This window comes from Aeromonas allosaccharophila (genome assembly GCF_016026615.1).
GTDB classification, from domain to species: domain Bacteria; phylum Pseudomonadota; class Gammaproteobacteria; order Enterobacterales; family Aeromonadaceae; genus Aeromonas; species Aeromonas allosaccharophila.
In genome coordinates, this window is the sequence record NZ_CP065745.1 from 4,080,730 (window position 1) to 4,193,751 (window position 113,022).

The window sequence follows — 113,022 nt, forward strand, 5'->3', positions numbered from 1 at the left end:
GGTGCTGGAGCTGCGCCTGCCGGTAGCGACCCAGCTGGTGCAACTGTGGGTACTGATCTTTACCGGTACGCCGCTGCTCATTCAGATCTTCCTGATTTATTACGGGCCGGGGCAGTTCGAGTGGCTGAAAGCCAGCCCGCTCTGGCCGCTGCTCAAGCAGCCCTGGTTCTGCGCCGTGCTGGCGCTGGGTCTCAACACGGCGGCCTACTCTACCCGGTTGTTCAAGGGGGCGCTCGATGCCATCCCGGCCGGTGAGGTGGAGGCGTGCCGGGCGCTCGGCTTCTCCTCCGGTCAGACTCTCTGGATGAAGGTGCGCCACGCCGCCCGCCATCTGGTGCCAGCCTACTCCAACGAGGTGATCCTGGTGCTCAAGGGGAGTTCTCTCGCCAGTACCATCACCATCATGGACATCATGGGGTTGGCGCAGGGGTTGAATGCCCAGACCTACGATACCCTGGCGGTGTTCGGAGTAGCTGGCGGGCTGTATCTGGCGATGAACGGATTGTTAACAATTGGTTTTCGCTGGTGTGAAAAACGGGCGTTGGCATTTCAATCCTGAAACCTTCATAACTACCTCTTTATGGTAAGGAGAAGTGCAGAAAAACTGTGCTTCTCCTCCAACTTTTTGTATTTCCCTCCAATTTTTGCTCCCGCGTGTTTCGTGGCTCACAGAACCCGTGACTGCAACTGTTATCAGATTGTTTTTTATGGGGGGATCCATTAAGGTTGGGCGCACAACAAGAAACAACCTTAAACCTACGCTTAAACATGGAGTTGATCATGAAAGTTGCCGTTCTGGGTGCCGCTGGTGGCATCGGTCAAGCCCTCGCTCTGCTGTTGAAAAACCGTCTGCCGGCTGGCTCCGAGCTGAGCCTGTATGACATCGCCCCGGTCACCCCGGGTGTGGCCGTTGACCTCAGTCATATTCCTACCGACGTCGCCATCAAGGGCTTCTGCGGTGAAGATCCGACTCCTGCGCTGGTTGGGGCCGATGTGGTGCTGATCTCCGCCGGTGTGGCACGCAAGCCGGGGATGGATCGCTCAGACCTGTTCAACATCAATGCCGGTATCGTCAAGAATCTGGTCGAGAAGTGCGCGGCCACTTGCCCGAAAGCACTGATCGGCATCATCACCAACCCGGTCAACACTACTGTGGCCATCGCCGCCGAAGTGCTGAAGAAAGCCGGTGTCTATGACAAGCGTCGTCTGTTCGGTGTCACCACCCTGGACGTGATCCGCGCCGAGACCTTCGTGGCCGCCGCCAAAGGGCTGAATATCGACAAGGTTCGCGTCAACGTGATCGGTGGTCACAGTGGCGTTACCATTCTGCCGCTGCTCTCCCAGATTGAAGGTGCCTCCTTCACCGCTGAAGAAGTGGCTGCCATGACCAAGCGCATCCAGAATGCCGGTACCGAAGTGGTGGAAGCCAAAGCCGGTGGCGGTTCTGCGACCCTCTCCATGGGTCAGGCGGCTTGCCGTTTCGGTCTCTCCCTCATCAAGGGTCTGCAGGGCGAAGCCAACGTTGTTGAGTGCGCCTACGTGGAAGGCAACGGCGAGCACGCCACCTTCTTCGCGCAGCCGGTACTGCTGGGCAAGAACGGCGTCGAAACCGTACTGGATTACGGCAAGCTGAGCGCCTTCGAGCAGGAAGCGATGGAAGGCATGCTGGCTACCCTGAAAGCCGATATCCAGCTGGGTGTCGATTTCGTCAAGTAAGCGGGTCAACCGTGCCAACAAGGGAGCTTCGGCTCCCTTTTGTATTGATGAGATCCGCCCGGCAGGCTAAGGGGATGGGGGTTGGTGCCGATAACAGAGTGCAGCAGGAGATCCTTATGATGAAACCCCTTACCCTTCTCGTTCTTGTCGGTGCATTCACCTCTCCCCTCTATGGTGCCGAGGCGGTATCGGCTGCCGTATCAAGCGATGCGCCAGCGGTCAGTGCCTCGATGCCGACCGCAAGCAGTGCTGCGGTGGCAACGGCGCCTGTCTCTGCGGCTACGCCTACGCCCTCTGAGGCTGCCCCCGTCTTGCTCCCGGCCGAGCCGGTTACGCCGGTCGCCAGCAGTGGCGAGGGTGCCGCACCGCTGCCACAACCGGTGGAACCCGCTGCTGCGGTTGCACCTCCCGCGCCACTGGCCGCTGGCGAGTTGCAGGCGGTGCCACTCTATCGTCAGGACGAACTGCTCAACTGGATTGAGCAGGGGCGCCATCTCACTCAGGTGAAGCAGGATCGCTGTCAGCTGACTCAGGATATCGAAGCGCGCGCCTCGGTGATGAAGATCCCGGCCTATCAGTACCTCTGGGGGGATATGCTGGCGTGGGGCGTCTGTACCAAGCCCAATGCCGAACTCGGAGTGCAATATATGTGGGAGGCGGCCAATCAGGGGTTGGCGCCCGCGCTGGAGCAACTGGGCCGCTACTACTGGAAGGGAACCCTGGTGCAGAAGGATCTGGTGCGAGCCGAGACCCTGATGCGCGAGGCGGCCAGCCTCGGTTTTCTGCGGGCCCGCATCGAGTGGGTCGAAATGCTGCTGCAGGGGATGGGCAGTCCGCTCGATTATGAGGACGCCTATCGCTGGCTCCATGGCGCTGTCATCGGTGACAAGGCGCTGCACCAGAAGGCGGCGAGTCTGCTCAACCGTCTTGGCAACCGGATGCCGGCCAACGTGGTGGCCCGCGCCAAGGCGATGCACTGATCCAACAAAATGACCCACAGATCTGCATCTGTGGGTCCGGTTCCAGCCGCCGTGCCATGACAGGCCGGAGCCTCCCTCCGTTATATGGCTGCCCGCGCCCTAGAGATCTTGATGGGGGCCAAAAACTTCGTAATGGAGCTGATCGGCCGGCACCCCCGCCGCCAGCAGTTGCCGTTTGATCGCCTGCATAAATCCGACTGGGCCGCAGAAGTAGTAGTGGGCCTCTGGCGTGATGCGCTCCTTCACTGCGGTCAGATCCATGGTGCCGGAAAGGTCGTAATCTTCGCCCGGCACATCACTGGCCTCCGGCTCCCGATACCAGACCCGGCTCAGCAAGTTGGGATGCTGGCGGGATTTTTGCTGAATATCCTCCCGGAAGGCGTGCACAGCGCCCTGCTCGCAGGCGTGCAGCCAGGTGATATCGGCCTGGTGGTCGCTTGTCAGCAGCTGGTTGAGCATGCTCATCATCGGTGTCACGCCAACACCGGCGGAGAGCAGTACCACCGGAGTCTGGCTGTCGGCTTTCAGATAGAAATCGCCAGTGGGGGGCATCACCTCGATCTTGTCACCCGCCTGCAGGTGATCGTGCAGCAGGTTGGAGACCTGACCCTGCGGCTCGCGCTTGACGCTGATGCGGTAATCCTGCCCGTTGGGGGCATCGGAGAGGGAGTACTGGCGGATCTCCTGATATTCGAGCTCGGGGTGAACCAGCTTGACGCTGAGGTATTGGCCCGGTTTGAAGGCCAGTACCGGCTTGCCATCTTCCGGCGCCAGCAGGAAGGAGGTGATGAGGGCGCTCTCGGCCCGCTTCTCTTTGATGATGAAGCTGCGGGTACCTTGCCAGCCGCCATCCTGATTGGCCTTCTCCTGATAGATCTCCCGCTCGCGGCCGATGAAGATGTCGGCCAGCACCCCATACGCCTTGCCCCATGCCTCCAGCACCTCGTCGGTGACCGCACTTCCGCCCAATTCTTTGAGCGTGGCCAAGAGATGACTACCTACAATGTGATATTGTTCCGGCTGGATCAGGAATCCGGTATGTTTGTGCGCAATCCGCTCGACCGCACCGGCGAGCGCCCCCAGATTGTCGATATTCCTGGCGTAAGCCGCGACCGCATTGAACAGGGCCAGCGGCTGGCCGCCACTGCGTTGATGGGCCAGGTTGAAGATATCTTTCAGCTCCGGGTTATGGCTGAACATCCGTTGATAGAAGTGCTGGGTAAGGGCCGGACCTGCTGATTCGAGCAGCGGGATGGTGCTTTTGATGACGGCAACGGTGGTTTGATCTAGCATAGGGGCCTCGTTCTAATTGAACATATAAAATGTCATTTAATAAGTGGCATCCTAGATGTTTATTTGATTTGAATCAATACTCCACTTTTCGCATTGCGCTAATCAGGTTTTATGAGACTAACCAGTTATACAGATTTCGGATTGAGAGCCCTGCTCTATCTTGCCACCCTGCCGGAAGGGGAGTTGTCGAGCGTCGCCAAGGTATCGGCCCTGTATGGCGTTTCCCGCAACCACATGGTGAAGGTGGTCAATCAGCTGGTGAAGCTGGGCTATCTGCAATCCCAGCGGGGCAAGAATGGCGGTATTCGCATGGCTTGCGATCCGGCCACCATCAATATCGGGCAGGTTATCCGGGCGCTGGAAGGCAATCTGGACGGGATCGACTGCGGCTCGCCCGTTTGCCATATTGTCTCGGTCTGCCTGCTCAAGAGTGCGCTGCGAGAGGCGATGGATGCATTTTTGGCGGTGATGGACAGCTATACGCTGCAAGACCTGCTGGCCAACCGTGACGAGTTGCAACGGGTCTTCGGCGAGTTGATCCCGACCCTGGTGCTGGAGCCGGATGACGAAGACGAGCAATGAAGATGAGCAATAGAAAAGGGCTGCCACCGGCAGCCCTTTTTCAATGTTGTGAATCCGACTCCGCCCGGTAAGATGCCGGCATGATCCGTGCCATCTTCACCATGTTGTTCTCCACATCGAGGATCTCGATAGGATAACCGGCCAGCCGGATCCCGATGTTGGGTTGGGGGATCTCCTCCAGATATTCGAGGATCAGACCGTTGAGAGTGCGCGGGCCGTCGATGGGCAGGTGCCAGTTCATCTCCTTGTTCAGCTCGCGCACACTGGCCGAGCCTTCCACCAGAAACGTGCCGTCCGGCTGGGGGTGGATCTCGTCGCTCGGCGCTGGCGTCATGGAGGTGGTGAAGTCGCCTACGATCTCTTCCAGAATGTCGTCCAGGGTGATCAGCCCCTGAATATCGCCATACTCATCGACAATCAGGCCGATCCGCTCCTTGTTGCGCTGGAACTTGGCCAGCTGCACGTTGAGCGGGGTCCCTTCCGGAATGAAGTAGATTTCGTCCACTTCCCGCAACAGACTCGATTTGTTGAACAGATCCCTAGCAACCAGCCTCAGGGCATCGCGAGCGTGTAAAAAGCCGACAACGTCGTCGATATTGTCGCGATAGAGCAGGATTTTGGTGTGGGCGCAGTGAGCCAGCTGACGCTGGATGCTCTTCCAGTCATCGTTGATGTCGATGGCGTAGATATCGCTGCGCGGCACCATGATGTCCTCGACCAGCATCTTGTCGAGATCCAGGATGCTGAGCAGCATCTCCTGATGACGCTTGGGGATCAGGTTGCCTGCCTCGTTGACGATGGTGCGCAGCTCCTCGGTGTTGAGGGAGTCATCCTTGTTGGGATTGATCTTCAGCATCTTGAGCAGGCCGCTGGTGATGCCGTTGATCAGCCAGACCAGCGGTGAGAGCGGCACCATTAACCCCTTGAGGATCCAGGAGGCGGGATAGGCGATCTTCTCCGGGAACATGGCGGCCAGGGTCTTGGGGGTCACTTCACCAAACACCAGCACCACCAGGGTCAGGCCGAAGGTGGCGATGGCGACACCGAGATCGCCAAACAGCCGGATACAGACGATGGTGGCGATAGCGGAGGCGAGGATGTTGACCAGATTATTGCCGATCAGGATCAGCCCCAGCAGGCGATCGGGGCGGGCGAGCAGTTGCTCGACGCGGCGTGCGGCTTTGTGTTTGGTCTGTGCCAGATGCCGCAGCTTGTAGCGGTTGATGGACATCAGGCCGGTTTCGGAACTGGAGAAAAAAGCGGATAGAAGGATCAAGATAACGAGGACAATCAGTAATGTGCTCGTTGAGATGCTGTCCAAAAAGGGCTCCTGTTGGATGGTGTGACGAAAAAAGTAGGGGTCAGCTCAACAACACTTCTTTGACGAAGCGGCTGCCAAAGTAGGCAAGGGTCAGGATGACGCTGCCAATCAGACTAAGCGTGATGACTTTGCGGCCGCGCCAACCATAGGTGTGATGACCCCACAGCAGCAGCACGTAGACACACCAGGCAAGAATGGAGAGCACCGCCTTGTGGGATTTGCCCTGGGCGAACATGTCTTCGAGGAAGAAGAGGCCGGAGGCGATGGAGAGGGTCAGCAGCAGCACCCCCGCAGAGATCAGCTGGAACAGCCGTTTCTCCACCGTCATCAGGGGGGGCATGGCTGGCAGATTACTGATTTTTCTCGATTTCAGCTGCTTGTCCAGACAGGCGAGCTGCAGCGCAAACAGACAGGCGATCATCAATACCGAGTAGGCCATCAGCGCGAGGCCGATGTGCAGCAACAGCTGGGGATGGGCCTCCAGATGGGTGATGTAGCGACCCGGGATCAGGGCACTGGCCGCCAGCAGCAGGGCCGAGAAGCTGTAGACCACCGGCAGCAGGATCCAGCCGTTGAAGCGGCGGGTGACGCAGGTCATGAAGCAACTGATGATGAGACTCACCAGCGAGGCAACGTTGAGCATGCTCAGGTTCTGGCCGGAACTCTGCAATACCTCTGAACCGAGGGCGCTGGCATGGGCGATCAGGGCCAATCCGATACAGGCAAACAGGGAGCGCTGTCCCACCGGCTTGGCGCTCAGTAACAGATGCAGGGAGGCGATGATGGCCAGCAGATAAAACGCCAGGGCCAGAACAGAGATTACGATCATAACCAGGTCGTTGTTGCACAAGCTTTTGAGGGTAAGAGGGGCAGTATACCTTGCACGAGAAGTGCTCGCCAGTTGTGCAACGGTCGATCTGCCCATATATAGGGAGAAGGTCCCTGCTGCTGCGGTGCGGTGAATAATCGTCCTCGCGCCCGCTCTGGGTTATAATGCCCCCAATTTATTACGCCAAGAACCGGAATCCGTCATGTTTGAGAATTTGACTGAACGACTCTCGCGCACCTTGCGCAATGTCAGTGGCCGTGGTCGCCTGACCGAAGAGAACATCAAGGAAACCCTGCGCGAAGTCCGCATGGCGCTGCTCGAGGCGGATGTCGCCCTGCCGGTAGTGCGTGATTTCGTGGCGCGCGTCAAAGAGCGCGCAGTCGGGCAGGAAGTGGCCAAATCCCTGAGCCCGGGCCAGGCATTCATCAAGATTGTGCACGGTGAACTGGTCACCGTGATGGGGGAGGCCAACGAACAGCTCAACCTGGCTGCCCAGCCGCCTGCGATCATCCTGATGGCCGGTCTGCAGGGTGCCGGTAAGACCACCACGGTCGGCAAACTGGCCAAACTGCTCAAAGAGCGCAGCAAGAAGAAAGTGCTGGTGGTCAGTGCCGACGTTTACCGCCCTGCGGCGATCAAGCAGCTGGAGACCCTGGCCAGCGACATCGGGGTCGACTTCTTCCCGAGCGACGCCAGCCAGAAGCCGGTCGACATCGCCACTGCCGCCATCGATCAGGCGCGCAAGAAGTTCTATGACGTGGTGATCGTCGATACCGCCGGTCGTCTGCACGTCGACAGCGAGATGATGGCCGAGATCCAGGATCTGCACGCCACCATCAAGCCGGTCGAAACCCTGTTCGTGGTCGATGCCATGACCGGTCAGGATGCCGCCAACACCGCCAAGGCGTTTAACGAAGCGTTGCCACTCACCGGTGTGATCCTCACCAAGGCGGATGGTGACGCCCGTGGTGGTGCCGCCCTGTCGGTGCGCCACATCACCGGCAAACCGGTCAAGTTTATCGGTATGGGCGAGAAGACCGATGCGCTGGAGCCGTTCCACCCGGATCGTCTCGCCTCCCGCATCCTCGGCATGGGCGATGTGCTCTCTCTTATCGAAGAGGTCGAGCGCAACGTCGACAAAGAGAAAGCGGCCAAGCTTGCCAGCAAGGTCAAGAGCGGCAAGGGCTTCGATCTGGAGGACTTCCGCGAGCAACTGGCCCAGATGCGCAACATGGGCGGCATGATGGGGATGCTCGACAAGCTGCCAGGCATGTCCGGTCTGCCGGATAACGTGAAAGATCAGATGGATGACAAGCTCACCGTACGGATGGAGGCGATCATCAGCTCCATGACGCCCAAGGAGCGTGCCCATCCCGATCTCATCAAGGGTTCCCGCAAACGCCGTATCGCCGCAGGCTCCGGCATGCAGGTGCAGGACGTGAACAAGCTGCTCAAGCAGTTCACCGAGATGCAGCGCATGATGAAGAAAATGTCCGGCAAGGGCGGTATGCGCAAGATGATGAGCCAGATGAAGAACATGATGCCCCCCGGTTTCGGTGGCGGTCGCGGTCCGTTCTGATCCGGCCTGCGTGTTGATGGGGGTCTGCAGCGGCAGGCCCCTTTTCATTGCGGTTCTGCGCAAAAAATGGCTGGCTTGGTTGCAATTATTACGAATCCAAGTAGAATTACGCGGCTTATTTTAAGCTAGGGTCCGCGTGTTTGCGGGCCTTGTTCATTAGATGTTAATGAGGACGATATGGTAACCATTCGTTTACAACGTGGTGGCGCGAAAAAGCGTCCGTTTTACCAGGTAGTAGTTTCTGACAGCCGTTGCGCCCGTGACGGTCGCTTCATCGAGCGCGTTGGTTTCTTCAACCCGGTTGCTGCTGGTTCTGCTGAAAAGCTGAACCTGGACCTGGCTCGTATCGAGCATTGGGTTGCTACTGGTGCCGCTGTTTCTGACCGCGTTGCCAAGCTGATCAAAGACGCTAAAAAAGCTGCTTAATCAGCTAAACGGTAAGGAGTTAAGGTGGAAAAACCTATAGTTCTGGGCACCCTGGGTACCGTTTATGGCATCAAGGGCTGGCTTAAAGTGAACTCCTTCACCGATGTTGCCGAAGCGATTTTCGATTACAACCCCTGGCTGATTAATCAGAACGGGGCGTGGCGTGAAATTCGGGTTTCATCCTGGAAACGTCACAACAAGGGTCTGATCTGCAAACTCGATGGTATCGATGTGCGCGAGGATGCCCTGGCATTGACCAATGTCGAGATTGGCGTACCCGCCGATCTGTTGCCTGCGTTGCCTGAAGGTGAGTTCTACTGGCGTGACCTGATTGGTTGCTCCGTGGTGACCACCAAGGGATACGACCTGGGCAAGGTGACCGAATTGATGGAAACCGGCTCCAACGATGTGTTGGTGGTTGAGGCCAATGTAAAAGATGCCTTTGGTGCAAAGGAGCGGTTAATTCCGTTCCTGGAAGAGCAGGTGATCAAGAATATTGATCTGACTGCTCGAACAATCGAAGTTGATTGGGATCCTGGTTTCTAGTTTCCCGCGCTAACACGGGTGCCGGAGGTTTCTTATGTGGATTGGGGTCATTAGCCTCTTCCCTGAAATGTTCCGAGCCATTACCGAGCACGGGGTAACGGGTCGGGCCGTCAAGAGTGGCCTGCTGCAGATTGAGTGCTGGAACCCCCGGGAGTTTACCCACGATAAACACCGTACGGTCGATGATCGTCCTTATGGTGGTGGGCCCGGCATGTTAATGATGGTTCAGCCGTTGCGTGACGCGATTCATGCAGCCAAGCAAGCGGCGGGAGACGGGGCGAAAGTCATCTATCTCTCTCCTCAGGGACGCAAGCTGACTCAAGCGGGCGTAACCGAGTTGGCGACGAATCAGAAACTGATTCTGGTAGCCGGTCGATACGAAGGTATCGATGAACGCGTGATACAAACCGAAGTCGACGAAGAGTGGTCTATCGGGGATTACGTGTTAAGTGGTGGCGAGTTGCCTGCCATGACCCTGATCGATGCGGTTTCGCGTCTGGTCCCGGGGGTTTTGGGTGATCAGGCCAGTGCCGAGCAAGACTCCTTCACGGATGGCTTGCTGGATCATCCCCACTACACTCGGCCGGAGGTGTTGGATGGATTGGCGGTGCCCGAGGCGCTGACAAGCGGCAATCACGAAGTGATTCGACGCTGGCGTCTCAAACAGTCGCTCGGACGAACCTGGCAAAGAAGGCCGGAACTTATTAACAACCTAGCTCTGACTGACGAGCAAGAATCACTTCTTGCCGAGTATGTCCGCGAAGTGCGTGACAGCGTTAAGTAGAGTTTTCAGTTTATCCTAGGTAAGGAAAGACAATGAGCAAGATTATTCAGCAGCTTGAACAAGAGCAACTGCGTACCGACATCCCGGCTTTTGCCCAGGGCGACACTGTACGTGTTCAAGTTCGTGTTAAAGAAGGTGGTAAAGAGCGTCTGCAGGCTTTCGAAGGCATCGTTATTGCCAAGCGTAACCGCGGTCTGCACTCTGCTTTCACCGTTCGCAAGATCTCCAACGGCGAAGGTGTTGAGCGTGTATTCCAGACTCACTCTCCGCTGATCCACAGTGTAGAACTGAAGCGTCGTGGTGATGTTCGCCGCGCCAAACTGTACTACCTGCGCAACCTGTCCGGCAAAGCTGCTCGTATCAAAGAGAAGCTCAACTAATTCGATTCGAATTGGTGTCGGTATGTCGGCAAATAGCTCGACAGGTAGTGAAAAGGCTCGCCAATGGCGAGCCTTTTTTGTATCCGTCTATTGGCTCTCTGGGTGCCGTTACTGGATGACCCGTACTACCGAGTTGTCGCGCCCGAAGGGGCCTGGCACATAGTCATCCGCAGCCCAGTCATTCTCGTAGAGGGTCTCCCCTTCCGGGGTGATGAGCTGGTAGCAATATTCGAAGTAACCCGGGCCGTCGGTCGGCAGATTGAGGGTGGCTTTGAACTCGCCGCTCTTCATGCGCTTCAGCTCGACAGGTTGCCACTGGGTGAACTCGCCGATCAGCATCACCTGCTCCGCGCCTGCGGCGGCTTCCTTCTCTACGGCGAAGGTCACCTTGACCTCGGGCTTGGACTTTAAAAACTGTTTGATCAGTGGCATGACGCCTCCTTGTCTGTGAGTTAAAAATGGCTCCTGTCTATTTTTATACCATCATATGACAAAGATGTTGATAAGGCAGATCAAGTCGGCAAGGCAAAATAGCGTTGCAGCAGGCTGTGGGTGAAGTCGATCTTGAGATAGAAGCCGCGCGGCAGGGTCATGATGGGTTGACCATCACGACCGATGGCTCTTGTCAGTGCCTTGTTGTTGGCGGCCTTGGGCCGCAGTTGCATCACCTGGCCGTGGCGCGCGCTGATCTGCTCCACTTCCCCCAGCACTATCATGTCCATCAGCTCCTCCCAGTCCTGACGTAGTAGCCGATCTTCCTCTTCATTCGGACTCCACATCAGCGGCATACCGACCCGCCGCTCGCCAACCGGGATCTCCCGACTGCCTTCCACCGGGATCCAGAGAACCCGGGAGAGCTTGTTGCGCACGTTTGACTCCTCCCAGCGCTGGCCGCTGACGCCGATCAGCGGGGCGACGCAGACGAAGGTGGTCTCCAGCGGTTTGCCCTGAGGATCCACTGGGATCGTCTTGAGTTCGATCCCCAGCTCCGGGAAGTCCTGTTCCGGCTTGCTCCCCGCGCTGGCCCCCAGTTGCAGCTCAATCAGCTGGCCGACCCACCCCTTGTCACGGCGCAGATCGTTGGGCACCGCGACGCCAGCCTCGGCGGCCAGCTGCGCCAGCGTGAAGCCAGCCATGGCATAGGCGCGGCTCAATAACTCCTGCTCGGATTGGGGATTGCTTGTCATAGTTGGCTCCATCTTGCTCGCCATATTCTAACAGGGGAGGATCCCGAGAAGGATCGCTGTTTTTATAACCGATCCTGAGTGGATAAGATCAAATGCAGAGAATTTGGGGGCTATCAGCTCATCGTGATGATTTTAAAGGGTTTTGTTTGTTTTATCGAGCAGTGATCCTGGCCTGGTTTGACCTCGAAATAGTTGTCCAAGGGTTTGTGCATGATGTTACACACAGTTATCCACAGAAATCTTGGATAAGTGGATGAAAGTGGGTGGAGTCGCTGATATGTTACAAAAAATTGTGAATGCCACCCCATTTTTACCGGGTAAACGGGGTAGATATTGTGCCACTCCTGTGGATAATTTCGCCGCGGTGGATCTTTGAGCAGTTGAACTTGTTCACAATCCGGATCATGGATCTGGCTCTTTGATTGACATGGATCTAGATCCAGTTGTTTTTATTCAACTATATGTATAGTAATGTTTTTTTGTCTTTTCGCCTGCGGGGCTGTGCGGGCGGACGCTTTTTGCGTACAGTTAAAAAGTACTGTATATACCCGTTTGCTAACAGCTTTATGCACAGCCTGGGTGGGCAACTTGGGGGCGCGGATCCTTGGATTTGTTTATAAGTATGTTTGAAATTGAAAGTTATTCATGAAACAGGGGATTCACTCCTTGTTTGCTGCCACGGAGTGAATGTGGAACAATCTCCTTATAGATTCAGCCTTTATAAGGTGATCACGTGATTGATGGCGACGGATTTCGTCCCAATGTCGGTATCGTGATCTGTAACCGTGAAGGACAAGTGTTGTGGGCTAAACGCTATGGGCAGCACTCCTGGCAGTTTCCGCAGGGGGGGGTTGATGATGGTGAAACGCCAGAGCAGGCCATGTATCGAGAGCTGTATGAGGAGATTGGCCTCAAGCCCGAAGATGTGACCATCATGGCCACCAGTCGTAACTGGCTAAAGTACCGTTTACCCAAACGTCTTGTCCGCTGGGACAGTTCACCGGTCTGTATTGGCCAAAAGCAAAAATGGTTCCTGTTACAACTTGGTCCGGGCAGGGAATCGCGGATCCAGTTCGGCTGTCATGGCCATCCCGAATTTGACGACTGGCGTTGGGTCAGCTTCTGGTACCCGGTGCGTCAGGTCGTCTCGTTCAAGCGGGAGGTTTACCGCCGGGTCATGAAAGAGTTTGCCCCGCTGGCGATGCCGGTGCCGGCAGTGCAGGTCAACAAGAAGGATGGGCGGCGCAACCGCGCCCGTTAAGGAGCACAGATTAGTTGTTAACGGAACTGAGACGTATCGTCGAGAGCATGGCCGAGGCCAATACCCTCGAGCAGGCCTTGCAAGCATTGGTGAGCCAGACCCGGCACGCCATGGCAGTGGACTGCTGCTCCGTCTATGTCTCGGAACCCGAGGTGCGCCGCTATCGCCTGGCGGCCACCGACGGCTTGGCCCCGTCCGCGGTTGGCAAGGTGACCCTGCCCTACGAGCAGGGTATCGTCGGTCTGGTGGGTCAGCGGGAAGAGCTGATCAACCTGGCTGATGCCCCCGCGCACCCCAGTTTCAAATTCCTGCCCGATGTCGCCGAAGAGGCGTTCCGCTCCTTCCTCGGCGCCCCCATCATGCACCAGCGTCAGGTGGTCGGCATTCTGGTGGTGCAGCAGAAGGAGAGCCGCCGCTTCGATGAAGGGGAGGAGTCCTTCATGGTCACTCTGGCGGCACAGCTGGCGGCGCGTATCGCCCAGGCGCAGGCCAAGGGGTGGTTGCAGAAGACCGACTGGAGCAAGCCGCTGCGCGGTATTGCCGGGGCCAGCGGTATCGCCATGGCCAAGGCCTGGGTGTGGCGGCCCCGCAAGGCGCTCTCGTCCATCACCCCGCGCAAGGATGAAGACCATGTCAGCCAGCTGGAGCGGCTGGAGCTGGCCGTGGAGGAGGTGCGCCACGATCTGGAGAGTCTGGCGCTGCGCTTTCGCGAGAGCTACAGCCAGGACTCGGTGGCGATCTTCGACATCTACCTGCATCTGCTGAACGATCCCGGCTACATCAAGCCCATTCGCAACAAGGTGAGCAAGGAGCACTGGACTGCGGTCTCGGCGGTCAAGCTGATCAGTGATCGTTTGATCGAGCAGTTCAAGGGGATGAAGGATCCCTACTTGCAGGAGCGCTCCACCGACGTGAAGGATATTGCCCAGCGGCTGATCAGCCGACTGGTGCAGAACGAACCGGAACATATCTCCATCGGCGAGCCGGTGGTGCTGGTTGCCGACGAGGTGACCGCCACCATTCTGGCCGAGGTGCCCCGTGAGTATCTGACCGGCGTGGTATCGCTCAAGGGGGGCACCAACTCCCACGCGGCCATTCTGGCCCGTGCCATGGGGGTTGCCGCCATCATGGGGGTCGATCTGCCCCTAGGCGACATCGGCGGTCGCATGCTGGTTGTCGATGGCTACAGCGGCGATCTCTTCATCGAACCCAATCAGGTGATCCTGACCGAGTATCGTCAGTTGCTCAATGAAGAGCGGGCACTCGATACCCTGGTGCGCAGTGTCGACAACCTGCCATCCGAGACGGCCGATGGTACCAAGGTCTCCCTGTTGCTCAACGCCGGTCTCAGTGCCGACACCGAGATCTCCCTCAATCAGCTGGCGGACGGGGTCGGGCTCTATCGCACCGAGATCCCCTTCATGCTGCAGGAGAGCTTCCCCTCCGAGTGGGAGCAGACTGCCCGCTATCGCGGCATTCTGGAGACCTACCGCAACCGGCCGGTCTGCATGCGGACGCTGGATGTGGGCGGCGACAAGCCGTTACCCTATTTCCCCATCGTCGAGGAAAACCCCTTCCTTGGCTGGCGGGGGATCCGGATCACCCTGGATCACCCCGAACTGTTTCTGGTGCAGCTTAAGGCGATGCTGTGGGCCAGCGAAGGGCTGGACAATCTGGCCATCATGCTGCCGATGATCAGCAGCGTCAGCGAAATCAAAGCTTCCCGTCGTCTGCTGGATCAAGCGTGGCGGGAAGTATCGGAAGAGGCGGCGAGCCGCGATGCGGTGATCCGCTACCCCAGCCTCGGGGTGATGATCGAGGTGCCCTCAGCCCTCTTTATCTTGCCGGAGATGGCGCCGCTCATCGACTTCTGGTCGGTGGGCAGCAATGACCTGACCCAGTACCTGCTGGCGGTGGATCGCAACAACTCCCGGGTTGCCAATATCTACGATGCCTTCCATCCTGCGGTGATCCGCGCCTTGCAACAGCTGGTTGATGCCTCCCATCGCTACCAGAAGCCGGTGTCGGTCTGTGGCGAGCTGGCTGGTGATCCGGTCGGTGTATTGCTGCTGCTTGCCATGGGCTATCGCCGCTTCAGTATGAACACCCACAACATCGTCCGGATCAAGTACGTGCTGCGTCAATCCACCCTGAGCGAGTTGACCGAACTGATGGCCGATGGCCTCAAGCATGACAATCCCCACGTGCTGCGCGGCCTGTTTGCCCGCTATCTGGAGGAGCATGGTTTGGGCGGTTTGCTGCGAGCCGGTCATAAATCGAAACAGAGTGATTGATAATCATGCCTTGTCCCTGCTGACGAATGATCGGAAAATGCGGCTTTTATTTTGACTGGGGCCGCTTATGCAGCACGATGGATATTGGGTTTTCTCGCAGATTGATCCCGTAGCATTCAGTTTGGGACCACTATCGGTACGCTGGTATGGTCTCATGTACCTGTTTGGTTTCGCTTTTGCCATGTGGCTAGCCGGCCGTCGCGCCGATGCACCGAACAGCGGCTGGACCCGCAACGAGGTGTCGGATCTGCTGTTCTACGGTTTCCTCGGGGTGATCCTCGGTGGCCGTGTCGGTTACGTGCTGTTCTACAACTTCGATCTCTTCCTCGCGGATCCCACCTACCTGTTCAAGATCTGGACCGGCGGCATGTCGTTCCACGGTGGCCTGATCGGGGTTATCACCGCGATGATCTGGTTTGCTCACAAGACCAAGCGCCACTTCTTCACCGTGGCCGACTTTGTGGCGCCGCTCATTCCGTTTGGCCTCGGCGTTGGCCGGATCGGCAACTTCCTCAACGGCGAGTTGTGGGGGCGGATCACCGATGTGCCCTGGGCCATCATCTTCCCGGAAGCGGGCCCCGAGCCGCGTCATCCCTCCCAGCTCTACCAGTTCGCACTGGAAGGGGTGGTACTGTTCATCATTCTCAACCTGTTCTGGCGCAAGAACCCGCCACGCGGCGCCATCTCCGGCATGTTCCTGCTGTTCTACGGCCTGTTCCGCTTCCTGGTGGAGTTTGTGCGCCAGCCGGACAGCCAGCTTGGTCTCTACTTCCAGGAGATTAGCATGGGCCAGATCCTCTCCACCCCGATGATTATCGCCGGTGCCCTGATGATCTGGGTTGCCTACAAGCGTCCGCAGTTGTTCGGTAATGCCATGAAGGAGGCGAAATAATGCGAGCTTATCTCGACCTGATGCAGAAAATCCTCGATGAGGGCACCGTCAAGTCTGACCGTACCGGCACCGGTACCGTCTCCCTGTTCGGCCATCAGATGCGCTTCAATCTGGCGGAAGGTTTCCCGCTGGTGACCACCAAGAAGTGCCACCTGCGCTCCATCATTCACGAGCTGCTCTGGTTCCTCAATGGCGATACCAATACCGCCTATCTGAAGGAAAATGGCGTCAGCATCTGGGATGAGTGGGCAGACGAGAATGGCGATCTGGGGCCAGTATACGGTGCTCAGTGGCGTTCCTGGCCTGCGGCCGACGGGTCTGTCATCGACCAGATCCAGAAAGCGGTGGATGACATCAAGCACAACCCGGATTCGCGCCGCATCATTGTCTCCGCCTGGAACGTGGGCGAGCTGGACAAGATGGCGCTGGCCCCCTGCCACGCCTTCTTCCAGTTCTATGTGGCGGACGGCAAGCTCTCCTGCCAGCTCTACCAGCGCAGCTGTGACGTGTTCCTCGGCCTGCCGTTCAACATTGCCAGCTATGCCCTGCTGACCCACATGATGGCCCAGCAGTGCGATCTGGAAGTGGGTGACTTCGTCTGGACCGGCGGTGATGTGCACCTCTACTCCAACCACATGGAGCAGACTGCGCTGCAGCTTTCCCGTGAGCCACGTTCTTTGCCGACTCTGCTGATCAAGCGCAAGCCGGACTCCATCTTCGACTACCAGTTCGAGGATTTCGAGATCGAGGGTTATGATCCCCACCCCGGGATCAAGGCGCCCGTCGCCATCTGATAGCAAGGCGCCTCATGGCGCCTTTTTTATGCAGCTAAATAATTGAAAATTCATTTTATTGATTAATAAGACGGTAGCCTGAGACGAGGCAAAACCTGCGTATAGCAGGTATGTTCTATTTTGCCTTCGGTTTTTTCGTTGTGTTGAGCAGCAAGAAACGATTTTCCATTGGTTGTTGCAGGATATAGACTCAAATCAAAGCAATACGGTGGAAAATTTAACCATGAGTGACGTAATCAAAAAGTTCCTGAAGCTGGAGGCCGCCTCCGGAATTATTCTGATCATGGCTGCCATGCTGGCAATGATTTTAGCCAATACCGCGCTGGCTGGCGGGTATCAGGCATTTCTCGACACGCCGGTGCAGGTGCGCATCGCGGCCCTCGACATCAACAAGCCGCTGCTGCTCTGGATCAACGATGGCTTCATGGCGATCTTCTTCCTGCTGGTTGGTCTGGAAGTGAAGCGTGAAATGCTGGAAGGGGCGCTCTCGACCAGGGTTCAGGCGACCTTCCCGGCCATTGCGGCGGTGGGTGGCATGCTGGCGCCGGCCTTGATCTACGCCTTTTTCAACTATTCGGACGACGTGGCGCGCGCTGGCTGGGCGATTCCGGCTGCGACCGACATTGCCTTTGCCCTCGGGGTGATGGCGCTACTCGGCAAGCGGGTGCCGGTGAGCCTCAAGGTATTCCTGCTGGCGCTGGCCATCATGGATGACCTCGGCGTCATCATCATCATCGCGCTCTTCTATACCCAGCAGTTGTCGCTGGAGGCGCTTGCCATCGGTATTCTGGCAACCCTCACCCTGCTGTGGATGAATCGCCGCGGTGAGGACAGGATCAGCCTCTACATGCTGGTCGGTCTGGTGCTTTGGGTTGCGGTGCTCAAGTCTGGCGTCCATGCGACCCTAGCAGGTGTGGTAGTCGGTTTTATGGTCCCGCTTAACGGCAAGCGTTACGCCTCGCCGCTCAAGTATCTGGAGCACAAGTTGCACCCCTGGAGTGCCTATCTGATCCTGCCGCTGTTTGCGTTTGCCAACGCCGGGGTCTCGCTGGAGGGGATTGGTCTCTCCTCCCTGCTGAGTCCGGTACCGATGGGGATCATGCTGGGGTTGTTTATCGGCAAGCCGCTCGGGGTGTTCACTATCAGCTGGCTGTCGGTCAAGCTGGGCATCGCCCAGTTGCCGCCCGGGGTCAACTTCAAGCAGATCTTTGCGGTCAGCATCCTCTGTGGCATCGGGTTTACCATGTCGATGTTTATCGCGTCGCTCGCCTTCGAGCACGGTGGGCTGGATTACGGCAGCTACTCTCGCCTCGGGATCCTGGTGGGTTCCACCATGGCGGCGGTGGTCGGTTATCTGGCCTTGCGCATGGCCCTTCCCAAGGGTGAAGGGGAACAGAGTACGGAGGGACTATGAAGCTACATACTGGGTTGTTGATGCTGTTGCTGAGCCCCGCGGCATGGGCCGGCGGGCTGGAGGATTGCAAGCAGGACGCCGCCTCGGCGAACTGCTCTGCCTATCTGAACGGAGTGGTCGATAGCGCCCTGCTGCTGGGGGATAAGCAGGCCAAGGCGCGCTTTGGCGAGACCTTCTCCGAGCGGGCGCTGAGCAGCCGGGCTGGCGAGCGGGTCAAACACTCCAACAAGCGTTATTGCGCTGACCGGATGCCGGACAAGGCACGCCTCAAGGCCAGCCTGATGGAGCAGTTTGGCGCGAACAAGGTTGACTCGGTCAGCGACATGTATGACATTCTGGCGGTTGAACTCAGCTGCTACCGGAGTCCGCGCACCGCGGGAACCCCATCGGATGTCACACCTTAACTACAACCACCTTTACTATTTTTGGATGACTCAGAAGAAGGGCTCCGTTACCCAGGCAGCGGAAGCCCTTTTTTTGACCCCGCAAACGGTCACTGGCCAGATCAAGCTGCTGGAGCAGCGCCTCGGCGGCAAGCTGCTCAAGCGCAAGGGGCGCTCGCTCGAGGCAACCGAGCTGGGCCAGCTGGTATTTCGTTATGCCGACAAGATGTTCAGCCTCTCCTACGAGATGCTCGATATCGTCAACTATCGCAAGGAGAGCCAGATCCTGTTCGACGTCGGCATCGCCGATGCCCTCTCCAAGCGCCTTGCCAGCCGCGTGCTGCTTTCTGTTATTCCGAATGATGGCTCCATCCACCTGCGCTGCTTCGAGTCGACCCACGAACTGCTGCTGGAGCAGCTGAGCGAGCACAAGCTCGACATGATCCTCTCCGACTGTCCGGTAGACTCCAGCCAGCATGCGGGGCTGCTTTCCAAACGGTTGGGCGGCTGTGGCGTCAGCTTCTTCTGCAAGGCGCCGTTGCCCGAAAAGCCCTTTCCCGCCTGTCTGGAGGAGCGCAAGCTGCTGATCCCCGGTCGTCGTACCGCCATGGGGCGTCAGCTGACCCAGTGGTTCGAGCAGCAGGGTGTCTCCCCCAGCATTCTTGGCGAGTTTGATGATGCCGCCTTGATGAAGGCGTTTGGCTTCTTCAATCAGGGCATCTTCATGGCTCCTACCATCTATCGGGAGGAGATCCTCGAAGGGGAGGGGGTGATGCTGATCGGAGAGACCCAGGATCTGATGGAGGAGTATTACGTCATCTTCGCCGAGCGGATGATCCAGCATCCGGCGGTGAAGCGGGTCTGCGAGAGCGATTTTACCTTTCTCTTTTCCGGCCAGGAGAACTTCTCCGCCATCCAGCCGGCCACCCTGTCGTTTTAAAACGGCCCGTCACCACGTATCATCGGCGATGAGTGGTAGAGGAGAGATGTGATGCAACTTGAAGAGATGGAAGCCAATGCGAGTAAAGCGGTGGCCTTGCTCAAGGCGCTGGCCAACGAACGGCGGCTGTTTATTCTGTGCCAGTTGCTGGAGCGGGAGCTGTCGGTGGGGGAGCTTAACGAGCGATTGGGATTGAGTCAGTCGGCCTTGTCACAGCATCTGGCGCTGTTGCGGCGGGATGAGCTGGTGACAACGCGCAAAGAGGCCCAGACGGTCTACTATTCGCTGCGTAGCCATGAGGTGCGTGAAATGATCAGTTTGCTGCATCGACTTTATTGCAGCGCAGATAAATAAAAAACCGGCACTAAGGCCGGTTTTTTTAGCTTTGATCAGCAGAAGCTGATTAAGCCATAGCTTTGATCTGGGCAGACAGGCGGCTCTTGTGACGAGCAGCTTTGTTCTTGTGGATCAGGCCTTTGGTCGCCATACGATCCATGATCGGCTGAGCAACAGCGAAAGCGGCAGTCGCGGCAGCTTTGTCGCCAGAGGCGATAGCAGCGATGACTTTCTTCAGGTAGGTACGGGTCATAGAACGACGGCTGGCGTTGTGCTGACGGCGTTTTTCTGACTGAAGAGCGCGCTTCTTAGCAGATTTGATGTTAGCCAAGGTAAAACTCCTAAAACTGTCTTAGCGAGTGTATTGAAAAGGCCCGGAAATATGCCCTTCCAACCACATAATGTCAAATGATTTGTGCAAATAAACACCGCCTCCCGGTGGTGTGTCAGTAGGGAGACGGTTAAACTGTCGGCCGATTCTAGCAGCATTCTTTTCATTCTGACAGTTCCAGAGGCCTCGTCTTGAGTAAGAAATTGATCAAATCCGGCATGATAGTGTCCGGAATGACGCTGGCATCCCGCGTAATGGGCTTGGTTCGCGATGTGGTCATCGCCAATCTGCTCGGTGCCGGGGTGGCCGCAGACGTCTTCTTCTTTGCCAATCGCATTCCCAACTTTCTGCGTCGTCTGTTCGCCGAAGGTGCCTTCAACCAGGCCTTTGTCCCCGTAATGACGGAGTACAAGAAAAATGGCAACGAGGGGGAAGTGCGTGAATTGCTGGCCGCGGTGGCGGGTACGCTGGGAGGCATAGTGACGGTGGTCACCCTGCTCGGGGTGCTGGGGTCGGGAGTGCTGACCGCGCTGTTTGGTTGGGGCTGGTTCTGGGATTGGCTGCACGGCGGCCCCGCGGCCGAGAAGTTCGAGCTCGCCAGTCTGATGCTCAAAATCACCTTCCCCTACCTCTGGTTTATCACCTTTACCGCCATGGCGGGGGCCATCCTCAACACCTTTGGCCGCTTTGCGGTCTCGTCGTTTACGCCGGTGTTTCTCAACATCACCATGATCGCGGCTGCCTGGTGGATTGCGCCGCTGATGGACAAACCGGAGATCTCGCTGGCGATTGGTGTCTTTTTGGGCGGTTTGGTGCAGTTTTTGTTCCAGTATCCCTTTTTGCGCCAAATCAACATGCTGGTGTGGCCCAAGTGGGGATGGCATCACCCGGGAGTGGTGAAGATCCGCACCCTGATGATCCCCGCCCTGTTCGGGGTCTCGGTCAGCCAGATAAACCTGCTGGTCAACACCATGCTCGCCTCCTTCCTGGCGACCGGTGCCATTAGTTACCTCTACTACTCGGATCGCCTGCTGGAGTTCCCCCTTGGCCTGTTTGCGGTGGCCATCAGTACCGTGATCCTGCCTGCGCTGGCGAAAAAGCATGTGGATGCCGATCCGGCCGACTTCTCCCGCACCATGGATTGGGGGGTGCGGATGGTGATGCTGCTCGGCCTGCCGGCCATGATAGGCATTGCGGTGATGCGCGAGCCGATTCTGCGGGTGTTGTTTATGCGCGGCGAGTTCGGCCTGCATGAAGTTGCCATGTCGAGCGCCAGCTTGCTGGCATCTACCACCGGTCTGCTCTCTCTGATGCTGATCAAGGTGCTGGCACCCGGCTATTACGCCCGTCAGGATACCAAGACGCCGGTGCGGATCGGGATGATGTCGATGGCGGCCAATATGGTCTGCAACCTCCTCTTCATCTATCCGCTCGGTTACGTGGGTCTGGCGCTCTCAACAGCCTGCTCGGGCACCCTGAATGCGGCCTTGCTGTTCAAGGGGTTGTACCAGCAGAGCGTCTATCGCCCCTCCCGCCATACCGGGGTGTTCTGCCTCAAACTGCTGGTCGCCAGTGTGCTGATGGGGGGCGTGCTCGCCTACCTGTCGCCGGATCTGGCCCGGTGGGGCGCATGGAGCATGGGCAAGGCCAGTTTGCAGCTGACCATGCTGTTGTCGCTGGGGGCCGCGGTCTACGCGGTGGTGTTGCTGCTGCTGGGCATTCGCCCACGTCATCTTAAATCGGGGCAGTAGTAGCTGTGATCCTGCGGCGCCATGGGGAGAGTGCCTCATGGCGCCATGGGGGGCGGGATTGGGCCCGGATAGTTGAAATCAGGCTATGAGGGCTGACCCTGCCTGCTGCCTGATATATAATCCGCCGATTTCCATGGCAGCAACGCACAAGGCACTGATGGAGCTTATTCGCGGCATTCACAATCTCAAGCCCCGTCACCGGGGATGTGTATTAACCATTGGCAACTTTGATGGGGTTCATCAGGGTCACCATGCGGTATTGGCACGTCTCAAGGAGAAAGCGGCCCAGCTGGGATTGCCTGCCTGCGTCATGCTGTTCGAGCCGCAGCCGCTGGAGCTGTTTGCCGGTACGGCGGCGCCTGCCCGGCTGAGCCGGTTGCGGGAAAAGTATGAGGCACTGCGGGGGCTGCAGATCGACCGCATGCTCTGCGTGCGCTTCAGTCACCGCTTTGCCGAGCAGGCGGCTTCGACCTTCATCGAGCAGTTGCTGGTGGAGAAGCTCGGGGTGCGCTATCTGGTGGTTGGCGACGATTTTCGCTTCGGCAAGGGGCGGGAGGGGGATTTCCACCTGCTGGAAGAGGCGGGCCATCGCTTCGGGTTCGAGGTGATCAGTACCCAGAGCTTCCAGCTCGAACGGCAGCGGGTCAGCAGCACCCTGGTGCGCGAGGCCCTCAAGGCGGGCCGGATGGCGGAAGTGGAGCTGATGCTTGGCCGCCCCTATACCATCAGCGGCCGGGTGGCCCACGGCGACAAGCTGGGGCGCACCATAGGTTTTCCCACCGCCAATCTGGCCCTCAAGCGCCAGGTGATCCCGGTCGGTGGCGTGTTTGCGGTGGAAGTGATATGTTCCGGCAAGACCTTCCCCGGTGTAGCCAATGTGGGCGTACGGCCGACCTTGAGCGGTACACAAGCCAGATTGGAAGTACATCTATTTGATTTTTCTGGTGATCTATATGGTCAGCAGGTCAAGGTGCTGCTTCGCCACAAGCTGCGCGAAGAGCAGAAGTTTGCCTCTTTCATTGCCTTGAAAGAGCAGATCGAACGAGATGCCCTGGCGGCCCGAGCCTGGTTCGGGCTGCCACAATTCAATTTACCCAGCACTCTTTTAGAAAAGAAGGGAACCCAGGACTGATGAGCGACTATAAACACACCCTGAATCTTCCGGAAACCGAGTTTCCGATGCGTGGCGATCTGGCCAAGCGCGAACCCAACATGCTGAAACGTTGGTACGATCAGGATCTCTACGGCGCTATTCGCCGCGCCAAAGCGGGCAAGCCTTCTTTCATTCTGCATGATGGCCCCCCCTATGCGAACGGCAACATTCACATCGGTCACTCGGTCAACAAGATCCTCAAAGACATCATCATCAAGTCCAAGGGCCTCTCCGGTTTCGATTCCCCCTATGTGCCGGGTTGGGATTGCCACGGTCTGCCTATCGAGCTGAAAGTGGAAGGCATGGTCGGCAAGCCGGGCGAGAAGGTCTCCGCTGCCGAATTCCGCGCCGAGTGCCGCAAATACGCCAAGACCCAGATCGAAGCGCAGAAGACCGACTTTATCCGTCTGGGTGTGCTGGGCGACTGGGAACATCCCTACCTGACCATGGATTTTGGCACTGAAGCCAACATCATCCGCTCCATGGCCAAGATCGTTGAAAACGGCCACCTGCACAAAGGCTCCAAGCCGGTGCACTGGTGTACCGATTGTGGCTCCGCGCTGGCTGAAGCCGAAGTGGAGTACTACGACAAGAACTCTCCCTCCATCGATGTGCGTTTCAAGGCCGTTGATGAGGTGACCGTTGCCGCCAAATTTGATTGCGCCGAAGGCCACACCGGCAAGGGCCCGCTCTCTGCGGTGATCTGGACCACCACTCCGTGGACTCTGCCAGCCAACCGCGCCATCGCCATGCACGCCGACCTCGACTACGCGCTGGTGCAGGTCGAAGGGGAGCACCCCGAGCGTCTGATCCTGGCCGCTGAGCTGGTCAAGGATGTGATGGATCGTGCCGGTATCGAGAAGTTCCACAATCTGGGCTACGCCAAGGGTGCCGCGCTCGAGCTGCTGCGCTTCAACCACCCCTTCTACAGCTTCGACGTGCCGGTGGTACTGGGTGACCACGTTACCCTGGATGCCGGTACCGGCGCAGTCCACACCGCCCCTGGCCACGGTCAGGAAGACTTTGTGGTCGGTCAGAAGTACGGTCTGGAAGTGGCCAACCCGGTTGGTAGCAATGGCGTTTATCTGCCGGATACCGAACTGTTTGCCGGCCAGCACGTGTTCAAAGCCAACGCCTCCGTGGTCGAGGTGCTGACCGAGCGCGGCGCCCTGCTGCATCACAAGGTGTTCAACCACTCCTACCCGCACTGCTGGCGTCACAAGACCCCGATCATCTTCCGTGCCACCCCGCAGTGGTTCATTAGCATGGAGCAGAAGGGTCTGCGTAAGCGCGCGCTGGAAGAGATCGAGCGCATCGAGAAGGACGGCATTGCCCAGCAAGGCCAGAGCGGCTGGGTACCGGCCTGGGGTAAAAACCGCATTCAGGCGATGGTCGAGAACCGTCCTGACTGGTGTATCTCCCGTCAGCGTACCTGGGGTGTGCCCATCTCCCTGTTCGTTCACAAAGAGACTCAGGCGCTGCACCCGGAATCCGTGCGCCTGATGCACGAAGTCGCGAAGCGGGTCGAGCAGTCCGGCATCCAGGCATGGTGGGATCTGGACAAGGCCGAGCTGCTGGGTGCCGATGCCGACATGTACGACAAGGTGCCTGACACCCTGGACGTCTGGTTCGACTCCGGTTCAACCCACTCCTCCGTGGTCGATGCCCGTCCCGAGTTCAACGGCAACCCGGCCGACATGTATCTGGAAGGCTCTGACCAGCACCGTGGCTGGTTCATGTCCTCACTGATGATCGGCGTGGCCATGAAAGACAAGGCCCCGTACAACCAGGTGCTGACTCACGGCTTCACCGTGGATGGTCAGGGCCGCAAGATGTCCAAGTCCATCGGTAACGTGGTCAGCCCGCAGGACGTGATGAACAAGCTGGGCGCCGACATCCTGCGTCTGTGGGTAGCGAGCACGGATTACACCGGCGAGATGACCGTCTCCGACGAGATCCTCAAGCGCTCTGCCGATGCTTATCGCCGTATTCGCAACACCGCCCGCTTCCTGCTGGCCAACCTGAATGGCTTCAATCCGGCGACCGACATGGTTGCACCTGCCGACATGGTGGTGGTGGATCGTTGGGCTGTCGGTCGTGCCAAAGCGGTACAGGCCGAGATCATGGCAGCGTTCGATGAGTACAACTTCCACGGCGTGACCCAGAAGCTGATGCAGTTCTGCTCCATCGAGATGGGCTCCTTCTATCTGGATGTCATCAAGGATCGTCAGTACACCGCCAAGGCCGACAGCCTGGCCCGTCGCTCCTGCCAGACCGCGCTCTATCACATCGCCGAGGCCATGGTGCGCTGGATGGCGCCGATCATGAGCTTCACCGCCGATGAAATCTGGGCACTGCTGCCGGGCGAGCGCGGCGAGTTCGTGTTCACCGAAGAGTGGTACGACGGCCTGTTCGGTTTGGAAGCCGGTGAAACCCTCAACGACGATTTCTGGGCCGAGATCCTTACCGTGCGCGGTGAAGTGAACAAGGCGCTGGAAGTGGCCCGTGGCGAGAAGCGTATCGGTGGTTCCCTGCAGGCAGAACTGACCCTGTTCGCCAAGCCGGAGCTGGCTGCGCGCCTGAACGCCCTGGCCGATGAGTTGCGCTTCGTGCTGCTCACCTCCAAGGCCAAGGTGGTGGTGGCTGACACTGCGCCGGAAGGCTCTGTGGCGACCGAGCGTGATGACCTGTGGCTGAGCGTGGCCCAGTCTGCCGCCGCCAAGTGCGACCGCTGCTGGCACCATGTGGAAGATGTGGGCACCATCGCGGGTCACGAAGAGATCTGTGGTCGCTGTGTGACCAACGTTGAGGGTGACGGCGAAACGCGTCAATTTGCCTGATGAACATGACTCAACATAAAAGCGGCCTGCGTTGGCTGTGGCTGGCAGTGCTGGCCTTTGTACTGGACCAGGCGAGCAAGCTCGCCGTGGTCAAGTTGCTGCCATTTGGTTACCCGGGGGTGGAGATCACCCCCTTCTTCAATCTGGTTCACGTCTACAACAAGGGCGCCGCATTCAGCTTTCTGGCTGATCAGGGGGGCTGGCAGCGCTGGTTCTTCGCCGTGCTGGCGTTTGCCATCTGTGGATTGCTGATCCACTGGCTGCGCAAGCAGTCGGTGACCCAGCGTTGGAGCGGTATCGCCTATTCACTCATCATCGGCGGTGCCCTTGGCAACGTCTTTGATCGACTGGTGCTGGGTCATGTGGTCGATTTCCTCGACTTCTACTGGCAGCGTGCGCACTGGCCGGCATTCAACCTGGCCGACAGCTTTATCTTTATCGGTGCCGCCATGATTGTGCTGGACGGGTTCCGTGGTGAGAAAAAGGAGCAGGCATGAGCCAGCAGATCACCGCTAACAGCAGTGTGTTGTTCCACTTTTCCATCAAGCTGGAAGATGGTTCGGTTGCCGACAGCACGACGCTGCACGGCAAGCCGGCACGTCTGCGGATGGGCGATGGCAGCCTGACCCCCACCTTCGAGCAGTGCCTGCTGGGGTTGCGTACAGGGGAGAGCAAGAGCTTCACGCTGGCGCCTGAGCAGGCGTTTGGCCTCTCCAATCCGGACAACATCTACCATCTCGACCGTGCCAAGTTTGGCGCCGATGTGGAGCCAAAAGTCGGCACCATCATCCTGTTTGATCAGCCCAATGGCAGCGAGCTGCCGGGCATCATCCGGGCGGTAGCCGGGATGTCGGTGACGGTCGATTTCAACCACCCGTTGGCCGGTCATACCGTTACCTTCGAGGTGGAGATCCTGGGCGTTGATGATGAGGAGAAGGTGCACTAATGGATATTCTGCTCGCTAACCCTCGCGGTTTTTGCGCCGGTGTCGATCGCGCCATCAGCATTGTCGAGAGCGCGCTGGAGAAGTTCGGGGCCCCCATCTATGTCCGCCATGAAGTGGTACATAACCGCTATGTGGTGAACAAGCTGAAAGAGGCGGGCGCTGTCTTCGTCGAGGAGCTTGATGAGGTGCCGGATGACAGCATCGTCATCTTCTCCGCCCACGGCGTGGCCAAGACGGTGCGCGAGATGGCCAAGTCCCGCGCCCTCAAGGTATTCGATGCCACCTGTCCGCTGGTGACCAAGGTACACATGGAGGTTCATCGCGCCAGCCGCAAGGGCTCGGAAGCAGTGCTCATCGGCCACGCCGGTCACCCCGAGGTGATCGGGACCATGGGGCAGTACGAGAATCGCGAAGGGGGCATGTATCTGGTGGAGACACCGGACGATGTGGCCAGGCTCAAGGTGAAGAATCCGGATGACCTCTGCTTCGTCACCCAGACCACCCTGAGCGTGGATGAGACTTCTGATGTGATCGATGCGCTGCGCAAGCACTTCCCCAAGATCCAGGGGCCGCGCAAGGACGATATCTGCTACGCCACCCAGAACCGTCAGGATGCGGTGCGGGAGATGGCGGGGCTGGTGGACGCCATGCTGGTAGTGGGGTCTCGCAACTCCTCCAACTCCAACCGTCTGCGCGAGCTGGCCGAGAAGGTGGGCGCCAGCGCCTATCTTATCGACGATGCGTCGATGATTGAGGCGAGCTGGCTGGAAGGGGTGAAGGCGATCGGCGTGACTGCAGGCGCTTCTGCCCCCGAGGTGCTGGTGCAATCCGTCATCACGCGCCTGCGCGAGCTGGGTGGCAAAGTGGTTGCCGAGCATCCCGGCCGTGAAGAGAACGTAGTCTTTGAGGTTCCTCCCGAACTTAGAATAATTTGAGTGCGGCCAGGAAGGCTTAAGAATAAAGTGTGTTAATAATGACGCCGGGTTTGTTCTAGTGACAGGCTCGGCGTTAAACTTATAAAGCAGTCAGTCACCAAGGATGGGATATGATTGGATACTCTCGTGGCTTTTCTCTTATTGAGCTGATGATTGTCGTCGCCATCGTGGCGATCCTCGGCACCATCGCCTACCCCTCTTATCAGCAATATGTGCTGCGCAGTCACCGTGTCGAAGCCAAGGCCATGTTGTTGAATGCGGCCAATCGGCAAGAAACCTATTTTATGGATTTTAATCAGTACGCATCTTCTGCTGCGGCACTTGGTATTAGTAGTGCATCTGAGACCGGTCTGTATCAATTGTCCATTGCCGTATCAGGCAACACTTACACCTTGTCAGCCAGTGCTGGCGCGACGACGGCCCAGGCCAAAGATACCGATTGCACGGTTTTTTCCATCAATCAGATGGGCATCAAAAGTGCCTCTGGTACAGCTAGCAATAGCTGCTGGGAATAGCCTATGGCCATTTATGCTCCTTCACATCAGAGAGGATTCAGCCTGCTGGAAGTAATGATCACCGCAGTGATCCTGTCATTGGGGCTGCTCGGTCTGGTTGCTTTGCAAACCCATTCCAAATTTGCCAGTTACGAAGCTCGCCAGCGCACTATTGCCAGCTGGCTGGCTAACGATATGGTCGAACGAGTACGGATAAATCGTGACAGCTGGAGTGTTACAGGCGCTGTGACGGTTAATCTGGCCGCTAATTTACCCCGACCTACATGCGCAGCAGCAGATGGCACAATCAGTGCGTGCAGTGCGGCAGATTTACGTAATGCCGACCTGCACTATTGGCAGCAGGCCTTGTTGGGAGCAAGTGTGACGGGGGCTGCCTCTGCGTTGAACTCGCCGGTCGGTTGTGTGGTACGGCGTGCCAATAATGTGCTGGCGGTCGGGATCTTCTGGGCTGGCAAACAAGATATATCCGATGGAGGGGCTGCCGGTGCGGCAGCAACCTTGATTAATGAGTGTCAATTGTCAACGGTCAACAATCTTGCGAGGCGTCAGTTTATTCTGACGACCACCTTATGAAATCCCGCGGTTTCACTCTGGTCGAGTGGCTGGTCGCCATGGTGCTCGGTCTATTCCTCTTGGCCGGGGTATTCACTGTTTTTGTTATGTCTCGCTCAAGCTCTGAAGATGCCTTTGATCAAAGCGAATTACAGGAAAATGGTCGATTGGCCATTCGGCTGATTAGCCAGGATATAAAATGGGCGGGCTTTTTTGGGGCTTATACCGGCCAGTCGACACAAGTTGGATCCTCTCTGACCCTCAGTGCTGGCAGCATTATTCCTGCCAGTAGCGATTGTCTGGATGAGCGTTCTGTGGGGAGTTTGCCATCAAATGCTGGTCCCATCAGGGGGCTATGGGTCAGTCGGGTATCAGCCAGCAAAGGGATGGCCGGGTTCGCTTGTATTCTCGCGGCTGATCGGGTGGAAAATAGCGATGTAATCAGCATCAAGCGATTGGTTGGTCGTCCTATACCAGTATCAGAAGGATTGGATGCAAACCGCTTTTATATGGCAGCCAATAGTCAGGAGGCGAGAGTCATCAAGGGGAGCGAAACCCGACCATTATTTGGTGCTAATAATGAGAGTCAAGTCTGGGAATACCAGCACTATATTTATTATCTGTCGCAAGAAGATGGCATACCTGTTTTGCGTAAGCGCTATTTGACCGTCAATGGTGGTTCTTCTCTGATTGGTGGCACCATGGCTGAAGGGGTTGAACATATGGTGCTGATGTATGGTGTTGATGACTCCTTGATCCCTGACGGACGCATAGACCGATATATGTCAACGGATCAGATGACAACACAGCGGTGGAATGAAGGGCGAGTATTGGGCGCCAGACTGTTCTTGCTAATTAGATCCGATCGGGAATCGAGTCGCTATAAGAATAACAACAGCTATCAACTCGGTAATATTACGGTCAATGGTGGAGGTGATGGTTATCGCCGTCTGTTATTGGAAAGTAGTATTGCACTACGTAATCAACAAATAGCTACCCGAGGTGGAACATGAGAGCGGTTAAAAAACAGCAGGGAGTTGCGTTGATAGTCGCACTAGTCATTCTGGTTCCTTTGACTCTGATTGCCGTAGTCGTCATGCAGTCCAGTGGTATGAGTCTGAAAATGGCCAGTTCTAGCGCCAGTTTGCAACGAGCAGAACACGAAGTGGAAGGCACCCTGGAGTCTGCATTGGGTGACACTTCTCTCTCAACACAAATTGCAACGCAGGCTATTGGCACTTCAGCTGCAATCGGTACGACCACTCCTGCGACCACCCTGACAATCAATACCGAAAGTGTATGCAAACGCAAAATTGAAGCCAGTAGCCAGAATGTAACACCAGCCTGTCGTTATGCTGAAGCGACCACATCCAGTGCTTATGGCAAAGTGAATAGCCAAATGATCTTTACTGCCGGGGTAGAACAACCCTTGCTCAGTGCCAATTAGGGGGCAGAATATGAACATCAGGAACTGTGTACTAACAAGCTTGCTGGTGTTGTGTAGTGGTATATCCAGCACATCTTTGGCTGTGGGCACTGGTTATTCAGATGATACCGAGTTATTTATTTACGATTTTGCAAAGGCGGGGGACTTCCGGCCTAAAGTGCTTTTTATATTTGATAATTCAGGTAGTATGGGTGACACCTCTTTGCTAGGAAAGGAAGAGTACGATCCTGAATTTCCTTATCCAAGATTGGCGAATGATGATGGTAGTAATAGTTTTCTGTATTATTCAACTAGTGGAACTCCGCCTCAAACGCTCGATAGTAACAATACTCGGCGATTCTCAGTAAATAAAAATGCTTGCGCTTCATCTAAAGCTCCTCTTAATGAAGTTGGACTGTTTGCAACAGTATATTGGAATTACGAGGTTTCCGGCAGTGGTAAAAGCAAAAAAGGAGAGTGGAAACCATTAAGGAACTATACTGGAAGCACCACTAACATAGTGGACTGCCAACAGGATATTTCAGCAAGGAATAATGATAATAGTGGTTTTTCCGGTTCATATCAGTCCATCTCTGGGGCAACTAAAGGTTATCCTGTAAATAGATCAAATAACACCAACATTAGTATTCCATGGGTTGATAGCACTACATCAACTGCTCCTAATACTGGTGGTTCAGAAGTGCTGACCATGTATACGGCAAACTATTTACGCTGGTATTATGCACCCTCCACTATTTCCACATCGAGACTAAATGTAGCCAAGCAAGCGCTTAGAGAGTTGGTTCGTTCGACCCCGGCGGTAGACTTTGGGCTTGCGGTGTTTAACCAAAATGATGGCAACGGCAGCACTAATAAAAATGGTGGCCGTATCATTAGGCATATTATTGGTAATGATTCCATTTTGGTTGGAGGGAAAACAGGGTCACAAGATCTTATTGACAAATCAAATAGCCTTGCTGCGGAGACATGGACACCTCTTTGCGAAACTATGTATGAGGCCTACCGCTATTTTGGTGGACTTGACATCTACTTTGGTGATGATGATGCGAGTCGTAATCCTCAGCGTGACCCTAATGCTGAAATTCCATCAGCTAATAAATATAAGTCACCATATGATAAATGTTCTAATAATGGCTATATCATTTACATGACTGACGGTGCACCAACGTATGATGCTGCTGCAGATAGTTTGGTAGCTGGATTGCTAAATAGCTCAACCGATCCTAATAAGCCTAGTTATAGTGGCACGGTCGGTTATGGGACAGGCAAAGATAAAAGTTACCTTGCAGCACTTGCTGGTTATATGAAGAACAATGATGTCAATGCATCTGCGGCAGGCAAGCAGACGGTCACTACCTTTACCGTAGGTTTCGGTGATGAGGCTATCACGGGGGCTGGAACATTATTGGCAGAGACTGCTCGCCGTGGTGGTGGTAAATATTATCCTGCCACCGATGCGACTCAGTTGAACGAGGCGTTAAAGTCTTCATTGTTAGCGATTTTAAAAATGAACACCTCACTGGTCTCACCAGCGATTGCCACCAATAACTTTGACCGTACTCGTAGCCTGAATAATATTTACTATGCCATGTTTGAACCGGGGGTTGGCCCGAGATGGAAAGGGAATCTGAAAAAACTGGCTTTAGCTCCTGAAAAAGGATATGTGGTTGATCAAAGTGGTATGCCTGCGATCTCTAGCGACGGGACTATTCTTGAAGCTGCAATAACTTTCTGGTCCTCAACCAGCGATGGCAACAAGGTTGCTGAGGGGGGGATACAAGAGATGCTGGCTGAGAAAACTAATCGTAATATTTATATTATACCTCCTCCTACAGGCACTACAAATGCATTAATCGAATTTAGCAAGTCTAACCTTGAAAGTATTGCGGGTGGGGCTACTCCGTTACGTACAGTAATGAGCCTCAATAGTACTGATAGCATGGATGATCTGCTTAATTGGGCCAAGGGGGGAGATGCTTTTGACGAAAATCAGGATGGAAAAAAAACGGATATTCGGGAGCATATCCTGGGTGATCCTCTACATTCTCGGCCATTAGTGATCAATTATGGTTGTACAAAGTTGACAGGACAGACATCGTGTACACCTGACCTGCGAATCGTGATGGGAACCAATGCTGGCTTCTTGCATATGTTCAAAGACAGCGGTACCACCGTTGATGAAAGCTGGGCCGCCATGCCTTATCAATTTATCGCTAATCAGAAAGCGTTGCGAGAGAACCTGGATTCATCGGTACATCTCTATGGTGTGGATTCATCACCTACCGTGCTGGTCAATGAGCAAGTCAAAGATGGTCATATCAAGTCGTCACAAGGTGATAAGGTATGGTTATTTACCGGGTTACGGGGCGGTGGCAAGGCCTATTATGCTTTGAATATATCCAATCCGGATTCTCCCTCGCTGATGTGGCGGTTGGACAAAAATAGTGCTGGCTTTGGCAGGCTCGGTGAAACCTGGTCGATCCCTGAGGTTGCTTTTATTCCAGGTTATTACTCAGAAACCGCTGGTAAAAAAAATTATAAGCCTGTTCTGATATTCTCTGGGGGTTATGACCAATCAAAGAGCTATTTGGGTCAAGGGGTTGAAGATAGTGAAGGGTTGGGTATTTATATCGTTGATGCTGAAGCTGGTACTCTGTTGTTCAGCTTCACTCCGGATGCAACTAGTGCAACGAACAAGCAGGTTGCAGGCATGGTTTACAGCATGCCAGGCTCGGTCTCTGTACTGGACAGTGATGGGGATGGTATTACAGATCGGATCTACGCAGGCGATACCGGTGGTCAGATCTGGCGTATCGATTTGAAAGGAACAGATAAACCCAAGTGGACGGCCATCAAGTTCGCCAGTTTGGGGAATGCTCATTTGAGTGGAACAGCCAAAAAGTTGGAAGATGATCGCCGTTTCTTTACTCAACCTGTATTGGTACGCACCATCAACAAAGGTTGGAAATATGATGGTACAAATTATCTCTACAGTGAGCGCCCGTTTGATGCCGTGTTGATAGGAAGTGGTGATCGCAATCGTCCTTCTTCGGAAGCAATAACCCAAAATGTATATGTGATGTTACGTGACTACAATGTCAATCCGACTTTGTTTGGCGCAACATCAGAACCTTCGGTACCATCAAGTATCACGTTGAGCGATCTCTACGATGTGACCAGCGATCCATTTATCGGTTTGAATGAAGATCAGATCGTAAATACCACCAAGGCTTTGACCAGCAAGTTGGGATGGAAATTCTGGCTCAATGAAAGTGGTGAAAAATCAATGGGGGCTGGTTTGGTGTTGCAAGGCAAGCTCTATTTCACCTCTTTCCTGCCTCAGGTGCAGGACTTCCAGCAATGTACGATTCAATCAATCGGTGCCATGCGCCAGTATATGATTGATATGCACTACGGTACTTCGTTCAAATATGTGCTGGATAGCAACAATCAGGAAGTTATTCAGCGTTACGTTGAGGTGCAAAATAAGGTCGCTGATGATCTGGTTATTCATGGTGGGGATGATGGCCGGATCAGAATTATAGGTGGTGCTCCGGGCAAGGAGGTCATCCTCACAGATGATGGGCAGGGAGAGCCTGAACGTTGTACTGGTGAAGGTGAATGCTCTCAAGGTGCAGAGGAGGCAAAAATGGATATGTCTCCCAAGAAAATCTATCTCTATGAAGGAGAACAGGGATGAAACGCATGCTGCTCTGGTGTGTGGGCTTGCCCTTGTTGGTTCAGGCTCAAACTGAAGACATAAAATGTTATGTCACTCTGGAAGGTGGCGTGCAGATGGTGTTGCAGCAACCGGTCGCTGATACCAGCAAGGCAAATCTGGTCAGGGTGTTTAAACAGAAAGGTTATGAGATTGATGGAGTGGTGCATCTTGTCACAGAGGTAATCGAGTGTGTTCCTTTGGCCGCCACCTTTTCGCTGGCTGATGCAAAAAAGCAAGATGAAATCCAACCCAGATAATGCTGCTGGGAGAGTAGGGTATAGGGGCTAAGAACAACTCAGCCCCTTTTTTTCGCTTCTGTTTCTACCGGATGGCGAGATGATGATATCGATTCGGGGTGCCTGGTCGCTACAAAACCGGAGCGTCATGTTGGTGCCAATCGCTGTGCCATCCGGGCTAAAACGTACAAATTGTCGATTGGCAGTGACGGTATGTTTTTCAAGAAAGGGTTCTGTTGCTGATAACAAGACATCGCCATTTGCAATATCGAATTGGCGATCCTGATTGGTGTCGATAAAGACAAGCATTCGCTGGGCGCCAGCATGATTTGCGAGTACGCAGCTTTCTTTTGTGGAGTTCCTGACAGGCATGGCAAGACATGCTGTGACTGGTTGCTGCAGTGTGATGGCTTGTCGTTGGCCGAAGATCAGGTGGTCCTGCAGGTTTCTTGTGTAGATGTCGCTGTCGGTAGATGTCAGCAGATTTGCCAATGACGGCAGTCCCAAGGTCAGCAGGATGGTTGTCAGGCTTGCAGATATCAAAAACTCAAGCAGGGTAAATCCATTTCGTGCCATAGCGTATGAGTCCTTGTTCAAAAGAGACTCTAAGCATAGTTATTGGATTGAAATGGATCCTTTTGTGATCGTGTGTGTTTCGCTGTAGTTAACGCTGGTCATGGACATACAGCACCACTTGCCTGGCTATGGGCACGTCCAGCATGCATTACATCAATCGTCACACTATTTTCACCGCTAATACAAAGCGAAAATATAACTTCAATATTGGCTTCATCAGGCGGGACTTCCGTTATGGTGCCGACCGGGTTGAAGCGCAGCGCCTGTGCATCGGCGGAAATGGTCAGTTCTGCAGGAAATTCGGGACTGGCAGCAATAGTTGCTTCGTTACCATTAAGCTTCAGGTCGCCATTAGTATCGATAAAGGCGAGTAGCCGATTCGCACCATGTTGAGCTGCTGGTATGCACTCCTCAGTAGCATTGTTGAGAGTGGTCAGGCAAAGAGTGACGGTCTGCTGGTTGGAGATGGCTTGTTGTCTGGCGTAGTTTAAGTGGTTGAGAAGGCTCTTTTCTTGGGTCGCCAAATTATTGCTGCCAAGCAGGTTAGAGAGGGACGGAATACCAATCCCCAGCAGAATGACGCCCAGCGCAATGGCTATCATCAATTCCATAAGGGTAAATCCGGCGTTTTTCATATCTGCGAAGGCCTGTCGTTCCGTGACTACATACAGCTTATCTCTCCCGCTGATTGCTGTCACATGGTTACGCCCGTCTTGAACTGGCAGATTGCCCCCCTTTTCTTTATCATTCCCCATCATTTTTGATTTTAAGATGCATCGCCATGGCAAAAGCCCTCTCTCTGATGCTTGCCCAGTTGAATCTGACGGTAGGCGCCATCGAAGATAACACTGACAAAGTGCTCGCTGCGGCGGCTCAGGCCGAGCAGCAAGGCGCTGATCTGCTGGTCTGCTCCGAGCTGGCCCTGACCGGCTATCCGCCGGAAGATCTGCTGCTGCGTGCCGATCTGATGATCCGGGTCGATGCCGCGCTGGCTCGCGTTGCCGCATGGCAGGGTAACTGTGCCATTTTGGTGGGTCATCCCTGGCGTGAAGGGGAGGCGCTTTACAATGCGGCTTCCCTCTATGAGCACGGCAAGCTGATTGCCCGCTACTTCAAGCAGGATTTGCCCAACTACGGCGTGTTTGATGAGAAGCGCTATTTCACCGCTGCAAGCGAGACCTGCGTGGTGCCGTTCCGTGGTCACCAGCTGGGGCTGCTTATCTGTGAAGACCTGTGGCAGCTGGGCCCAGCGCTGGCCGCCAAGGCGGCTGGGGCAGAGTTGCTGCTCACCATCAATGCGTCGCCCTACGATCAGGAGAAACCCTGGATCCGCCGCGAGCTGATGGCTGAGCGCTGCGATCAGACCGGTCTGCCGCTGGTCTACCTCAATCAGGTATGCGGTCAGGATGAGCTGATTTTCGACGGCTGCTCCAAGGTGTTCAGCAGTCAGGGCGAGTTGACCCACAAGCTCGCCCCGTTTGCCGAAGAGCTGGCGCTGGTGCGCTTTGTCGATGGTCAGCCGGTGAAAGAGTGTGAACCGGCTGCGCCGCTGGAGCCGCTGGCCGAGACCTATCAGGCGCTGGTGCTGGCGGTGCGCGATTACGTGACCAAAAACGGCTTCCACGGCGCCGTGCTGGGCCTTTCCGGCGGCATTGACTCGGCACTGACCCTGGCCATCGCGGCCGATGCCATCGGCGCCGACAAGGTGCAGGCGGTGATGATGCCGTTCCGCTATACCGCCCAGATGAGTGTGGAAGATGCCAAAGAGCAGGCAGAGCGGATGGGGGTTGAGTTTAATATCATCTCCATCGAACCGATGTTCGAAGGGTTTATGACCCAGCTGGCGCCGCTTTTTGAAGGCACCGCCCGCGATACCACCGAAGAGAACCTGCAGGCCCGCTGCCGCGGCGTGCTGCTGATGGCGCTCTCCAACAAACGTCGTCGTATCGTGCTGACCACCGGCAACAAGAGCGAAATGGCGGTCGGCTATGCAACTCTTTACGGTGACATGGCCGGTGGCTTCGACGTGCTGAAAGATGTGCCGAAGACACTGGTCTTCAAATTGTGTGAATATCGCAACTCGGTCGACTACGTGATCCCGCAGCGGGTTATCGACCGCCCCCCTTCGGCAGAGCTGGCACCGGATCAGGTGGATCAGGACAGTCTGCCGCCATACGACATCCTCGATGCCATCCTCAAGCGTTATGTGGAAGAGGATGCGTCCGTGGCCGATATGGTGGCAGAAGGGTTCGAGGAAGCGGTGGTGCGCAAGGTGATCCGCTTGGTGGATCTCAACGAATACAAGCGCCGTCAGGCGGCGGTCGGGCCCCGCATTACGGCTCGCAACTTTGGTAAGGATCGCCGTTACCCCATTACATCCGGGTTCGGCAAACAGAACTGGTAAGGAGTCACCATGAAGAAGATTGAAGCCATCATCAAACCGTTCAAGCTGGACGATGTGCGCGAGGCCCTGGCCGAGATCGGCATCAACGGCATGACCGTATCCGAAGTCAAAGGCTTCGGCCGCCAGAAGGGCCATACCGAGCTCTATCGCGGCGCCGAATATATGGTCGACTTCCTGCCGAAAGTGAAGGTGGAGCTGGTGGTGCAGGACGAGGATCTCGATGCCTGCCTGGAAGCGATCCAGAACACCGCCCGTACCGGCAAGATTGGTGATGGCAAGATCTTCGTCTGCGAGGTGGAGCGTGTCATTCGTATCCGTACCGGCGAAGAGAACGAAGACGCGATCTGACCTTGGCTATCTCTTTACCTGACCAGAGGCGTGAAGTGTGGCCTCATTTGATGGGGTGGATGCGCTTCGTGGTGGTCGCCAGCCTGTTGGCGGGCCTGACTGCTTGCAGTACCCGGCCGCCGGCCCAGCCGGAGAATCTGTGCCAGATCTTTCGCGAGAAGCCGGAGTGGCACAAGGCCGCGCTCAAGATGAATGAGAAGTGGGGGACGCCGATCCACGTGGTGATGGCCATGATGTATCAGGAATCCTCCTTCGTGCACGATGCCCAGCCGCAGATGCAGTATTTCCTCTTCATCCCGACCGGGCGGGCCAGTTCGGCCTACGGCTATGCCCAGGTCAAAGATGAAACCTGGGCCGACTACCAGCGGGAAACCGGCAACGGCTGGAGCGATCGCGACGACTTTGCCGACGCCATCGACTTCATGGGCTGGTACACTCACAAGGCCCAGCGGCTGAACGGCATCTCCAAGTGGGATGCGTATGGCCAGTATCTCAACTATCACGAAGGGTGGGGTGGCTATCGGCGTGGCAGCTACCGCAGCAAGGGATGGCTGATGAAGACATCCCGCAAGGTGGAGGCCCGCGCCCAGCGCTACGGCGCCCAGTATCGACAATGCAAGGATCAGCTCTCCAGCGGGGGCTGGTTCTGGTAACCAAATCAGGAGTCAGAAATGCCGTTATTGGACAGTTTTACCGTTGACCACACCCGCATGGCTGCGCCTGCGGTGCGTGTGGCCAAGACCATGCAGACCCCGAACAAGGACACCATCACAGTGTTCGACCTGCGTTTCTGCGTGCCGAACCAGGAGATCCTCTCCGAGCGCGGCATCCACACCCTCGAGCATCTGTTTGCCGGTTTCATGCGTGATCACCTGAACGGCAACGGGGTGGAGATCATCGACATCTCCCCCATGGGTTGCCGTACCGGTTTCTACATGAGCCTGATCGGCGCGCCGGACGAAGCCCGTGTTGGCGCAGCCTGGCAGGCGGCCATGAGCGACGTGCTGACCGTGCAGGATCAGGCGAAGATCCCCGAGCTGAACGAGTATCAGTGCGGCACCTACAGCATGCACTCGCTGGAAGAGGCGCACGCCATTGCCCGTCATGTGCTGGAGCGCGGTATCGGCGTCAACCACAACGACGAGCTGGCCTTGCCGGAAGAGAAGTTGAAGAGCCTGTGAGGCGGATGAGCTGTCGCTCATCGGATAATCTCTTCGGGGAATGTTAAAAGAACCGGTCAGCCATGCTGACCGGTTCTTTTTATCTCGCCCGATCGCAAAAATGGGGATGACTTGCTCCCCTTGCCAACTCTGATTAGGATGGTTTTTGACCTGAACCTGTTGGCGGAGGTGTGACGATGAAAGGGGTATTGCTGCGTTGGCTGGCCCGTTACGATGCATGGTGCGAGGAGTGGGGGCTCACTCAGGAGAACCGGCGCTGCTGCACACCGGTTCGTTATGATGATGATTCAACCAAAGAGCGAGTTTGCGCTGAAGAGGCTGAACTCAATCAAAATTGCGGGTCACGGCACCGGTAACACTGTTGTACTCGAAGCCGAGGCCGTTTAGATAATCCGAGTTGGTCTGGAAGCGGTTGATTGAGTCGCGCAGGATATAGCGGCAGTTATCGTGGCGAAGCGTGCCATCAGCCTGCCCGTTTGCCTGGATGAGTCGGGAGATGTAATCACTCTTTGAGTTGGTATGGAGTTCATCGACCGCCGTCAGATCGGTGTCGAGCAGGGCGCCGAACAGGCTCTCGCAGTCATCCCGGCTGTTGACGGAGATCTGATCGCTGTCGCCACCGGGGAATACGGCATCAGGCCCCTGACCATTCTGATCCTCCTTGGTGCCCACAGGCCAGCCGTAGTGGTTGATATCCAGATCTTTCTTGCCCATCCCGCTGAAGTTATACAGTGCGAGGTCTTGTCCCTGCACTTTCACCGCCCAGCCAGCATGGGCCAGCTGTACTGCACTGGCAAAGCTGCCAGCGGTCGCCGAGACTGTGCTTTTCAGGGCATCATCCTTGATATTGATAAAGCGGGGCAGGGCGGTGACGGCTAGGATCCCCAGCACTATGATCACCAGCACCAGTTCAATCAGGGTAAAGCCGCTGTTTCTGTTGTTCATCATGTTCAATGACCCATTAAATACCGCAAACAGGTGGGAGTGATATGCAGTTGATAGATACCCATTGCCATCTCGACTTTCCGGTGTTTGACCAGGACAGGGCGGCGCTGCTGGCCCGTTGTCGGGCATTGGGGGTGATGGAGTATATCATTCCAGCCATCGCAGAGGATAACTGGACTCGTGTGATGGCTCTGGCAGATCAGTATTCCGGCCTCTTTTATGGCCTGGGCATTCATCCCTGGTATGCCGGTGAGCAGCGGGAGGGTGTGATGGAGCGGCTGCGAACGCTGGTGATGAGCCAACCTGCCGGGCTGGTGGCCATTGGCGAGTGTGGGCTGGATCTGCGCTCTCAGGTGCCGCAGGAAGGGCAATTTGCGCTGTTTGAGGCTCAGATCCGGCTGGCCGCCGATGCCGGGCTACCCCTGATGATCCACTCGGTGCGCGCCAATGACACAGTGGTCAAGGTCTTGCGCCGCTTCAAGCCGCCCCGTGGCGGGGTGATCCACGCCTTCAGCGGTTCGTTGCAGCAGGCGGAGGCATTCTGGCAACTGGGTTTTCGACTTGGAGTGGGCGGAGTGATCAGTTTTGAGCGGGCGAACAAGACGCGAGAGGTATTTCGGATCATGCCGCTTGAGGCCCTGGTGCTGGAAACCGACTCGCCCGATATGCCGCTGCAAGGTGAACAAGGCACCCGAAATACCCCGGAAGCGCTGCCGAAAATAGCGGAAATATTGATGACGTTGCGGGGGGAATCATCGGCGGATGTTGCGAAGGTGTTATTTGAAACTGCCCAGCACATTTTCCATCACGATCAATTGCCATGAAACAAACCTGCAACACATGATTAAGTTATCAGGAAAAAAAACGAGCGTAAAAATCGTTTGCTGTCTAATTTTGTGACACTTGGACATTTTGATAACGATAAAATGTGACCAGCATTCTATTTTATCGGACTTTAATTAGTATAATGCGCTCCCCTTGATTAGTTGGGTTTAATAACAACTCGCTAACAAGCCAGGTGCTACTAGAGGAAGATAATAATGAATTTGTTCATGGGTCTGGTAGGGATGGCGACGCTCGTCCTTATCGCGGTGCTGTTCTCCAGCAATCGCAAGGCAATCAACGTGCGTACCGTTGTCGGTGCGTTCGTAATTCAAGCCGGTCTGGGTGCGTTCGTACTCTATGTGCCGGTTGGTCGCGATATCCTGGTCGGTGTGTCCGACGCGGTATCCAGCGTGATCAGCTACGGCCAGAACGGGATCGAATTCCTGTTCGGCGGTCTGGTCAGCAACAAGATGTTTGAAGTGTTCGGTGGCGGCGGCTTTATCTTTGCCTTCCGTGTTCTGCCGGTCATCATCTTCTTCTCTTCCCTGATTGCCGTGCTCTACTACCTGGGCATCATGCAGGTTGTCATCAAGTTGCTGGGCGGTGGCCTGCAGAAAGTGCTGGGTACTTCCCGCACCGAATCCCTGTCAGCCACAGCCAACATCTTCGTAGGCCAGACTGAAGCGCCGCTGGTGGTTCGTCCCTACATCTCCAAGATGACTGACTCCGAGCTGTTCGCCGTCATGTGTGGTGGTCTGGCTTCCGTTGCCGGCTCCGTACTGGCCGGTTACGCCTCCATGGGCGTCAAGATGGAGTACCTGATTGCTGCCTCCTTCATGGCTGCACCGGGTGGTCTGCTGTTCGCCAAGCTGCTGGTTCCCGAGACCGAGACCCCGAACTACGACGAAAGCTCTGCCGATGCCGAGCTGGACGACAAGCCTGCCAACGTCATTGACGCTGCTGCTGCTGGCGCCTCTGCCGGTATGCAACTGGCCCTGAACGTCGGCGCCATGCTGCTGGCCTTCATCGGTCTGATCGCCATGATCAACGGCATCTTCTCCGGTGTGGGTGGCTGGTTCGGTTATCCGCAACTCTCCCTGGAACTGCTGCTGGGCTGGATCTTCTCCCCGCTGGCCTTCCTGATCGGTGTGCCCTGGAATGAAGCCATCGTGGCGGGTTCCTTCATCGGTCAGAAGCTGGTGGTGAACGAGTTTGTTGCCTACCTGAACTTCGCTCCGTACCTGAAAGATGAAGTGCTGATCAACGGCGTGGCCATGTCTGCCCACACCAAGGCGATCATCTCCTTTGCCCTGTGTGGTTTTGCCAACCTCTCCTCTGTTGCCATCCTGCTGGGTGGTCTGGGGTCGATGGCACCGAACCGCCGCGGCACCATTGCACGTTTTGGTCTGAAAGCCGTACTGGCTGGCTCTCTGTCCAACCTGATGTCTGCCACTATCGCAGGCTTCTTCCTGGCTCTCTCCGCCATGTAATAGCGGCCTGATTGACAGGATATAAACACGAACGCCACGGCATCTGCCGTGGCGTTCGCGTATGGATCGGTGACAACCGTTTTCCTATCTAAACTAATAATAAAATGAGTCAAATCGGAGGTTATATGAATGAAGTGCTACTGGCGATGGTGGCTGGCTTTATAGTCGGTTTGTTGTTTTCTTTCCTCAAATTGCCGATCCCTGCACCACCCGTTTTGTCCGGGGTAATGGGGATCGTCGGGGTCTATCTGGGGGGATTGGCCTACTCCTGGATCCTGACTCGCTTCTTTTCGTAAGGCTTTTTTAGACCTGGATTTGCCAGATGTGAGGTACCTCTGAAATTGGCAAATCCGGCTTGCAAACAGGGGGTATCTCGGCTGAAATAGGCGTTGCCAGCAGGGTGCTGGCAATGACTAATACTCGATGAAATCGGGTGTTGGCGGTCAAATGGAATTGATTGGGAAGTCGGGTCAGATGTTGTCGGCCTTTCTCAAGTCTTCATGGAACCAAGTCCGCACTTTTGTAAGAAAGTGACAGGGCTCTTGCCTTATTTACAGTCGCAGTGCCTGCAGGGTGCTTTGAATGGCATCCGGATAGTGGCGGTGCCTTCGCACTGTAATTCCATTCCCGTATAGCTGGGGATTACTGCCTGTGCATCCATCGCTGGATGGTCTGGTGGTGCCCGGTTATCTGGATTAAATCGAGACTTTGGAGAACAGAATGACTGATCTGAAAGTGGCCGCCCAGCGCGCCCTGAACCTGATGGACCTGACCACCCTAAACGATGACGACACCGATCAGAAGGTGATCGACCTGTGCCGCAAGGCCAAGTCACCGGCTGGCCTGACTGCCGCCGTATGCATCTATCCCCGTTTTATCCCTATCGCTCGCAAGACCCTGCGTGAGATCGGCGCTGCCGACGTGCGCATTGCGACCGTGACCAACTTCCCTCACGGCAACGACGACATCGAGATCGCCGTGGCCGAAACCCGTGCCGCTGTCGCCTACGGTGCCGACGAAGTGGACGTGGTATTCCCGTACCGTGCCTTCATGGCGGGCAATGAACAGATCGGTTTTGATCTGGTCAAAGCTTGTAAAGAAGCCTGTGGCGCCAACGTGCTGCTGAAAGTGATCATCGAAACTGGCGAGCTGAAAGAAGAGGCGCTGATCCGTCGCGCTTCCGAGATCTGTATCGATGCCGGTGCCGACTTCATCAAGACCTCCACCGGCAAGGTGCCGGTCAATGCGACTCCGGAAGCGGCGCGCATCATGATGGAAGTGATCAAGGCCAAGAATCCGAAAGTCGGCTTCAAGCCTGCTGGTGGCGTGAAAGACGCAGCCGTTGCCGGTCAGTACCTGGCCATGGCCGAAGAGATCCTCGGCAACGACTGGGTATCCGCCCGCACCTTCCGCTTCGGCGCATCCAGCCTGCTCGCCAGCTTGCTGGCAACACTGGGGCACGGCGACAAGCCGGCCAACACCAGCGGTTACTAATAAGTTGATGAGAGGGCGGGGGACTCCCGCCCTGTCAGGCCCCCACCATGCGGTGTGCGGGCAAGGATCCAGGCTTGTTTGACGCCAGCAATGGCGGAGGGAATGAAAGATGTTTTTGCCTCAAGAAATTATTCGCAAGAAGCGCAACGGTGAAGCGCTCAGTACCCAAGAAATTCAATTCTTCATTCAGGGCATTACCAACAACACCATCGGCGAGGGGCAGATTGCTGCGCTGGCGATGGCGGTCTACTTCAAAGACATGACCATGGATGAGCGGGTTGCCCTGACCTGTGCCATGCGTGACTCCGGTATGGTACTGACTTGGGATCACCTGAACCTGGGTGGCCCGATTGTCGACAAGCATTCCACCGGCGGTGTGGGTGATGTGGTCTCTCTGATGCTTGGCCCGATGGTCGCTGCCTGCGGCGGTTTCGTGCCGATGATCTCCGGTCGTGGCCTAGGCCACACCGGCGGTACGCTGGACAAGCTGGATGCCATTCCCGGCTACCAGACCTCGGTCGACAACGATCGTTTCCTGAAAGTGGTGAAAGAGGCGGGTGTCGCCATCATCGGCCAGACCGGCGATCTCGCTCCGGCTGACAAGCGTATCTATGCAGTACGGGACATCACCGCCACCGTCGAATCCATCGCGATGATCACCGGCTCCATCCTCTCCAAGAAGCTTGCCTCCGGGCTCGAAGCGCTGGTGATGGATGTGAAAGTGGGCTCCGGCGCCTTTATGCCGACCTTCGAAGCATCCGAAGAGCTGGCCAAGAGCATTGTGGCCGTGGCCAACGGTGCCGGTTGCCGCACCTCTGCGCTCTTGACCGATATGAACCAGGTGCTGGCCTCCAGCGCCGGTAACGCGGTGGAAGTGCGCGAAGCGGTGCGCTACCTGACCGGTGAATACCGCAACCCGCGCATCCACGAAGTGACCATGGCGCTGTGCGCCGAGATGCTGATCTCCGCCGGTCTGGCCAGCGACGACAGCGATGCCCGCCGCAAACTGCAGGCGGTGCTGGATAACGGCAAGGCTGCCGAGATCTTCGGTCGCATGGTGACTGGCTTGGGTGGTCCGGCCGATTTTATGGAGCGTTATGACGCTTACCTGCCGAAAGCGGCCATCGTGCGCCCGGTTTTTGCGGCCAACAGCGGTTTCGTGACCGCCATGGATACCCGCGAGCTGGGTCTGGCCGTGGTCGCAATGGGCGGTGGTCGCCGCGCTGCCGGTGACAAACTTGATTATGCGGTCGGTCTGACCGACTTTATCCGCCTGGGTCAAAGCGTCGATGCTGACAAGCCGATCGCGATGATCCACGCTCAGACTGAAGAGCAATATGCTCAGGCTGCCAGCATGGTGCAGGCGGCTGTCCGGATTGGTGGCGAGCGGCCACAGGCACTGCCTGAAGTGTACCGTCGTATCACCCTGGCTGATTTGTAACAAGGGGAAGACCCATGAAACGTACCTTTATTCTGATGATGGACTCTTTCGGTATTGGCGCTGCTGCCGACGCCGAGAAGTTCGGAGATGTGGGCGCCAACACCCTTGGCCATATCGCCAAGGCGTGTGCGGCAGGTGACATTGACGGCCGTGGTGCCCTCAATCTGCCGAACCTCAACAAGCTGGGTCTGGGCCACGCCTGTGAGCAGGCCTCCGGCTACTTCCCGGAAGGGCTGAAGAAAGATATCGACGTGGTCGGTGCCTACGGCTTTGCTCAGGAGCTCTCCTCCGGCAAGGACACCCCGTCCGGTCACTGGGAGATTGCTGGTGTACCCGTGCTGTTCGAGTGGGGCTACTTCAAGGATCACCACAACAGCTTCCCGCAGGAGCTGCTGGACGCCATCGTCGAGAAGGCCGGTCTGCCGGGCTATCTGGGCAACTGCCACGCCTCTGGTACCCAGGTGCTGGATGATCTGGGCGAAGAGCACATGAAGACCGGCAAGCCGATCCTCTACACCTCTGCCGACTCCGTGTTCCAGATTGCCTGCCACGAAGAGACCTACGGCCTCGAGAAGCTCTATGAGCTGTGCCACATCGTGCGCGAGCTGCTGGAGCCCTACAACATCGGCCGCGTGATTGCGCGTCCGTTCGTGGGCACTGGCAAGGGCAACTTCAAGCGTACCGGCAACCGTCACGACTACTCCGTGCTGCCGCCGGCGCCGACCGTGCTGGACTACATGAAAGATGCGGGTGGCCAGGTGGTCTCCATCGGCAAGATCGCCGACATCTATGCCGAGCAGGGCATCACCAAGAAGGTGAAGGGTACAGGTCTGGTTGAGCTATGGGATCGTACTCTGGAAGAGGTGAAAGCCGCTGGTGACAACACCATCGTCTTCACCAACTTTGTGGACTTCGACTCCTCTTACGGCCACCGTCGTGACGTGAAGGGTTACGCCGATGCGCTGGAGTACTTCGACTCCCGCCTGCCGGAGCTGTTCGAGCAGATGCAGGATGGCGACGTGGTAGTGCTGACCGCTGACCACGGCTGCGATCCGACCTGGGGTGGCACCGACCACACCCGTGAATACATTCCGGTGCTGTTCTTCGGCAAGCCGGTCAAGGCCGGCTCCGTCGGTCGTCGCGAGACCTTTGCCGATATCGGCCAGAGCATCGCGGCTTACCACGGTCTGCCGAAACTGGCATACGGTACCAGCTTCCTGTAATTTACCCGCCCGCCACTTCGGCGGCGGGCAATTTATAAAACAATAAAACTCAACCTGTGTGAAGGAATCAAGAGAATGGCAACTCCTCATATCAATGCGAAAGATGGCGCCTTTGCTGATACCGTGCTGATGCCGGGCGACCCCCTGCGCGCCAAGTACATCGCTGAAACTTTCCTGGAGAACGTCGAGCAGATCTGCGACGTGCGCAACATGTTCGGCTTTACCGGTACCTACAAGGGCCGTCGTATCTCCGTCATGGGTCACGGCATGGGTATCCCGTCCTGCTCCATCTACGCAAAAGAGCTGATCACCGATTACGGTGTGAAGACCCTGATCCGCGTGGGCTCCTGTGGTGCCGTGCGTGAAGACGTGAAACTGCGTGACGTGGTGATCGGTATGGGTGCCTGCACCGATTCCAAAGTAAACCGTCTGCGTTTCAAGGATCATGACTTCGCTGCAATCGCTGACTTCGACCTGGTTGCCAATGCTGTTCAGGCTGCCAAGAACAAGGGCACTCCGGTGCGCGTTGGTAACATCTTCTCCGCCGATCTGTTCTACACCCCGGATCCCTCCATGTTCGACGTCATGGAAAAATACGGCATCCTGGGTGTCGAGATGGAAGCGGCCGGTATCTACGGCGTGGCTGCAGAGTACGGTGCCAAGGCACTGACCATCTGCACCGTCTCCGACCATATCCGTACCGGCGAGCAGACCACTGCCGAAGAGCGTCAGCTGACCTTCAACGACATGATCGAGATCGCGCTGGACTCCGTCCTGCTGGGCGACAAGTAATCTGTCGTAGTGGCATGACAAGTGGAATGAAAACGGCGGCCTTCGGGCCGCCGTTTTGCATTTCTGCGGCTGGAGTCATAGGTCGAGGGCGAAGCGCCCCTTGCCCGCCAGCTTGGCCCGATACATGGCGGCATCCGCCCGGTGCAGCAGCTCGTCGATGTGGCAGTGTTGACCATGACGACAGATCGCCCCGCCAATGCTGCCCGCCAGCGGCAGCCGGTGGCCAGCCACATCCCAGGGTTCGGCCATGGCGGTCAGCAGCCGTTGGCAGAGGGCTGGCAGCTCCTGCTCCGGGTGGCACAAGTCGGGCAGTATGATGGTGAATTCGTCGCCTGCGAGGCGGGCCACCATGTCGCCGGGACGTACTTCGGCACAGAGCACGCTGGCGAAGCGGTGCAGCAGGGCGTCCCCCACATGGTGTCCCAACCGGTCGTTGATCTCCTTGAAGCCATCCAGATCGAGAAATAGCAGGCCGAGCGCTTCCCCGTCATGGTGTACCCGCTCCAACTCGCGGGTCAGGCGCAGGGTGAACGCGCGCCGGTTGGGCAGGGTGGTGAGCGGGTCGTGGCTGGCATCATGTTCAAGCTGGCTCTGCAGCGCCTTGAACTGGGTGATATCGGCACCCAGGATATAGATCCCGGCCTCGTCACCCCGGCTTGGGATCATGGTGATCTTGAGATCGCGCGGGCCGATGGGCAGCTCGAAGCGGTATTCGAAGCTCACCTGCTCCCCCGCCTGCGCCCGGGCCAAATAGGTCATGGCATTGGCATAGGCGGCTTCACCGATCACTTCCCGCGCGCTCATATCCAGCATGCGTTCGGGATCGAGCCCGAAATAGCGGCAGTAAGCCTGATTGGCAAACAGGTAGCGCCCCCCTGGTGAGAGCATGCTGATGGTAACCGGCAGGCCGTCGGTGATGGCGCGCAGTCGGGCACGGTTGCGCTCCACCTCGGCCATTGCGATGTGCAGTTGCTCGACGGTTGCCGACTGCTCGCGGGTGCGTTCCCGCACCTGCATCGCCAGCCCCAGCTGCAGCTGCAGCAGCTTCTCTTCGGCCAGCTTGCGCTCGGTGAGATCGGCAAACACGGCGATCAGGTGGGGGGCCACGGTGCGGCTTTTGCACAGGGTTACGCTCAGTTGTACCCAACAGTGACGGCCATCGGCACGCAACATCCGCTTCTCCAGCCGGTAGTGCTGGCGCTTGCCAGCGATCAGCGCCTGGAAGAGCGGTAGTTCCCGCGGCAGATCGTCGGGATGGGTCATGGCTTGCCAGGTTTTATTCAGCATCTCCTGTTCGCGATAACCGAGCAGCTGTTGCAGGCCCGGATTGGTTTTGAGCCACACCCCCTCCATAGAGGAGAGCGCCATGCCGACCGCCGACTGGTTGAAGGTCTGGGTGAAGAGATGCTCCTGATCTTCCAGCACGTTGCTGAGGCTGCGCACCTGATGGCGCCGCTCGAGATCGTGCAGGGTGCTCTCTACCAGCAGGCCGAAATCATCGAGATCCTGGCGCTGCGCCTCATCGAGGGTGCGCGGCTTGCTGTCTACCAGACAGAGGGTGCCGAGTACTACTCCGTCCAGCGCCCGCAGGGGGCGACCGGCGTAGAACACCACATGGGGTGGGCCGAGCACCAGCGGGTTGTCGGCAAAGCGGGGGTCGATGCGGGCATCCGGCACCTGCATGATGCCGGGCTGCAAAATGGCGTGGCCACAGAAGGAGTGCTCCCGGCTGATTTCGCATAGAGGGATGCCGGTGTGGGAGAGAAACCACTGGCGATCCACATCGGTCAGGGAGACCAGTGCCACGGGCAGATCAAAATGGCGGCTGATGAGGCGGGTCAGGCGATCCAGCTGGGCGATGGGCTCGCGGTCGAGCAGCCCGAGGATCCGCAGTCGTGCCAGCCGACTCTCTTCATCCACGGGTAAAGTGGGGGCAATCATGCAGCTCTCCTGCTGGTTGTGCCATCAAGGATATATATACAAGGTGGCAGGGGGATCGGCGCCGGTCTACGGCTGATCGGCAGGTTTGCTCTTTTTCTTGTGTTTGCGCACCCGCATGTAGTTGCGACGCACGCCATAGGAGATGAGTAGCCCGGCCAGCAGGGCAACCAGCAGCATCAGCCGCTGCTTCTCCTGCACTACTTTGAGTCGGGTATCCTTGTCTGCCAGCAGCTTTTGCTCTTCCAGGGTGATGCGCAGGTAGCCGATGGTCTGAGCGCCATCGAGGATCTCCTGTACGAACTGGATCCGCCCCTTGCCCTGATCCGGCAGCGACTTGTTGTCGCTGCCGATGGGCAGCAGGCTCTCCAGCGGCACCGCCTGCTCCGACTGGGCGAGGGGAATGCCGCGTCCGTCATAGAGGGTGACATCGAGGATCTCCGGCTCGGCCGCCAGATCCCGCGCCAGCCGTTCCAGCTCGCTGCTTTTGTCTTCCTTGATCCAGCGTTTCATGTCGCGGGCGGCATAGGCAACCAGCGCCTGCGCCCGGTTGCGCGCTTCGCTGTGCAGTGACGCCTGGCTTTCGCCCTGCATATGGATGAGCACGCCGAGTACCCAGCAGCCGAGCAGAATGCCGGCGGCCAGGCTGAGAACACGTTTGATGGGAAGATGACGCTGCAAGCGTGAGACCTCATGGTGACAAGGAGTGGCGGGATCTTGGCGCTTGCCTGTACAAAAAGCAATACGCTACTCTGGGCCAGCATTGTTAACCCCCTGATCACCAAGGAAGGCGTATCCCTTATGTTGTTGTCCCGGCTCCCCCCTCTGTTATCCGATTGGCCCGCGTTGTTGTCAGGATCACCCTGTTGGCAGCTCAGCGCAGATGCGTTGCAACCGACAGAGACTCCGCAGGCTGGCGGCTGGTTGGTGCTGTTTGGCAAGGGGCTGGGTGCATCTCATCTGGCGCATCTGTCGCCACTGTTGGCCGCGCAGGGGCTGGCAGCCACCCTCTATCCTCCCAGCGAGGTGGCGGGTGTGCCGCTGCTGCTGCTTGGCTGCGATCGCTTCTCTCCCGAGCTGGTTGCCGAGCTCAAGGGCGGTGAGTGGGAGATCGATCTCTGTCATTTGCCCGCGCTGCCGACCCTGAGCGAACCCGGCCTGTTGGTGATGGACATGGATTCCACCGCGATCCGCATCGAGTGTATCGACGAGATTGCCCGGCTTGCCGGGGTCGGCGAGCAGGTGGCGGCAGTAACTGCGGCAGCCATGCAGGGCAAGCTGGAGTTCTCCGACAGCCTGCGCAATCGGGTGGCCCTGCTGGCAGGGGCGCCAGTCACCATTCTCGACCAGGTGGCGGCCAACATGCCGTGGATGCCCGGCTTGCAGTTGATGGTCGATACCCTCAAAGGGGCGGGTTGGAAGGTGGCCATCGCCTCCGGCGGGTTTACCCGTTTTGCCGGTGAGCTGCAGCAGGCGCTGGGGCTCGACGCCATCTTCGCCAACGAGCTGGCGGTGGAAGAGGGGCAGTTGACCGGCGAGGTGAGCGGGCGCATCGTCGATGCCAGCGTCAAGGCCGAGGTGTTGCTGCAGTTGGCGCAGGAGTACGGCATTGCTGCCGCCCAGACTGTGGCCATCGGCGATGGCGCCAACGATCTCAAGATGATGGGCGTTGCGGGCCTTGGCATCGCCATTCACGCCAAACCGCTGGTGCGGGCGCAGGCGGCGGCCACCCTCAATCATCACGATCTGGAAGGGGTGATCTGCCTGTTGGCAGCACGGGCCTGCAGCGAGCGGCGTTGGGACCAACACTGACCGTGTTTCAAGGAGGAAACCCATAAAAATGGAATTGTTGCAGCAGTCTCTGTTTATTCCCTGTGGCGCCCATCAACTGCATGTTCGCCACATCAAACCCCGGGTCGCCGTGCATGGCGAGCCGATCCTGATGGTGCACGGCGCCATCGAGAACGGCCGGATCTTCTACACCGAATCGGGCAAGGGGCTGGCCTGCTTTCTGGCCCGCCACGGCTATCAGGTCTATGTGGCTGATTTGCGGGGGCGGGGGCTCAGCACTCCGGCCATCGCCGAGCAGGCGGAGCACGGTCAGCACGAACTGATCACCGAGGATCTGCCCGCCCTGCACCGCTGGATTGCCGAGCGCCATGGCGGCTTCAAGGTGCACTGGGTGGCCCACTCCTGGGGCGGCGTCATCATGGCCTCGACTCTGGTGCGCTTTCCCGAGCTGGCAGATCAGGTGGCCAGCCTGCTGTTTTTTGGCACCAAGCGCGGAGTGTCGGTGCACAATCCCGAGCGCTGGCTGAAGGTGGATCTGATCTGGAACCGGTTGGCCCCCTGGCTGGCCCGCCGCCGCGGTTTTCTGGCGGCTCGCAATCTGAAGATCGGGGCGGACGACGAGCCGCTGCGCTATCTGCAGGAGACCATCCCCTGGGTCAAGTGCGGCCCCTGGCAGGATCCCCACGACGGTTTTGCCTATGACGAGGCGGCAGCGCGGGTCAACTGGCCGCCGCTCTGGATGATCTCGGCCAAAGCGGACAAGGTGCTGGGTCACCCGACCGATGTGCGCCGTTTCAGCGCCGAGATGGGCTCGGCCACCCGCCACACCCGTCTGGGGCGGGATAATGGCAACCGCCTCGATTATGACCACATCAACATGCTGACCGCTCCGCAGGCGCAGGAGGATCACTTCCCCCAGATCCTTGACTGGCTGCTCAATCCGCAGGCGGCATGACAAAAAACAGGGCGCATCGTGCGCCCTGTGTCATTTGGGAGTGTTTCGCGATCTTCAGTTCAGCGGCGGCGTGATGCCAAAGCGGAACAGGGTGGCCCGGGTGGTATCGGTCAGCTCGCCGACACCCACCACGCTCCACAGCTCCTCTTCCAGCTTTTTGGCCTTGTGGATGGCGAACTTGGCTATGTAGTCCAGCTCGTTGGCGATGAAGTTGGTGTCGGGCCGCCCGGTGCGGGAGATGCCGACCAGTACCGAGTAAAACTCTCCCTGTTGTTGTGCCAGTTCGATGAACTGGCGTTTCTCCTTGCTGCTGACAAAGCTGCTGGCCAGCCGGCTGTTGAAGATGGGCAGGCCCGCCTTGGTCTGGATGCTGGCGATATAGACCTCGTCTTCTCTTGGTTTGTCCTCCCGCTCGATGGCGCGCAGCGGGTTCATCAGCAGATCCTTGAGCAGTTCCCCCTGAAACAGCGGGTAGAGGTTCTCCTGCTCCGGCAGCTCGGCACAGGCTTGCAGCAGCCGCTGCAGACTGCGCGGTTGCAGCGACTTGCCGATGGAGGCCGGTTTGGGCGCCCCTTTCAGCTTGTTGACGTAGACCGGCGAGTTGAACAGGTGATGGGTGTAGATGTTGCGCAGTGCCCGCGCCAGCCCCCGATAGCGGCGCTGCTCCTGCGCCGCCTTGAGCTTGTTCTGGTTGCTCTCGATCAGCAGGCTGAAGAATTGGCGGCCGGTATGGCGATCCGAATCCCCCTCGATGCAGAGGTGCAGCACGGTACGGGTCATGTTGAGGCTGACCAGCCGGTAGGAGAGGTGCTGCAGATCCATGCTCTTGGAGAGCTCCTGCAAACGGGGCAGGGCGATGGTCACCACATCGTTCTTCTCGCCGACGAAGGCCTCTTCCAGCTCGATTTGCAGGCCGTGAGTCGAAATGTCGCGGGTCCAGCCGATCCAGGATTTGCCATTGTGGTGGATGGCGACCGCCGTCTTGTGGATGTAGCGCGACTCTTTGCGCAACTGCACATAGTGCAGGGTCTCGATCTCGAACGGGGCGACGCCCTGCTCGTGGCCAAAGCGTTGCAGCTCGTTGGCGTTGTTGCTGACCCCTTCCTGATGAAACTCCTCGCGCTGGGACTCCAGACCGATCTCCTGTAGCAGGCCGCAGTAGCCGATCTGCTTGAGCCGCTCGAGCAGCAGGATATCTTGCAACTGCGGGTTGTCCTGCCCCTGCAGTTGGCCCACATCTGCCTCGACCAAATCGCACGCCTCCAGCGAGAATTTGTAGACCCGCCAGCTGGGGCGGCGCGAGCCCACCTGGAAGAAGAGGGCGGTAAGGCCACTCTGGCGCAGCTCCTCGGCGGTCGCGGAGAAGAAGTAGATATGGCTGCGCACCGTGTGGGTAAAGCAGTAGATGATGGCCTCGGTGGTGGTGCCGGGGGCCGGGCAGAGCCGTTTCATCCGCTCGGCGTTGAAGAGGCCCGCGAGGGCATCGCGGTTCTTTTCGTCGCGCCAATACTCCAGCAGGTGCTGGTTGTTCTCGGTACGCAGGGCGATCTCGAGGTTGGGGCTGTCGCCGGTGCCGAAGAAGAGCGGCATGCCGGTCATCCGCGGCAGGTAGAACTGCTCATACCCCTTGATGATGGCGGCGGAGAGCAGGTAGTCAACGCTGACCCGATAGCGGATCTTGTTGGCCTCGATAAAGTCGCTGAGGAAGGCATCGAAGGCGGGCTGCTCGCCGGAGCGCACCAGTCTCAGCCAATATTTCCCCTCTTTGCTCTCTTCACCGAGTATCTGGTAGCCGACCGGTTGGTGCAGCACCGGATTGGGGGTGTCCCGCTCCAACCCGGTAAAGAAGACCTCCACCTGGGCGCCGGTGTGGTAGTTGGGCAGATAGGGGACCGAGACCCGCATGCCCCCAAGCGAGAGATCGGAACTTTTGGCGAACAGCTTCTCACCGTCCTGAAACTTGATCAGCACCGGCGAGCTGAAGTGCATCCGCTCCTGACGGCGGCCGTAGTAGCTGGCAAAAGCGATGGTATTGACGTCATATTGCCGGAAGGGGCTGGCAGGGGGAGAGAGCTGACCATCCACACGAGCGTTGTGGTGCTGTTTTTGCCACTGTTGCAGCGCCTCGTAGACGCCGAGAGTATAGATATCGCGGTAGAGATAGCATTGGGACTGAAACAGGCCGATCGCCTCGGCGGGCATGAAGTGGGTGATGCCGTCGAATTCATGCACCAGGCACTCATCCCCCAGCTCATCGCGCATGTCGATGACCCTGCGGCAGGGTGAGCACTTGCGCTTGAGCTCCATCTTGATCAGAAAACGGCTGTTGCTGTTTTCCTCCTGGGTCATGCGGTTGAAGATCTCGTCGAAATCTTTCTCCCGCAGCAAGGGGACGAGTTGTTCAATCAGATGTTGCTGGTGTTCTGAATCCATGTGTTCCTGCCACGGAAAGTCACTTTTCCGATTCTGGGTTTGATCTGTTGGTCGCAAACAAGTATATCAAGCAGGAATTCATCCTGTCCCCGAGTTATCAATGGCCAAAAATAAAACTGCTTATGTTTGTTCCGAATGTGGTGCCGACTTCACACGCTGGCAAGGTCAATGCAGCGAGTGCAAGGAGTGGAATACCATCACCGAGGTGCGTCTCGGGTCGGTGAGCCCCGCTGGCAAGAGTGCCCGCTACACCGGTTATGCCGGCGCGGTCGGCAGTCAGGTACAAACACTGGCAGAGATCGCCACCACTGAAATCCCCCGTTTTACCTCCGGTTTCAAGGAGCTGGATCGGGTGCTTGGTGGTGGCGTGGTGCCCGGTTCGGCGATTCTGATCGGCGGCAACCCGGGGGCGGGCAAGTCGACCCTGTTGCTGCAGACCATGTGTGGTCTCGCAGAACGGATGAAAACCCTCTATGTCACCGGCGAGGAGTCGCTGCAGCAGGTAGCGATGCGGGCCAACCGCCTCGGGCTGCCCACCGATAAGCTGCGGATGCTCTCCGAGACCAGCGTCGAGCAGATTTGCCTGATTGCCCAGCAGGAGCAGCCGCAGATCATGGTGATCGACTCCATTCAGGTGATGCATGTGGCGGATGTGCAATCATCCCCCGGTTCGGTCTCACAGGTGCGTGAAGCGGCGGCGCTGCTGACCCGCTACGCCAAACAGAATCATGTGGCCATCTTCATGGTGGGTCACGTGACCAAGGATGGCAGTCTGGCCGGCCCCAAGGTGCTGGAGCACTGCATCGACTGCTCGGTGCTGCTCGATGGTGGCCATGACTCCCGTTTTCGGACCCTGCGCTCCCACAAGAACCGCTTCGGCGCGGTCAACGAGCTGGGGGTCTTTGCCATGACCGAGCAGGGGATGCGCGAGGTGAGCAACCCCTCCGCCATCTTCCTCAGTCGGGGTCAGGAGCAGGCACCCGGATCCATCGTCATGGTGATCTGGGAGGGCACCCGGCCGCTGCTGGTGGAGTTGCAGGCGCTGGTGGACTACTCCCAGCTCTCCAACCCGCGCCGAGTGGCGGTGGGCATGGATCATAACCGGCTCGCTATGCTGCTGGCGGTGCTGCATCGTCACGGTGGGCTGCAGATGGCGGATCAGGATGTCTTCATCAACGTGGTCGGCGGGGTCAAGGTCGAGGAGACCAGTGCGGATCTGGCGCTGCTGCTGGCGATGGTCTCCAGTTTCCGGGATCAGGCACTGCCCAAGGATCTGGTGGTGTTCGGCGAAGTGGGCCTTTCCGGTGAGATTCGTCCGGTGCCGTCTGGTCAGGAGCGGTTGCAGGAGGCAGCCAAGCACGGTTTCCGTCGCGCCATCGTGCCGCACGCCAATGCCCCCAAGCACCCCATCGAAGGGATGGAAGTGGTGCCGGTCAAGAAGCTGTCCGAGGCTCTCGAGGCGCTGTAATCGTCCCGCATTGTAATTGAGACAACAGAACAGCAAAAAAGAGCGCCTCGGCGCTCTTTTTACGGGGTGGAACCTGCCATCAGGGCTGGCTATGCTCCAGATGCTCGCTCAGCAGTTGTTCCAGCTCGCGGTGGAGCAGCTCTTCGTCGCCGACGTTGAGCTCGATCATCCGCTTGAGGTGGGTGGCGCTGTCGATGTCGATGTGGTGGCAATAGAAACCCAGCTTCTTGCTGGCCTCGTGGGTCAGCTCGACCTGCATCTTGATTTCGATATCGCTACCGCTGAGCACAAAGCTGAGCTGGTACTCTTTGTTGTCACGACTCTCCCAGTCGTCGGGGCGGATCAACAGGGCTCCCTGCAAGGAGACATCGACCAGCTGAGTCTGCCACTTCTGTTCCCCCTGAGTTAGTTCTGCCATGGTCAAGTAGAGGATCCGTGCAAAACGGCGGCGCTCAGACATGCTCATCTCCTGTATGCAATAAGTGTGGACGCTAGGGTCATTGCTCTGAGTGTAATCCACCTTGGTTGCCAGTATCTTGAACTTGCTCCGAAAATGGCGTTCAGGCTTGCTGGGTAGTCAAGGATTCCACCACATGGAGCGCCTTGACCAGACGATCTTCCTGTTTGAAGCGCTCCTCCAGTACCGGACCCAGCTCGTTGAGATCGTCATCCAGCAGCAGCAGTTGGGCCTCGTCGGCATCGCTGTATTTGTCGTTGAACTCGAGAGCGAATTCGGTGCTGGTACGAATGTGGGGATAGATTCGCTTGGCCAGCTCCAGCGTTTCGCCGCTGGCTTGCTCGAAGGCGGTGACCACATGGTGGTAGATCTCGAAATGACCTGCGCTGACATAGTCGACCAGCTTTTCGCAAAAGTGCTGCAGCTCTTCCGTTTTTGGCAGGTTGCGTTGCTTGGTGCGGGCCGGGGTGAGGCCTGCCAGCCGCATATACTCGACCAGCAAGGCTTGCCTTGCATCCAGCCAGTCATCGATAGCCTTATGCTTGCCAGCCAGCGCCTGTTTGGTCTGTTCCAGTTTCGTCAACATAATCCCTCCGTGGGGCAAAGGCTGGGCGTTTGATGGGCTTCCGAGCCGTTTGAGCAGTGACATTACCTATAACTAGGGAAAATCTGACCAAGCGTCAATAGCCATGCCGGGATATTGTTAAGTGACGAAGAAATAGGCTCTCTATTGTTTCCCCATGCCTGCAGCTTTCAGGCCGGTCCGCGGTTTTTCTGGTGTGGAATGTGACTATTTCCGCAGATCTTGATGAAAACCCCAGCGTTTGACGCGTTCGGCTCGATAAAGGCTTTGCCTGTGCGTTTTTTTTTGCATAGAGTGACCCAGCGCTAAATGCCCGATCATAAAGGAAATGTTATGAACAAAGCTCAACTTGTCGATGCGATTGCCGCCAAAGCAGATCTGAGCAAAGCTCAGGCCAAAGTGGCTCTGGAAGAGATCATCAATGGTATTACCCAGAGCTTGAAAGAAGGCGATGCTGTGCAACTGGTCGGTTTTGGCACCTTCAAGGTCACCCACCGCGCAGGCCGCACCGGTCGTAACCCGCAAACTGGTAACGAGATCCAGATTGCTGCTGCCAACGTGCCTTCATTCGTGGCTGGCAAGGCTCTGAAAGACGCCGTCAAGTAAGTCCGAAAGTCTGTTTTGTCCAATGCCAGTCAGCTTGCTGACTGGCATTGTTTTTATGGGGTTCTCCCATCCTTCCTATTAGTTCTTCCTGACTTTTCCTGCTGTGCCAGTTCCTTCTGTCAGCCTTGTTGTGGCTGAGGATTCATGCCGTCTGCAGGGTGGATGGCAGCGGCCAGATCCGCTCATAGGCCCAGGTAAAGACCATGATGTAGACGAGGTAGAAGGCGACAAAGCCGAGATCCAGCATCAGGGCGTCCCACACTCCCAGATCGAGCCAGAACATGACGCAGGGGAGGGAGAGCATCATAAAGCTCGCCTCATAGCCAAAAGCGTGCAGGAAGCGGTCGAGTGGTCGCTTGTTGGTGCGCCCGCACAGTTTGAGCAACCCTTTGTCGAACAACAGGTTCCAGCCGTAGGTCCAGGCGGTGGCGACGATGGAGAAGAAGATGGCCAGCGAACCGACCTCTGCGACGCCCTGACCGAACAGCTGGCTGATCAGCGGTGCGACCAGTGCCAGCCCGATGCCTTCGTAGAGAACCAGATAGCGAAGTCGATCCGGGGTGGTGCGTAGTTGGGTACTACTCATGGGTGATGTGCCTCCTGTGGGAGGCGCATTCTAGTCAGGGAGTGGTTAAAAGAGAAGCACTAGCCCGTCATGGCTGGCGTTGAGGGGCATGATGATGCCCCCTCTTTGCGGTACTTCTCTATTGCCAAATCTGAGTGTTTACCCCAGGTGGTGAAGTTTGCGACTCAGGCGCCGGTTGGCGTGACCCGGGTCAGCATGGCAAAGCCCTCTTCCACCTGAGTGAGCTGTACCTTGACCTCTCCCAGCTCGGCTAGGGTAGCGACATGGGTACCGCCACAGGGGATGGTTACCTCTTGGCCTTCCAGCGTGCAGTGCCAGTAGCGGGAATCGATGATCGCCTCGCCAGCGCGGCTGCGGCGGATCTCGCCGCCGGCTGCGATCCAGTCGGCCAGTTGCTGATTGACCTGCTCTTCAATCAGCGCCAGATCCGCCAGCAGCGCTTCGCTGTTGACCCCCTTCTTGCGCAGACTCTTGCCGATGCGGTACTGCTCGCGTGAGCCCATGGGCTCGACCCGTGAACTCTGGATGGCAAGGCGGTCGAAGTCGGGCTGGCCCAGCGCATCACGCTCGCTTACCTCCTTGCGCCAGTAGGGAGTGAGTAACCGATTGAGGGCGAGCGCCGCCAGATGACAGCCGCTATGGCCCAGACTCAGGGCGTAGCGGGCAGCGCTATCAACTTGCAACTCTACCTGGCTGCCGACGGCTAGTGCGTGGTCACCGGTCAGCGGATGCACCACCACGAAACGCCACCCTTCAGCCCCTCGTTTGACTGGAATGGCAGTATCGACGAACAGCTCGCCATCCGGGCTGATGGCGCCCATCCGGCAAGGGCGAATGGCGGCTTCGCCCCCTTCCCAGCGAACATGGCCCACATCCCCCGGCTGATCGGGCCAGAGATGGCTCTGGGGATGAAAGGGGGTGAGGTCGGTGACCAGCAGCGTGGTGTCACCGCGCTGGCAGCAGACTACGCTGGCCTGCTCCTGATGATGGCCCAGCACGAAGCTGGCTCGGGTATGTTCCATGGCAAGGCTCCCGCAACGATAAATGAGAAGAGAAAGCGGCAGCATACGCCAAAGTGCGAAGGGGCTCATTAACCAGCGTTAATGAGCCCCTCTGTTGCTTGACGGTTTGCTAGATCATGGCAACCAGCAGGTAGGCGTTGAGGCCGATCACCAGCGCAACGATAAGGCGTCCTACCGCCTGGGTGACCGGATGGTTGCGATACTCGCCCATCAGCGCCCGATCGCCAGTCAGGATCAACAGCGGGATCAGGGCCAGCGCGATGCCAAAGCTCAGGATCACCTGACTCAGCACCAGAATTTCGGTGGTGTTGAGCCCCATGGCGATCACTACGAAGGCGGGAGCCATGGTGATGGCGCGACGCAGCCAGAGCGGGATGGTAAAGCGCACGAAGCCCTGCATCACCACTTGCCCGGCCAACGTGCCCACCACGGTAGAGCTGATGCCGGAGGCGACCAGCGAGAGGCCAAACAGGGTGGCCGCTGCCTGACCCAGCAGCGGAGTGAGGGTCTGATAGGCGGACTCCAGCTCCGCCACCTGCTGGTGGCCCGAACTGTGGAACGCTGCAGCCGCCATCGCCATCATCGCCAGATTGACGAAGCCGGCGATGGTCATGGCAATCGCTACATCGACCCGGGTGGTGTGTAGCCGCTGGCTGACCGAGCCCTGATCCTGCGTGTGCTGGGTCAGCGCCGAGTGCAGGTAGATAACGTGGGGCATCACGGTGGCACCGAGCACACCGGCGGCCAGATAGACGGCATCGCTGTTGGGCAGGCCGGGGAAGAGCGCGCCCTCCAGCAGGCTGGGCAGATGGGGGCGGGAGAAGATCAGCTCAACGATGTAGGCTGCCGCAACGAACAGCAGCAGGCCACCGACCACCAACTCCAGCGGTTTCTGGCCGCGAGATTGCAACATCAGGATCCCCCAGGTCACCACGGCGGTGATACAGGCCCCCTCCAGCAGGGTGACGCCAAGCAGCAGCTTGAAGCCGACCGCTGCGCCGATAAATTCGGCGAGATCGGTGGCCATGGCGATGATCTCTGCCTGCACCCAGTAGGCCCACACCGCCGGTTTAGGCAGTCGGTCGCGAATGTGCTCCGCCAGATTCTTGCCGGTGACGATGCCGAGCTTGGCCGAGAGGGTTTGCACCACCATGGCCATCAGGTTGGCCCACACCACCACCCACAGCAGCTGGTAGCCGAAGGTAGAGCCCGCCTGAATATTGGTGGCGAAGTTGCCCGGATCGATGTAACCGATGGCGGCGATAAAGGCAGGCCCGAGCAGGGTCAGTTTGAATTTGCGGACCGGGATCGTTTTTGTCAGTGCGGGTTGCATGGCATCACCCTCCATAAGGATATGGAGAGAGAATAGATCTAAATGATAACTATTATCAATTGGTCTTTTGTATCATTTCCATCGGGAAAAACATTTGAGGCAGTCAGTTGCAGTGAAGGATGTGATTTTGTACAATACGCCGCCCTAGAAAAGCAGCGACTAAACACCTTTATGTTCCTTGCCTCCGAGGTCTGGCTGCACCTGGGCGGAGGCTGAATTAATCCGTAAGGAGCTAAAATGCGTCATTACGAAATCGTCTTCATGGTTCATCCGGACCAGAGCGAGCAAGTACCCGGCATGATCGAGCGTTACACCGGCGCTATCACCACCTCCGGTGGCACCATTCATCGCCTGGAAGATTGGGGCCGTCGTCAGCTGGCTTACCCGATCGACAAACTGCACAAAGCCCACTACGTTCTGATGAACGTAGAAGCAGAGCAAGCCGTTATCGATGAGCTGGAAACCAACTTCCGCTTCAACGATGCCGTTATCCGCAACATGATCATGCGCACCAAGCACGCTGTGACTGAAGTTTCTCCGATGGCCAAGGCCAAGGAAGAGCGTTTTGTCCGTCGTGACGACGAGCGCCGTGAAGAAGCTACTGAAGCTGCTTCCGAAGAGTAATTCTGGATCACTGAATAGAGGATAAAGGCCATGGCACGTTATTTCCGTCGTCGTAAGTTCTGCCGCTTCACCGCCGAGAACGTTACCGAGATCGACTACAAAGATATCGTTACTCTGAAAAACTACGTCACTGAATCTGGCAAGATCGTACCGAGCCGTATCACCGGTACCCGCGCCAAGTATCAGCGTCAGCTGGCACGCGCCATCAAGCGTGCTCGTTACCTGGCTCTGCTGCCGTACACCGATCTGCACAACAAGTAAGAATCGGTCCGGCACTTAAGCCTAACTCAACTTCTCTAGAGGAAAGGTAATGCAAGTTATCCTGCTCGACAAAATCGCCAAACTGGGCGGTCTGGGTGATCAAGTCGCTGTTAAAGCTGGCTACGCCCGTAACTATCTGATCCCGCAAGGCAAAGCTGTTATGGCTACCAAGGCTAACATCGAATCTTTCGATGCTCGCCGTGCTGAACTGGAAGCCAAACTGGCTGCCGGTAAAGCTGCCGCTGAAGAGCGCGCTGCCAAGCTGGCCGAACTGGCTGCCGTTGTTATCGCCTCCAAATCTGGCGACGAAGGCAAGCTGTTCGGTTCCATCGGTACCCGTGACGTGGCTGAAGCCATCACTGCTGCTGGTGTTGCTGTTGCCAAGAGCGAAGTCCGTATGGGCAACGTTCTGCGTAACACCGGTGAGTACGAAGTTGCCGTTCAGCTGCACGCTGACGTTAAAGCAACCGTACAGATCCAGGTTGTTGCCCTGTAATAGCGATTCGCTTTTGCAGAAAAAACCCGCGCTCTTGCGCGGGTTTTTTATTTTGGGGCCCGGGGGTAGAGTGAAGGTCTGTTCCACTGGAGGAGATCCTTATGGCAGCCTGGGTCGAAGGTCGCGTCATCGAACGCATCGAATGGACACCCACCCTGTTCTCCCTGCGCGTAGCGGCCGATCTGGCCCCCTATAAGGCAGGTCAATTCACCAAGCTGGCCCTCGAGCAGGGCGATCGCCGCATTCAGCGCGCCTACTCCTTCGTCAATCCTCCCTCTGCGCCATACCACGAGTTCTATCTGGTCGAGATCCCGAGCGGTGAACTGACCCCCTCGCTCGGCTCGCTGCAAGCCGGTGATACCCTGCTGGTGCAATCCCAGGCGACCGGCTTCCTGACGCTCGATGAGGTGCCCGCCGGGCGCGATCTCTGGCTGCTCTCGACCGGCACTGCCATCGGCCCTTTCCTCTCCATGCTGGCCGATGGCGAGGCCTTCAACCGTTTCGAGAATCTGGTACTGGTACACGGGGTGCGCAAAGGCGAAGAGCTGAGCTATCAGGCTTTGATCGCCAGCTTTGCCGAGCAGCATGGCGAGTGCTTTCGCTATGTCCCCTTTGTCAGCCGCGAGCCATGGCCCGACGCGATGGCAGGGCGGATCCCGGCTGCCATCGCCGAAGGTCGGTTGCAGGCGCGAGTAGGGTTGGATTTTGCACCCGAACGGAGTCAGGTGCTGATCTGTGGCAACCCGGAGATGGTGAAAGAGACCCAGCAGACCTTGCTGGCGCTGGGGTTGGCCAAGAATCTGCGGCGGGCGCCGGGTAATATCAGTGCGGAGAACTACTGGTAATAGTCGTGGAGTCGGGGCCACGGTTGGCCCCTGACCATTACTGGTTATTACCCTGAGGGGCGGAGAGCTGGTTGGTGCTGGGCGGCTGATTGCGGTTCTCTTCATCTTCCAGATTGAATTTGACCGCCTTGCAGTCGGCTGGAGCGGTTTCGCCGATCCCCAGATCGAGGCAGTCGTTCTGGGTCCAGCCGAACTGCTTGTCATCCCAGTCCAGATTGAATTTAAGCTCATCGACGGAGAATTCGGAGCCACTGCTCTCTTGATATTGCTGTGTCGCCGCGGCGCTGCCGGTAATCAGAAGAAGGGAGAGTAGCAAAGTGGTCTTACTGTTCATGATGGCCTCGGATAATTGCAACGGTGGATGAGTCTACTGATCGGGGCTGAACCCGAGCGGAACCGTAGTGCATCTCACCATTCGATTAAGTCAGGAGGGGATTGTATCGCGTTTCTGCTGCCGATTTGTCCGTTTTGGTCGCACTCTGGGCAGCTGGTTGTCAATCTGAAGGAATTCAGTCATTTGCCCTTCTCTACGCGGGCTCGACGACTATAATCGGCAGCCAACTTTTCCTGCACAGCACACCCCTTCATCATGACCACACAGGACTCCTCCGCGCTGCGCTACCCCAAGGGGTGGTTTGCTCTGACGACGGTATACAGTTTCACCGGGTTGGCCATTCTGGCCTCCATCATCTTCTCCCTGCTGCTGTTCCTCTCCATCGATGACAATCCGCTGATGAAGTGGCTGTTTGGCGGGCTAGCCATCATTTTCGAACTGGGCAAGTTTTACGTCTGGTACGAGTACGGTGAGCGCAAGGCGCGGCGGGATCTGGGCGGCGCTTTCTGGTCGCTGCTGTTCTACAGCGTGCTGGCGGTCATCTCCATCGGCGGCAGTATCGGCGGCATTAACAGCGCCACCAACACGGTACTGAGCCAGCAGGCGCGCCACGAGCGGGAGCTCGCCCGATTCGATGAGCAGATCGCCAGCATCGAGCGGCAGATCCAGCTCAACGAGGAGGCGGCCCGCAAATATATCGAGCTGGAGCGCATCTCCAGCGGCGTCTCCTCCCTGCAGCACGCCAACACCAAGCTGCGCTTGCAGCAGGATGAGCTGCGCCAGCAGCGCGATGCCAAGCCGGTCAACGAACAATCCTCCATGCTGGGGCTGATGAGCAGTCTGGCGGACGGGGTGGGGATGAGCATCAGTCAGGTGCAGTTCCTGTTGGTCTGCTTCCTCTCGGTGCTGCTCGACGTGTTCGGCGCCTTCTTCGTCAGCCTGATCGGCGAGGAGAACCGCTTTCGCCGGATGTGGCGCTGGCAGCAGGATAAAGCTCGCATAGAGGCGCAGGAAGCGCTGGCGCTGGCGGCCCAGCACGAGCCGATAATGCCCCCCGAGCCCGCTCCCGAAGTGCTGGCGCAGGTGCGCGGTGCGCTGGTGAGCGGTGAGCTCAAGTGCAGCAAGCGCTCGGTGGGGCAGGCGCTGTCACTCTCGCTGGAGGAGGTGGATCGGGTGTTCCACCATCTGCTGTCGCAAGGGGTATTGGGGCAGGGGAGCAATCGCCACTACTACCTCAATCCGGCGCTGGAGCAGCAACCCGGATAATGAGCAGGCCACCGGAACGCGGTGGCCTTTGTCGTTATAAAGTGGCTGTGACACTCAGTGAGTCAGCACCATCATCAGGCTGAGGAAGGCGGCCAGTCCGCCACCGATGCCGATGATCCAGTAAAACCCCTTGGCCCCCTGTTTGAGCGGGATGCGGAAGTAGAGCAGAAATGCCCACCACCCCAGAGCCAGCAACAGAGGAATAAGAAACATTCGAGCCATGGTGTCCTCGCTGTTATTCTGTTGACCCTTGATCAATCAACAGGATGGATTGTGCAATGACGCAACTACAGATTACCGCATTCGGTGACCCCTCGGTACTCAAGCTCAACCCTTCCCTCGATAAGGTGCCAGCCGATGGCGAAGTGCGGGTGCGCATCTGCTTTGCGGGGGTCAACCCCATCGATGCCAAAACCCGCGCCGGTCTTGGCTGGGCGGCGGCCCAGAACAAGGACAAGCTGCCCTGGACGCCGGGTTATGACGTCTCCGGTGTGGTGGAGAAGGTGGGCCTCGGGGTGACCTCGCTGATCGAAGGGGATCTGGTGTGCGGCATGGTCGGTTTTCCCCTGAGCGCCGGTGGCTACGGGGAGTCTGTGGTGGCAAGCGAGAGCGAGCTGGTCAAACTCGACGGGGTGAGTCTCCAGCAGGGGGCAGCGTTGCCACTGGCCGGTCTCACCGCCTGGCAGGGGCTGTTTGAGCACGGCGCCCTTCAGAGTGGTCAGCGGGTCTTGATCCTCGCTGGCGCCGGTGGTGTCGGCCATCTGGCGGTGCAGTTTGCCAGCGCTTATGGCGCCGAGGTGGTGGCCACCGCCAGTCCCGACAACCATGGCTTCCTGCACGCTCTGGGGGCGAGCTGGATGGTGGATTACCACGACGCGAACTGGCCAGCAGCTGTGGTGGCAGAGGCCGGTCAGGTCGATCTGGTACTGGATCTGGTGGGTGGCGAGAGTGGCAAGGCGGCGCTCGCTTGCGTCAAGCCGGGTGGCCGTGTGGTGACGGTGCCCACCATTACCGCCCAGCTGATCAAGGATGCGGGTGCGGCGGCGGGTATCGAGGTGGTCGGCATGCTGGTTCACCCTGATCAGAAGCAACTGGGTCAGATGTTGATGCTGCTGCGTCAGGGGGAGGTGAAGGTCACCTTCGCCGGTGAGTTCGCTCTGGCCGAGGGAGCGCTGGCCCACCAGGCCATCGAAGGGGGCCATGTGCGTGGCAAGCTGTTGCTGCGGATGCCTGCGGCCGACGGCCTGCCCGGATGAATGGCATTACCGAGATGGGTCTGGGGTGGCTGTTTCTGAGCGCCTTCACCTCCGCCACCCTGCTGCCCGGCAGCTCCGAAGTGCTGCTGGGGGCCATGGCGGCCAAGGGGGAGTGGAGCATGACGAGCCTGTTGCTGTGGGCGACGCTGGGCAATACCCTCGGCTCCATGACCACCTGGTGGCTCGGCTGGCTCGCCACCTTCAAGAAGAAACCGGAAGATTTTCAAGGCCGTGGGGAACAAAAAGCCTTAGGCTGGCTCAAACAACATGGTCACTGGTGTCTGCTGCTTGCCTGGACGCCGGTGGTCGGTGATGGTCTCTGTCTGTTGGCCGGTTGGCTGCGCCTCTCCTTCTGGCGCTCTCTTATCCTGATCGGGCTCGGCAAATTGTTCCGTTATGCCCTGGTTTTTCTGCTGGCCAGTCACATTTTCTAGCCTGTTTTTGTCACTCACGAGGTTACCGTGAACAAAGTCATACCTTTAACGATTCTGCTGGGCTTCACCCTGCCGGTGCTGGCGGCACCGACCCTGATCGCCGAACAGGGCAAGGAGGAGGGCAAGCTCGCCATCCCCTACCAGATGTACAAGCTGGACAACGGCCTGACCGTAATCCTGGCCCCCGATCGCTCCGATCCTCTGGTGCACCTCGATGTGACCTATCACGTCGGCTCATCCCGCGAGACGGTCGGCAAGTCCGGTTTCGCCCACTTCTTCGAGCACATGATGTTCCAGGGCTCGAAACACGTTGGTGATCAGGAGCATATGCGGATCATCAACGAGGCCGGTGGTGACATGAACGGCACCACCAACAAGGACCGCACCAACTACTACGAGACCGTGCCTGCCAACCAGCTGGAAAAAGTGCTCTGGCTGGAGGCGGATCGGATGGGCTTCCTGCTCGATGCGGTGAGCCAGAAGAAGTTCGAGATCCAGCGCGCCACCGTCAAGAACGAGCGGGCCCAGCGGGTCGATAACCAGCCATACGGGCTGGTGAGCGAGAAAGTGGGGGAGGCGCTCTATCCGCGCACTCACCCCTACTCCTGGCAGCCTATCGGTTACGTGGAAGATCTCGACCGGGTCGATGTGAACGACCTCAAGCAGTTCTTCCTGCGCTGGTATGGCCCCAACAACGCCACCCTGACTCTGGGCGGCGACTTTGACAGCAAGCAGGCCCTCGCGTGGATCGAGCAGTACTTCGGCGCCATCCCGCGCGGCCCGGACGTGGCCGAGCCGACGCCAAAGCCGGTGACCCTGCCAGAGACCCGCTACGTGACGCTGCAGGACAAGGTGCACCTGCCGCTGCTCTATATCAGTTATCCGACCGTCTCCCTTGGCGATCCTCAGGAGCCTGCGCTCGACATGTTTGCCGACGTGCTGGGCGGCTCTGCCAGCTCCATGCTCTACCAGTCGCTGGTGAAAACCGGCAAGGCGATCGATGTGGGGGCGTCCCACTACTGCGAAGAGCTGGCCTGTACCCTGACCGTCTACGCCTACCCCAACCCGTCGCAGGATGGCAGCCTCAAGACCCTCAAGGGGGAGGTGGACAAGGTGATCGGCGAGTTCGCCCAGCGCGGTCTCAAGCCGGAAGATCTGGAGAAGGCGATCGCCAAGTACCGTGCCTCCGCCATCTGGGGGCTCGATAGCGTCTCCGGCAAGGTGAGCCAGCTCGCCATGGGTCAGGTGTTTACCCAGGATCCCAACTATGTGTTCAAGACTCTCGATGCCATCGGCAAAGTGACACCGGAGCAGGTGAAGGCCGCCTACGACCAGTTCATCGCGGGCAAACCGGCGGTAGTGCTGAGCGTGGTGCCCAAGGGCAAGACAGAGTGGCAGGTCGCTACCCCGAACTTTACCCCCGCCAAGCGCGAGTTGCCGGATTACAGCAAGCATGACGAGGCGCTGGCCGAACGACCGGTGAAAGACAATTTCGATCGCAGCGTGCAGCCCAAGGCGAGCGAGGCGGTGAGCGTCAAGGTGCCCGCCATCTGGCACGGCAAGCTCGACAAGAACATCGAAATTATCGGCACCCGAAGTGACGAGATCCCCGCGGTCTCCATCATGATTGCCCTGCCGGGCGGCATTCGTGCCGAAGATAAGGGGCAACTGGGGCTGGCCAATCTGACCGCCGCCATGATGGGGCAGGGCACGGTGCGCCTGACCGAGGCTCAGCTCAGCGACGAGTTGCAAAAGCTGGGATCTTCCATCGATGTCTCCAGTGCCCAGTACAACAACCTCATCACCGTCAGCTCGCTGGCGGACAAGTTGCCCCAGACGCTGGCGCTGGTGCGCGAGGTGCTGGAGCGCCCGGGCATGCGGGAGGCGGACTTCGAGCGGGTCAAGGCGCAGCTGCTGCAAGGGATGCAACAAGCGCAGCAACAGCCCGAGTGGCTGGCTGGGCAGGCGTTCCGCGAGCTGGTCTACGGCAAGCAGAACCGCCTCGGTCAACCTACCGACGGGGTGCCGGCCGATGTGGCCAAGCTGACGCTGGCGGATGTGAAGCACTTCTATCAGGCCTACTACAACCCCACCAACGCCAAAGTGGTGGTGGTCGGTGATGTGGGCCAGAAGCAGATCGAGGAGCAACTTGGCTTCCTGACCGAGTGGAAGGGGGCCACGCCGACCCTGGGGGATCTCAAGCTCAAGGGTGAGCAGGCCAAACCGGGTATCTATCTGGTCGACAAGCCGGGGGCGCCCCAGTCGGTGATCCGCATCGGTCGTCGCGCCATGCCGTTCGATACCACGGGGGATTACTTCACCGCCGGGCTGATGAACTTCAACCTGGGTGGTAACTTCAACAGCCGCATCAATCTCAACCTGCGGGAAGAGAAGGGCTACACCTACGGCGCCAGCTCCGGTTTCTCCGCCAACCGCGAGGTGGGTACCTTCGCCACCGGCGCCAATGTGCGGGCCGATGCGACCGTCGATGCCATCCGTCAGTTCCTCAAGGAGATGGACACCTACCGCAAGAGCGGTCCGACCCCGGTCGAGCTGGCCTATATGCGCAGTGCGGTCTCCCAGCAGGATGCCCTCTCCTACGAGACCCTAGGCCAGAAGGCAGGCTTCCTGTTGCAGATGGTGATGTATGATCTGAAGCCGGACTATGTGCAGGCCCAGAGCAACCTGATCAAGACGGTGTCGCCCGAGGTGCTGAAGGCCAGTGCCGCCCGTTGGCTCAATCCGGCCGACATGGTGATCGTGGTGGTGGGAGACAAGCAAAAGCTTGAAAAACCCCTGCAGGAGCTTCATCTTCCCATCTATCCGCTGCAGTTGCCGTAACTGACGCTTTATAAAAATCAAGAGCCGCCCCGGATGGGGCGGCCTCACATGAGCCGTGAATATGACTACAACAAGCTTGTCGCTCACCGAGTTGCTGAATGCGTTGGGATCACCGGAGCGCCGCACCGCGCTCAAGGGGATCCGGCGCGGGATCGAACGTGAATGCCTGCGCATCACGCCGGATGGCCGACTCGCCCAGAGTGACCATCCCCGGGCGCTGGGCTCGGCCCTGACCCATCCCAATATCACCACCGACTACTCGGAGAGCCTGCTGGAGTTCATCACCCCGGCCACCGACTCCATCGACAGCCTGATGGAGCAGCTCGGCGACATCCATCACCATGTGATTCAGCATCTGGGGGACGAGCGGATTTGGCCGCTCTCCATGCCCTGCTTCGTCGGCGGGGAAGAGAGCATCCGGCTGGCCCAATACGGCAGCTCCAACATCGGCAAGATGAAGACCCTCTACCGTCAGGGTTTGAAGAACCGCTACGGCAGCCTGATGCAGGTGATCGCCGGGGTGCACTTCAACTTCTCCATGCCCGACAGCTTCTGGTGCGAGTGGCAGGATCTGGAGTGCGTCGGCTGCTGCAGCCAGCGCTTTATCTCCGACAAGTACATGGGGCTTATTCGCAACGTCTACCGCTTCGGCTGGTTGGTGCCCTATCTGTTTGGTGCGTCCCCGGCCATCTGCGAATCCTTCCTCAAAGGGCGCAAGAGCAACCTGCCGTTCGAGAAGACCGGCAAGGGGACTCTCTATCTGCCTTACGCCACCGCGCTGCGTCTCTCCGATCTCGGTTACACCAACAGTTCCCAGGCGGGGCTAAAGATCAGCCACGACAGCCTGCCGGCCTATGTCAGCAGCCTGCGCCGTGCCATCAATACCCATGACCCCGAGTTCGCCAAGATCGGGGTCAAGGTGAATGGGGAGTACCGCCAGCTCAACGATAACGTGCTGCAGCTGGAGAACGAGCTCTACGCCCCGATCCGCCCCAAGCGCACCCCGCGCAGCGGCGAGAAGCCCTCGGATGCGCTGGATCAGCGCGGCATCGAATACATCGAGCTGCGCACCGTGGACGTCAACCCGTTCACCCCGCTCGGCATCGACGCCGACCAGATCCGCTTCTTCGATCTGTTCCTGGTCTGGTGCCTGCTGCGCCCGTCTGCGGTGCTGAGTGACGAGGAGATTGCCCGCAACCGTCGCAACCAGAACAAGGTGGTGCTGGAAGGGCGTCGTCCCGGCCTGACGCTTGAAGATGAGCAGGGCAATGCCATTGGCCTCAAAGAGTACGGCCTCAAGCTGTTCGACGAGCTGGCTCAGGTGGCCGATCTGCTGGATCGCTGCTGTGGCCGCAACCGCTATCGCGAGACGCTGGCGATGCATCGCGAGAAGCTGCTCAACCCCGAGCTCACCTACTCCGCCCGCATGCTCAAGGAGCTGCTGGAGAGTGGCAAGGACAACGGCTGCTACGGCGACAAGCTGGCGACCCGCTATCGCGAGGAGTTGCTGGCAGGGGCGCTGCAGTACTGGGATGAGGCCTACTTTGCCGGTGAGGCGAAGGATTCGCTGGCCAAGCAGCGGGAGCGCGAACGCAGCGACAGCCTGTCGTTTGACGACTTCCTGGCCGACTACTTCGGAACCCGCACCACCACTGCCTGATATCAAATAAACCAGAAGCCGCTCGATGAGCGGCTTTTTTATTGGTTAAGGCTTTATGGATTGTGGCTGAGGCAGACCAGCCAGACGGCGCAGTTGGGCCAGCAGATAATCCCGGTAGAACTGCCCGAACAGTTTTTTTGGCTCCAGTGAGTCTAAAAATGTCTGGCGCAGCCGCTCCAGATTGCTGGGCAGGCGGCGCACATGGGTATCGATCCAGACGATATTGCCGGCAGGGGATAGCATCAGGTTGCCCAGATGAAGATCCCGATGATAGTAGCCGTGCTTTGCCAGGTGATAGAGATCCTTGGCGAGCCGATGCAGCAGGGCCAGGCGATCGTTCTCCCCTGCCTGTTTGAAGTAGTGTTCGCCGGAGCAGTGCTCCGCCAGGTAGTGCACAGCCAGGAAAGAGGCATGGGGATTGAGCGGGTTGAGGGCGATCCCGGCGGCCTTGCAGGGAACCACCTGTAGCCCGGCCTTGCGCAGGCGGCGATTGCTTTGCCACTCGCGCAGGGCATCGATATGACCCACCAGACGCTTGCCGAGCAGATCCCGACGCCACCAGCCAAGGCTCCAGCGCGGGTACTTGTCTGGCACTATCTTGCACAGGCTGTTGCTGGCGGGATGTAGCCAGAATTGGCTGCTGGCAATGGACTCCAGCCTGCGGGTCAGCTCGCTCTGTTGCAGGGCCCAGTGATCCAGTCCGAGTTCGTCGTGGAGCAGCAGGTAATAGCGTTTCTTGCCGTGCAAGTCGAGAGTGGTCAGCGTCATGGCATCGGGTGTCAAATGGGGGGATGAATCGCATCCATGAGGGATGATGAATATCTGAACCACTTTATGCCCCCCTTGCTGACCGAGGCTGAATGAGCAACAAAAAAGCCGTCCCGGGAGGGGACGGCTTTTTTGGGGAGGACGTAGAGGCGATATCAGACGTGGTTATACATGGCCTCGATTTCGCTCTGGTACTTGGCTTCGATGATCTTGCGACGCAGCTTCATGGTGGGGGTGAGTTCACCCAGCTCCATGGAGAAGGCGCTCGGCAGCAGGGTGAACTTCTTCACCTGCTCGAACTTGGCCAGCTCTTTTTGCAAGTCAGCGATGCGTGCTTCGAAGAACTCCTTCACCCGGGAGTTGCGCAGCAGCTCGCTCTTGCACTGGTACTGCAGGTTGATGGAGCGGGCGTACTCTTCCAGCGACTCGAAGCAGGGGACGATCAGTGCCGAGACGAAGTGGCGGGCATCGGCGACGATGGCGATCTGCTCGATAAAGCGATCCTTGCCGATGGTCCCTTCCACCAGTTGCGGAGCCACGTACTTGCCGTTGGAGGTCTTCATCAGCTCCTTGAGGCGCTCGGTGAAGTAGATATTGCCCTGGCTATCGAGCTCACCGGCATCGCCGGTACGCAGGAAGCCATCTTCGGTCATCACTTCGGCAGTGGCGTCCGGTTTGTTGTAGTAGCCGCGCATCACGGTGGGCGAGCGCACCAACAACTCGTTGTTCTCACCCAGCTTCACTTCGATGCCGTTCAGTGCTGTGCCGATGGAGCCGAGTTTGAACTGGCTGTCTTCATAGCAGCAGACGGTGGCGGTGGTCTCGGTCATGCCGTAGCCGTACTTGAGATTGAGCCCCATCGCCTGGAAGAAGAGGTTCACATCGTCAGCCAGACGGGCGCCCGCTACCGGCAGGAAGCGGGTGCGGCCACCAAAGCGGGCACGCAGCTTGCGAAACACCAGTCGCTCCGCCAGCCAGAGCTGGGCATAGAGTTGCGGGGAGGCGGATTTGCCCGCCTGACGGGTAGCAACCATCTGCTTGCCGACTCGGGTCGCCCAGCCAAACAGGGCGCGACGCAGGGCCGGAGCCTGAGCCACCTTGGCCTGAATCATGGCGTAGGCCTTCTCGTAGAGGCGCGGCACGGCGCACATCACGGTCGGCTGCACTTCGCCAATCACATCCATCACTTTCTGCGGGTCGCGGATATAGACGTTCTCGCCACCGCAGTAGAGCACGTAGAAACTCCAGACCCGCTCGAACACATGGCTAAGTGGCAGCATGCAGAGCGACACATCCTGCGGATTAAGGTCGAGGCGGCTGTTGTGCATCTCGAAACAGGCGGCAACGTTGGCAAAATCGAGCATTACCCCCTTGGGTTCGCCGGTAGTGCCGGAGGTGTAGATCAGGGTCAGCAGGTCGTCCATCCGGTACTGACTCTCGCGCTCGTGCAGCACCTGTTCACTTGGCTGATGGTTGCCGGAGACCAGAAACTCCTGGAAGTGGCTCGCTTGCGGGCAGCCGCGCAGATTGACGTTGCCATCGAGAGCGACGATCTGGCGGATTTCGCCATCCTTTAACAAGTTGAGCGCCTGATCGAACTGGGGCTGTTCACCGACGAACAGCAGGCCGATGTTGGCATCGCGCACGATATAGCGCAGCTGTTCGAGGGTGCTGGTGGGGTAGATAGGGACGCTGACGCCGCGGGCGGCAAGGATGCCGAGATCGGCCTGGGTCCACTCCGGCATGTTACGGGCGTAGATACCGACCATTTCGGTTGGCTGGTGGCCGGCACGGATCAGCGCCTGGGCGCAGTAGTCCATGGCCTGGCCCAGAGTACGCCAGCCGATGGCGCGCCACTGGCCATCTTGCTGAACCCGCAGGGCAGCCTTGTTGCCAAGCTGGGCAATACGTTCACGCATCAGTCGAACCAGATGAAGCTTCGGCATCAGTCAAACATCCTTTAATTACAGTTGTACGCCCGCGAGGGCACTAAAAATCGGGCTAGAGTTTAAACTCCAACATTACAGCTTACAAGTGTTCGCCGTTTGTCTTGGATCACAAAGAGTGCAAATAGCTACGCCTTCGGGCAGGCTGGCCGATACTGCAAGGGAGTGCAAAGAGGGTTAACGATATGAATCTGTGGGTGAAAGGGGCGTTGGCCGCAGTCGGGCTCATGGTGGTGGGTGGCGGTGCAGCCTGGTTCTTTTTTGGCAAGGGCGCGCAGGGGCCCGCCAATCCCTGGTATCAGGGGGCCGAGGGGTATCATCAGGCCCAGCAACAGGCGCTTTCGTTGGGCTATCCGCTGCTCTATGTGCTGGAGACCCCCAAGTGCCGCCGCTGCGGCGATCTGGAGAAGAAATTCTGGCAGAGCAAGGAGATGACCGGCCCGCTCGCCCGGTTGGTGAAGGTGCGGCTCAACCCGGGCAAAGGGGATGGCAGCGAGCAGATCCTGCGCCGCTTTCCCAAGGTCGCCACACCGCCCGGTATCTATATCCAGCAGCCGGGTCAGCCCCTCAGGCCCATCAAGGTCGTGGTGGATATCGACCAGATCTGGATGCCGGGGAAAACCTGGCTGCGGGGCTTCTATATGCCGCTCTCTGCCGCCGGATTCGAGGCGGTGGTGCACACTACCCTCTCCTTGCAGGACCCTGCGCTGGACAACGCCCCCCTCGATTGAGGGGGCCAAGACGCCTGAGCACGGCGAATTGGCTGGATCAGCCGAAATCGAACAGTCGCGACATCAATACCGCATCTTCCCGATCGTTGCCAGTGCCGTAGTAGTCGGCGCGGCGGCAATATTCGGCAAAACCGGCGCTCTCGTAGAGGTTGATGGCGGTCTGGTTACCGGCCCGCACCTCGAGAAACCAGGCCTCTGCACCGGCTTGCTTGCTGCGCGCCAGATAGGCCTGCAACAGCGCCCGTCCTAATCCCTTGCCCTGAAACGCCGGATGCACGCAGATGTTCATCAGCGAGCTGTCACCGGCCACCAGATCCGAGATATAGAAGCCCGCCGGGCGACCGTCGACCATCATCAAGCCGTTGAGATAGCGAGGGCCGAAGCAGGAGAGCAGGTTGGCCTGACTCCACGGCTCCTTGTGAGCGGCTTGCTCGATGGGGTAGACAAGGTCGAAATCGCTCTCGAGCAGGGGACGAAACTCAGGCATGGGGGCTCCGGATGGCAGCATTGTGGGCACCAGGGTTGGCAGAGGCGGCGGCAGGGGCAGCGTGTGTAAAATCAGGTAAAAAGAGCGGCATCACGGTGGGGCTTGGCGGCACGATGCAGGATCACGCCGCGCTGGCCGCAAGGTGCTGGCGCAGTTGTTGCCACAGGGCGCGCTTTTGCGCGGCGCTGGGGGCGAGCGGGCAGATCAGCGCATCCGGCCGCGCGGGGTTGGCCTCCGTCAGCCAGAGCAGCGGTGAGGCGTCCGCCCTTTGCAGGTCGGCGGGCGGCAGCTCGCTGAGCAGGGAGACCTCATCGGGCGTCATGCCGAGCAGTTGGCAGATATCCGCCAGCAGCGTGGTTGCAGGCAGGCTAGGTGCCAGCAGCCAGAGTTTGCCGCTGGGCAGCGGTGCGCTGGTGGCCGGGGCCATCTGGCCGGTATGCTGCTCAAGTTCGGGAGCAGGTTCTGCGCCCAGCAATGCCGGACGACGCAGCTGCCAGCTTTGAATGCCCATGCGGGCCAACATGCTCTGACGAACGGGATCTTGCATCTGGGGCGACTCACTCTTGATCTGCATTGGGGAAAATCGTGTTGCGCAGGGTACACTCGAACCGGTTTTGCTGCACCCTTTGCAACGCATCATCTGGCGCATGCGGGCATGACACGCAGGTCATGATGCTGATAACCACTCTGGTCACGCATGGGCGCTGCAACGTTATCGCACCGCCTGGGCGTTTTTTCCTGCCAGAGTCGGGTATTCTGCGGCAAGAGATACCAGAATAAACATCATAACAAGACAAAACCCAAGGTCGAACAAATGGATATCGCACCTTGGGGTTATCATCATCCCAGCTTCGGAACAGTCTCTATGTCGTCTTTAGCTCAAGCCCAGAACCCCGCACGTCTTATTCCCATCCAGGAGCGGCTGCCCCGGCTGCTGGCGGCTCTTGGCGAGGGGCTCTACGAACGGCAGGATGCCCTGCGCCTCGGTCTGCTGGCCGCCCTCAGTGGCGAGAGCCTCTTCTTGCTGGGCCCGCCCGGCATCGCCAAGAGCCTGATTGCCCGCCGCCTCAAGCTGGCATTTCACGACGCTCGCCATTTTGAATACCTGATGACCCGTTTCAGTACGCCGGAGGAGGTGTTTGGCCCTCTCTCCATTCAGGCGCTGAAAGAGGACGGCAAATACCTGCGCCTCACCGCCGGTTATCTGCCGGAGGCCGAGGTGGTGTTCCTCGACGAGATCTGGAAGGCGGGCCCCGCCATCCTCAATACCCTGCTCACCGCCATCAACGAGCGGCAGTTCCGCAATGGCGACAGCCAGCACCCCATCCCGATGCGCTTGCTGGTGACCGCCTCCAACGAGCTGCCTGCGCCGGATAGCGGGCTGGAAGCGCTCTACGACCGGATGCTGGTGCGGATCTGGATGGACCGGGTGCAGGAGAAGTCGAACTTTCAGGCGATGCTGGCCAGTGATGGCCATGCCCACCAGAACTTGCCGGAATCCTTGCAGATCCGGGGTGATGAGTACGAGCAGTGGCAGAGCCAGATTGAGCAGGTGCGCCTGCCGGATGCCTGTTTCGAGCTCATCTACCAGCTGCGCCAGCAGCTCGACAGCCAGCTGGCCCACCGCTGTTATGTGTCGGATCGCCGCTGGAAGAAGGCGGTACGGCTCATCAAGGCGAGTGCCTTCTTCAATGGCCGCGACGAGGTGGCCCCCCTCGACCTGCTGCTGTTCAAGGATTGCCTCTGGCATGACGAGGAGTCCCGCACCACCCTGATGGAGATGATGACCGAGTTCTCCCGTCTCTATGGTTATCAGCAACTGGCGATGACCCGCCAGCTGCTGGCGCTGCGCGATCAGTTCAAACAGCTGAAACAGAGCGTGGCTCAGCGGCTCTGCACCAAAGCGCGTCAGCGCAAGCAGTGGTTTGGCCGCCGCGCCCGGGGCATCGAGATCCCGCTCGCCAATGCCAGACCCTTTGGCAAACAGGTGCACTTTCATCTGCTCACTCCGGCGCCGCTGGATGGCAGCGATCCCGAGCGCCTCACTCGCACGCTGGTGTTCGATCGTACCCTGCTCTCCCACTGGCGCCCCACCGGCGAGGCGCTGGTCGGCTATCAGTTCGGCAACCCGAAAGAGGGGCATTACGAGCTGGTGCTCGATGATGAACTGCGGCTTCAGGTGCTCGATATCCAGCGCCAGCAGATCCCGCTGGTATTGATGGAACGCAACGCCATTCCCGAAGTGGTGCTGGAGCCCTGGTTGCAGGCGCTCGACGAGCAACTGGTTCAGGTCGGCAAGGTGATGCAGGAGCTCAAGCAGCAGCGCAGCCTGTTCGAGCGTCATCAACAACACCTCTTTATTTCCTCACGCTGGCTGCAGCAAGTGGAAGACAGTTTCTTCGTGCTGAACCGGGATCTCGAACTGCTGCGCAGCGAGTTGGTGCAGTGGCGCGAACGGTTGCCGAGGCTGGACGAGTAAGGGGCGCACATGCTTGAGATCGGCATGCTGGATCTGGGGCTCCTGATGGGCGAAGGGGAGCTGGCGGGTGAGGTGGCGCTCCTGCTGGCCGCCTCGCCCAAGATATCCGAATTTATCAAACGCTCCCCGCTGCAAGGCAAACTGCTGAAAAAGCGCCTGCAGAGCTGGGGCGAACAGCTCGGCGAGGAGATCCGCCACAAGCCGGTGCCGGTCGCGCTGGAGCAGGAGTACCTGCTCTATCAGGCCCATCGGCAACTGCCGATGACCGAGTTGATTGGTCGCCTGCCCGGCCTGCTGGAGTCGCTTGATCAGTACAGCCCCTTCGCCGGTGAGGCCCGCTCCTTGGTGCGCCAGCTGATGGCTCACCCCACCGAGGGGCTGCGCCAGCTCTTTATCGACAAGTGGCGCGCCAGTCTGGTGGGGAGCCTGTTGCAGTTGCAGCAGCAGATCGCCGAGGCGGAGCGGGAGAAGCAGCGTCAGGAGATTGAAGATCAACTGCTGGCGAGCCGCACCCTGGCTGATGCCCTCGATCCCAACCAGATTTCTGCGGGCGGCCTGTGGGATCTGGCGCAGGGACACTGGCACAAGCGCAGTCTGGTGCTGATCAAGCAATATGCCCGCATGTTGCAGCGCGAGCCCTTGCTGGCGGAGATCGCGGGTCTGCTCGGGCGCAGCGAGCGGGATCGGCGAGCGCAGGAGCAACCGGTGCCGCCAGTCGAGGTGCTGGAGCTGGAGCCCGCCCCCAGCGATGATGTGCCAGACGATCTGGTGGGCATTCATCAGGCCAGCGATCTGATGCGGCTATTGCCAAGCGAGGCGGTGATGCTGGGGCTGCCGGAGCTGGAGCTGGAGTTCTATCGCCGCTATCTGGAGCGGCGGCTGCTCAGCTACCAGTCGCGCGGCACCCTGCCGCGCCAGCGCATCATGCTGCGCACCCCCGAGCAGGGCGGCAAGCAACTGCAGCAGCGCGGCCCCTTTATCGTCTGTGTCGATACCTCCGGCTCCATGGGCGGCTATCCCGAGGAGTGTGCCAAGGCACTGTTTCTGGCGTTGCTCAAGGTGGCGATGGATGAGAAGCGCGGCAGCTACCTGATGCTCTTCTCCACCGAGGTGGCGACCCTCGAGATCACCGCGGATACCGGACTGGAAAAGGCGGAGCGCTTCCTCTCCATGAGTTTTCACGGCGGTACCGATCTGGTGCCCTGCCTTGAGAAGGCGCTGGCCAAGCTCGATGATCCTGCCTTTGCCAAGGCCGATGTGCTGGTCATCTCCGACTTTATCGCCCAGAGCCTGCCTCACGCCCTGCTCGATCAGATGAATCGCTATCGTCAGCGCCAGACCCGTTTTCACGCTGTCGCCATGTCCCGCCATGCCAAACCGGCCTTGCTGCGGGTCTTCGACAACAGCTGGCTGCTCGATTGCGGCTTGCGTGGTCGGCTGCTGCGGCGCTGGCAGCATCACTAGTAACCGGGAGGGCCCTGCGTTACGTTGCGCCCTCTTGCCGCCGTGATTGTCCCGCGAGCGTTCAACTCAATGATGTCGCTGTAAAATGTGACCAGACAGCCATTCGGGCGGCAGCGCGGGGCTCAGCTCTTTACAACCCTTGTTGCAGGGGAAAAGATAGTGATTTTCCGGCATCCACTGCCCGATGACCTCTCCCATTCACCCGGAGTCTTTATGCGTCACCTTGCTTTACTGCTGTTGCTGGCGGTGTTCGGGCTGGCGGCCCAACCCTTGTCACCCGCCCAGCTGGAGAGCGAACTGGATGATATGGAACGGGTCTATCAGCCGATAGAACTGTTACATGAACGGATCGACCGGCTGTTGCAGGATGGCGATGCTTATTCGCAGCCACAGCAGATGCGGATCCGGCGGTTGGCTTGCTGGGCGCAATCGGCCGATGACATGCAGGAGTCCCGTCGTGCCATTGCATATGCGGACAGCCAGCTGGCGCTCGCTAAAAAGCGGGAAGATGGCGCCGCCATGGCCGATCTGACTATTTGCCGTGGCTGGTTCAATCAGTTGCTTGGCGAGGTGGCACAGGCTCGTCATGACTTCGATGAGGGATTGCGCCTTGCGAGGGTGGCGGCCTTGCCAAAGCTGGAGGCGCTGGCGCTGTCCCGACGGGGGGCCATGCTGTCGTTTCAGGGGGCGTCCGGACAGGGGCTCGTGGATCTCACTAAAGCGCATGACATCTATGAAGAACTGGGACTGGTCACCTGGTATCACCAGGCGCAGCTCGAGATCGCGGCAGCATTTCGCCGGATGGGGCTCTATACCGAGGCGCTCACCACTCTGCACCGGCTGGATGAACACTTTGTCAAGAACCACAACGGCTTCGGTGCGGCCAGGATGAGCGAGCAGTTGGCACTGGTCTATCTGGATACAGGGCGCTATCAGGAGGCGCAACAGGAGCTTGAGCGGAGCCTCGCTTTTTTCCACCAGCCGGAATACCGGATTGAACATGCCGATCGTCAGGTGATGCTGTCGGAGGCTCTGCTCGGTCAGGGGCGCACGGAGGAGGCTGGGCGCTTGTTGGGACTGGCTGCACGGGTGCTCTCTCCGCAAGTGGATCTCATTCTCCACGCCCATCTCGAGCTGGTGATGGCCAAGCTGCAGGTAAAAAAGCGGGAGCCGGTTGCGGCCCTGCGCGCGCTTGCGACAATTGAACCGATCCTGAAGGCGGAGGGGCACATTCGTTACCTGATGGATCTCTACGGCGTGCGTAGCGAAGCATTCGAGTTGCAAGGGGACTATCCGGCGGCGCTGGCAGCGTTGCGGGATCATCTGGTGCAGGAGCAGCGTCTCGATCAACTGCAACGGGAGCAGAGCACCGCCTGGGTGCGCGGCGAGTTTGAACTGGCCCGCCAGGAGGTGGAGAACAAGCAGTTGCGGGTCGAGCAGCAGTTGCAGCAGCAGGAGCTGGCGCAGATCAAGGAGCGTCGCTTCTGGTTGCTGGTGGTGATGGTACTCTGTGGGGGACTGGCTTTGCTGACCATGGGGTGGCTGCTTGAGCGCAATCGTCGGATGCATCGGCTGGCCTTTACCGATGAGCTGACCGGCATCAACAACCGGCGCCGGGTGTTGCAGCACGGCAGCGATATGTTTGCGCTGGCCCGCAGGCAGGGCACACCCTTTTGTCTGCTGGTGTTCGATATCGATCACTTCAAGCGGATCAACGATACTCTGGGCCATCATCAGGGAGACCGGGTGCTGCAATGGGTCTCGCAAGCGGTAGCGAGTCAGTTACGCCAGCATGATGTGTTGGGACGTATCGGGGGAGAAGAATTTTTGGTCCTGTTGCCGGATACCGGTATCGAGGAGGCGTGCCGGATGGCTGAGCGGATCCGCGAGAGGGTAGCCAACCTGACGCTGCCCGGTCTCTCCCATCCGGTGACTATCAGCATAGGCGTCGCTTGCCAGCAGGCTGATGATCCGGATCTGGCTGCCCTGACCCGGCGCGCAGACGAGGCCCTCTACCGCGCCAAGGAGGCTGGGCGCAACCGGGTGGAAACAGACGACTGACGGGCTGGGTATTTTTCACTCGCGCGGGTATAATGTCGCGCAATTTTGCTTTGACTCAGGCGAGAAGACCCATGTAACGCAACCCTCCTCCCTCTCTCCATCAGGTTGGCAACACGCCAGCTGGCGTGGCTTTCGTTGCGTATACATGTGCCGTGAGCGGCATCCCGGATTTATTCCCACGGTGGCTGATGCCACCGCTCAATAGAAGAACGTTGAATTATGTCAGCTGAATTTCTGAGTGAAGTCTCCAAGAGACGCACTTTTGCGATCATTTCACACCCGGATGCGGGTAAAACCACCATCACCGAAAAAGTCCTGCTGTTCGGACAGGCCATTCAGCGCGCCGGTACCGTCAAGGGCCGTGGCTCAGGCCAGCACGCCAAATCCGACTGGATGGAGATGGAGAAGCAGCGTGGTATCTCCATCACCACCTCGGTGATGCAGTTCCCCTATGCCGATTGTCTGGTCAACCTGCTCGATACCCCGGGTCACGAGGACTTCTCAGAAGATACCTACCGTACCCTGACGGCGGTCGACTGCTGCCTGATGGTCATCGATGCCGCCAAGGGTGTTGAAGACCGGACCCGCAAGCTGATGGAAGTGACCCGTCTGCGCGATACCCCCATCCTCACCTTCATGAACAAACTGGACCGCGAAGTGCGCGACCCGATGGAAGTGATGGACGAGGTGGAGCGCGAGCTGAAGATCATGTGCGCGCCCATCACCTGGCCGATCGGCTGTGGTAAATCCTTCAAGGGGGTCTACCACCTCTACAAGGATGAGACCTATCTGTATCAGACCGGTCAAGGCCACACCATCCAGGAGAAGCGGGTGGTCAAGGGGTTGAACAACCCGGATCTCGATGCCGCCATCGGCGAAGATCTGGCTGCCCAACTGCGCGGCGAGCTGGAGCTGGTGCAGGGCGCCTCTCCCGAGTTCGACCACGAGGCCTTTATCGCAGGCGAGATGACGCCGGTCTTCTTCGGTACTGCACTGGGTAACTTCGGTGTCGACCACATGCTGGATGGCCTGACCGACTGGGCGCCGGCTCCGATGCCGCGCAAGGCAGAGAGCCGCGAAGTGGAAGCGACCGAGGAGAAGTTCTCCGGCTTCGTGTTCAAGATCCAGGCAAACATGGATCCGAAACACCGCGACCGTATCGCCTTTATGCGTATCGTGTCAGGCACTTACAGCAAGGGCATGAAGATGCGCCACGTGCGCATCGGCAAGGATGTGAACATCTCCGACGCCGTGACCTTCATGGCCGGTGACCGTGAGCAGGCGGAAGACGCCTTCGCCGGTGACATCATTGGTCTGCACAACCACGGCACCATTCAGATCGGTGACACCTTCACCCAGGGTGAAGATCTCAAGTTCACCGGCATTCCGAACTTCGCACCGGAACTGTTCCGCCGCATCCGCCTGCGCGACCCGCTCAAGCAGAAGCAGCTGCTCAAGGGGCTGGTACAGCTCTCCGAAGAGGGCGCGGTGCAGGTGTTCCGTCCGCTGATCAGCAACGATCTCATCGTCGGTGCGGTCGGTGTGCTGCAGTTTGACGTGGTGGTATCGCGTCTGAAGAGCGAATACAACGTCGAAGCCCTGTACGAGGCGGTCAACGTCTCCACCGCCCGCTGGGTTGAAGGGACCGACGTCAAGAAGTTCGAAGAGTTCAAGCGCAAGAACGAGGTCAACCTGGCCCTCGATGGCGGTGACAACCTCACCTACATCGCGCCGACCATGGTCAACCTGCGCCTGGCCCAGGAGCGCCACCCCGACGTTCACTTCCGCCAGACTCGCGAGCACTGATCACCGCTGGTTTGCCTGTTGGCAGATGATCAAAGAGACCCCGCTTCGGCGGGGTCTCTTTTTTGTATCGCTTTGCCTGATAAGGAGAGATGCCGGTGGCAATTGCATGGCTCCTGGCCGGTCGCCAGCGACCTTTGCTCTGGTCATCTCCCGGAGGGAACCATCCGATATCTGTCCGAAAGATAGCGGAAGTGTTTTTGCTCACTTCTCCCCTTGCGGGAGAAGGGGTGGGGATGAGGGGCTTTACTCCAGCGACAGCACCATGCAGATCTCGCAATCCCCGTGACCGGTGCAGCCGAGGGGGCCGGGCAGGTGTTCAAAGCCGAGGGATTCATAGAGGCTGGTGGCCTCGCGCAGCACTTCGGTCGTCTCCAGATAGCAGCGTTGATAGCCCAAGTCTCGAGCGGTATCCAGCGCTTGCAACACCAGCCGCTTGCCAAGGCCAAGCCCGCGCAGGGCGGGCATAAAGTACATCTTCTGCAGCTCGCAGACCCCCTCTTCCCCCGCCAGCGGCGCTATACCGCCACCGCCGAGGATGGCACCGTCCGGCCCTTCGATCACCCAGTAGCGGCTCTTCTCCCCCTGATAGCTTCGGGATAGGGTATCGAGATTGGGATCGGAGACCCCATAACCCTTGTCGGCGGTGAGGCCATATTCGGCCGATACGGCGCGGATCACCGTGGCGATCCGGGGATCATCTGCCGCCGTGATGGGGCGAATGCGGTAACCCTGCTGGCGGCGGGCGCGGGAGAGGGCGCTGCGGTAGAGCAGCAGGCCGCTCCACAACTGCTCACGCTCGGGCTGGCTCAACTGTGCCAGCATCTCCTCCATTGCCCCGTCCATCTCCCGGTGCAACTCCAACAGCATCGTTTGCCCCTCGGCAGTGAGACGGGCCTCTTTGCTGCGCCCGTCGGAGGGGTGCGGGTGCCAGCTGATCAGCTCCCGTTCGGCGAGGCGAGCCAGCGGGCGGCTGGCATTGGATTTGTCGATGTGCAGTTTTTCCGCCAGTTGCTGGTTGGTGGCGGGGGCGTTTTCCAGCTCGATCAGCAGGTGAGCCTCGATGGGGGTGAGGGCCAGATTGCCGCACTGCTGGGAGAGCATGCCGAGTTCGCGGACCAGATCGCGCGACAGGGCGCGCAGGGGACGGGGATCCATATCGTGGTTTCCTTTTTAGTTGTGCATAACAACTAAAGTAGCGTAAAAGTTGTAATTCGCAACCTTTTTTCTCCGTCATGTTGGTCCGGGGGAGGCGGGTTAGGCCAACCCTGTGCCATGGGGTCGGCTCAGGGCTGGCTGCCGTGATTACCCGATATCAGTCTCTGGCTACCGGAATGCCCCATTCGTTCAAAATCCCCCACTCGCTCAATCTGGCCTGCCACCGGGGGCGTCCTTCATTGATTCGAAATGGTCCGAGTTGCCATGGTGTTGGCATGGCTTGCTCCAGCGTGCGGGCCAGCAGCTGTTTGGCCCAGCCTGCGCGGTCGATCCCCTGCCAGCTGCCACCCTGTAACTGCAACTGGGTGATGACCTGCCGCAGCTCGTGCAATTTGCCGATGCTCTGCTCCTGTTTGAGCTGGCGCCCCCTGGCCTGAGCGGGCAGTAACCAGCCCAGCAAGCGGCCGGTGCGGCTGGTGGCCGGTTGCCGCAGTGCCTGGATGCCATCGTCCAGCACCTTGAGGTAGGGCTGGGTGAACGTTATGCCCAGCATGTCGAGGGTATGAGGGGAAAACCGATCCGCATCGGCGTGGGTCGGCAGATGCAGGGTATGCTCCTCGACCCGTCGCAGGTAGCGGTTGTTCTCTTCTGTCAGCTGGGCAGCCAACTCGCGTACCTGCGGCAGCGTGAGTGCAGCCAGGGTCGCCATATCGATATGGGTTACCGGAATGGATTCGGCTGGTGGCAGGTGCTTTCCATCCAGTTCTGCCTGCAGATTGGCGGCCGATCTGGTCAGCTTCGCCAGGATTTGGCAGGCAGGCCGGTTGCCCAGCTGGCGGGTGATCTCCTTTTCCAGATTGAGATGTTCTTCCGCCTCGAGGCGGCGTAGTTGTTCCGCCTGCTGTTGTGCCAGCGCCGGATCTGCCGTTCTTGCTTGGGGGTCAGTGCGCTGGGCTGTGGATGGGGTGGCAATGGTTGCTGGCGGCAGGGGTTCGGCTCGCACCGTGAAGCTGAACGCCAGCATGCCTTCGAGTTTGAAGTGGCGGCCCAGCATGCCTGCACGTCCGCTCTCTTGGGCGAAGGCGTGATAGAGCGCGCCACGGCCATGACCGGCCAGCAGGCGGTTCATCACGTTTGCCATCTCCTCCTTGCGGGAGGGAAGGGCGTTGATCTTGACCTGTGCGCCGTCGGGCGTGTCGAGCAAGCCAAGATAGCGGCCGATCTCGGGTTGTTGCAGGTAGTCTCGCAGATACGCAGTATGGCACTCACGCTTGGCCGGGTTGGCATCTAGATAGTGCTGCAACACCTGTTTCAGCTCCAGCGCCAGTTGCCGCAGTTCGGGTTCGCCCAAGGCTCTCGGCGCAAGGGGCTGACTGCGTAATTGGCAGGATTTGCTGCCAAAGGATCCCTTGAGGGCGACATAGCGTCCGATCTCACCGGCAGGATCCTTGACCAGCGCGTTGGTGAGCGCCTTGCCATCTGGCAGTTTTTTCAGCCGGTTGAGCAGGGTGACCAGATGGGTCAGGGGATCTGCGGCCGCCAGCGTCGGCTTGCCGAGTTCATTGCGCATCTGTCCGGCTCTCAGCAAGTCATCGAGTGCGGTTTGCTGTTCGGGGTGTTGTTGCACATAGCCAGAGAGCCCCTTGCGCAGTTCGCGATTCAACTGCTGCTGGCTATCGGGGGCCAGCGCTGGCGGGGTCGGCAGCGCCAGTTCGGGGCGATCGGTGGTAGGTGCGGTCAGGTTGCGACACGCGTTCACAAAGCGACTGCCGGGATTGCTCCGGGGGCAGGAGGGCGTTGCGACAGTCGCGAGTGGGGCGGTGGGGTCGATTTTCATGGTGGGCTCCTTGCTTGCTACTGCTCTGCGTAGAGTCGGGGCGTGAGGTCGTGGGCCAGTTCGGCAAGCTGACCCATCAGGTTGTCGAGCAACGGTTCATCGCAGTGGGCGAGAAAAATCTGGGCGTAGAGGGTGAGGGTGGGTAGATCCCCCTCCAGTCCGAGCCAGGCACCGCCCATCCGATTGACCTCGCTATTGAGGCTCAGCCAGTGCTGCAAGTTGGCGGGGGTCAGGCTATTGGCATCCAGCTGGCCTGTCATCGGGGTGGTGATGAGCAGTACGCTCTCATCGGGATCGACCTCCAGCCACCACTCCCTGTCCTGCTGGTCGAGTAATAGAAACATCCGGTTTTTCCCATCCGGAGCAGCGGTAGCCTGCGTACCGGAGAGGCGTGTGATCCAGTGATAAGCATGGTGGTGTGACATGGTGTGCTCTCCCCTTGGCAAGGTGTCGGGAAGAGTATTCCATGGCGAGGCGGCGCTATCTGTCAGTGCTGGCCGCGATTATGGCGGGAAAGGACGAACGGTAGCCCCGTTGACGGGGCTGCCGCAGGTAAGGAGGGGCGTCAGGCGGCGGCCCTGATGGCCAGTTCCGGGCGGCGGGAGAAGCAGCGGGCGAGCAGCAGCATGGTGGCCACGCCTATGGTGCCCAGCACCAGCCAGGGGAGGGCCGGTTGCCCCTGTTGCAGCGAGAAGTCATAGAGAGAACCGCCGCCCACGTAGCCGGTCATGCCGCCAAGCGCCAGCCCGAGGCGGCTGAAGCCCATGTAGCTGCCACGGGCATTGGGGTTGGCGAGCTTGGTCATCAGGGTTTCCCGCGCCGGTTCGCAGATGATGATCCCCAGATAGAAGCAGGCCAGCAGCACGAAGATGCCGGAGAGGGTGCTGACAAACGCAACCAGCCCAATCCCCACCGTCATCAGCAGGATACCCGCCATCAGTCGGCTCTCCAGCCGGTAGCGCCGCTCGCTGAAACGGGCGATGGGGTAGAGCAGCGCCAGCGACAGCGCTGTTTCGAGGCTGTACATCCAGCCCACCGCCGTGGTGGTGCCCGCCAGTTGCTTGACCAGGATCGGGAAGATCAGCATCACCTGCACCCACAGCATGTAGTAGCCGCTCAGGATCAGCACCAGCCGACAGAAGGCGCGATCCGCCAGTACCTGCCCCAACCCTTCGCGCATCGGCGTCGGTTTGACCGAGAGGCGGTAGGCGGGCAGCAGGGTCCAGTTGCAGAAGGCGGCCAGGGTGAAGAGCCCGGCGCCCAGCAGGCAGACGTAGGTGAAGTCGAAACGCAGCAGCCAGCTGCCGAGCAGGGCACCGGTGACGGCCCCCGCGCTCTCCAGCATCATCAGCAGGGAGATAAAGCGGCCCCGCTCATGGGGACGGGTAAATTTGATCACCAGCGCCGCCCGTGGCGGGTCAAACAGGCAGCCGCCCAGACCAGACAAGAAGCAGGAGAAGATCAGCATGGCGCCGCTGTCGGCCCAGGCCAGGGTGGCGAAGCCGACGGCGCGCAACAGCATGCCGGTGACGATGAGCGGGCGGGCGCCAAAGCGGTCGGCCAGCGAACCGCCGAAGATCCCCAGCCCCTGCTGGGTCAGCTGGCGCAGGCCGAGGGCCAGCCCCACCAGACCCGCCGCCCAGCCGAGTTGATCGACGAAGCGCAGGCTGATCATCGGCATCACCACAAAGAAACCCAGGATCACCAGTGTGGTATCCAGCGCCAGAAACCAGCGTCCCCAAAACCTCGCCCTATCGACCATAACACCCTCTCATTCACAGATAACTTCATTCTGGAGAGGGTTTAGATATAGTGGTAGACGACAACTACCTATATTTCATATCAGGATTATTTATGTCTATGGATCTGGACGATCTGCAACTGCTGCTGGATGTCGCCGAGTTGGGCAGTTTCAGTCAGGCGGCGGCCATTCGTGGCTGGTCGCAGCCGCTGGTGAGCCAGCGCATAGCCCAGCTCGAACTCAGTCTCGGTGCGCCGCTGTTTCAGCGCCATCGGCGCGGGGTAACGCCGACCCGCGCCTGCGAGCAGTTTCTGCCATCAGCCCGTTCGGCACTGGCCACCCTGAGTGAGGGACGGCTGGCACTGCAGGGGGCGCCGGCGCTGCCTTGCATCCGTCTTGCCAGCCTGCCCTCTCTGACGGCGGTGGTATTCGGTTCCTTGTTGATGGAGCTGGTGGACGAGCCCTTCGAGATCCGCTGTACCACGGATCACTCCGGGGTCATCATGCAGGAGTTGCTGACCGGGGTGACCGATATCGGCTTTGTGCTCAAGTGTCCGCCGGTGGCGGGTCTGCAGATGGAGCTGCTCTGCTGCTCTCCCATCATTGCCATCGCCTCGCCGCTGCATCCGTTGGCTGGATGCCATGGCCTGACCCTGCAGGATATCGCCGACCAGCGGCTGGCGCCTCAGGTGTGGGGGCCAGGGTGTGACGTATTTATCCAGCAGTTGCGGCGGCTACGGCGGGCGGCCAGCCCATTGCATGCGGTACAGCCCGCCAGTGCGGCGCGCGATCTGGCGCTGGAGCACGGTTTTATCACCCTGATGCCGGAGCTGGCCATCAAGCGGGATCTGGAGGTGGGGCGTCTGGTCAGGCTCGATGTGCGCAATCTGCCGCAGGAGCATTGGGATGTGATGATGGCGTGGCGCGGTGGCAAGCGGCCTAATCCGGCCCGGGAAACCGTGTTGGCCACCGCCCGCACTCTGGCGAAACGGTGGCGCAATGAATAGAACGATGCGGGACAAAGCCCGCACCGGGTGGATCAGTATCTGGCCTTGAGGGTTACGCCACTGAACGCGGCAAACCCTGACAGCTGCACATGCCAGGTGCCCGCCTTGGGATTGGTGAACGAACAGCTTTCGTTATTGCCCCCCTTGTAGGGGCGGCAGTCGTAACTGCTGCTGGTGGGGGCGCTGCCAAAGCGGACGTAGAGGTCGGCATCACCGGTGCCGCCGCTGCTGCTGATCTGCAGCGACTTGGTGCCCGCCGGCACGCTCAGGGTGTAGTTGAGTTTGCCCCCCTTGCTGGCGGCGAGATTGCTCAGCGGCACGCCGTTTTGCAGCACGTTGTCGCTCGGTGGCGGCGTGGTGCCGCAACTGGCATCAACCCCGACGGTCTGGAAGGCCCGTATCACATCCGCCTGACTGTAACCCAGATCGGCGGTCGCCCGGCTGACGCCGCAGGCCCCTTGCTGGTAGTTGGTGTTGGCGCCCCAGTAGAGGCGGTTGGCCAGCACGAACACTTCAAACGCCTTGCGGGTGTTCCAGCCGCTGCTGGTGGCGAGCAGGTAGAAGGCGCGGTTGTAGACCCCGGAGCTGTGGTGTACATCCATCCCCTCCTGATAATCCGCTGCATGGCTGATGGATCTGCCATCCCGGGTCGGATCCTCGAAGTAGCGCAGGGAGCCATTGCCCTTGAAGATCTGAGCGCCGACCAGCCAGTCGTTGCTCCCCTTCATGTAGAACTCGGCCGCTTCCCCCGCCATATCGGAGAAGGCCTCGTTGATGCCGCCGGATTGTCCTGAATAGACCAGCCCGGAGTTCTGTTCGGTGAAGCCGTGGCTCACCTCGTGAGCCGCCACATCAAGGCTCACCAGTGGGTGGAAGGTGGTGGCGCCGTCGCCGAAGGTCATCTGGCTGCCGTCCCAGAAGGCGTTCTCGTAATTCTTGCTGTAGTGAACCCGCATCTTCAGCTTGAAGCTCAGCGGCGCCGTGTTGTACCAGTTACGGTACATGTCGAACACCACGTTGCCGAAGTAGTGGGCGTCGTTGAGGGGCGAGTAGGCGCCGTTGATCTCCTTGACCCGGTTCTCCGGGCAGGTGAACTGGTGGATGGCGCCGCCAGAGGTGGCGTGGTTGAGGTTGATGGTATCGACGTTGGGGCTGGTCATCCGGCAGTTGTCATCCACGATGAGCGGGCCAAAATCGGTGCCGTAGACGTATTTGCCGGTCTTGATGTTGCCCCCGGGGCCGGTGGCATCCTTGTGGTTGATCCCCTCCCAGCGTTTGAGCTCTTCACCACTCTGGGCATCGAGAATGACGAAGGGACGGCTGGGCTTGTCACCTTCGGCGATGAAGGAGACCTGATAAACCAGCCGGGCCAGCCCGTTCTCATCCTGCATCACGTAGAGTTTGACCTGCTCGTTGCTTCCCTTGCTGCCCGCCTTGGCCTTGCTGGCGGCATCCTGTGGCGAGAGGGTGGCGGCCGGGCTTGCCACATCCTGATCGATCTGGCGCAGCATGCGCCCGCTGGCCTGTTGCAGCTGGCCGTTCAGGCTCTTGTCAGCCACCACCACCTGACCCATGACCGGGATGCCGTTCCAGACCTGCTCGTAGCGGATCCGCTGCTGGCCGTTGGGCAGCTTGACCACCCGTACCTGACGAAACTCGCCATCTTCCAGCTGCAAGGTACCACTCGCGGCACTGAGGCCAGTCATGGCCCGGATGCCGTTTGCCGTTACGTTGAGCTCCACTTCTTGCGCCGCCAGTGCGGCGCTTCCCCAGCAGGCCAGCGCAACGGCCAGATACATTTTATTCATCTCTTCTTTCCTTAAATCGATGAGGTTGATAAACCGACCCTGGGTCGGGCGCTTTGAAGCTAGTGCCGGTGGGGGAAAGTGCCTCCTGTCAAATGTGACAGCGCAGCACAAAGGGGTAGCATGATCTGCCAACGTGCCCTTTTGGGGTATTCATCGGCGCCATGTGGAGAGCATTATCCGGTTTCAGACACCCACCCTCCTCTTTTGAGAGAGGAGAAATCGCGCGCTGTCACCCTTTGCGAGGCCTGTTGGATGGGGGCCGTAAAAGTGGCTGGCGCGGCCAGTGGCGATTGGCTACATTGGGTGGCTGGTTCGCTATTTGATCACTGATTTGAAAGGAGAATCCCATGTTTTCATGGCAGTTGGACGATGAGCTTGCGCTGCTCTTCTTGCAGCCAGATATGGCGAGCGAACTGTTTGCCCTCTGCAATGACAACCGGGAGTATCTCTCCCAGTGGCTACCCTGGCCGCCACTGATCCAGCGCCCCGTCGACAGCGCCCTCTTCATTCGCAGTGCCATCGAGAAGTTTGCCCGCGGCGAGGGGCTCACCACTGCCATCGAGTATCAGGGGGAGGTGGTGGGGGTTATCGGTTACAACAGCATCGATCACGACCTTGGCAAGGTGGTTATCGGTTACTGGCTGGCGGAGCGCTGGCAGGGCAACGGCATTATCACCCGGGCCTGTCAGGCCCTGATCCATCACGCCTTCGAGGAGATGGGGATGGAGAAGGTGGAGATCAGCGCCGCCACCGATAACGAACCCAGCAGAGCCGTCTGTGAACGGCTCGGGATGCAGCAGGAGGGGGTGACCCAGCGCGCAGAGCGGCTGGGTAACCGGATTGTGGACCATGCTCACTACAGCCTGCTGCGCGACGAGTGGCTAAGACAGAGGGAGTCCTGATGGCACTGCCACATATCAAGACGGCCCGAACCCATCTGACCATATTGTCGCCGGATCAGGCCCCCATGATGCTCGACTTCTACCGGCGCAACCGCGCCCATCTCGCCCCCTGGGAGCCGTTGCGTGACGAGCACTTTTACACCCTTTCTTACTGGCATGCCCGGTTGCAGGACAGTTACAGCCAGTTCTTCAACGGCACCGGCGTCAATCTGGTGGCGCTGGATCCGGCTGGTGAGCGGGTGATCGCCACCTGCAATTTCAGCAATATCCTGCTGGGGGTCTTCAAGGCCTGTCATCTGGGCTATGCCATCGACCAGCAGCATCAGGGGCAGGGGGTGATGCGGGAGGCGTTGTCTGCCGCTATCGACTACCTGTTTCGGGAGCACGATCTGCATCGCATCATGGCTTGCTACATGCCAGCCAATCAGCGCAGTGGCGCCCTGCTGGAGCGGCTCGGTTTCGAGCGTGAGGGATTCGCGCGGGAGTATCTGATGATCAATGGCCGCTGGGAGGATCACATCCTCACCTCGCTGATTAATCCGGCTCCCTGAGCGACAGATAAAAAAACGGGCCCGAAGTTGCCTTCGGACCCGTCTTCGAATGAGGTGCAGGCTTAGTTGGCCTTGGCATCGCTCACTGCAGCTTCAACCTTGGTAGCCACTTCGTCAGCAGCTTTCTCAACGGTTGCAGTCGCTTCGGAGGTGGCCTTCTCTACGGTAGAGGTGGCTTCGCTAGCGGCTTTTTCTACAGTTGCAGCAACTTCGGCGGCCGGAGCAGCAGCAGGCGCGGCAGCTTTTTCTTCTTTCTGACCGCAAGCGGTCAACATCAGACCCAGGATACCGGCTACCAGTACTTTGTTCATGTGCATACCCTCAAAAAAAGATGGAGAGATGGTCTGTGCAACCATCACAGCGCCCACCGTTGCCCGGTATTGAAACAAGAAGCCGGGAGGCAGCAGGCGGGCGCAATATAGCCCCATTAGCTACCGATGAAAACGGATATCACAATAACATTTTTTCGTGCCGTGGATGAAAAGCACTACTGCAACGACTGATATCAATACAAGATGCGCCAAAATGGCGCAATCTGCACAATAAGTGACCGCATTTGTGTTTTCTCTTGGCAGAGAAACAAGATTCACTCTGGGTAAAAGAGGCCGATGGCCAGCGCCTTAGTCAGACAGCTTCTGACAGGGCAGCCGTTTTCCCTCAAGGTGGCTCTGACGGGCCAGATCCAGCAGTGCCATCACCGCCAGTGCCTCGCATGCTGGCACCGGGTTGCTCCCTTCGCCCTTGATGGCGGCGCAGACACCGCGATAGTAGGCGCCATAATCCCCCGCTTCACCCACCACGCTCTGCTGCTGTAACTGACCATCCACAATGCGGCTGAGCTGACCGGGCTCGCCATCCAGGCCCCAATCCGCAGCCGGTGGGCGCTTGCCCAGTTTGAGTTGATCTTCCTGCACATCCATACCGAATTTGACGAACGAGCCCTGGCTGCCGTGGACGATGAAACGTGGCATGGTGGCCGAGACCAGACAGCTACCATGCAGGATCACTCGCATCTCGCCAGACCGTTCACCATAGCCAAGTACCACATGGAAGTAGTCGTCCGCCAGTGCGCCGGGGCGCTGCTCGGCCAGATCGGCCTGCAGCCAGTCCGGCTGGCCGAATAGCTGCAGCGCCTGATCCAGTACGTGGGGGCCGAGATCGAACCAGAGGCCGGAACCCGGGCCACCTGCTTCGCGCCAGCGCTGGCGCACTTCGGGGCGATAGCGATCGAAGTGCGACTCGAACTGGGCGATCTGCCCCAGAGTCCCCTCGGCAATCAAACGGCGCACGGTGAGAAAATCCCCGTCCCAGCGGCGGTTGTGGAAGATGCTGAGCAGTCGCTGCTGTTTTTCGGCCAGCTCGACCAGCGCTTGTGCCTCGGCCAGATCCAGTGCAAACGGCTTGTCGATCACCACGTGTTTGCCTGCCAGCAACGCCTGACGGGCGAGGGGGGCATGGGTGTCGTTGGGGGTGGCGATCACCACCAGATCGACGGTCTCATCGCTCAGAACCTGTTCCAGCGAACCAACCCGGCAGTCGGGCAGATCGGCCTGCACCTTGGCGGCATCGCGGCTCACCACCCAGCTCAGGGACAAGTCCGGCGTGGTGGAGAGGAAGGGGGCGTGGAAGGTCTTGCCTGCAAAGCCATAGCCCACCAGGGCTGCGTTGAGAGTGTGGCTCATCGGGAGTTCTCCGCTGACATCGAGTGAGTGGGGTTGCCATCGCAGCCGGGCTGCCGGATGGCCATACGCTGTAAAGTCGATACAAACGAGAAGGGGGCCGATGGCCCCCTGAGTGTGCTCATCAGAGCACAGGATTTATTGCAAACACAAGCGGCGTCCGCGACGGGTCATCAGCATCACCAGGGGCGGCAGCAGTAGCCACATATGCAGCGCCAGTTGGCTGAGCGGGTCGTCCATCAGGGCGCCGGTCAGGCCAACCAGCGCGCCGGAGCCGCTCATCTGGAACAGGCCGAGCAGAGCGGCGGCCGTACCGGCGCAGTGGCCGAACGGTGCCAGCGCCATCCCGGCGGCAGAGCCCAGAATCATGGCAAAGCCGATGCTGGAGAGGAACACCGGCCCCATCATCGCCAGCGGATGTTCGATGTGCATCGCCAGGGTCAGGGCGATGGCTGAGAGCATCAACACCAGCAGGCCGATGCGCAGGGTGCGTCTTGGCCCCACCTTGGCGATAAAGCGCGGCGCCATAAAGCAGGCCAGAATGTTGAGCGCGGCGTTGGCGGTGAACCAGTAGCTAAAGCCGCTCATATCCAGCCCCAGTTTCACCATCAGTTGCACCGGTGCAGCGGTGACATAAGCGAGGATCACCGCCATCGCCAGCATGCACAGCGCCGCGTTGAACAGGAAGCTGGGTGAGCGCAGCACCGGGCTGTAGCGGGACCAGCTGATGAGGGCCCCTTCGCTATGGGTCTCCTCCGGGCGAGTCTCCGGCATCCGCCACATCAGCCAGCTGCCGACGATGAGCGCATAACCGGCCATAAACCAGAAGTTGGCAGACCAGCCCGCCTTGGCGGTGAGCCAGCCACCGAGCAGGGGGGCCAGCGCAGGAATAAAGCAGATGGCGCCATTGAGGTAGGAGATCATCTGGCCGCTCTTCTTCGGGCCGTAGCTGTCACGCACTACCGAGAAGGCGGCCACCGAGGTGGCGCAGGCGCCGAAGCCCTGCAGCACTCGCGCCAGCATCAATTCGCCGAGGCTGGCGGCAAAACCGGCCCCCAGCGCGCTAAGGCCATAGAGCAGCACGCCGCCCAGGGCGATGGGCTTGCGACCGTAGCGATCGGCCAGCGGGCCAACAAGCAGTTGCCCCAGCCCCATGCTGAACAGGAACCAGGTGATGGTGCCCTGCATCAACGTCACTTCGGCGCCCAGCTGCTCGGCCATCTGCGGAATGGCGGGCAGGTAGATGTCGATAGCCAGCGGACTGAACAGCACCAGTAGTACGAGCAAAAGTATCAATGGCATCTGTCACCTCTTTAGTCAGCCAGGTTAATGAATTGGGGCGCGAGTCTACTGACTCACAGTAATGAATAGAAATGGTATTTAATCACTTTGGTTATTCCATTATGGAAACATGTATTAAAAAGCCGGTTATTCCCTGCAATGGATTCCCCCGTAACCGCACGGCTGCGGGCGTAATTGGCGCTTTTACTAAACGCTTGCGCCGCATAGAATGCGCAGATTATTTTTGCGGAGGTGCTCGATGAACAAGCTTGTCCTGGCAACAGGTAACCAGAAAAAGGTGAAGGAATTGGCCGCCATGCTGGCCGATATGAAGATCCAGGTGATCCCACAGAGCGAGTTTGCGGTCTCCGATGCCGATGAGACCGGCACCACCTTCGTCGAGAATGCCATCATCAAGGCCCGCCATGCCGCCCGCATTACCGGCCTGCCCGCTGTTGCCGATGACTCCGGTCTGGAAGTCGATCTGTTGCAAGGGCGCCCCGGCGTCTACTCCGCCCGTTTTGCCGGTGTGGGTGCCGGTGACAAGGCCAACATCGAGAAGCTGCTCGGCGAGCTGCAAGGTGCCCCCGAGTATCTGAAGAGCGCCCGCTTCTGGTGTGTGCTGGTCTATATGCGCCACGCCGACGATCCCACCCCCATCATCTGTCAGGCTAGCTGGGAAGGGATGATCATCGACGAGCCGCGTGGTCAGCACGGGTTCGGCTATGACCCGGTCTTCTTCGTGCCGGATCACGACTGCACCGCCGCCCAGATGCCCGCCGAGCTGAAGAACCAACTCAGTCATCGCGGTCAGGCGCTGGCCAAGCTCAAAGCGGCGCTGGCTGCTGCGCACTGAGTCACTTCGCCACCTTGTCGGTTACACACGGTCAATTACACATAGTCATCTACAATGGGGGCCTTGAGCCCCCGTTTTATTGGAAGCCCCATGCTGCAACTGCCGCCGCTCTCTCTCTATATTCATGTGCCCTGGTGCGTCCAGAAGTGCCCTTACTGTGACTTCAACTCCCATGCCCAGAAGGGGGAGTTGCCTCACCTCGAATATGTCGCCGCCCTGCTGGAGGATCTGGATCAGGATCTGAAGTGGGCGCAGGGGCGGCCGCTCTCTTCGATCTTTATCGGCGGCGGCACTCCCAGCTTGCTGACGGTGGAGGCGATGCAAGCCTTGCTGGACGGGGTGCGGGCCCGCATTCCGCTCACCGCAGATTGCGAGATCACCATGGAGGCCAACCCGGGCACGGTAGAGGCGGACAAGTTCGCCGGTTTCCAGCGCGCTGGCATCAACCGCATCTCCATCGGGGTGCAGAGCTTCCAGCAGGAGAAGCTGACCCGTCTCGGCCGCATTCACGGCCCGGAAGAGGCGCGCAAAGCCGCGGCACTGGCCCACGCCATCAAGTTGCCCACCTTCAATCTGGATCTGATGCACGGTCTGCCGGATCAGAGTCTGGATGACGCCCTTTATGACCTGCAGCAGGCCATCGACTGCGCCCCGCCGCACCTCTCCTGGTATCAGCTCACCATAGAGCCGAACACGGCCTTTGCCTCCAAACCGCCCAAACTGCCGGAAGATGACACCCTGTGGGACATCTACGAGCAGGGTCACGCCATGCTCACCGCCAGCGGTTATCGCCAGTACGAGATCTCGGCTTATGCCAAAGAGGGCTACCAGTGCCATCACAACCTCAACTACTGGCGCTTTGGTGACTATCTGGGGATTGGCTGTGGCGCCCATGGCAAGGTGACTGATCTTGCGGATCAGCAGATCCTGCGCACCGCCAAGGTGAAGCATCCGAAAGGGTATCTGGACAAGAGTCGCCCCTATCTGGACGAGCAGTGGCAGGTGACGGCAGACGATCTGCCGCTCGAATACTTTATGAACCGCTTCCGCCTGTTTGAACCGGCCCCCAAGGCGGAGTTCGAGGCCTATACCGGCTTGCCGCTGGAGCGGGTCGAGACAGTGCTCGCCATCGCCCGGAGCAAGGAGCTGATCGACGATCTGGGAGAGAGCTGGCAGCTCACCTCCCTCGGCCATCGCTATCTGAACGTATTGCTCGAACTCTTTATGGATGAGTGAAAATGGGTTCACGCTCTGGCTGCGAAGCCGTGATCAAGGTTTATGTACTGCTCGGAAGCCAGTTTTGGCGAACAGTGTTTCGAGATAACAATCAGGACGCTATTGGCGCCCTGATTGTTTTTGGTCGGTAGAAACCCGCTCAGCAGCAGACGCGGATCATCTGCTGTTGGCCGGGCTCCCACCGCTTGCCGAATTTGGCCTTGCGCTGGTAACTCCCCTTGCCCTTCTTGTTGCGCTCGACCCGGCTGCGAAACAGGGGATCGGAGAGCAGGGCGTGCAGATGGTTATCCTTTATCTCGCCGCGCTGATGGGCATAGTTGCCCCCTTGCGCATGCTCCTCACGGGGGAGGACGGGTTGGTCGACCCGAATCTTGGCCATAATGGCTCCTCGTATTGCTTTTGCTGTGTTGACGCTTGTGTCTGGATGGCTGTTTTCGCGACGGGCGCCTGTTCAGGTGAGTGCCCGGCAACCGGATGCACTGGCACCGGTTAAAAACGCGGCAATTTTGTCACCAAATCGCCGCGGGAGCAATGCGTCGGGCGCACCGAGTCAGCCACACTAAGCCAGCCACGTCATGTCAGCCGTGAACCGGGTCATGCTGGTCGTGGCTATGATGCTCGTGATGGGCCGGGGCGCCAGATTCCAGCGTCTCGAGGATGGCGCAGTGCTCCGCCGAGCGGGGGCCGCCGCAGCAGATGTTGGAGAGCTCGCGCAGGTTGTCGCGAAAGCGGGTCAGCTCGATGATCTTCTGCTCCACCTGGGCCAGCTTGGTGTCGGCCACCGCTTTCACCTCCTGACAGGTGACTTTGGCCTTGTTGGTATCGAGGTCGAGCAGCTCGCCGATGTCGGCAAGCGAGAATCCCACCGACTTGGCGCGAATAATGAACTCCAGCCGCCGCTTGTCCTGTTCGCTGTAGAGGCGGTAGCCGGATTCGTTGCGGATCCCCGGTGAGATAAGCCCGTTCTTCTCATAAAAACGCAGGGTATCTGCCTTGACCCCGCACGCCTTGGCCAGTTCACCGATCCGATACATGCTCTCTCTCCCCCTGGATGTATGCCGCAACAAAAAACCGGAATCCACTATCGCCCCTTTGCCACTGGATTGCCAGCCAAGGGCATAAAAGGGGCAGATAAACATCTCCTTGCGGCCCTTTTTTCCATAAAACACTGAAAGTGAAAACGTTTCGAGGAAATCAAGTGGAAAACGTTTAACGCCGCGCCAAATAAGGCTTTGCTGTTTCAAAAAATCCACCACAGGTCACATTTTTTGTGTAGAATACGCGCCCATAACAGAGCGCTGCGTCAAGCGGGCATTTCCTAAAACGCTTTTGCCGGTTTTCGGGGCGAGAGTAGTTTGTGAAATCCCCCACTTCCATTTATTTGGGGACTCTCTGTGTTGAGCCTCGCCTCCCATGGAACGGTCCCCGTTATGTTGAGGACGATAGTGTGATGGAACAAGCTCGACCCATTCGCCGTGCACTGCTGAGTGTGTCTGACAAAACTGGCATTCTGGAATTTGCCAAGGCACTCAACGAGCGTGGTGTTGCCCTGCTCTCCACGGGCGGTACCGCCAAGCTGCTTGGCGAGGCGGGTCTGCCGGTGACCGAGGTCTCCGACTACACGGGTTTCCCTGAAATGATGGATGGCCGGGTCAAGACCCTGCATCCCAAGGTTCATGGCGGCATCCTCGGCCGTCGGGATCAGGATGACGCCATCATGGCCCAGCACGCTATCTCCCCCATCGACATGGTTGTCGTCAACCTCTACCCCTTCGCCGCGACAGTGGCCAAAGCGGGCTGCACCCTGGCCGATGCGGTCGAGAACATCGACATCGGCGGCCCGACTATGGTGCGCTCTGCTGCCAAAAACCATAAAGATGTCGCGATCGTCGTCAAAGCTGCCGACTATGCTCGGGTTATTCGCGAAATGGATGCCAACGGCAACAGCCTGAAACTGGCGACCCGTTTCGATCTGGCCATCGCCGCGTTCGAGCATACCGCCGCCTACGACGGCATGATCGCCAACTACTTCGGCACCATGGTTCCTTCCTACGGTGACAACAAGGAAGGTGACGAGGAGTCCCGCTTCCCGCGCACCTTCAACAGCCAGTTCATCAAGAAGCAGGACATGCGTTACGGCGAAAACAGCCATCAGGCCGCCGCCTTCTACGCCGAAGAGCATGCTGCGCCGGGTTCTGTCTCCAGCGCAACCCAGCTGCAGGGCAAGGCGCTCTCCTACAACAACATCGCCGACACTGACGCCGCGCTGGAGTGTGTGAAGGAGTTCAGCGAGCCGGCCTGCGTCATCGTCAAGCATGCCAACCCCTGCGGCGTGGCCATCGGTAGCGACCTGCTGAGTGCCTACGATCGTGCCTACCAGACCGACCCCACCTCGGCCTTCGGCGGCATCATCGCCTTCAACCGCGAGCTGGATGGCGCTACTGCGGCAGCCATCGTGGCCCGCCAGTTTGTCGAAGTGATCATCGCCCCGAGCGTCAGCCAGGAGGCCCGCGACGCGGTCGCCGCCAAGCAGAACGTGCGTCTGCTCGAATGCGGTCAGTGGACTGCTCCGGCGCAAGGCTTTGACCTCAAGCGCGTCAACGGCGGCCTGCTGGTGCAGGAGCGGGATCTCGGCATGGTGACGCTGGGCGACCTGACCGTGGTCAGCAAGCGTCAGCCGACCGAGGCCGAACTGCAAGATCTGCTGTTCTGCTGGAAAGTGGCCAAGTTCGTCAAATCCAATGCCATTGTCTACGCCAAAGATGGCCAGACCATCGGCGTCGGTGCCGGCCAGATGAGCCGCGTCTACTCCGCCAAAATCGCCGGTATCAAGGCGGCGGATGAAGGGCTGACCGTGGCGGGCTCCGTGATGGCCTCCGATGCCTTCTTCCCGTTCCGCGACGGTATCGATGCTGCCGCGCAGGCCGGTATCTCCTGCGTGATCCAGCCGGGTGGCTCGATGCGCGATCAGGAGGTGATCGATGCCGCCGACGAGCACGGCATGTGCATGGTGTTCACCAACATGCGCCATTTCCGTCATTGATGGGTCAGGGGCTGCCGACGGCGGCCCTTTTGTTGTCTCTTTTCAACTGACTATTTCCACTGGCTGACGGCCCGGGTGGCCGTCCAGTGACCACAAATAGAAGCGAGCGATACGATGAAAGTACTGATCATTGGCAACGGCGGCCGTGAACATGCCCTGGCCTGGAAGGCCAAACACTCCCCGCTGGTACGCCACGTTTTTGTGGCGCCGGGCAACGCAGGTACCCAGCTTGAACCGGGTGTCGAGAACGTCGCCATCGAGGCGACCGATATCGAAGGGCTGCTGGCCTTTGCCAAAGAGAAGCAGGTCGGCCTCACCATCGTTGGGCCGGAAGCACCGCTGGTCAAAGGGGTGGTCGATGCCTTCCACGCCGCCGGTCAGCCTATCTTTGGCCCGACCGCTGCCGCAGCCCAGTTGGAAGGCTCCAAGGCCTTCACCAAGGATTTTCTGGCCCGTCACGCCATCCCGACTGCCGAGTACCAGAACTTCACCGAAGTGGAGCCAGCACTCGCCTATCTGCGTGAGAAGGGCGCCCCTATCGTCATCAAGGCCGATGGTCTGGCGGCGGGCAAGGGGGTGATTGTCGCCATGACCTTGCAAGAGGCGGAAGACGCGGTGCGCGACATGCTCTCCGGCAATGCCTTTGGCGAAGCGGGCTCCCGGGTGGTGATTGAGGAGTTTCTGGAAGGCGAAGAGGCGAGCTTCATCGTCATGGTCGATGGCGAGCACGTGCTGCCGATGGCCACCAGTCAGGATCACAAGCGGGTTGGCGACGGTGATACCGGCCTCAACACCGGTGGTATGGGGGCTTACTCCCCGGCACCGGTGGTGACCGCCGAGGTACATCAGAAGGTGATGGCGCAGGTGATCATGCCGACCGTGCGCGGCATGGCGGCCGAAGGCAACGTCTACACCGGTTTCCTCTACGCCGGCCTGATGATTGACGGCGCAGGCAATCCCAAAGTGATCGAGTTCAACTGCCGCTTTGGCGATCCCGAGACCCAGCCCATCATGCTGCGGATGCAGTCCGATCTGGTGGAGCTCTGCCTGGCTGCTTGTGCAGGCAAGCTGGATCAGAAAGAGGCCATCTATGATCCCCGTGCTGCTATCGGCGTGGTACTGGCGGCGGGAGGCTATCCCGGCGATTACAGCACCAATCACCCCATCAGCGGCTTGCCGGTGGATGAGGTGGCGGGCGAGAAGGTGTTCCATGCTGGTACCCGTCTGGAAGGCGATACCAGCCTGACCCAGGGTGGCCGTGTGCTGTGCGCAACCGCCCTCGGCCACACTGTGGCAGAAGCCCAGCAGCGTGCCTATCAGCTCGCTGGCCGTATCAAGTGGGATGGCGTCTTCTACCGCAAGGATATCGGTTGGCGCGCCATTGCTCGCGAACAGGAGTAACTGACGCAAGCCATTGGCCCGCTGATCCAGACCCCGCTGCGGCGGGGTTTTTTGTCCCTGTTTACCGCTTTCAACCATCCTCTTGCCGCGCGTCACCAGTGCTTAATCCGTTACCAAGTGCAAACAAGCACGGCATACCTGTCACTATTTGCCACAAAAAACAGCATTTTTCACAAACATTTCACTGCGAGTCATGGCATCATGCCCTGATGAATTCTTGTTGGGATTCATAAGTGCCCCTAACAATTCGAGCATGTCGTTATATAAGGAAATCCCATGTTGAAAACCGTTCGCCCCCTGCTGCTGCCCCTGATGTTTGGCCTGATGACCCTGCCTGCCGTGGCGGGTGATCTGGAACAGCCGATGAAGAAGATTGGCTTCAACTACAAGCAGGCCGTCAAGGCTGATGATGCAGCCACCATGGAGCAGCACATCAACGAGATGAAGGCCCAGCTGGATGTGGCCAAGCAGAAGAACATGCCAGCCGCCAAGAAAGAGAAGTTCCTTGAAGGGATGAACGAGGTACAGACCGAGCTGGACGCCAGCCTGGCCGCACTCAAGGCGGGTGATGAGGCCAAGGCGCGCGAGCATCTGGCCAAGGTCAACGACCTGAAGAAGGAGTACCACAAATATGCCAAGCAAAAAGGGTGAGCCCTTTCGCTGGGATCCACTGGTTCGCCTGACCCACTGGGGCTTGGCGGCGATCTGCATCGGCAACCTCTGGGTTAACGAAGCGGGCGAGGAGTGGCACGAGTGGTTGGGTTACGGCGCCATTGGGCTGGTTTCCTTGCGTCTGCTCTGGGGGCTCACCTTCGCCCGTGGCTACGCCCGCCTTGGCGCCCTCATCCCCAGCGGTGAGGATTTTCGCCAGCAGGCGCGCGAGATGCGTGAGCGGCAGCCTCCGGCACCGGGTCATCATGGCAGCGGCAAGCTGGCCGTGTGGGCACTCTGGCTGGTCGTGCTGGCCACCGCTGGCAGCGGCTGGTTTCAAAATACCGAGATGGGTTTTGAACTGGGCGCCGACGAGTGGCATGAGTGGTGCGTGGTGGCGTTGCAGGGGTTGGTTGGTCTGCATCTGCTGGCCATTGTCTTCACCTCCTGGCGTCAGCGCAGCAATCTGGTCACCCGGATGCTGCCTGCCATCGGGCGTCGCTCATCCATCCAGAGCGGCAGCAACGAGCAAACCTGAGGCTCAGCATTAGGCTCCTTGTCTCTGAGTGAGGCGCCTGATCCGGACCCTGCCCAGACCCGCCCATGGCGGGTCTTTTCTATGGCCTCATCGAGTTCATCACTGGACATTGCTCTATCCGCAGATGCAAAAAGGCCGCTCATGATGAGCGGCCTTTTTTAATTTGGTGGCCCCTGGGGGACTTGAACCCACGACCAATCGATTATGAGTCGACTGCTCTGACCAACTGAGCTAAGGGGCCAAATTGTGCGTTTAGCGGCGTGGATTATAGGGGAAGAGGAAAGGGCAGTCTATAGGCATATCAACCACTTGGCGACTAATTGTCCAGCTTGATAGAGGGTGCAAAGCGGGTCGCAAGGGTAAATGCCAGACAAAACAAAGCCCCGCATGGCGGGGCTTTGGCAGAGCAGTTTGACACAGGGTCAGGACTATTCGTCCAGGAAGCTGCGCAGCACTTCCGAGCGGCTCGGGTGGCGCAGTTTGCGCAGTGCCTTGGCTTCGATCTGACGAATACGCTCACGGGTAACGTCGAACTGCTTGCCCACTTCCTCGAGGGTGTGGTCAGTGTTCATGTCGATACCGAAACGCATCCGCAGCACCTTGGCCTCGCGGGCGGTCAGGCCAGCCAGCACTTCGCGGGTGGCGTTGCGCAGGCTTTCGCTGGTCGCCGCATCCGCTGGCAGAGCCAGGGTGGTATCTTCGATAAAGTCGCCCAAGTGGGAATCTTCATCATCACCGATGGGCGTCTCCATGGAGATAGGCTCTTTGGCGATTTTCAGTACCTTGCGGATCTTGTCTTCCGGCATGCCCATGCGCATGGCCAGCTCTTCCGGGTTCGGTTCACGACCCATCTCCTGCAGCATCTGACGGGAGATACGGTTGAGCTTGTTGATGGTCTCGATCATGTGTACCGGGATACGGATGGTACGGGCCTGATCCGCGATGGAGCGGGTAATGGCCTGACGGATCCACCAGGTTGCATAGGTCGAGAACTTGTAGCCACGACGGTATTCAAACTTGTCTACCGCCTTCATCAGACCGATGTTGCCCTCCTGGATCAGATCCAGGAACTGCAGACCACGGTTGGTGTACTTCTTGGCGATAGAGATAACCAGACGCAAGTTGGCCTCAACCATCTCTTTCTTCGCACGGCGGGCTTTGGCCTCACCGATGCTCATGCGACGGTTGATATCCTTGATCTGGGCAATCGACAGACCGGTCTCTTCTTCAATCTGCTGCAGCTTGCCGATGGCGCGCTGAATATCCTCGTCCATTTCAACCAGACGGGGAGACCAGGCTTTGCCTGCCTGCTTCTGGTATTCAAACCAGGCAGTTTCACACTCGTTATTGGTGAAGGCCGCGACGAAGGTTTTCTTCGGCATCTTGGCCTGCTCAACGCAGAGCTTCATGATGATGCGTTCCTGCACGCGGACGCGCTCCATCATCTCGCGCATGTTGTTGACCAAGCGATCGAACTGCTTGGGCATCAGGCGGAATTGACGGAATACATCGGCCAGCTGGGCGATGGCTGCCTGGGTATCTTCGTGCGCGCGACCATTCTTCTGAATGGAGAGGCGGGTCACTTCATACTGGGCACGCAGTTCGCCGAACTTCTCGCGAGCGACTTCCGGATCCGGACCACCGTCACCGTCATCGTCAGAGCTGTCGCCATCTTCGTCTTCGTCTTCTTCGTCCTCTTCATCTTCGTCGGCCAGATCGTCTTCGCCGAGTTCGGAACCGATGTGCGTGGCGGTAGGTGCCATGTCTTCGGTTTCGTTCGGATCAATAAAGCCAGAGATGATGTCAGAGAGACGCAGCTGCTCGGCTTCGTACTTGTCGTACTGTTCGAGCAGGTAAGTAATTGCTTCAGGGTACTCGGCTACGGAGCTTTGTACTTGGTTGATACCGTCTTCGATCCGCTTGGCGATGTCGATTTCGCCTTCACGGGTCAGCAGTTCGACGGTACCCATTTCCCGCATGTACATGCGGACGGGATCGGTCGTGCGACCAATCTCAGATTCAACAGATGCCAGAGCCTGGGCCGCTGCTTCGGCAGCGTCCTCATCGGCGGTACCACCTTCAGCCATGATAAGGTCATCGGCATCCGGAGCGTTTTCAACCACTTGAATGCCCATATCGTTGATCATCTGAATGATGTCTTCGATCTGGTCTGAATCGACAATGTCTTGCGGGAGGTGATCGTTCACCTCGGCATAGGTCAGGTAGCCCTGTTCTTTACCTTTGGCAACGAGGAGTTTAAGCTGAGACTGCGGGGTTTGCTCCATAGAACTCATCCGGTTGGTGTTGCTAGGTTGCGCGTACAGTGCGCTGCTGCGCAAATAGCCAATTCTAATAGAAAACCGCCAGACATGCTATGTCTGGTTGCGGCGTCGGTCATGAGAAACCCCTGCCCGCAGTATTGTCGGGGCCAGGCGGTTATAAAATTTTTGCTTTTCATCCCGTCGATTCGGGCAACGCTATCCATATTGGGACTAATCACTCAAATATCAAGCCCCACCCTCATTTCTTTTCTCAATTTGCACCTCTCTTATCAGCATCATCAGCTCTTGGGTTTCTTCGGAGCTTAGTCCTTCCTGAGCCACTTTGGCCTGCAATTCTTCGATCCGCTGTTTCAGAAACTGGTTGATGAAGCCGACGAAGGTATCCTGCAATTCTCCCAGAATATCCGGCTCCTGATCGAGTTTGATCTCCTCGAACAGGTCGTGCATGGCCAGCTGAGCAAGGATCTCTCCCTCCTTGGTACCACGCCAGTGTTCCAGCAGGATACCGGTGGTGATACCGGGCTGTGCCAGGATCTGCTGGTGCAGTTGCAGCAGGAACTTGATGCCCTGTACGCGCAGCCCGGCTAACTCCGGCATAGGGGGAAGCTCGGCCGTTACCGCCGGATATTGCACCATCAGCGCCAGTGCCCTGCGCAGCGGCGTCAGCTTGGCAGCCTTGGGTTTGTTGACCTCGGCCTTGGGTTGGCTGTTGCGGGCAAAGAGCTCGGCGATGCGCTGCTTGTTCTCACCCCAGCGCATCATGCTGGAGAGGCGGGTAATCAACCCTTCGCGGGTAAACCCTTCCGGTACGCGGCGAATAAGCTCGGCGGCCTTGTTAGCCACTTCGAACTTGCCAGCCTCACCCGAAAGTGCCGCATCCCGGCCGAGACGCTCGAACATGAAGTCGGCGAATGGCTGGGCTTCATCGAGCAGGGCTTCGAAGCCATCCTTGCCGATCTGGCGTACCAGTGAGTCGGGATCCTCACCATCGGGCAGGAACACGAATTTGAGTTCACGGCCATCCTGCAGATGAGGGAGGGCGTTATCCAGCGCCCGCCAGGCGGCTTCACGACCGGCGTTGTCGCCGTCGTAGCAGCAGACCACCTCGGCGGTGGTGCGAAACAGGGTGTGGATATGGTCGCTGGTCGTTGCAGTGCCCAGCGCCGCCACCGCATAGTCGATGTCGTATTGACCGAGTGCCACCACATCCATATAGCCTTCCACCACCAGGATCCGGCGCGGATCCTTGTGTGCCTGCTTCACTTCGTAGAGACCGAACAGCTCTCGCCCTTTATGGAAGATGGGGGTCTCCGGCGAGTTCAGGTACTTGGGCGTGCCATCACCCAGCACCCGGCCACCGAAACCGATAACCCGGCCACGCTTGTCGCGGATCGGGAACATGATGCGATCACGAAAGCGATCATAGCTGCCTGGGCCATTGTCACGGGTGATCAGCATGCCGCCCGAGATGAGCAACTGCTCGTGATCCCGGCTGGCACCAAAGCGGCGGCGCACCTGATCCCAATCGCTGGGGGCATAGCCAATATTGAATCGTTTGACCACTTCACCGGTCAGACCGCGCCCTTTGAGGTACTCCACCGCATGGGGAGCACTCTTGAGATTGCTCTCGTAGAAGCGGGCGATCTGGTTCATCAGCTCGAACAGATCCTTGCTGACGGCGGGCTGGCTATTGGCCGAGCCGCCGATGCTTTGCTCGCGAGGCACCTGCATGCCCTGCATGCTGGCGAGCTCTTCGATGGCATCGGGAAATTCGAGACCGTCGTACTCCATGACAAAGCCGATGGCGTTGCCGTGGGCGCCACAACCGAAACAGTGGTAGAACTGCTTCTCCTGGCTGACGGTAAAAGAGGGGCTTTTTTCGTTATGAAAAGGGCAGCAAGCCTGGTAGTTCTTACCGGCTTTTTTCAGCCGCACTCGCGAGTCGATCAGCTCGACTATGTCTGTGCGTACGAGCAGATCGTCGATAAAGGATTGGGGGATCCTGCCTGCCATAACCGTCCTGTTTCATTGCGGAGAAAATAAAAAAGCCGCGCATTCCAAGGGAAGCACGGCTTCTTCGACCAAACAAGAGAGTTGCCTGTTACGCCAAGCGGGTTTTCACCTGAGCACTGACGGCGCCGACATCGGCACGCCCCTGAATTTTCGGCTTCAAGACAGCCATGACCTTGCCCATATCAGCCATGACGGCAGCACCACTTTCAGTGATGGCTTGCTCGATCAGAGCGGCAATTTCATCTGCGGTCAGCTGTTGCGGCAGGAATTCCTGCAACACAACGATCTCGGCGGACTCTTTGTCGGCGAGATCCTGGCGACCGGCAGCTTCAAATTGGCTGATGGAATCGCGTCGCTGTTTGACCATTTTGGTCACGACAGCGAGGATATCCTCATCATTCAGCTCGATACGGGTATCGACTTCACGTTGCTTGATTTCTGCCATCAACAGGCGGATCGCTCCCAGACGTGCCTTATCTTTGGCAAGCATGGCGAGTTTTTGTTGATCCTTCAGTTGATCCTTCAGAGACACGGCAATATCTCCCGATTAGTACAGGCGGATACGACGTGCGTTTTCGCGAGACAGCTTCTTGGCGTGACGCTTAACAGCAGACGCTTTGGCGCGCTTACGAATGGTAGTCGGCTTCTCGTAGAACTCACGGCTACGAACTTCGGACAGGATACCGGCTTTTTCGCAAGAACGCTTGAAACGACGCAGAGCAACGTCAAACGGCTCATTTTCACGGACTTTGATTACTGGCATGTGCCTTTCACCTCAGTGATAAATTGTTAGCTGACCTTCAATCGATCAGCATGTCTTAAAATGGTGCGAAATTATACTCTGGACAGGGAATGAAAGTAAACCCGCAGAGATCGCTCTGGTTTAAAAAACCCGCGAAGGTTACCATAGCCGTCTCATTTTAGCAGTGAAATTTTTTAGCAATGCGTGTATTGGGCATAGAGACATCCTGTGACGAAACCGGGATCGCGATCTTCGACGATCAAAAAGGGATCCTTTCCCATCAGTTATACAGCCAGGTCAAGCTGCATGCGGACTACGGTGGCGTCGTCCCCGAGCTCGCCAGCCGGGATCACGTTCGCAAGACGATCCCGTTGATCCAGGCCGCATTGCAAGAGGCGGGACTGGGCAAAGATGACATCGACGGCATCGCGTATACCGCGGGCCCGGGTCTGGTTGGCGCCATTCTGGTGGGGGCGACCATTGGCCGCTCGCTGGCGATGGCGTGGAACAAGCCGGCCATCGCCGTCCATCATATGGAAGGCCACCTGCTGGCCCCCATGCTGGAGGAGAAGGCCCCCGAGTTCCCCTTCGTGGCGCTGCTGGTCTCCGGTGGTCACTCCATGCTGGTGCGGGTTGACGGCATCGGCAGTTATCAGCTGTTGGGGGAATCCATCGACGATGCCGCCGGCGAGGCGTTCGACAAGACCGCCAAGCTGATGGGGCTGGACTACCCGGGCGGCCCGCTGCTCTCCCGTCTGGCCGAGAAGGGCACCACCGGACGTTTCAACTTCCCCCGTCCGATGACTGATCGACCGGGGCTCGATATGAGCTTCTCCGGCCTCAAGACCTTTGCTGCCAACACCATCGCCGCCAACGGTGATGATGAGCAGACCCGTGCCGATATCGCCCGGGCATTTGAAGATGCGGTGGTCGATACCCTGGCCATCAAGTGCCGCCGTGCGCTGAAAGAGACCGGTCTCACGCGTCTGGTGGTCGCCGGTGGCGTCAGTGCCAACCGTCATCTGCGTGCCCAGCTGGCCGAGCTGATGGAGAGTCTCAAGGGTGAGGTGTTCTATCCGCGCACCGAATATTGCACCGATAACGGCGCCATGATTGCCTACGCCGGTATGCAGCGCCTGAAAGCGGGCGTGTTTGAGCCGCTGGCGGTCAAGGCCGTGCCGCGCTGGCCGCTGGATACCCTGGATCCGGTCTGATCCGCAGGATCCCGCCTTCTGGTGTGGTGGTGAGTATCAGGGTGGCCTACGGCTCCTGCAATTCGGCAGCGGCGGTTATAGTGCCGCTGGCACGCTGGCACGCTGGCACGCTGGCAGCTGTAGCCGTGGTTGAGCCATCCGGATAAGGCGTCGGGTCTGTTGCTGGCAGACAGCAAAGCACAGAGTTAAGAGATAAAAAAATCCCCGCCAGTTGGCGGGGATTTTTTTTGGCTATCGGCAGGCGATGCGATTACAGCAGGATGCCGCCGAAGAAGAAGCCCAGCGCCACGGCGATGGCGATGGTGGCGGTGCCCGGTACGAAGAAGGGGTGGTTGAACACCGCTTTACCGATACGGGTGGAGCCGGTGTCGTCCATCTCTACCGCGGCCAGCAGGGTCGGGTAAGTCGGCAGTACGAACAGGGCGCTTACGGCTGCGAAGGAGGCAATCGCAGTCAGCGGGCTGACACCCAGTGCCAGTGCGGCAGGCATCAGGGCTTTGGTGGTGGCGCCTTGTGAATAGAGCAGCATGGCAGCGAAGAACAGCACCACGGCCAGCAGCCAGGAGTACTGGTTCAGCAGGTCGCCAGCGATCAGCTGGATGGTGTCCATGTTGCCTTTTACGAAGACGTTACCCAGCCAGGCGACACCCAGCACACAGATACAGGCGGACATACCTGACTTGAAGGTCGGCATGTTGGTCACCTGGGTGGCGTCCAGTTTGCACACCAGAGTCATGATGGTGGCAGCAGCCAGCATGATGCCCATGATGGCGCCGTCACGGGGGATCGGCGGGTTGGCGATCAGGCCCACTTTACCGGAGATGGCAGTGGCATAGGCCATGACAGCTACGATGGCAGCGATGAAGATCCAGACAGAAACCTTGGCGTAAGGTTTCAGCTCAAGCTTGGTAGTACCACGCAGTTTGATCAGGCCCTTGGCTTTACGCTCCAGATAGACTTCGTCCTGATCCAGCGGCTTGCCCATCATGTTGGCAATGAAGGCGCCCAGGATACAGGCCAGGAAGGTAGAGGGGATGCAGATGGCCAGCAGGGTCAGGTAGTCAACACCGAACGGCTCGAGCATGCCGGAGAAGGCAACCACAGCGGCAGAGATCGGGGAGGCTGTGATGGCGATCTGGGAGGCGACAACTGCGATGGAGAGCGGACGGGATGGGCGGATCCCTTGCTCTTTGGCCACTTCAGCGATAACCGGCAGGGTGGAGAAGGCGGTATGACCGGTACCGGCCAGCATGGTCATCAGATAGGTGACGACCGGGGCGGCGAAGGTGATGTATTTGGGGTTCTTGCGCAGCGCTTTCTCTGCCAGGGAGACCAGGTAGTCCATCCCGCCAGCCAGTTGCATACAGGCGATGGCGCAGATGACGGACGCAATGATCATGATTACATCCCAGGGGATGTAAGTGACCAGTTGGTCGCTCGGGATGGGCATGCCCAGACCCCATGTCAGTACCAGTACCCCCAGACCACCGGCAAAGCCGATGCCGATGCTGCCTATCCGGGCCCCCAGATAGATAGCGGCGAGCACGACAAGTAACTCGATTCCAATCATAGCGATAACTCCATTTTTTAGTTTTTTGGTTTTTATTTGGCAAAAAGCCAATTCCCGATCGGGCTGGGGATAAAGACCAATCGGGAACTGACTTTATGGGCCGGGAAGATCCCGGCCCATACTCGCTTATACGGCAGCTTCGCGGGTGAAACGCTTGGCTTTGTATTGCGGGTTCATCAGGTTCTCGATGGAGAGAATTTCGTCCAGTTGCTCGGCGCTCAGCAGGCCGCGCTCCAGAACGACTTCGCGGACGTTCTTGCCGGTCTGGGCACAGATCTTGCCGACGATGTCACCTTCGTGGTGGCCGATGAAGGGGTTCAGGTAGGTCACGATACCGATGGAGTTCAGCACGTGGTTCATGCAGATTTCCGGGTTGGCAGTGATACCTTCCACGCACTTCTCGCGCAGGGAGATACAGGCTTTTTCCATCAGGCTCAGGGATTCGAACATCGCCTGACCAATCACCGGCTCCATGACGTTCAGCTGCAGCTGACCGGCTTCGGCGGCGAAGGTGATGGTGATGTCGTTACCGAACACCTTGAAGCAGGACTGGTTGACCACTTCCGGGATAACCGGGTTGACCTTGGCTGGCATGATGGAGGAACCCGCCTGCATTTCCGGCAGGTTGATCTCTTTCAGTGCCGTGCGCGGGCCGGAGGAGAGCAGACGCAGGTCATTACAGATCTTGGACATTTTCATGGCCAGACGCTTGATGGCGCCGTGCAGCATGACGTAGGCGCCACAGTCGGAGGTCGCTTCGATTAGATCTTCTGCCGGCACATAGGCACGACCGGTGATCTCGGCCAGACGCTTGATGGCCAGCTCGGAGTACTCGGGCGGGGTGTTCAGACCGGTACCGATAGCGGTAGCGCCCAGGTTCACTTCCAGCAGCAGCTCCTGGCAACGCTTGATGGACTTGATCTCTTCACGCAGGGTGACGGCGAACGCGTGGAACTCCTGACCCAGGGTCATCGGAACCGCATCTTGCAGCTGGGTACGGCCCATCTTCAGGATGTTTTTGAACTCTTCAGCCTTGGCATCGAATGCCGCGATCAGGTGCTCCAGCGCGTGCAGGGTCACATCGGTGCTGTTGACTACCGCTACGCGGAAACCGGTCGGGTAGGCATCGTTGGTGGACTGGCACTTGTTGACGTGGTCGTTCGGGTTGATGACGTCGTAACGACCTTTCTCCAGACCCATGATTTCCAGGGCGATGTTGGCCAGTACTTCGTTGGTGTTCATGTTGACGGAGGTGCCGGCACCACCCTGGTAAACGTCGACCGGGAACTGATCGAAGCATTTGCCGGTGTTCAGCATCAGGTCGCAGGCTTCTACGATCTTGTCAGCAATTTCAGGACGGATGGTACCCAGTTCGCCGTTTGCCAGCGCAGCCGCTTTCTTGGTCAGAACCATACCGCGGACGAATTCCGGAACGTCAGAAATCTTCTGAGAGCTGATCTTGAAGTTCTCGACAGCGCGCAGTGTGTGCACACCGTAGTAGAGATCATTGGAAACTTCTTTGGTGCCCAGCAGGTCTTCTTCAATGCGGACGTTCTTGATGTCGCTCATTGTAATGCCTCAGAAATCAGATAAATGGAAAAATCCTCACCGAGTGGTCGCGAGTTCCTTGCGCACAGCTCATCCTGAAGCACCACACATCGAGTGGGGCGGTAGGGAGAATGACCTCCCGAAAAACTAATCAATATACTACTCCAATTGAGGTATCGGTTATTAGAGGTGGATCACTAAATTTGAGACATTTTCAAATTACTTTGAGGAAAGTACACATATGTTATGACGCTTTTATCATGATGATTATTATAAATTTTTGTGAATTTTTGCCGGTTTTTTAGATGGTTGCTGACGCAGGTGTCATTTGGGAGGCTTGAAAAGGGCAGGGAAGACCCCACTTATTCAGGGTAAAAGTGGTGATGATGCGATGAACGCATCGCGCGTGGGCCGCCTTGTGAAGGGCACCACTTTTTCTCAATTTACCGGTGCTGGAGTGGATATGGGCAAGTTTTTTCTGTTGTTGGTGGGTCTGGTGGTACTGGAGCTCACCGTGATGATCGAGGTCGGCTCAGTGATTGGGGCGCTGCCGACAGTCGGCTTGCTCATACTGACCGCGGTATTGGGCTCCTCACTGGTGCGAAGTGAAGGGATCAAGACCCTGTTCAGTGCCCAGCAAAAGATGCAGATGGGCGAGATGCCGGGCCGCGAGGTGATGGGTGGCATGATGCTGGCGTTGGCTGGTTTGCTGCTGATTATCCCGGGTTTCGTGACCGACATTTTCGGTGTGCTGTTGCTGCAACCCTGGCTGCGCAACAAACTGGCCGACAAGCTGATCGGCAGCAGCCAGTTCCGGATGCAGATGGGGGGTTTCCAGCAGGGAACACAATCGCCGTTTGGCAACGCGCCGTCAGATGATCATCTGGGTCACGCCAAGCAGGGCGGTACCACCATCGAAGGCGAATTTGAGCGCAAAGAGTGAGCGTAAAGAGTAATCGACGAGACGAAAACCCGAGGCGAGTGACTGATCAGGGTTTGCCCTGATGGCACAGCGCTTCGAAGCGGTGTCGGGCATACCACCACGCGAGGGTGCCCGCCGCCAGATTGGCCAGCAGTATCCCCAGATAGATCCCCTGTTCTCCCCCCAGCTTTGCCCCCAGCCAGGCTCCTGGCAACAGAAAACCAAACAGTCGTAATCCGTTGAACAAGAACGAAATACTGGATGCTCTGACGCCATTGAGTGCCGAGGCCAGTAGCATCACCATACCCTGAAAGCCGTAACCGATCGGCACCAGATGCAGATAGAGAATAATCAGGCGAATGACCTGCGGATGATCGCTGAACAGATTGGCGATCAGCGGTGCTAGCAGCCAGGTCAGGCCATAGATGGCGAGCTGGAACAGCAGGGCGAAACGCATGCAGCTTTGCAGCGCGGCCTTGGCGCGGGCCGGATTGCCGGCGCCGCAGTTTTGCGAAATGAAAGGGGCCAGTACGGAGGCGAGGGCCATCATCACGATCAGCAGCAGCGCCTCGACCCGCGATGCGGCGCCGTAAGCGGCCACCACCTCGGTACCCAGGCCCGCAAAAATCGTCATCAGCACCGCGTTGGCCAAGGGGTTGAGCATATTGGTAAAAGAGGCGGGGACGGCGACATGGAGCAGCGATCGCCAGTGGTATAGCAACCGCGCTCGCGGCGAGAGGCGCCAGAGCAGCAAGCCTTCCCGATGGCGCAGGATATAGAGGCTGACCAGCATCGCCATCAACCAGGAGATAGAGGTCGCGATGGCGGCCCCGCGGATCCCCCATTCGGGAAAGGGGCCGATGCCGAAGATCAACAGAGGATCCAGCACCCCGTTGACCAGCCCGGCCACCGCCATCACCAGACTGGGAGTTTTGGTATCGCCGGTCGCCCGGATGGCGGCATTTCCCACCATGGGCAGTACCAGCATGGGGACGGTGAGATACCAGATCAGCATGTAGTCATGGATGAGG

Annotated in this window: 109 protein-coding genes and 1 tRNA gene (2 of these 110 cut by a window edge); 69 read left to right on the forward strand and 41 right to left on the reverse strand. The window is 58.6% G+C overall.

Features of this window, described 5'->3' with window-relative positions; translation table 11 throughout:
• The 3 genes from artM to I6G90_RS18750 form a co-directional block, all read left to right on the forward strand.
• A protein-coding gene (artM, locus tag I6G90_RS18740) for an arginine ABC transporter permease ArtM (protein ID WP_058053931.1) crosses the window boundary here: on the forward strand, nt 1-559 show its 3' portion. The gene continues 104 nt to the left of window position 1, outside the view; the window shows 559 of its 663 coding nt (coding positions 105-663); its start codon lies off the left edge, out of view; the stop codon is at nt 557-559.
• 221 nt (nt 560-780) lie between these two features.
• Nucleotides 781-1,716 carry a malate dehydrogenase gene (mdh, locus tag I6G90_RS18745; RefSeq protein WP_005340384.1) on the forward strand — a complete coding sequence of 312 codons (936 nt, stop codon included), beginning with the start codon at nt 781-783 and terminating at the stop codon, nt 1,714-1,716.
• Nucleotides 1,717-2,084: 368 nt separating this feature from the next.
• Complete coding sequence (locus I6G90_RS18750; protein WP_111806246.1) at nt 2,085-2,696, forward strand: tetratricopeptide repeat protein; 612 nt, start codon at nt 2,085-2,087, stop codon at nt 2,694-2,696.
• A gap of 99 nt (nt 2,697-2,795) precedes the next feature.
• Here I6G90_RS18750 and hmpA read toward each other — a convergent pair whose 3' ends face one another.
• Nucleotides 2,796-3,989 (reverse strand): NO-inducible flavohemoprotein, encoded by a 1,194-nt coding sequence (hmpA, locus tag I6G90_RS18755; RefSeq protein WP_197928707.1) that lies wholly within the window; start codon nt 3,987-3,989, stop codon nt 2,796-2,798.
• Nucleotides 3,990-4,100: 111 nt separating this feature from the next.
• Between hmpA and I6G90_RS18760 the strand changes: the two genes are divergently transcribed.
• Nucleotides 4,101-4,571 carry an Rrf2 family transcriptional regulator gene (locus I6G90_RS18760; RefSeq protein WP_042059661.1) on the forward strand — a complete coding sequence of 157 codons (471 nt, stop codon included), beginning with the start codon at nt 4,101-4,103 and terminating at the stop codon, nt 4,569-4,571.
• A 40-nt stretch (nt 4,572-4,611) separates the two neighbouring features.
• Here the strand turns inward: I6G90_RS18760 and I6G90_RS18765 are convergent, their stop codons facing one another.
• Together I6G90_RS18765 and I6G90_RS18770 are read right to left on the reverse strand one after the other, a co-directional pair.
• Nucleotides 4,612-5,892 (reverse strand): HlyC/CorC family transporter, encoded by a 1,281-nt coding sequence (locus tag I6G90_RS18765; protein ID WP_139707976.1) that lies wholly within the window; start codon nt 5,890-5,892, stop codon nt 4,612-4,614.
• A 40-nt stretch (nt 5,893-5,932) separates the two neighbouring features.
• Nucleotides 5,933-6,721 (reverse strand): cytochrome C assembly family protein, encoded by a 789-nt coding sequence (locus I6G90_RS18770; protein ID WP_042059703.1) that lies wholly within the window; start codon nt 6,719-6,721, stop codon nt 5,933-5,935.
• Nucleotides 6,722-6,923: 202 nt separating this feature from the next.
• Between I6G90_RS18770 and ffh the strand changes: the two genes are divergently transcribed.
• The 5 genes from ffh (at nt 6,924) to rplS (ending at nt 10,436) form a co-directional block, all read left to right on the forward strand.
• Entirely contained in the window at nt 6,924-8,300 is a 1,377-nt protein-coding gene (gene ffh, locus I6G90_RS18775; protein WP_076494556.1) for a signal recognition particle protein, read from the forward strand.
• A gap of 177 nt (nt 8,301-8,477) precedes the next feature.
• Nucleotides 8,478-8,726 (forward strand): 30S ribosomal protein S16, encoded by a 249-nt coding sequence (gene rpsP, locus I6G90_RS18780; protein WP_042059663.1) that lies wholly within the window; start codon nt 8,478-8,480, stop codon nt 8,724-8,726.
• Nucleotides 8,727-8,750: 24 nt separating this feature from the next.
• Nucleotides 8,751-9,272, forward strand: coding sequence for a ribosome maturation factor RimM (rimM, locus tag I6G90_RS18785; RefSeq protein ID WP_042059665.1), 522 nt, complete (start codon nt 8,751-8,753; stop codon nt 9,270-9,272).
• A 34-nt stretch (nt 9,273-9,306) separates the two neighbouring features.
• Nucleotides 9,307-10,056: a tRNA (guanosine(37)-N1)-methyltransferase TrmD gene (trmD, locus tag I6G90_RS18790; protein ID WP_005340400.1), complete on the forward strand. Its 750-nt coding sequence runs from the start codon at nt 9,307-9,309 to the stop codon at nt 10,054-10,056.
• Nucleotides 10,057-10,088: 32 nt separating this feature from the next.
• Entirely contained in the window at nt 10,089-10,436 is a 348-nt protein-coding gene (gene rplS / locus I6G90_RS18795) for a 50S ribosomal protein L19 (protein ID WP_005313505.1), read from the forward strand.
• Nucleotides 10,437-10,544: 108 nt separating this feature from the next.
• On the opposite strand, the gene I6G90_RS18800 is transcribed toward rplS, so the two are convergent.
• Both I6G90_RS18800 and mutH read right to left on the reverse strand, forming a co-directional pair.
• Nucleotides 10,545-10,868 carry an isoamylase early set domain-containing protein gene (locus tag I6G90_RS18800; RefSeq protein WP_019445584.1) on the reverse strand — a complete coding sequence of 108 codons (324 nt, stop codon included), beginning with the start codon at nt 10,866-10,868 and terminating at the stop codon, nt 10,545-10,547.
• An 80-nt stretch (nt 10,869-10,948) separates the two neighbouring features.
• Nucleotides 10,949-11,623, reverse strand: coding sequence for a DNA mismatch repair endonuclease MutH (gene mutH / locus I6G90_RS18805; RefSeq protein ID WP_197928709.1), 675 nt, complete (start codon nt 11,621-11,623; stop codon nt 10,949-10,951).
• Between the two features lie 733 nt (nt 11,624-12,356).
• On the opposite strand from mutH, the gene rppH reads away from it, so the two are divergent.
• From rppH to I6G90_RS18845, 8 genes are all read left to right on the forward strand, one after another.
• Nucleotides 12,357-12,884, forward strand: coding sequence for an RNA pyrophosphohydrolase (rppH, locus tag I6G90_RS18810; RefSeq protein WP_033135511.1), 528 nt, complete (start codon nt 12,357-12,359; stop codon nt 12,882-12,884).
• Between the two features lie 14 nt (nt 12,885-12,898).
• On the forward strand, nt 12,899-15,178 hold the full coding sequence (gene ptsP / locus I6G90_RS18815; protein ID WP_197928711.1) for a phosphoenolpyruvate--protein phosphotransferase: 2,280 nt from the start codon (nt 12,899-12,901) through the stop codon (nt 15,176-15,178).
• Between the two features lie 67 nt (nt 15,179-15,245).
• The gene (gene lgt, locus I6G90_RS18820; RefSeq protein ID WP_197928713.1) at nt 15,246-16,070 is read left to right on the forward strand and encodes a prolipoprotein diacylglyceryl transferase; all 825 of its coding nucleotides are present in this window, start codon (nt 15,246-15,248) and stop codon (nt 16,068-16,070) included.
• A complete protein-coding gene (gene thyA / locus I6G90_RS18825) occupies nt 16,070-16,864 on the forward strand; it encodes a thymidylate synthase (protein WP_197928715.1) in 795 nt (264 codons plus the stop codon). The genes lgt and thyA overlap by 1 nt, the downstream gene beginning before the upstream one ends.
• A 223-nt stretch (nt 16,865-17,087) precedes the next feature.
• The gene (gene nhaA / locus I6G90_RS18830; protein WP_111806101.1) at nt 17,088-18,278 is read left to right on the forward strand and encodes a Na+/H+ antiporter NhaA; all 1,191 of its coding nucleotides are present in this window, start codon (nt 17,088-17,090) and stop codon (nt 18,276-18,278) included.
• The gene (locus I6G90_RS18835; RefSeq protein ID WP_058053936.1) at nt 18,275-18,682 is read left to right on the forward strand and encodes a Rossmann-fold NAD(P)-binding domain-containing protein; all 408 of its coding nucleotides are present in this window, start codon (nt 18,275-18,277) and stop codon (nt 18,680-18,682) included. Before nhaA ends, I6G90_RS18835 begins: the two co-directional genes overlap by 4 nt.
• Nucleotides 18,669-19,601, forward strand: a complete 933-nt coding sequence (nhaR, locus tag I6G90_RS18840; protein ID WP_005340434.1) for a transcriptional activator NhaR — start codon at nt 18,669-18,671, stop codon at nt 19,599-19,601. Before I6G90_RS18835 ends, nhaR begins: the two co-directional genes overlap by 14 nt.
• Before the next feature lie 51 nt (nt 19,602-19,652).
• Nucleotides 19,653-19,955 (forward strand): ArsR/SmtB family transcription factor, encoded by a 303-nt coding sequence (locus tag I6G90_RS18845; RefSeq protein ID WP_013724128.1) that lies wholly within the window; start codon nt 19,653-19,655, stop codon nt 19,953-19,955.
• Nucleotides 19,956-20,004: 49 nt separating this feature from the next.
• Here I6G90_RS18845 and rpsT read toward each other — a convergent pair whose 3' ends face one another.
• Nucleotides 20,005-20,268 carry a 30S ribosomal protein S20 gene (gene rpsT / locus I6G90_RS18850; protein WP_005308808.1) on the reverse strand — a complete coding sequence of 88 codons (264 nt, stop codon included), beginning with the start codon at nt 20,266-20,268 and terminating at the stop codon, nt 20,005-20,007.
• Between the two features lie 191 nt (nt 20,269-20,459).
• Here rpsT and murJ point away from each other — a divergent pair, with 191 nt between their 5' ends.
• The 12 genes from murJ (at nt 20,460) to tapY2 (ending at nt 34,385) form a co-directional block, all read left to right on the forward strand.
• Nucleotides 20,460-22,019 carry a murein biosynthesis integral membrane protein MurJ gene (murJ, locus tag I6G90_RS18855; protein ID WP_197928716.1) on the forward strand — a complete coding sequence of 520 codons (1,560 nt, stop codon included), beginning with the start codon at nt 20,460-20,462 and terminating at the stop codon, nt 22,017-22,019.
• Nucleotides 22,020-22,176: 157 nt separating this feature from the next.
• A complete protein-coding gene (ribF, locus tag I6G90_RS18860; protein ID WP_111806105.1) occupies nt 22,177-23,151 on the forward strand; it encodes a bifunctional riboflavin kinase/FAD synthetase in 975 nt (324 codons plus the stop codon).
• Nucleotides 23,151-26,012: an isoleucine--tRNA ligase gene (gene ileS / locus I6G90_RS18865; protein ID WP_197928717.1), complete on the forward strand. Its 2,862-nt coding sequence runs from the start codon at nt 23,151-23,153 to the stop codon at nt 26,010-26,012. Before ribF ends, ileS begins: the two co-directional genes overlap by 1 nt.
• Nucleotides 26,012-26,509, forward strand: a complete 498-nt coding sequence (gene lspA / locus I6G90_RS18870; RefSeq protein ID WP_005340447.1) for a signal peptidase II — start codon at nt 26,012-26,014, stop codon at nt 26,507-26,509. The genes ileS and lspA overlap by 1 nt, the downstream gene beginning before the upstream one ends.
• Complete coding sequence (gene fkpB / locus I6G90_RS18875) at nt 26,506-26,958, forward strand: FKBP-type peptidyl-prolyl cis-trans isomerase (RefSeq protein WP_197928718.1); 453 nt, start codon at nt 26,506-26,508, stop codon at nt 26,956-26,958. The genes lspA and fkpB overlap by 4 nt, the downstream gene beginning before the upstream one ends.
• Entirely contained in the window at nt 26,958-27,893 is a 936-nt protein-coding gene (gene ispH, locus I6G90_RS18880) for a 4-hydroxy-3-methylbut-2-enyl diphosphate reductase (RefSeq protein WP_197928719.1), read from the forward strand. Before fkpB ends, ispH begins: the two co-directional genes overlap by 1 nt.
• A gap of 110 nt (nt 27,894-28,003) precedes the next feature.
• On the forward strand, nt 28,004-28,408 hold the full coding sequence (locus I6G90_RS18885) for a type IV pilin protein (RefSeq protein ID WP_042059696.1): 405 nt from the start codon (nt 28,004-28,006) through the stop codon (nt 28,406-28,408).
• Between the two features lie 3 nt (nt 28,409-28,411).
• Nucleotides 28,412-28,981: a type IV pilus modification protein PilV gene (pilV, locus tag I6G90_RS18890; protein WP_197928720.1), complete on the forward strand. Its 570-nt coding sequence runs from the start codon at nt 28,412-28,414 to the stop codon at nt 28,979-28,981.
• The gene (locus I6G90_RS18895; RefSeq protein WP_197928721.1) at nt 28,978-29,973 is read left to right on the forward strand and encodes a PilW family protein; all 996 of its coding nucleotides are present in this window, start codon (nt 28,978-28,980) and stop codon (nt 29,971-29,973) included. The genes pilV and I6G90_RS18895 overlap by 4 nt, the downstream gene beginning before the upstream one ends.
• Nucleotides 29,970-30,407: a type IVa pilus pseudopilin TppD gene (tppD, locus tag I6G90_RS18900; protein ID WP_197928722.1), complete on the forward strand. Its 438-nt coding sequence runs from the start codon at nt 29,970-29,972 to the stop codon at nt 30,405-30,407. The genes I6G90_RS18895 and tppD overlap by 4 nt, the downstream gene beginning before the upstream one ends.
• A 10-nt stretch (nt 30,408-30,417) precedes the next feature.
• On the forward strand, nt 30,418-34,107 hold the full coding sequence (locus I6G90_RS18905) for a pilus assembly protein (RefSeq protein WP_197928724.1): 3,690 nt from the start codon (nt 30,418-30,420) through the stop codon (nt 34,105-34,107).
• Nucleotides 34,104-34,385, forward strand: coding sequence for a type IVa secretion system protein TapY2 (gene tapY2 / locus I6G90_RS18910; RefSeq protein ID WP_058053944.1), 282 nt, complete (start codon nt 34,104-34,106; stop codon nt 34,383-34,385). The genes I6G90_RS18905 and tapY2 overlap by 4 nt, the downstream gene beginning before the upstream one ends.
• Nucleotides 34,386-34,412: 27 nt before the next feature.
• On the opposite strand, the gene I6G90_RS18915 is transcribed toward tapY2, so the two are convergent.
• Nucleotides 34,413-34,940: a GspH/FimT family protein gene (locus I6G90_RS18915; protein WP_075113929.1), complete on the reverse strand. Its 528-nt coding sequence runs from the start codon at nt 34,938-34,940 to the stop codon at nt 34,413-34,415.
• 98 nt (nt 34,941-35,038) lie between these two features.
• Nucleotides 35,039-35,698, reverse strand: a complete 660-nt coding sequence (locus I6G90_RS18920; protein ID WP_232254377.1) for a GspH/FimT family pseudopilin — start codon at nt 35,696-35,698, stop codon at nt 35,039-35,041.
• Nucleotides 35,699-35,721: 23 nt separating this feature from the next.
• Between I6G90_RS18920 and I6G90_RS18925 the strand changes: the two genes are divergently transcribed.
• From I6G90_RS18925 to luxS, 4 genes are read left to right on the forward strand one after another with little or no spacing between them, the layout of a single operon-like run.
• On the forward strand, nt 35,722-37,344 hold the full coding sequence (locus I6G90_RS18925; RefSeq protein WP_197928725.1) for an NAD+ synthase: 1,623 nt from the start codon (nt 35,722-35,724) through the stop codon (nt 37,342-37,344).
• Nucleotides 37,345-37,353: 9 nt separating this feature from the next.
• Nucleotides 37,354-37,692, forward strand: coding sequence for a nitrogen regulatory protein P-II (gene glnB, locus I6G90_RS18930; RefSeq protein WP_005308848.1), 339 nt, complete (start codon nt 37,354-37,356; stop codon nt 37,690-37,692).
• A gap of 59 nt (nt 37,693-37,751) precedes the next feature.
• Nucleotides 37,752-38,345 carry a transglycosylase SLT domain-containing protein gene (locus I6G90_RS18935; RefSeq protein ID WP_332260277.1) on the forward strand — a complete coding sequence of 198 codons (594 nt, stop codon included), beginning with the start codon at nt 37,752-37,754 and terminating at the stop codon, nt 38,343-38,345.
• Nucleotides 38,346-38,363: 18 nt separating this feature from the next.
• The gene (luxS, locus tag I6G90_RS18940; protein ID WP_197928726.1) at nt 38,364-38,873 is read left to right on the forward strand and encodes an S-ribosylhomocysteine lyase; all 510 of its coding nucleotides are present in this window, start codon (nt 38,364-38,366) and stop codon (nt 38,871-38,873) included.
• Between the two features lie 324 nt (nt 38,874-39,197).
• Here the strand turns inward: luxS and tppF are convergent, their stop codons facing one another.
• Nucleotides 39,198-39,821, reverse strand: coding sequence for a type IVa pilus pseudopilin TppF (gene tppF, locus I6G90_RS18945; RefSeq protein ID WP_269668389.1), 624 nt, complete (start codon nt 39,819-39,821; stop codon nt 39,198-39,200).
• 41 nt (nt 39,822-39,862) lie between these two features.
• Between tppF and I6G90_RS18950 the strand changes: the two genes are divergently transcribed.
• The 7 genes from I6G90_RS18950 to deoD all read left to right on the forward strand — a co-directional run bounded on the left by I6G90_RS18950 (nt 39,863) and on the right by deoD (nt 47,083).
• Nucleotides 39,863-40,642, forward strand: a complete 780-nt coding sequence (locus tag I6G90_RS18950) for a TatD family hydrolase (RefSeq protein WP_182933467.1) — start codon at nt 39,863-39,865, stop codon at nt 40,640-40,642.
• Nucleotides 40,643-40,858: 216 nt separating this feature from the next.
• On the forward strand, nt 40,859-42,133 hold the full coding sequence (locus I6G90_RS18955) for a NupC/NupG family nucleoside CNT transporter (RefSeq protein WP_058053950.1): 1,275 nt from the start codon (nt 40,859-40,861) through the stop codon (nt 42,131-42,133).
• 125 nt (nt 42,134-42,258) lie between these two features.
• Nucleotides 42,259-42,429 carry a XapX domain-containing protein gene (locus I6G90_RS18960; RefSeq protein ID WP_005340467.1) on the forward strand — a complete coding sequence of 57 codons (171 nt, stop codon included), beginning with the start codon at nt 42,259-42,261 and terminating at the stop codon, nt 42,427-42,429.
• Nucleotides 42,430-42,853: 424 nt separating this feature from the next.
• Nucleotides 42,854-43,627, forward strand: coding sequence for a deoxyribose-phosphate aldolase (deoC, locus tag I6G90_RS18965; protein WP_042656278.1), 774 nt, complete (start codon nt 42,854-42,856; stop codon nt 43,625-43,627).
• A 109-nt stretch (nt 43,628-43,736) separates the two neighbouring features.
• Entirely contained in the window at nt 43,737-45,068 is a 1,332-nt protein-coding gene (gene deoA, locus I6G90_RS18970) for a thymidine phosphorylase (RefSeq protein WP_042656279.1), read from the forward strand.
• 14 nt (nt 45,069-45,082) lie between these two features.
• Nucleotides 45,083-46,291: a phosphopentomutase gene (locus I6G90_RS18975; RefSeq protein WP_197928727.1), complete on the forward strand. Its 1,209-nt coding sequence runs from the start codon at nt 45,083-45,085 to the stop codon at nt 46,289-46,291.
• A 75-nt stretch (nt 46,292-46,366) separates the two neighbouring features.
• Nucleotides 46,367-47,083 carry a purine-nucleoside phosphorylase gene (deoD, locus tag I6G90_RS18980; RefSeq protein ID WP_033135484.1) on the forward strand — a complete coding sequence of 239 codons (717 nt, stop codon included), beginning with the start codon at nt 46,367-46,369 and terminating at the stop codon, nt 47,081-47,083.
• Between the two features lie 75 nt (nt 47,084-47,158).
• Here the strand turns inward: deoD and I6G90_RS18985 are convergent, their stop codons facing one another.
• Entirely contained in the window at nt 47,159-49,024 is a 1,866-nt protein-coding gene (locus I6G90_RS18985) for a sensor domain-containing diguanylate cyclase (RefSeq protein WP_197928728.1), read from the reverse strand.
• Between the two features lie 66 nt (nt 49,025-49,090).
• Nucleotides 49,091-49,702: an AhpA/YtjB family protein gene (locus tag I6G90_RS18990; protein WP_111806135.1), complete on the reverse strand. Its 612-nt coding sequence runs from the start codon at nt 49,700-49,702 to the stop codon at nt 49,091-49,093.
• 120 nt (nt 49,703-49,822) lie between these two features.
• Between I6G90_RS18990 and serB the strand changes: the two genes are divergently transcribed.
• Together serB and I6G90_RS19000 are read left to right on the forward strand one after the other, a co-directional pair.
• The gene (gene serB / locus I6G90_RS18995) at nt 49,823-50,833 is read left to right on the forward strand and encodes a phosphoserine phosphatase SerB (protein ID WP_197928729.1); all 1,011 of its coding nucleotides are present in this window, start codon (nt 49,823-49,825) and stop codon (nt 50,831-50,833) included.
• A gap of 28 nt (nt 50,834-50,861) precedes the next feature.
• Nucleotides 50,862-51,767, forward strand: a complete 906-nt coding sequence (locus I6G90_RS19000; protein WP_197928730.1) for an alpha/beta hydrolase family protein — start codon at nt 50,862-50,864, stop codon at nt 51,765-51,767.
• Nucleotides 51,768-51,821: 54 nt separating this feature from the next.
• On the opposite strand, the gene I6G90_RS19005 is transcribed toward I6G90_RS19000, so the two are convergent.
• Nucleotides 51,822-54,200, reverse strand: coding sequence for a PilZ domain-containing protein (locus I6G90_RS19005; RefSeq protein ID WP_197928731.1), 2,379 nt, complete (start codon nt 54,198-54,200; stop codon nt 51,822-51,824).
• A gap of 100 nt (nt 54,201-54,300) precedes the next feature.
• On the opposite strand from I6G90_RS19005, the gene radA reads away from it, so the two are divergent.
• Entirely contained in the window at nt 54,301-55,668 is a 1,368-nt protein-coding gene (gene radA / locus I6G90_RS19010; protein WP_005340481.1) for a DNA repair protein RadA, read from the forward strand.
• A 79-nt stretch (nt 55,669-55,747) separates the two neighbouring features.
• On the opposite strand, the gene I6G90_RS19015 is transcribed toward radA, so the two are convergent.
• Both I6G90_RS19015 and I6G90_RS19020 read right to left on the reverse strand, forming a co-directional pair.
• Nucleotides 55,748-56,128: a PilZ domain-containing protein gene (locus I6G90_RS19015; RefSeq protein WP_042063002.1), complete on the reverse strand. Its 381-nt coding sequence runs from the start codon at nt 56,126-56,128 to the stop codon at nt 55,748-55,750.
• 100 nt (nt 56,129-56,228) lie between these two features.
• Nucleotides 56,229-56,711 carry an Rsd/AlgQ family anti-sigma factor gene (locus I6G90_RS19020; protein WP_042063003.1) on the reverse strand — a complete coding sequence of 161 codons (483 nt, stop codon included), beginning with the start codon at nt 56,709-56,711 and terminating at the stop codon, nt 56,229-56,231.
• 330 nt (nt 56,712-57,041) lie between these two features.
• On the opposite strand from I6G90_RS19020, the gene I6G90_RS19025 reads away from it, so the two are divergent.
• Nucleotides 57,042-57,314, forward strand: a complete 273-nt coding sequence (locus I6G90_RS19025; protein ID WP_033135475.1) for an HU family DNA-binding protein — start codon at nt 57,042-57,044, stop codon at nt 57,312-57,314.
• Between the two features lie 142 nt (nt 57,315-57,456).
• On the opposite strand, the gene I6G90_RS19030 is transcribed toward I6G90_RS19025, so the two are convergent.
• The 3 genes from I6G90_RS19030 to I6G90_RS19040 form a co-directional block, all read right to left on the reverse strand.
• Entirely contained in the window at nt 57,457-57,900 is a 444-nt protein-coding gene (locus I6G90_RS19030) for a PACE efflux transporter (RefSeq protein ID WP_197928733.1), read from the reverse strand.
• 164 nt (nt 57,901-58,064) lie between these two features.
• Nucleotides 58,065-58,922, reverse strand: a complete 858-nt coding sequence (locus tag I6G90_RS19035; RefSeq protein ID WP_197928735.1) for an alanyl-tRNA editing protein — start codon at nt 58,920-58,922, stop codon at nt 58,065-58,067.
• A gap of 109 nt (nt 58,923-59,031) precedes the next feature.
• Nucleotides 59,032-60,255 (reverse strand): Nramp family divalent metal transporter, encoded by a 1,224-nt coding sequence (locus tag I6G90_RS19040; protein ID WP_197928737.1) that lies wholly within the window; start codon nt 60,253-60,255, stop codon nt 59,032-59,034.
• 237 nt (nt 60,256-60,492) lie between these two features.
• Here I6G90_RS19040 and rpsF point away from each other — a divergent pair, with 237 nt between their 5' ends.
• From rpsF to I6G90_RS19060, 4 genes are all read left to right on the forward strand, one after another.
• Entirely contained in the window at nt 60,493-60,879 is a 387-nt protein-coding gene (gene rpsF, locus I6G90_RS19045; protein WP_033135470.1) for a 30S ribosomal protein S6, read from the forward strand.
• 30 nt (nt 60,880-60,909) lie between these two features.
• Nucleotides 60,910-61,140, forward strand: a complete 231-nt coding sequence (gene rpsR, locus I6G90_RS19050) for a 30S ribosomal protein S18 (RefSeq protein ID WP_005313392.1) — start codon at nt 60,910-60,912, stop codon at nt 61,138-61,140.
• Between the two features lie 49 nt (nt 61,141-61,189).
• On the forward strand, nt 61,190-61,636 hold the full coding sequence (gene rplI, locus I6G90_RS19055) for a 50S ribosomal protein L9 (RefSeq protein ID WP_042063007.1): 447 nt from the start codon (nt 61,190-61,192) through the stop codon (nt 61,634-61,636).
• A 101-nt stretch (nt 61,637-61,737) separates the two neighbouring features.
• On the forward strand, nt 61,738-62,481 hold the full coding sequence (locus I6G90_RS19060) for a ferredoxin--NADP reductase (protein WP_139707683.1): 744 nt from the start codon (nt 61,738-61,740) through the stop codon (nt 62,479-62,481).
• A 37-nt stretch (nt 62,482-62,518) separates the two neighbouring features.
• Here I6G90_RS19060 and I6G90_RS19065 read toward each other — a convergent pair whose 3' ends face one another.
• Nucleotides 62,519-62,815 (reverse strand): hypothetical protein, encoded by a 297-nt coding sequence (locus I6G90_RS19065; RefSeq protein WP_111807709.1) that lies wholly within the window; start codon nt 62,813-62,815, stop codon nt 62,519-62,521.
• A 255-nt stretch (nt 62,816-63,070) separates the two neighbouring features.
• Between I6G90_RS19065 and I6G90_RS19070 the strand changes: the two genes are divergently transcribed.
• Nucleotides 63,071-64,081: a Preprotein translocase subunit SecY gene (locus tag I6G90_RS19070; protein WP_197928739.1), complete on the forward strand. Its 1,011-nt coding sequence runs from the start codon at nt 63,071-63,073 to the stop codon at nt 64,079-64,081.
• A gap of 54 nt (nt 64,082-64,135) precedes the next feature.
• On the opposite strand, the gene I6G90_RS19075 is transcribed toward I6G90_RS19070, so the two are convergent.
• A complete protein-coding gene (locus I6G90_RS19075) occupies nt 64,136-64,303 on the reverse strand; it encodes a hypothetical protein (RefSeq protein WP_005308905.1) in 168 nt (55 codons plus the stop codon).
• Between the two features lie 56 nt (nt 64,304-64,359).
• Between I6G90_RS19075 and I6G90_RS19080 the strand changes: the two genes are divergently transcribed.
• The 4 genes from I6G90_RS19080 (at nt 64,360) to gshA (ending at nt 70,272) form a co-directional block, all read left to right on the forward strand.
• The gene (locus I6G90_RS19080) at nt 64,360-65,337 is read left to right on the forward strand and encodes an NADP-dependent oxidoreductase (RefSeq protein WP_232254378.1); all 978 of its coding nucleotides are present in this window, start codon (nt 64,360-64,362) and stop codon (nt 65,335-65,337) included.
• Nucleotides 65,334-65,771 carry a YqaA family protein gene (locus tag I6G90_RS19085; protein WP_040067497.1) on the forward strand — a complete coding sequence of 146 codons (438 nt, stop codon included), beginning with the start codon at nt 65,334-65,336 and terminating at the stop codon, nt 65,769-65,771. Before I6G90_RS19080 ends, I6G90_RS19085 begins: the two co-directional genes overlap by 4 nt.
• 27 nt (nt 65,772-65,798) lie before the next feature.
• The gene (locus I6G90_RS19090; RefSeq protein WP_197928743.1) at nt 65,799-68,612 is read left to right on the forward strand and encodes a M16 family metallopeptidase; all 2,814 of its coding nucleotides are present in this window, start codon (nt 65,799-65,801) and stop codon (nt 68,610-68,612) included.
• A gap of 61 nt (nt 68,613-68,673) precedes the next feature.
• Nucleotides 68,674-70,272 carry a glutamate--cysteine ligase gene (gshA, locus tag I6G90_RS19095; RefSeq protein ID WP_197928745.1) on the forward strand — a complete coding sequence of 533 codons (1,599 nt, stop codon included), beginning with the start codon at nt 68,674-68,676 and terminating at the stop codon, nt 70,270-70,272.
• Nucleotides 70,273-70,317: 45 nt separating this feature from the next.
• Here gshA and I6G90_RS19100 read toward each other — a convergent pair whose 3' ends face one another.
• Both I6G90_RS19100 and I6G90_RS19105 read right to left on the reverse strand, forming a co-directional pair.
• Nucleotides 70,318-71,040, reverse strand: a complete 723-nt coding sequence (locus I6G90_RS19100; RefSeq protein ID WP_197928747.1) for a lipopolysaccharide kinase InaA family protein — start codon at nt 71,038-71,040, stop codon at nt 70,318-70,320.
• Between the two features lie 155 nt (nt 71,041-71,195).
• Nucleotides 71,196-72,986, reverse strand: coding sequence for an AMP-dependent synthetase/ligase (locus I6G90_RS19105; RefSeq protein ID WP_197928749.1), 1,791 nt, complete (start codon nt 72,984-72,986; stop codon nt 71,196-71,198).
• Between the two features lie 185 nt (nt 72,987-73,171).
• Here I6G90_RS19105 and I6G90_RS19110 point away from each other — a divergent pair, with 185 nt between their 5' ends.
• Nucleotides 73,172-73,717: a hypothetical protein gene (locus I6G90_RS19110; RefSeq protein WP_197928751.1), complete on the forward strand. Its 546-nt coding sequence runs from the start codon at nt 73,172-73,174 to the stop codon at nt 73,715-73,717.
• Nucleotides 73,718-73,754: 37 nt separating this feature from the next.
• Here I6G90_RS19110 and rimI read toward each other — a convergent pair whose 3' ends face one another.
• Complete coding sequence (rimI, locus tag I6G90_RS19115; RefSeq protein WP_197928753.1) at nt 73,755-74,204, reverse strand: ribosomal protein S18-alanine N-acetyltransferase; 450 nt, start codon at nt 74,202-74,204, stop codon at nt 73,755-73,757.
• Nucleotides 74,205-74,325: 121 nt separating this feature from the next.
• Nucleotides 74,326-74,751 carry a DNA polymerase III subunit psi gene (locus tag I6G90_RS19120; protein WP_197931223.1) on the reverse strand — a complete coding sequence of 142 codons (426 nt, stop codon included), beginning with the start codon at nt 74,749-74,751 and terminating at the stop codon, nt 74,326-74,328.
• 318 nt (nt 74,752-75,069) lie between these two features.
• On the opposite strand from I6G90_RS19120, the gene I6G90_RS19125 reads away from it, so the two are divergent.
• From I6G90_RS19125 to prfC, 4 genes are all read left to right on the forward strand, one after another.
• Nucleotides 75,070-76,683, forward strand: coding sequence for an ATPase RavA domain-containing protein (locus I6G90_RS19125; RefSeq protein ID WP_162518083.1), 1,614 nt, complete (start codon nt 75,070-75,072; stop codon nt 76,681-76,683).
• A gap of 9 nt (nt 76,684-76,692) precedes the next feature.
• A complete protein-coding gene (gene viaA / locus I6G90_RS19130) occupies nt 76,693-78,147 on the forward strand; it encodes an ATPase RavA stimulator ViaA (RefSeq protein ID WP_197928755.1) in 1,455 nt (484 codons plus the stop codon).
• Nucleotides 78,148-78,360: 213 nt separating this feature from the next.
• The gene (locus I6G90_RS19135; protein ID WP_197928757.1) at nt 78,361-80,208 is read left to right on the forward strand and encodes a diguanylate cyclase; all 1,848 of its coding nucleotides are present in this window, start codon (nt 78,361-78,363) and stop codon (nt 80,206-80,208) included.
• Between the two features lie 216 nt (nt 80,209-80,424).
• Nucleotides 80,425-82,014 (forward strand): peptide chain release factor 3, encoded by a 1,590-nt coding sequence (gene prfC, locus I6G90_RS19140; RefSeq protein ID WP_111807569.1) that lies wholly within the window; start codon nt 80,425-80,427, stop codon nt 82,012-82,014.
• 243 nt (nt 82,015-82,257) lie between these two features.
• On the opposite strand, the gene I6G90_RS19145 is transcribed toward prfC, so the two are convergent.
• From I6G90_RS19145 to mdtH, 4 genes are all read right to left on the reverse strand, one after another.
• Nucleotides 82,258-83,169 carry a bifunctional helix-turn-helix transcriptional regulator/GNAT family N-acetyltransferase gene (locus I6G90_RS19145; protein ID WP_075113957.1) on the reverse strand — a complete coding sequence of 304 codons (912 nt, stop codon included), beginning with the start codon at nt 83,167-83,169 and terminating at the stop codon, nt 82,258-82,260.
• A gap of 157 nt (nt 83,170-83,326) precedes the next feature.
• Entirely contained in the window at nt 83,327-85,006 is a 1,680-nt protein-coding gene (locus I6G90_RS19150; protein WP_197928759.1) for a hypothetical protein, read from the reverse strand.
• A 17-nt stretch (nt 85,007-85,023) separates the two neighbouring features.
• Nucleotides 85,024-85,431 (reverse strand): type III secretion system chaperone, encoded by a 408-nt coding sequence (locus I6G90_RS19155; protein WP_197928761.1) that lies wholly within the window; start codon nt 85,429-85,431, stop codon nt 85,024-85,026.
• Between the two features lie 140 nt (nt 85,432-85,571).
• Nucleotides 85,572-86,768, reverse strand: a complete 1,197-nt coding sequence (mdtH, locus tag I6G90_RS19160) for a multidrug efflux MFS transporter MdtH (protein WP_182933486.1) — start codon at nt 86,766-86,768, stop codon at nt 85,572-85,574.
• 92 nt (nt 86,769-86,860) lie between these two features.
• Between mdtH and I6G90_RS19165 the strand changes: the two genes are divergently transcribed.
• On the forward strand, nt 86,861-87,754 hold the full coding sequence (locus tag I6G90_RS19165) for a LysR family transcriptional regulator (protein WP_180344037.1): 894 nt from the start codon (nt 86,861-86,863) through the stop codon (nt 87,752-87,754).
• A gap of 32 nt (nt 87,755-87,786) precedes the next feature.
• On the opposite strand, the gene I6G90_RS19170 is transcribed toward I6G90_RS19165, so the two are convergent.
• Nucleotides 87,787-89,562 carry a M4 family metallopeptidase gene (locus I6G90_RS19170; RefSeq protein WP_197928763.1) on the reverse strand — a complete coding sequence of 592 codons (1,776 nt, stop codon included), beginning with the start codon at nt 89,560-89,562 and terminating at the stop codon, nt 87,787-87,789.
• A 347-nt stretch (nt 89,563-89,909) separates the two neighbouring features.
• Here I6G90_RS19170 and I6G90_RS19175 point away from each other — a divergent pair, with 347 nt between their 5' ends.
• Nucleotides 89,910-90,464 (forward strand): GNAT family N-acetyltransferase, encoded by a 555-nt coding sequence (locus I6G90_RS19175; protein WP_197928765.1) that lies wholly within the window; start codon nt 89,910-89,912, stop codon nt 90,462-90,464.
• Nucleotides 90,464-91,015, forward strand: coding sequence for a ribosomal protein S5-alanine N-acetyltransferase (rimJ, locus tag I6G90_RS19180; protein WP_197928767.1), 552 nt, complete (start codon nt 90,464-90,466; stop codon nt 91,013-91,015). The genes I6G90_RS19175 and rimJ overlap by 1 nt, the downstream gene beginning before the upstream one ends.
• A gap of 62 nt (nt 91,016-91,077) precedes the next feature.
• Here the strand turns inward: rimJ and I6G90_RS19185 are convergent, their stop codons facing one another.
• From I6G90_RS19185 to I6G90_RS19195, 3 genes are all read right to left on the reverse strand, one after another.
• Nucleotides 91,078-91,326: a hypothetical protein gene (locus I6G90_RS19185; RefSeq protein ID WP_042063080.1), complete on the reverse strand. Its 249-nt coding sequence runs from the start codon at nt 91,324-91,326 to the stop codon at nt 91,078-91,080.
• A 309-nt stretch (nt 91,327-91,635) separates the two neighbouring features.
• Nucleotides 91,636-92,697: an oxidoreductase gene (locus I6G90_RS19190; protein ID WP_197928769.1), complete on the reverse strand. Its 1,062-nt coding sequence runs from the start codon at nt 92,695-92,697 to the stop codon at nt 91,636-91,638.
• Nucleotides 92,698-92,832: 135 nt separating this feature from the next.
• Complete coding sequence (locus tag I6G90_RS19195; RefSeq protein WP_197928771.1) at nt 92,833-93,996, reverse strand: multidrug effflux MFS transporter; 1,164 nt, start codon at nt 93,994-93,996, stop codon at nt 92,833-92,835.
• 238 nt (nt 93,997-94,234) lie between these two features.
• Between I6G90_RS19195 and rdgB the strand changes: the two genes are divergently transcribed.
• Nucleotides 94,235-94,831 carry an RdgB/HAM1 family non-canonical purine NTP pyrophosphatase gene (gene rdgB, locus I6G90_RS19200; protein WP_005340539.1) on the forward strand — a complete coding sequence of 199 codons (597 nt, stop codon included), beginning with the start codon at nt 94,235-94,237 and terminating at the stop codon, nt 94,829-94,831.
• A gap of 90 nt (nt 94,832-94,921) precedes the next feature.
• Complete coding sequence (gene hemW / locus I6G90_RS19205) at nt 94,922-96,067, forward strand: radical SAM family heme chaperone HemW (protein WP_197928773.1); 1,146 nt, start codon at nt 94,922-94,924, stop codon at nt 96,065-96,067.
• Between the two features lie 139 nt (nt 96,068-96,206).
• Here the strand turns inward: hemW and I6G90_RS19210 are convergent, their stop codons facing one another.
• Nucleotides 96,207-96,446, reverse strand: coding sequence for an alternative ribosome-rescue factor A (locus I6G90_RS19210; RefSeq protein ID WP_232254379.1), 240 nt, complete (start codon nt 96,444-96,446; stop codon nt 96,207-96,209).
• 199 nt (nt 96,447-96,645) lie between these two features.
• Nucleotides 96,646-97,101, reverse strand: a complete 456-nt coding sequence (gene zntR, locus I6G90_RS19215) for a Zn(2+)-responsive transcriptional regulator (RefSeq protein WP_005341244.1) — start codon at nt 97,099-97,101, stop codon at nt 96,646-96,648.
• 416 nt (nt 97,102-97,517) lie between these two features.
• Here zntR and purH point away from each other — a divergent pair, with 416 nt between their 5' ends.
• The 4 genes from purH (at nt 97,518) to I6G90_RS19235 (ending at nt 101,700) form a co-directional block, all read left to right on the forward strand.
• Nucleotides 97,518-99,110: a bifunctional phosphoribosylaminoimidazolecarboxamide formyltransferase/IMP cyclohydrolase gene (purH, locus tag I6G90_RS19220; protein WP_197928775.1), complete on the forward strand. Its 1,593-nt coding sequence runs from the start codon at nt 97,518-97,520 to the stop codon at nt 99,108-99,110.
• 114 nt (nt 99,111-99,224) lie between these two features.
• On the forward strand, nt 99,225-100,511 hold the full coding sequence (purD, locus tag I6G90_RS19225; RefSeq protein WP_197928777.1) for a phosphoribosylamine--glycine ligase: 1,287 nt from the start codon (nt 99,225-99,227) through the stop codon (nt 100,509-100,511).
• 276 nt (nt 100,512-100,787) lie between these two features.
• Nucleotides 100,788-101,162 carry a cytochrome b562 gene (locus I6G90_RS19230; protein WP_042656319.1) on the forward strand — a complete coding sequence of 125 codons (375 nt, stop codon included), beginning with the start codon at nt 100,788-100,790 and terminating at the stop codon, nt 101,160-101,162.
• A complete protein-coding gene (locus I6G90_RS19235) occupies nt 101,143-101,700 on the forward strand; it encodes a cytochrome b/b6 domain-containing protein (RefSeq protein WP_197928779.1) in 558 nt (185 codons plus the stop codon). The genes I6G90_RS19230 and I6G90_RS19235 overlap by 20 nt, the downstream gene beginning before the upstream one ends.
• A 164-nt stretch (nt 101,701-101,864) precedes the next feature.
• Here I6G90_RS19235 and I6G90_RS19240 read toward each other — a convergent pair.
• The 5 genes from I6G90_RS19240 to rpsU all read right to left on the reverse strand — a co-directional run bounded on the left by I6G90_RS19240 (nt 101,865) and on the right by rpsU (nt 106,758).
• A tRNA-Ile gene (locus I6G90_RS19240) sits at nt 101,865-101,941 on the reverse strand.
• A gap of 187 nt (nt 101,942-102,128) precedes the next feature.
• Nucleotides 102,129-103,985: an RNA polymerase sigma factor RpoD gene (rpoD, locus tag I6G90_RS19245; protein WP_005340563.1), complete on the reverse strand. Its 1,857-nt coding sequence runs from the start codon at nt 103,983-103,985 to the stop codon at nt 102,129-102,131.
• Between the two features lie 222 nt (nt 103,986-104,207).
• Nucleotides 104,208-105,995, reverse strand: coding sequence for a DNA primase (dnaG, locus tag I6G90_RS19250; protein ID WP_111807551.1), 1,788 nt, complete (start codon nt 105,993-105,995; stop codon nt 104,208-104,210).
• A gap of 88 nt (nt 105,996-106,083) precedes the next feature.
• Nucleotides 106,084-106,527 carry a GatB/YqeY domain-containing protein gene (locus I6G90_RS19255; RefSeq protein WP_005349081.1) on the reverse strand — a complete coding sequence of 148 codons (444 nt, stop codon included), beginning with the start codon at nt 106,525-106,527 and terminating at the stop codon, nt 106,084-106,086.
• A gap of 15 nt (nt 106,528-106,542) precedes the next feature.
• Nucleotides 106,543-106,758 (reverse strand): 30S ribosomal protein S21, encoded by a 216-nt coding sequence (rpsU, locus tag I6G90_RS19260; protein ID WP_005309452.1) that lies wholly within the window; start codon nt 106,756-106,758, stop codon nt 106,543-106,545.
• 179 nt (nt 106,759-106,937) lie between these two features.
• Between rpsU and tsaD the strand changes: the two genes are divergently transcribed.
• Nucleotides 106,938-107,951, forward strand: a complete 1,014-nt coding sequence (gene tsaD, locus I6G90_RS19265) for a tRNA (adenosine(37)-N6)-threonylcarbamoyltransferase complex transferase subunit TsaD (RefSeq protein ID WP_197928781.1) — start codon at nt 106,938-106,940, stop codon at nt 107,949-107,951.
• 250 nt (nt 107,952-108,201) lie between these two features.
• On the opposite strand, the gene I6G90_RS19270 is transcribed toward tsaD, so the two are convergent.
• Nucleotides 108,202-109,521 (reverse strand): anaerobic C4-dicarboxylate transporter, encoded by a 1,320-nt coding sequence (locus I6G90_RS19270; RefSeq protein ID WP_042063057.1) that lies wholly within the window; start codon nt 109,519-109,521, stop codon nt 108,202-108,204.
• A gap of 126 nt (nt 109,522-109,647) precedes the next feature.
• Entirely contained in the window at nt 109,648-111,090 is a 1,443-nt protein-coding gene (gene aspA, locus I6G90_RS19275) for an aspartate ammonia-lyase (RefSeq protein ID WP_042063058.1), read from the reverse strand.
• A gap of 442 nt (nt 111,091-111,532) precedes the next feature.
• Here aspA and I6G90_RS19280 point away from each other — a divergent pair, with 442 nt between their 5' ends.
• The gene (locus tag I6G90_RS19280) at nt 111,533-112,012 is read left to right on the forward strand and encodes an FxsA family protein (RefSeq protein WP_197928783.1); all 480 of its coding nucleotides are present in this window, start codon (nt 111,533-111,535) and stop codon (nt 112,010-112,012) included.
• Nucleotides 112,013-112,058: 46 nt separating this feature from the next.
• Here I6G90_RS19280 and I6G90_RS19285 read toward each other — a convergent pair whose 3' ends face one another.
• Nucleotides 112,059-113,022 carry the 3' portion of an MATE family efflux transporter gene (locus I6G90_RS19285; protein WP_232100279.1) on the reverse strand. It continues 371 nt past the right edge of the window, so only the last 964 of its 1,335 coding nucleotides appear in the window; the start codon falls outside the window, past its right edge; its stop codon occupies nt 112,059-112,061.

Bases quoted from the DNA above. Each gene is read 5' to 3' on its own strand.
- I6G90_RS19015 (WP_042063002.1), bottom strand. From the start codon at position 56,128: ATGTCTGAGCGCCGCCGTTTTGCACGGATCCTCTACTTGACCATGGCA.
- I6G90_RS18960 (WP_005340467.1), top strand. From the start codon at position 42,259: ATGAATGAAGTGCTACTGGCGATGGTGGCTGGCTTTATAGTCGGTTTG.
- I6G90_RS19025 (WP_033135475.1), top strand. From the start codon at position 57,042: ATGAACAAAGCTCAACTTGTCGATGCGATTGCCGCCAAAGCAGATCTG.
- I6G90_RS18920 (WP_232254377.1), bottom strand. From the start codon at position 35,698: ATGATGGGGAATGATAAAGAAAAGGGGGGCAATCTGCCAGTTCAAGAC.
- I6G90_RS19230 (WP_042656319.1), top strand. From the start codon at position 100,788: ATGTTGAAAACCGTTCGCCCCCTGCTGCTGCCCCTGATGTTTGGCCTG.
- glnB (WP_005308848.1), top strand. From the start codon at position 37,354: ATGAAGAAGATTGAAGCCATCATCAAACCGTTCAAGCTGGACGATGTG.
- I6G90_RS19155 (WP_197928761.1), bottom strand. From the start codon at position 85,431: ATGTCACACCACCATGCTTATCACTGGATCACACGCCTCTCCGGTACG.
- I6G90_RS18885 (WP_042059696.1), top strand. From the start codon at position 28,004: ATGATTGGATACTCTCGTGGCTTTTCTCTTATTGAGCTGATGATTGTC.
- I6G90_RS18955 (WP_058053950.1), top strand. From the start codon at position 40,859: ATGAATTTGTTCATGGGTCTGGTAGGGATGGCGACGCTCGTCCTTATC.
- I6G90_RS18835 (WP_058053936.1), top strand. From the start codon at position 18,275: ATGAAGCTACATACTGGGTTGTTGATGCTGTTGCTGAGCCCCGCGGCA.
- ffh (WP_076494556.1), top strand. From the start codon at position 6,924: ATGTTTGAGAATTTGACTGAACGACTCTCGCGCACCTTGCGCAATGTC.
- tapY2 (WP_058053944.1), top strand. From the start codon at position 34,104: ATGAAACGCATGCTGCTCTGGTGTGTGGGCTTGCCCTTGTTGGTTCAG.
- ispH (WP_197928719.1), top strand. From the start codon at position 26,958: ATGGATATTCTGCTCGCTAACCCTCGCGGTTTTTGCGCCGGTGTCGAT.
- I6G90_RS19000 (WP_197928730.1), top strand. From the start codon at position 50,862: ATGGAATTGTTGCAGCAGTCTCTGTTTATTCCCTGTGGCGCCCATCAA.
- I6G90_RS19085 (WP_040067497.1), top strand. From the start codon at position 65,334: ATGAATGGCATTACCGAGATGGGTCTGGGGTGGCTGTTTCTGAGCGCC.
- I6G90_RS19080 (WP_232254378.1), top strand. From the start codon at position 64,360: ATGACGCAACTACAGATTACCGCATTCGGTGACCCCTCGGTACTCAAG.
- rdgB (WP_005340539.1), top strand. From the start codon at position 94,235: ATGAACAAGCTTGTCCTGGCAACAGGTAACCAGAAAAAGGTGAAGGAA.
- hmpA (WP_197928707.1), bottom strand. From the start codon at position 3,989: ATGCTAGATCAAACCACCGTTGCCGTCATCAAAAGCACCATCCCGCTG.
- rpsU (WP_005309452.1), bottom strand. From the start codon at position 106,758: ATGCCAGTAATCAAAGTCCGTGAAAATGAGCCGTTTGACGTTGCTCTG.
- I6G90_RS19035 (WP_197928735.1), bottom strand. From the start codon at position 58,922: ATGGAACATACCCGAGCCAGCTTCGTGCTGGGCCATCATCAGGAGCAG.
- I6G90_RS19125 (WP_162518083.1), top strand. From the start codon at position 75,070: ATGTCGTCTTTAGCTCAAGCCCAGAACCCCGCACGTCTTATTCCCATC.
- gshA (WP_197928745.1), top strand. From the start codon at position 68,674: ATGACTACAACAAGCTTGTCGCTCACCGAGTTGCTGAATGCGTTGGGA.
- lgt (WP_197928713.1), top strand. From the start codon at position 15,246: ATGCAGCACGATGGATATTGGGTTTTCTCGCAGATTGATCCCGTAGCA.
- rplI (WP_042063007.1), top strand. From the start codon at position 61,190: ATGCAAGTTATCCTGCTCGACAAAATCGCCAAACTGGGCGGTCTGGGT.
- I6G90_RS18800 (WP_019445584.1), bottom strand. From the start codon at position 10,868: ATGCCACTGATCAAACAGTTTTTAAAGTCCAAGCCCGAGGTCAAGGTG.
- deoC (WP_042656278.1), top strand. From the start codon at position 42,854: ATGACTGATCTGAAAGTGGCCGCCCAGCGCGCCCTGAACCTGATGGAC.
- mutH (WP_197928709.1), bottom strand. From the start codon at position 11,623: ATGACAAGCAATCCCCAATCCGAGCAGGAGTTATTGAGCCGCGCCTAT.
- I6G90_RS19145 (WP_075113957.1), bottom strand. From the start codon at position 83,169: ATGGATCCCCGTCCCCTGCGCGCCCTGTCGCGCGATCTGGTCCGCGAA.
- I6G90_RS19235 (WP_197928779.1), top strand. From the start codon at position 101,143: ATGCCAAGCAAAAAGGGTGAGCCCTTTCGCTGGGATCCACTGGTTCGC.
- I6G90_RS19030 (WP_197928733.1), bottom strand. From the start codon at position 57,900: ATGAGTAGTACCCAACTACGCACCACCCCGGATCGACTTCGCTATCTG.
- I6G90_RS19040 (WP_197928737.1), bottom strand. From the start codon at position 60,255: ATGCAACCCGCACTGACAAAAACGATCCCGGTCCGCAAATTCAAACTG.
- nhaR (WP_005340434.1), top strand. From the start codon at position 18,669: ATGTCACACCTTAACTACAACCACCTTTACTATTTTTGGATGACTCAG.
- I6G90_RS19020 (WP_042063003.1), bottom strand. From the start codon at position 56,711: ATGTTGACGAAACTGGAACAGACCAAACAGGCGCTGGCTGGCAAGCAT.
- I6G90_RS19135 (WP_197928757.1), top strand. From the start codon at position 78,361: ATGCGTCACCTTGCTTTACTGCTGTTGCTGGCGGTGTTCGGGCTGGCG.
- tppF (WP_269668389.1), bottom strand. From the start codon at position 39,821: ATGATGAACAACAGAAACAGCGGCTTTACCCTGATTGAACTGGTGCTG.
- rpsR (WP_005313392.1), top strand. From the start codon at position 60,910: ATGGCACGTTATTTCCGTCGTCGTAAGTTCTGCCGCTTCACCGCCGAG.
- trmD (WP_005340400.1), top strand. From the start codon at position 9,307: ATGTGGATTGGGGTCATTAGCCTCTTCCCTGAAATGTTCCGAGCCATT.
- I6G90_RS19170 (WP_197928763.1), bottom strand. From the start codon at position 89,562: ATGAATAAAATGTATCTGGCCGTTGCGCTGGCCTGCTGGGGAAGCGCC.
- fkpB (WP_197928718.1), top strand. From the start codon at position 26,506: ATGAGCCAGCAGATCACCGCTAACAGCAGTGTGTTGTTCCACTTTTCC.
- I6G90_RS19120 (WP_197931223.1), bottom strand. From the start codon at position 74,751: ATGCAAGATCCCGTTCGTCAGAGCATGTTGGCCCGCATGGGCATTCAA.
- I6G90_RS19075 (WP_005308905.1), bottom strand. From the start codon at position 64,303: ATGGCTCGAATGTTTCTTATTCCTCTGTTGCTGGCTCTGGGGTGGTGG.
- I6G90_RS19185 (WP_042063080.1), bottom strand. From the start codon at position 91,326: ATGAACAAAGTACTGGTAGCCGGTATCCTGGGTCTGATGTTGACCGCT.
- thyA (WP_197928715.1), top strand. From the start codon at position 16,070: ATGCGAGCTTATCTCGACCTGATGCAGAAAATCCTCGATGAGGGCACC.
- I6G90_RS18895 (WP_197928721.1), top strand. From the start codon at position 28,978: ATGAAATCCCGCGGTTTCACTCTGGTCGAGTGGCTGGTCGCCATGGTG.
- I6G90_RS19100 (WP_197928747.1), bottom strand. From the start codon at position 71,040: ATGACGCTGACCACTCTCGACTTGCACGGCAAGAAACGCTATTACCTG.
- rpsP (WP_042059663.1), top strand. From the start codon at position 8,478: ATGGTAACCATTCGTTTACAACGTGGTGGCGCGAAAAAGCGTCCGTTT.
- aspA (WP_042063058.1), bottom strand. From the start codon at position 111,090: ATGAGCGACATCAAGAACGTCCGCATTGAAGAAGACCTGCTGGGCACC.
- rpsF (WP_033135470.1), top strand. From the start codon at position 60,493: ATGCGTCATTACGAAATCGTCTTCATGGTTCATCCGGACCAGAGCGAG.
- I6G90_RS19060 (WP_139707683.1), top strand. From the start codon at position 61,738: ATGGCAGCCTGGGTCGAAGGTCGCGTCATCGAACGCATCGAATGGACA.
- rimI (WP_197928753.1), bottom strand. From the start codon at position 74,204: ATGCCTGAGTTTCGTCCCCTGCTCGAGAGCGATTTCGACCTTGTCTAC.
- luxS (WP_197928726.1), top strand. From the start codon at position 38,364: ATGCCGTTATTGGACAGTTTTACCGTTGACCACACCCGCATGGCTGCG.
- I6G90_RS19280 (WP_197928783.1), top strand. From the start codon at position 111,533: ATGGGCAAGTTTTTTCTGTTGTTGGTGGGTCTGGTGGTACTGGAGCTC.
- I6G90_RS19105 (WP_197928749.1), bottom strand. From the start codon at position 72,986: ATGCCGAAGCTTCATCTGGTTCGACTGATGCGTGAACGTATTGCCCAG.
- I6G90_RS18985 (WP_197928728.1), bottom strand. From the start codon at position 49,024: ATGATTGCCCCCACTTTACCCGTGGATGAAGAGAGTCGGCTGGCACGA.
- I6G90_RS18905 (WP_197928724.1), top strand. From the start codon at position 30,418: ATGAACATCAGGAACTGTGTACTAACAAGCTTGCTGGTGTTGTGTAGT.
- hemW (WP_197928773.1), top strand. From the start codon at position 94,922: ATGCTGCAACTGCCGCCGCTCTCTCTCTATATTCATGTGCCCTGGTGC.
- I6G90_RS19070 (WP_197928739.1), top strand. From the start codon at position 63,071: ATGACCACACAGGACTCCTCCGCGCTGCGCTACCCCAAGGGGTGGTTT.
- mdtH (WP_182933486.1), bottom strand. From the start codon at position 86,768: ATGGTCGATAGGGCGAGGTTTTGGGGACGCTGGTTTCTGGCGCTGGAT.
- I6G90_RS18925 (WP_197928725.1), top strand. From the start codon at position 35,722: ATGGCAAAAGCCCTCTCTCTGATGCTTGCCCAGTTGAATCTGACGGTA.
- I6G90_RS19195 (WP_197928771.1), bottom strand. From the start codon at position 93,996: ATGCCATTGATACTTTTGCTCGTACTACTGGTGCTGTTCAGTCCGCTG.
- I6G90_RS19175 (WP_197928765.1), top strand. From the start codon at position 89,910: ATGTTTTCATGGCAGTTGGACGATGAGCTTGCGCTGCTCTTCTTGCAG.
- mdh (WP_005340384.1), top strand. From the start codon at position 781: ATGAAAGTTGCCGTTCTGGGTGCCGCTGGTGGCATCGGTCAAGCCCTC.
- I6G90_RS18760 (WP_042059661.1), top strand. From the start codon at position 4,101: ATGAGACTAACCAGTTATACAGATTTCGGATTGAGAGCCCTGCTCTAT.
- I6G90_RS18770 (WP_042059703.1), bottom strand. From the start codon at position 6,721: ATGATCGTAATCTCTGTTCTGGCCCTGGCGTTTTATCTGCTGGCCATC.
- serB (WP_197928729.1), top strand. From the start codon at position 49,823: ATGTTGTTGTCCCGGCTCCCCCCTCTGTTATCCGATTGGCCCGCGTTG.
- pilV (WP_197928720.1), top strand. From the start codon at position 28,412: ATGGCCATTTATGCTCCTTCACATCAGAGAGGATTCAGCCTGCTGGAA.
- I6G90_RS19150 (WP_197928759.1), bottom strand. From the start codon at position 85,006: ATGAAAATCGACCCCACCGCCCCACTCGCGACTGTCGCAACGCCCTCC.
- purD (WP_197928777.1), top strand. From the start codon at position 99,225: ATGAAAGTACTGATCATTGGCAACGGCGGCCGTGAACATGCCCTGGCC.
- I6G90_RS19110 (WP_197928751.1), top strand. From the start codon at position 73,172: ATGAATCTGTGGGTGAAAGGGGCGTTGGCCGCAGTCGGGCTCATGGTG.
- rplS (WP_005313505.1), top strand. From the start codon at position 10,089: ATGAGCAAGATTATTCAGCAGCTTGAACAAGAGCAACTGCGTACCGAC.
- rimJ (WP_197928767.1), top strand. From the start codon at position 90,464: ATGGCACTGCCACATATCAAGACGGCCCGAACCCATCTGACCATATTG.
- dnaG (WP_111807551.1), bottom strand. From the start codon at position 105,995: ATGGCAGGCAGGATCCCCCAATCCTTTATCGACGATCTGCTCGTACGC.
- I6G90_RS19005 (WP_197928731.1), bottom strand. From the start codon at position 54,200: ATGGATTCAGAACACCAGCAACATCTGATTGAACAACTCGTCCCCTTG.
- I6G90_RS18950 (WP_182933467.1), top strand. From the start codon at position 39,863: ATGCAGTTGATAGATACCCATTGCCATCTCGACTTTCCGGTGTTTGAC.
- lspA (WP_005340447.1), top strand. From the start codon at position 26,012: ATGAACATGACTCAACATAAAAGCGGCCTGCGTTGGCTGTGGCTGGCA.
- I6G90_RS18845 (WP_013724128.1), top strand. From the start codon at position 19,653: ATGCAACTTGAAGAGATGGAAGCCAATGCGAGTAAAGCGGTGGCCTTG.
- ileS (WP_197928717.1), top strand. From the start codon at position 23,151: ATGAGCGACTATAAACACACCCTGAATCTTCCGGAAACCGAGTTTCCG.
- viaA (WP_197928755.1), top strand. From the start codon at position 76,693: ATGCTTGAGATCGGCATGCTGGATCTGGGGCTCCTGATGGGCGAAGGG.
- deoD (WP_033135484.1), top strand. From the start codon at position 46,367: ATGGCAACTCCTCATATCAATGCGAAAGATGGCGCCTTTGCTGATACC.
- I6G90_RS19065 (WP_111807709.1), bottom strand. From the start codon at position 62,815: ATGAACAGTAAGACCACTTTGCTACTCTCCCTTCTTCTGATTACCGGC.
- I6G90_RS18975 (WP_197928727.1), top strand. From the start codon at position 45,083: ATGAAACGTACCTTTATTCTGATGATGGACTCTTTCGGTATTGGCGCT.
- zntR (WP_005341244.1), bottom strand. From the start codon at position 97,101: ATGTATCGGATCGGTGAACTGGCCAAGGCGTGCGGGGTCAAGGCAGAT.
- nhaA (WP_111806101.1), top strand. From the start codon at position 17,088: ATGAGTGACGTAATCAAAAAGTTCCTGAAGCTGGAGGCCGCCTCCGGA.
- I6G90_RS19210 (WP_232254379.1), bottom strand. From the start codon at position 96,446: ATGGCCAAGATTCGGGTCGACCAACCCGTCCTCCCCCGTGAGGAGCAT.
- rpoD (WP_005340563.1), bottom strand. From the start codon at position 103,985: ATGGAGCAAACCCCGCAGTCTCAGCTTAAACTCCTCGTTGCCAAAGGT.
- tsaD (WP_197928781.1), top strand. From the start codon at position 106,938: ATGCGTGTATTGGGCATAGAGACATCCTGTGACGAAACCGGGATCGCG.
- deoA (WP_042656279.1), top strand. From the start codon at position 43,737: ATGTTTTTGCCTCAAGAAATTATTCGCAAGAAGCGCAACGGTGAAGCG.
- I6G90_RS19165 (WP_180344037.1), top strand. From the start codon at position 86,861: ATGTCTATGGATCTGGACGATCTGCAACTGCTGCTGGATGTCGCCGAG.
- ribF (WP_111806105.1), top strand. From the start codon at position 22,177: ATGGAGCTTATTCGCGGCATTCACAATCTCAAGCCCCGTCACCGGGGA.
- radA (WP_005340481.1), top strand. From the start codon at position 54,301: ATGGCCAAAAATAAAACTGCTTATGTTTGTTCCGAATGTGGTGCCGAC.
- I6G90_RS19270 (WP_042063057.1), bottom strand. From the start codon at position 109,521: ATGATTGGAATCGAGTTACTTGTCGTGCTCGCCGCTATCTATCTGGGG.
- purH (WP_197928775.1), top strand. From the start codon at position 97,518: ATGGAACAAGCTCGACCCATTCGCCGTGCACTGCTGAGTGTGTCTGAC.
- tppD (WP_197928722.1), top strand. From the start codon at position 29,970: ATGAGAGCGGTTAAAAAACAGCAGGGAGTTGCGTTGATAGTCGCACTA.
- I6G90_RS18935 (WP_332260277.1), top strand. From the start codon at position 37,752: ATGCGCTTCGTGGTGGTCGCCAGCCTGTTGGCGGGCCTGACTGCTTGC.
- I6G90_RS19190 (WP_197928769.1), bottom strand. From the start codon at position 92,697: ATGAGCCACACTCTCAACGCAGCCCTGGTGGGCTATGGCTTTGCAGGC.
- I6G90_RS18915 (WP_075113929.1), bottom strand. From the start codon at position 34,940: ATGGCACGAAATGGATTTACCCTGCTTGAGTTTTTGATATCTGCAAGC.